Annotated in this window: 86 protein-coding genes, 2 tRNA genes and 6 pseudogenes (2 of these 94 only partly in view); 63 read left to right on the forward strand and 31 right to left on the reverse strand. The window is 36.8% G+C overall.

The annotated features are described in order from the left end of the window. From lepB to FHR28_RS05320, 8 genes are all read left to right on the forward strand, one after another. On the forward strand, window positions 1–443 hold the 3' portion of the coding sequence (lepB, locus tag FHR28_RS05285; protein WP_166782082.1) for a signal peptidase I. It extends 412 nt beyond the left edge of the window; 443 of the gene's 855 nt are visible here — the last part of the coding sequence; its start codon lies off the left edge, out of view; it ends in the stop codon at window positions 441–443. A gap of 310 nt (window positions 444–753) precedes the next feature. Next, the gene (locus FHR28_RS05290) at window positions 754–1,128 is read left to right on the forward strand and encodes a DUF4845 domain-containing protein (RefSeq protein ID WP_004717090.1); all 375 of its coding nucleotides are present in this window, start codon (window positions 754–756) and stop codon (window positions 1,126–1,128) included. Then, complete coding sequence (gene rnc, locus FHR28_RS05295) at window positions 1,100–1,792, forward strand: ribonuclease III (protein WP_004717088.1); 693 nt, start codon at window positions 1,100–1,102, stop codon at window positions 1,790–1,792. Before FHR28_RS05290 ends, rnc begins: the two co-directional genes overlap by 29 nt. Window positions 1,793–1,797: 5 nt before the next feature. Then, the gene (era, locus tag FHR28_RS05300; RefSeq protein WP_004717086.1) at window positions 1,798–2,826 is read left to right on the forward strand and encodes a GTPase Era; all 1,029 of its coding nucleotides are present in this window, start codon (window positions 1,798–1,800) and stop codon (window positions 2,824–2,826) included. 20 nt (window positions 2,827–2,846) lie between these two features. Beyond that, a complete protein-coding gene (locus FHR28_RS05305; RefSeq protein WP_004717085.1) occupies window positions 2,847–3,038 on the forward strand; it encodes an NF038104 family lipoprotein in 192 nt (63 codons plus the stop codon). Window positions 3,039–3,049: 11 nt separating this feature from the next. Continuing rightward, window positions 3,050–3,769 (forward strand): DNA repair protein RecO, encoded by a 720-nt coding sequence (gene recO, locus FHR28_RS05310; RefSeq protein WP_004717082.1) that lies wholly within the window; start codon window positions 3,050–3,052, stop codon window positions 3,767–3,769. A gap of 31 nt (window positions 3,770–3,800) precedes the next feature. Next, window positions 3,801–4,526, forward strand: coding sequence for a pyridoxine 5'-phosphate synthase (pdxJ, locus tag FHR28_RS05315; RefSeq protein ID WP_004717080.1), 726 nt, complete (start codon window positions 3,801–3,803; stop codon window positions 4,524–4,526). Between the two features lie 34 nt (window positions 4,527–4,560). Beyond that, window positions 4,561–5,205, forward strand: coding sequence for a tRNA-(ms[2]io[6]A)-hydroxylase (locus FHR28_RS05320; RefSeq protein ID WP_166782083.1), 645 nt, complete (start codon window positions 4,561–4,563; stop codon window positions 5,203–5,205). Between the two features lie 171 nt (window positions 5,206–5,376). Here FHR28_RS05320 and FHR28_RS05325 read toward each other — a convergent pair. Continuing rightward, window positions 5,377–5,452: transfer RNA gene (locus FHR28_RS05325), tRNA-Asn, on the reverse strand. Between the two features lie 246 nt (window positions 5,453–5,698). Here FHR28_RS05325 and FHR28_RS05330 point away from each other — a divergent pair. Beyond that, window positions 5,699–6,178: a hypothetical protein gene (locus tag FHR28_RS05330; protein WP_166782084.1), complete on the forward strand. Its 480-nt coding sequence runs from the start codon at window positions 5,699–5,701 to the stop codon at window positions 6,176–6,178. Window positions 6,179–6,210: 32 nt separating this feature from the next. Here FHR28_RS05330 and FHR28_RS05335 read toward each other — a convergent pair whose 3' ends face one another. From FHR28_RS05335 to FHR28_RS05350, 4 genes are all read right to left on the reverse strand, one after another. Beyond that, a complete protein-coding gene (locus tag FHR28_RS05335) occupies window positions 6,211–7,647 on the reverse strand; it encodes a cryptochrome/photolyase family protein (RefSeq protein ID WP_166782769.1) in 1,437 nt (478 codons plus the stop codon). A 109-nt stretch (window positions 7,648–7,756) separates the two neighbouring features. Next, window positions 7,757–8,239, reverse strand: a complete 483-nt coding sequence (locus FHR28_RS05340) for an FKBP-type peptidyl-prolyl cis-trans isomerase (protein WP_004717066.1) — start codon at window positions 8,237–8,239, stop codon at window positions 7,757–7,759. 143 nt (window positions 8,240–8,382) lie between these two features. Beyond that, a complete protein-coding gene (locus FHR28_RS05345) occupies window positions 8,383–9,669 on the reverse strand; it encodes an NAD(P)/FAD-dependent oxidoreductase (RefSeq protein WP_004717064.1) in 1,287 nt (428 codons plus the stop codon). 127 nt (window positions 9,670–9,796) lie between these two features. Continuing rightward, on the reverse strand, window positions 9,797–11,065 hold the full coding sequence (locus FHR28_RS05350) for a D-alanyl-D-alanine carboxypeptidase PBP6B (RefSeq protein ID WP_166782085.1): 1,269 nt from the start codon (window positions 11,063–11,065) through the stop codon (window positions 9,797–9,799). 178 nt (window positions 11,066–11,243) lie between these two features. Between FHR28_RS05350 and FHR28_RS05355 the strand changes: the two genes are divergently transcribed. Next, window positions 11,244–12,947 carry a M61 family metallopeptidase gene (locus FHR28_RS05355; protein ID WP_166782086.1) on the forward strand — a complete coding sequence of 568 codons (1,704 nt, stop codon included), beginning with the start codon at window positions 11,244–11,246 and terminating at the stop codon, window positions 12,945–12,947. Window positions 12,948–13,027: 80 nt separating this feature from the next. Here FHR28_RS05355 and uraH read toward each other — a convergent pair whose 3' ends face one another. Further along, window positions 13,028–13,429 (reverse strand): hydroxyisourate hydrolase, encoded by a 402-nt coding sequence (gene uraH, locus FHR28_RS05360; RefSeq protein WP_004717057.1) that lies wholly within the window; start codon window positions 13,427–13,429, stop codon window positions 13,028–13,030. A 356-nt stretch (window positions 13,430–13,785) separates the two neighbouring features. Here uraH and FHR28_RS05365 point away from each other — a divergent pair, with 356 nt between their 5' ends. Continuing rightward, window positions 13,786–14,205 (forward strand): hypothetical protein, encoded by a 420-nt coding sequence (locus tag FHR28_RS05365; RefSeq protein ID WP_166782087.1) that lies wholly within the window; start codon window positions 13,786–13,788, stop codon window positions 14,203–14,205. A 72-nt stretch (window positions 14,206–14,277) separates the two neighbouring features. Here FHR28_RS05365 and lipA read toward each other — a convergent pair whose 3' ends face one another. Continuing rightward, entirely contained in the window at window positions 14,278–15,291 is a 1,014-nt protein-coding gene (lipA, locus tag FHR28_RS05370; protein ID WP_004717052.1) for a lipoyl synthase, read from the reverse strand. Between the two features lie 202 nt (window positions 15,292–15,493). Here lipA and sthA point away from each other — a divergent pair, with 202 nt between their 5' ends. The 5 genes from sthA to FHR28_RS05395 all read left to right on the forward strand — a co-directional run bounded on the left by sthA (window position 15,494) and on the right by FHR28_RS05395 (window position 20,029). Further along, window positions 15,494–16,909, forward strand: a complete 1,416-nt coding sequence (gene sthA / locus FHR28_RS05375; protein WP_004717049.1) for a Si-specific NAD(P)(+) transhydrogenase — start codon at window positions 15,494–15,496, stop codon at window positions 16,907–16,909. Between the two features lie 139 nt (window positions 16,910–17,048). Further along, window positions 17,049–18,116: a 4-phosphoerythronate dehydrogenase gene (locus tag FHR28_RS05380; protein WP_166782088.1), complete on the forward strand. Its 1,068-nt coding sequence runs from the start codon at window positions 17,049–17,051 to the stop codon at window positions 18,114–18,116. After that, on the forward strand, window positions 18,113–19,087 hold the full coding sequence (gene epmA, locus FHR28_RS05385; RefSeq protein ID WP_004717044.1) for an EF-P lysine aminoacylase EpmA: 975 nt from the start codon (window positions 18,113–18,115) through the stop codon (window positions 19,085–19,087). The genes FHR28_RS05380 and epmA overlap by 4 nt, the downstream gene beginning before the upstream one ends. Window positions 19,088–19,186: 99 nt before the next feature. After that, entirely contained in the window at window positions 19,187–19,657 is a 471-nt protein-coding gene (locus tag FHR28_RS05390) for a hypothetical protein (protein ID WP_166782089.1), read from the forward strand. Between the two features lie 30 nt (window positions 19,658–19,687). Beyond that, on the forward strand, window positions 19,688–20,029 hold the full coding sequence (locus FHR28_RS05395; RefSeq protein WP_004717040.1) for a hypothetical protein: 342 nt from the start codon (window positions 19,688–19,690) through the stop codon (window positions 20,027–20,029). Window positions 20,030–20,078: 49 nt separating this feature from the next. On the opposite strand, the gene FHR28_RS05400 is transcribed toward FHR28_RS05395, so the two are convergent. From FHR28_RS05400 to ahcY, 6 genes are all read right to left on the reverse strand, one after another. Next, a complete protein-coding gene (locus FHR28_RS05400) occupies window positions 20,079–21,320 on the reverse strand; it encodes a multifunctional CCA addition/repair protein (protein WP_154129808.1) in 1,242 nt (413 codons plus the stop codon). A 113-nt stretch (window positions 21,321–21,433) separates the two neighbouring features. Then, window positions 21,434–23,704, reverse strand: coding sequence for an NADP-dependent malic enzyme (locus tag FHR28_RS05405; RefSeq protein ID WP_004717035.1), 2,271 nt, complete (start codon window positions 23,702–23,704; stop codon window positions 21,434–21,436). 137 nt (window positions 23,705–23,841) lie between these two features. Then, window positions 23,842–26,703: an EAL and GGDEF domain-containing protein gene (locus FHR28_RS05410; RefSeq protein ID WP_016539610.1), complete on the reverse strand. Its 2,862-nt coding sequence runs from the start codon at window positions 26,701–26,703 to the stop codon at window positions 23,842–23,844. Window positions 26,704–26,839: 136 nt separating this feature from the next. After that, window positions 26,840–27,559 (reverse strand): 16S rRNA (uracil(1498)-N(3))-methyltransferase, encoded by a 720-nt coding sequence (locus FHR28_RS05415; protein WP_166782090.1) that lies wholly within the window; start codon window positions 27,557–27,559, stop codon window positions 26,840–26,842. Between the two features lie 36 nt (window positions 27,560–27,595). Then, window positions 27,596–28,432 carry a methylenetetrahydrofolate reductase [NAD(P)H] gene (gene metF, locus FHR28_RS05420; RefSeq protein WP_056513582.1) on the reverse strand — a complete coding sequence of 279 codons (837 nt, stop codon included), beginning with the start codon at window positions 28,430–28,432 and terminating at the stop codon, window positions 27,596–27,598. A gap of 154 nt (window positions 28,433–28,586) precedes the next feature. Further along, window positions 28,587–29,969 carry an adenosylhomocysteinase gene (gene ahcY / locus FHR28_RS05425; protein ID WP_004717024.1) on the reverse strand — a complete coding sequence of 461 codons (1,383 nt, stop codon included), beginning with the start codon at window positions 29,967–29,969 and terminating at the stop codon, window positions 28,587–28,589. A 420-nt stretch (window positions 29,970–30,389) separates the two neighbouring features. Between ahcY and FHR28_RS05430 the strand changes: the two genes are divergently transcribed. Then, window positions 30,390–30,941 carry a hypothetical protein gene (locus FHR28_RS05430; protein ID WP_166782091.1) on the forward strand — a complete coding sequence of 184 codons (552 nt, stop codon included), beginning with the start codon at window positions 30,390–30,392 and terminating at the stop codon, window positions 30,939–30,941. Window positions 30,942–30,946: 5 nt separating this feature from the next. Then, window positions 30,947–31,885, forward strand: a complete 939-nt coding sequence (locus FHR28_RS05435) for a DUF4424 family protein (protein ID WP_166782092.1) — start codon at window positions 30,947–30,949, stop codon at window positions 31,883–31,885. 49 nt (window positions 31,886–31,934) lie between these two features. Here the strand turns inward: FHR28_RS05435 and FHR28_RS05440 are convergent, their stop codons facing one another. The 4 genes from FHR28_RS05440 to FHR28_RS05455 all read right to left on the reverse strand — a co-directional run bounded on the left by FHR28_RS05440 (window position 31,935) and on the right by FHR28_RS05455 (window position 34,939). Continuing rightward, on the reverse strand, window positions 31,935–32,459 hold the full coding sequence (locus FHR28_RS05440) for a tetratricopeptide repeat protein (protein ID WP_004717016.1): 525 nt from the start codon (window positions 32,457–32,459) through the stop codon (window positions 31,935–31,937). Between the two features lie 89 nt (window positions 32,460–32,548). After that, window positions 32,549–32,887 carry a DUF3325 domain-containing protein gene (locus tag FHR28_RS05445; RefSeq protein ID WP_151957248.1) on the reverse strand — a complete coding sequence of 113 codons (339 nt, stop codon included), beginning with the start codon at window positions 32,885–32,887 and terminating at the stop codon, window positions 32,549–32,551. Beyond that, on the reverse strand, window positions 32,884–34,584 hold the full coding sequence (locus tag FHR28_RS05450) for a PepSY-associated TM helix domain-containing protein (RefSeq protein ID WP_166782093.1): 1,701 nt from the start codon (window positions 34,582–34,584) through the stop codon (window positions 32,884–32,886). The genes FHR28_RS05445 and FHR28_RS05450 overlap by 4 nt, the downstream gene beginning before the upstream one ends. A gap of 1 nt (window position 34,585) precedes the next feature. Further along, window positions 34,586–34,939 (reverse strand): hypothetical protein, encoded by a 354-nt coding sequence (locus FHR28_RS05455; protein WP_004717011.1) that lies wholly within the window; start codon window positions 34,937–34,939, stop codon window positions 34,586–34,588. A 310-nt stretch (window positions 34,940–35,249) separates the two neighbouring features. On the opposite strand from FHR28_RS05455, the gene FHR28_RS05460 reads away from it, so the two are divergent. Further along, window positions 35,250–35,504, forward strand: coding sequence for a hypothetical protein (locus FHR28_RS05460; RefSeq protein ID WP_004717008.1), 255 nt, complete (start codon window positions 35,250–35,252; stop codon window positions 35,502–35,504). 64 nt (window positions 35,505–35,568) lie between these two features. Here FHR28_RS05460 and FHR28_RS05465 read toward each other — a convergent pair whose 3' ends face one another. Together FHR28_RS05465 and FHR28_RS05470 are read right to left on the reverse strand one after the other, a co-directional pair. Beyond that, complete coding sequence (locus FHR28_RS05465; protein ID WP_004823072.1) at window positions 35,569–35,955, reverse strand: carboxymuconolactone decarboxylase family protein; 387 nt, start codon at window positions 35,953–35,955, stop codon at window positions 35,569–35,571. Between the two features lie 159 nt (window positions 35,956–36,114). Beyond that, window positions 36,115–38,571, reverse strand: coding sequence for an acyl-CoA dehydrogenase (locus tag FHR28_RS05470; RefSeq protein ID WP_154129868.1), 2,457 nt, complete (start codon window positions 38,569–38,571; stop codon window positions 36,115–36,117). Window positions 38,572–39,255: 684 nt separating this feature from the next. On the opposite strand from FHR28_RS05470, the gene FHR28_RS05475 reads away from it, so the two are divergent. Next, window positions 39,256–41,487, forward strand: a complete 2,232-nt coding sequence (locus FHR28_RS05475; protein WP_004823068.1) for an NADP-dependent isocitrate dehydrogenase — start codon at window positions 39,256–39,258, stop codon at window positions 41,485–41,487. 257 nt (window positions 41,488–41,744) lie between these two features. Here the strand turns inward: FHR28_RS05475 and FHR28_RS05480 are convergent, their stop codons facing one another. Both FHR28_RS05480 and FHR28_RS05485 read right to left on the reverse strand, forming a co-directional pair. After that, window positions 41,745–42,533, reverse strand: coding sequence for a pseudouridine synthase (locus FHR28_RS05480; RefSeq protein WP_004823066.1), 789 nt, complete (start codon window positions 42,531–42,533; stop codon window positions 41,745–41,747). Between the two features lie 371 nt (window positions 42,534–42,904). Beyond that, window positions 42,905–44,197, reverse strand: a complete 1,293-nt coding sequence (locus FHR28_RS05485; protein WP_004716999.1) for an MFS transporter — start codon at window positions 44,195–44,197, stop codon at window positions 42,905–42,907. Between the two features lie 804 nt (window positions 44,198–45,001). On the opposite strand from FHR28_RS05485, the gene icd reads away from it, so the two are divergent. From icd to FHR28_RS05505, 4 genes are all read left to right on the forward strand, one after another. Further along, window positions 45,002–46,258: an NADP-dependent isocitrate dehydrogenase gene (gene icd, locus FHR28_RS05490; protein ID WP_105713653.1), complete on the forward strand. Its 1,257-nt coding sequence runs from the start codon at window positions 45,002–45,004 to the stop codon at window positions 46,256–46,258. Between the two features lie 209 nt (window positions 46,259–46,467). Further along, window positions 46,468–46,959 carry a DUF2867 domain-containing protein gene (locus FHR28_RS05495; protein WP_166782094.1) on the forward strand — a complete coding sequence of 164 codons (492 nt, stop codon included), beginning with the start codon at window positions 46,468–46,470 and terminating at the stop codon, window positions 46,957–46,959. A gap of 166 nt (window positions 46,960–47,125) precedes the next feature. Further along, window positions 47,126–47,482 (forward strand): DUF4124 domain-containing protein, encoded by a 357-nt coding sequence (locus tag FHR28_RS05500; protein WP_166782095.1) that lies wholly within the window; start codon window positions 47,126–47,128, stop codon window positions 47,480–47,482. Between the two features lie 300 nt (window positions 47,483–47,782). Then, entirely contained in the window at window positions 47,783–48,013 is a 231-nt protein-coding gene (locus tag FHR28_RS05505) for a hypothetical protein (protein WP_004724907.1), read from the forward strand. 80 nt (window positions 48,014–48,093) lie between these two features. Here FHR28_RS05505 and argG read toward each other — a convergent pair whose 3' ends face one another. Both argG and FHR28_RS05515 read right to left on the reverse strand, forming a co-directional pair. Next, entirely contained in the window at window positions 48,094–49,437 is a 1,344-nt protein-coding gene (gene argG, locus FHR28_RS05510) for an argininosuccinate synthase (RefSeq protein WP_004724905.1), read from the reverse strand. Window positions 49,438–49,871: 434 nt separating this feature from the next. Next, the gene (locus FHR28_RS05515) at window positions 49,872–50,723 is read right to left on the reverse strand and encodes a LysR family transcriptional regulator (protein WP_166782096.1); all 852 of its coding nucleotides are present in this window, start codon (window positions 50,721–50,723) and stop codon (window positions 49,872–49,874) included. 152 nt (window positions 50,724–50,875) lie between these two features. On the opposite strand from FHR28_RS05515, the gene FHR28_RS05520 reads away from it, so the two are divergent. From FHR28_RS05520 to dld, 5 genes are all read left to right on the forward strand, one after another. Then, window positions 50,876–51,793: a DMT family transporter gene (locus FHR28_RS05520; RefSeq protein ID WP_166782097.1), complete on the forward strand. Its 918-nt coding sequence runs from the start codon at window positions 50,876–50,878 to the stop codon at window positions 51,791–51,793. Between the two features lie 566 nt (window positions 51,794–52,359). Beyond that, window positions 52,360–54,030 (forward strand): L-lactate permease, encoded by a 1,671-nt coding sequence (gene lldP / locus FHR28_RS05525; RefSeq protein ID WP_171527301.1) that lies wholly within the window; start codon window positions 52,360–52,362, stop codon window positions 54,028–54,030. A 30-nt stretch (window positions 54,031–54,060) separates the two neighbouring features. After that, on the forward strand, window positions 54,061–54,804 hold the full coding sequence (gene lldR, locus FHR28_RS05530) for a transcriptional regulator LldR (protein WP_166782099.1): 744 nt from the start codon (window positions 54,061–54,063) through the stop codon (window positions 54,802–54,804). Window positions 54,805–54,806: 2 nt separating this feature from the next. Further along, window positions 54,807–55,961 carry an FMN-dependent L-lactate dehydrogenase LldD gene (gene lldD / locus FHR28_RS05535; RefSeq protein ID WP_004823052.1) on the forward strand — a complete coding sequence of 385 codons (1,155 nt, stop codon included), beginning with the start codon at window positions 54,807–54,809 and terminating at the stop codon, window positions 55,959–55,961. A gap of 311 nt (window positions 55,962–56,272) precedes the next feature. After that, entirely contained in the window at window positions 56,273–57,970 is a 1,698-nt protein-coding gene (dld, locus tag FHR28_RS05540) for a D-lactate dehydrogenase (protein WP_151957255.1), read from the forward strand. Between the two features lie 129 nt (window positions 57,971–58,099). On the opposite strand, the gene FHR28_RS05545 is transcribed toward dld, so the two are convergent. Further along, window positions 58,100–58,924, reverse strand: a complete 825-nt coding sequence (locus FHR28_RS05545; protein ID WP_166782100.1) for a hypothetical protein — start codon at window positions 58,922–58,924, stop codon at window positions 58,100–58,102. A gap of 262 nt (window positions 58,925–59,186) precedes the next feature. On the opposite strand from FHR28_RS05545, the gene FHR28_RS05550 reads away from it, so the two are divergent. Then, window positions 59,187–61,220 (forward strand): NADPH-dependent 2,4-dienoyl-CoA reductase, encoded by a 2,034-nt coding sequence (locus tag FHR28_RS05550; RefSeq protein ID WP_166782101.1) that lies wholly within the window; start codon window positions 59,187–59,189, stop codon window positions 61,218–61,220. A gap of 98 nt (window positions 61,221–61,318) precedes the next feature. Continuing rightward, window positions 61,319–61,408, forward strand: a tRNA-Ser gene (locus FHR28_RS05555). Between the two features lie 306 nt (window positions 61,409–61,714). Here FHR28_RS05555 and FHR28_RS21815 read toward each other — a convergent pair. Beyond that, window positions 61,715–61,864: an ATP-binding protein gene (locus tag FHR28_RS21815; protein ID WP_323848026.1), complete on the reverse strand. Its 150-nt coding sequence runs from the start codon at window positions 61,862–61,864 to the stop codon at window positions 61,715–61,717. On the opposite strand from FHR28_RS21815, the pseudogene FHR28_RS21820 reads away from it, so the two are divergent. The 3 genes and pseudogenes from FHR28_RS21820 to FHR28_RS05570 all read left to right on the forward strand — a co-directional run. Further along, a pseudogene (locus FHR28_RS21820) lies at window positions 61,841–61,933 on the forward strand (transcriptional regulator); the annotation flags it as partial. The gene FHR28_RS21815 and the pseudogene FHR28_RS21820 overlap by 24 nt on opposite strands. A gap of 100 nt (window positions 61,934–62,033) precedes the next feature. Further along, complete coding sequence (locus tag FHR28_RS05565) at window positions 62,034–68,270, forward strand: hypothetical protein (protein ID WP_166782102.1); 6,237 nt, start codon at window positions 62,034–62,036, stop codon at window positions 68,268–68,270. After that, on the forward strand, window positions 68,260–68,907 hold the full coding sequence (locus FHR28_RS05570) for a hypothetical protein (RefSeq protein ID WP_166782103.1): 648 nt from the start codon (window positions 68,260–68,262) through the stop codon (window positions 68,905–68,907). The genes FHR28_RS05565 and FHR28_RS05570 overlap by 11 nt, the downstream gene beginning before the upstream one ends. A 650-nt stretch (window positions 68,908–69,557) precedes the next feature. Here the strand turns inward: FHR28_RS05570 and FHR28_RS05575 are convergent. After that, the gene (locus FHR28_RS05575) at window positions 69,558–70,598 is read right to left on the reverse strand and encodes a hypothetical protein (protein ID WP_166782104.1); all 1,041 of its coding nucleotides are present in this window, start codon (window positions 70,596–70,598) and stop codon (window positions 69,558–69,560) included. A gap of 744 nt (window positions 70,599–71,342) precedes the next feature. Between FHR28_RS05575 and FHR28_RS05580 the strand changes: the two genes are divergently transcribed. The 3 genes from FHR28_RS05580 to FHR28_RS05590 all read left to right on the forward strand — a co-directional run bounded on the left by FHR28_RS05580 (window position 71,343) and on the right by FHR28_RS05590 (window position 73,759). Beyond that, complete coding sequence (locus tag FHR28_RS05580) at window positions 71,343–72,353, forward strand: inovirus-type Gp2 protein (protein ID WP_228722019.1); 1,011 nt, start codon at window positions 71,343–71,345, stop codon at window positions 72,351–72,353. Window positions 72,354–72,407: 54 nt separating this feature from the next. Next, on the forward strand, window positions 72,408–73,367 hold the full coding sequence (locus tag FHR28_RS05585; RefSeq protein WP_166782105.1) for a hypothetical protein: 960 nt from the start codon (window positions 72,408–72,410) through the stop codon (window positions 73,365–73,367). A 149-nt stretch (window positions 73,368–73,516) separates the two neighbouring features. Next, on the forward strand, window positions 73,517–73,759 hold the full coding sequence (locus FHR28_RS05590; protein ID WP_166782106.1) for a helix-turn-helix transcriptional regulator: 243 nt from the start codon (window positions 73,517–73,519) through the stop codon (window positions 73,757–73,759). Between the two features lie 14 nt (window positions 73,760–73,773). Here FHR28_RS05590 and FHR28_RS05595 read toward each other — a convergent pair whose 3' ends face one another. Next, entirely contained in the window at window positions 73,774–73,992 is a 219-nt protein-coding gene (locus FHR28_RS05595; protein ID WP_166782107.1) for a hypothetical protein, read from the reverse strand. A gap of 593 nt (window positions 73,993–74,585) precedes the next feature. Here FHR28_RS05595 and FHR28_RS05600 point away from each other — a divergent pair. From FHR28_RS05600 to FHR28_RS05665, 14 genes are all read left to right on the forward strand, one after another. Continuing rightward, a complete protein-coding gene (locus FHR28_RS05600; protein ID WP_166782108.1) occupies window positions 74,586–74,957 on the forward strand; it encodes a hypothetical protein in 372 nt (123 codons plus the stop codon). Then, window positions 74,947–75,234, forward strand: a complete 288-nt coding sequence (locus tag FHR28_RS05605; protein WP_166782109.1) for a hypothetical protein — start codon at window positions 74,947–74,949, stop codon at window positions 75,232–75,234. The genes FHR28_RS05600 and FHR28_RS05605 overlap by 11 nt, the downstream gene beginning before the upstream one ends. 215 nt (window positions 75,235–75,449) lie before the next feature. After that, window positions 75,450–76,571, forward strand: coding sequence for a J domain-containing protein (locus FHR28_RS05610; protein WP_166782110.1), 1,122 nt, complete (start codon window positions 75,450–75,452; stop codon window positions 76,569–76,571). Between the two features lie 56 nt (window positions 76,572–76,627). After that, window positions 76,628–76,939, forward strand: coding sequence for a hypothetical protein (locus tag FHR28_RS05615; protein WP_166782111.1), 312 nt, complete (start codon window positions 76,628–76,630; stop codon window positions 76,937–76,939). Between the two features lie 148 nt (window positions 76,940–77,087). Further along, window positions 77,088–77,453 carry a hypothetical protein gene (locus FHR28_RS05620; protein ID WP_171527302.1) on the forward strand — a complete coding sequence of 122 codons (366 nt, stop codon included), beginning with the start codon at window positions 77,088–77,090 and terminating at the stop codon, window positions 77,451–77,453. 237 nt (window positions 77,454–77,690) lie between these two features. Further along, window positions 77,691–77,924 carry a hypothetical protein gene (locus FHR28_RS05625; RefSeq protein ID WP_166782112.1) on the forward strand — a complete coding sequence of 78 codons (234 nt, stop codon included), beginning with the start codon at window positions 77,691–77,693 and terminating at the stop codon, window positions 77,922–77,924. An 85-nt stretch (window positions 77,925–78,009) separates the two neighbouring features. Then, window positions 78,010–78,309: a hypothetical protein gene (locus FHR28_RS05630; protein ID WP_166782113.1), complete on the forward strand. Its 300-nt coding sequence runs from the start codon at window positions 78,010–78,012 to the stop codon at window positions 78,307–78,309. Window positions 78,310–78,363: 54 nt separating this feature from the next. After that, window positions 78,364–79,395: a DUF932 domain-containing protein gene (locus FHR28_RS05635; RefSeq protein ID WP_166782114.1), complete on the forward strand. Its 1,032-nt coding sequence runs from the start codon at window positions 78,364–78,366 to the stop codon at window positions 79,393–79,395. A gap of 52 nt (window positions 79,396–79,447) precedes the next feature. Beyond that, a complete protein-coding gene (locus FHR28_RS05640) occupies window positions 79,448–79,654 on the forward strand; it encodes a hypothetical protein (protein ID WP_166782115.1) in 207 nt (68 codons plus the stop codon). Between the two features lie 96 nt (window positions 79,655–79,750). After that, entirely contained in the window at window positions 79,751–80,809 is a 1,059-nt protein-coding gene (locus tag FHR28_RS05645; RefSeq protein WP_166782116.1) for a YqaJ viral recombinase family protein, read from the forward strand. A 114-nt stretch (window positions 80,810–80,923) separates the two neighbouring features. Beyond that, window positions 80,924–81,853 (forward strand): hydrolase or metal-binding protein, encoded by a 930-nt coding sequence (locus FHR28_RS05650; protein ID WP_166782117.1) that lies wholly within the window; start codon window positions 80,924–80,926, stop codon window positions 81,851–81,853. 501 nt (window positions 81,854–82,354) lie between these two features. Continuing rightward, entirely contained in the window at window positions 82,355–84,124 is a 1,770-nt protein-coding gene (locus tag FHR28_RS05655) for a ShlB/FhaC/HecB family hemolysin secretion/activation protein (RefSeq protein WP_166782118.1), read from the forward strand. A gap of 26 nt (window positions 84,125–84,150) precedes the next feature. Then, window positions 84,151–91,182: a DUF637 domain-containing protein gene (locus FHR28_RS05660; RefSeq protein ID WP_166782119.1), complete on the forward strand. Its 7,032-nt coding sequence runs from the start codon at window positions 84,151–84,153 to the stop codon at window positions 91,180–91,182. A gap of 11 nt (window positions 91,183–91,193) precedes the next feature. Then, window positions 91,194–92,057, forward strand: a complete 864-nt coding sequence (locus FHR28_RS05665; RefSeq protein ID WP_166782120.1) for an Imm49 family immunity protein — start codon at window positions 91,194–91,196, stop codon at window positions 92,055–92,057. An 86-nt stretch (window positions 92,058–92,143) separates the two neighbouring features. On the opposite strand, the gene FHR28_RS05670 is transcribed toward FHR28_RS05665, so the two are convergent. Then, window positions 92,144–92,710: a hypothetical protein gene (locus FHR28_RS05670; RefSeq protein WP_166782121.1), complete on the reverse strand. Its 567-nt coding sequence runs from the start codon at window positions 92,708–92,710 to the stop codon at window positions 92,144–92,146. An 11-nt stretch (window positions 92,711–92,721) separates the two neighbouring features. Next, window positions 92,722–93,231, reverse strand: coding sequence for a hypothetical protein (locus FHR28_RS05675; RefSeq protein WP_166782122.1), 510 nt, complete (start codon window positions 93,229–93,231; stop codon window positions 92,722–92,724). Window positions 93,232–93,467: 236 nt separating this feature from the next. On the opposite strand from FHR28_RS05675, the gene FHR28_RS22005 reads away from it, so the two are divergent. The 5 genes and pseudogenes from FHR28_RS22005 (at window position 93,468) to FHR28_RS05695 (ending at window position 98,169) form a co-directional block, all read left to right on the forward strand. Next, window positions 93,468–93,593, forward strand: a complete 126-nt coding sequence (locus tag FHR28_RS22005) for a hypothetical protein (RefSeq protein WP_259192035.1) — start codon at window positions 93,468–93,470, stop codon at window positions 93,591–93,593. Beyond that, a pseudogene (locus FHR28_RS22065) lies at window positions 93,584–95,590 on the forward strand (RHS repeat-associated core domain-containing protein); the annotation flags it as partial. The gene FHR28_RS22005 and the pseudogene FHR28_RS22065, both read left to right, overlap by 10 nt. A gap of 102 nt (window positions 95,591–95,692) precedes the next feature. Continuing rightward, window positions 95,693–95,899, forward strand: a pseudogene (locus FHR28_RS21825) (polymorphic toxin type 8 domain-containing protein); the annotation flags it as partial. Between the two features lies 1 nt (window position 95,900). Further along, window positions 95,901–96,281 (forward strand): DUF2750 domain-containing protein, encoded by a 381-nt coding sequence (locus FHR28_RS05690; RefSeq protein WP_216076324.1) that lies wholly within the window; start codon window positions 95,901–95,903, stop codon window positions 96,279–96,281. Window positions 96,282–96,660: 379 nt separating this feature from the next. Further along, window positions 96,661–98,169 (forward strand): SIR2 family protein, encoded by a 1,509-nt coding sequence (locus FHR28_RS05695; RefSeq protein WP_166782125.1) that lies wholly within the window; start codon window positions 96,661–96,663, stop codon window positions 98,167–98,169. A 67-nt stretch (window positions 98,170–98,236) separates the two neighbouring features. Here the strand turns inward: FHR28_RS05695 and FHR28_RS22110 are convergent, their stop codons facing one another. After that, window positions 98,237–98,338: a transposase gene (locus FHR28_RS22110; RefSeq protein WP_166782126.1), complete on the reverse strand. Its 102-nt coding sequence runs from the start codon at window positions 98,336–98,338 to the stop codon at window positions 98,237–98,239. A 604-nt stretch (window positions 98,339–98,942) separates the two neighbouring features. On the opposite strand from FHR28_RS22110, the gene FHR28_RS05705 reads away from it, so the two are divergent. The 6 genes and pseudogenes from FHR28_RS05705 (at window position 98,943) to FHR28_RS05730 (ending at window position 109,850) form a co-directional block, all read left to right on the forward strand. Next, window positions 98,943–99,281, forward strand: a complete 339-nt coding sequence (locus FHR28_RS05705) for a hypothetical protein (protein ID WP_166782127.1) — start codon at window positions 98,943–98,945, stop codon at window positions 99,279–99,281. A 1,376-nt stretch (window positions 99,282–100,657) separates the two neighbouring features. Beyond that, a complete protein-coding gene (locus FHR28_RS05710) occupies window positions 100,658–101,668 on the forward strand; it encodes a hypothetical protein (protein WP_166782128.1) in 1,011 nt (336 codons plus the stop codon). A 181-nt stretch (window positions 101,669–101,849) separates the two neighbouring features. Further along, window positions 101,850–106,886: a RecQ family ATP-dependent DNA helicase gene (locus FHR28_RS05715; RefSeq protein WP_166782129.1), complete on the forward strand. Its 5,037-nt coding sequence runs from the start codon at window positions 101,850–101,852 to the stop codon at window positions 106,884–106,886. A 775-nt stretch (window positions 106,887–107,661) separates the two neighbouring features. Then, the gene (locus tag FHR28_RS21830; protein WP_228722020.1) at window positions 107,662–108,519 is read left to right on the forward strand and encodes a hypothetical protein; all 858 of its coding nucleotides are present in this window, start codon (window positions 107,662–107,664) and stop codon (window positions 108,517–108,519) included. A gap of 34 nt (window positions 108,520–108,553) precedes the next feature. After that, window positions 108,554–108,973, forward strand: a pseudogene (locus FHR28_RS22115) (hydrolase or metal-binding protein); the annotation flags it as partial. Between the two features lie 67 nt (window positions 108,974–109,040). Further along, complete coding sequence (locus FHR28_RS05730; RefSeq protein ID WP_166782130.1) at window positions 109,041–109,850, forward strand: DUF2971 domain-containing protein; 810 nt, start codon at window positions 109,041–109,043, stop codon at window positions 109,848–109,850. Window positions 109,851–110,310: 460 nt separating this feature from the next. Here FHR28_RS05730 and FHR28_RS05735 read toward each other — a convergent pair. Next, a pseudogene (locus FHR28_RS05735) lies at window positions 110,311–110,634 on the reverse strand (integrase); the annotation flags it as partial. A gap of 429 nt (window positions 110,635–111,063) precedes the next feature. Here FHR28_RS05735 and FHR28_RS05740 point away from each other — a divergent pair. Further along, window positions 111,064–115,343: pseudogene (locus tag FHR28_RS05740) on the forward strand (RHS repeat-associated core domain-containing protein); it runs 587 nt beyond the window's last position.

Consider the following 115,343-nt stretch of genomic DNA (forward strand, 5'->3'; position numbering starts at 1 on the left):
AATTCAATAATGGTCAACTTACAATCAATGGTAAAAATGTTGAGCAAGTACCTGCTGAGTTTAGTCGTGAAAAAGATATTTTAGATACGCCTAAGTCAATCTACTATTATGAAACGATGGGTACGCATAAGCATTTAGTTCGTTTGTTGGAAGGTCAAAATACTTTGGTTTCAGCATTTAATTATGCACAGAAAAAACAAGACCTACCTTATGTAGCAACTGCAAATGACCGCTTTGTAAAATCAAATGGTCAAAGTTGGGAAGTGACTGTTCCAAAAGGCCAGTATTTTGCCATGGGTGATAACCGTGACCAAAGTGCAGACAGTCGTTTTTGGGGCTTTGTACCTGAAGAGAACTTAACTGGTCATGCAATATATGTGTGGATGCATAAGGAACCTGGTTTAAAAATGCCTTCATTTAGTCGCAATGGTGCAATTAACTAATCGGCTACAGTTTAGAAAATCAAATAAAGGTCAATTTTTATTGACCTTTATTTTTATCTGTTAAAGCTATAAAATTGTCTTGATTTATAAGAAAAATGAAATAGAACAAATGATTTAAACTAGCAACTTGATGCAGTTTCAAGGATAATAGTGCGGTAAAGTTTTTTATCACACCAGGTTTTGCAGTGGATAAAAAATTTATAACAATTGAAAATGATCAGTGAGTCTGCAGCAGTGTATTTGACTCAATTATATGATTATTTTCAATTGCGATTAAAGATTATTCATTCTGAGCTGTTGGATAAAAAAAATGCGTAAAAATCAACAAGGCGCTTCATATATTGGAATTTTACTGGGGATAATTGCTTTAGCTTTTATGTTGAAAATCATAGTTGCTGTATGGCCTTTATACTGGGATGATCGTGTGATTAATAACCAAATTGTAGAGCAGATAAAGAATAGCTCTGCTGAAATCACACCAATGAAATTTGCAACAGAAGTTGATAAACGGTTAGAAATGAACAATATCCGAGATACTAAACTTGAGGATATTGCGACTGTATCAACTAAAGATGGTTTACAAGTGACTAAAAAATATGAAGTACGAAAAAATTTCATGCTGAATATAGATTTAGTCCTCACTTTCGAGAAGAGTTTTGATCAAAGGTCAGTTGAAAGTAAGTGATCCTCGCTTACAGAGCAGAATCGGTTACCAGTTTAAACAATACGAGTTACTACAACTCGCGCTGACTCATCGCTCGGTGAGTCACAAATACAACTATGAGCGCCTAGAGTTTTTAGGTGATGCATTGTTGGGTATGATCATCGCAAACTACTTATATCATGCGTATCCTCATGAAAATGAAGGTCGTTTGACGCGTATGCGCGCAACTTTGGTACGCCAAGAAGCATTGGGTAAAATTGCCAATGATTTAAAGTTAAGTCAAAGTTTAATTTTAAGTACAGGTGAATTGAAATCAGGCGGTCATCATCGTGAGTCAATATTAGCAGATACAGTTGAAGCAATTATTGGCGCGATTTATACCGAAACACGAGATTTGCCTTTGTTGGAATCGATTGTTTTAAAATGGTATGAACCGTATTTAGATCATATCGAACCGACAGATCAACTCAAAGACCCAAAATCACGTTTGCAAGAATATCTACAAGCTCGTAAAAAGCATCTCCCAGTTTATGAGGTCGTAGATATTCAGGGTGATGCACCTAACCAGCATTTTAAAGTAGAATGTACAGTAGATGGCTTGCCTAAAATGATGGGTGAGGGATCAAGTCGCCGTTTTGCAGAACAAGCAGTCGCGGCGGATTTTTTAAAGATATTGGAGCAGTAAACTGCATGAGTACACATTCCGATCACAATGATGCTGATCACGAGCCGTCTGAAAGCGGTAATGAGTTAATTAATCAATTTTTTAGCTCACAAGGTACAGAAATCCCTTCGGATTATCGAAGTGGATTTGTTGCAATTGTAGGACGTCCAAACGTGGGTAAATCGACATTGATGAACCATTTATTGGGTCAAAAGTTGTCAATTACTTCACGTAAGCCACAAACAACACGCCATAAAATCATTGGTATTGATAGTCGTGAAAAGTCTCAGGCTGTATTTGTTGATACACCGGGGATGCACAAGAAAGAAGTGCGTGCGATCAATAAAATGATGAACAAAGCTGCACATTCTGCATTACGTGATGTCAATTTGGTTCTATTTGTTTTAGATGCCCAGAAATGGACACCAAATGATGACTTGGTTTTAGAAAAACTGCAAAATGCAGAAATGCCAGTCGTTTTGATTATCAATAAAATCGATACCTTAGAAAATAAGCGTATGATTTTACCGTTGATCCAAGAACGTGCGAAGTTGATGAATTTTGCTGAAATTGTTCCTGTTTCAGCATTACGTGGTGCAAACTTGGATCATTTGCGTGAAGCGATTGAAAAGTATCTACCATTCCAGCCACCATTATATTCTTTAGAACAGTTAACTGACCGTTCAGAACGTTTTCTTGCCAGTGAAATCATTCGTGAGAAAATTATGCGTCAGTTAGGCGAAGAGCTGCCTTATGATTTAACGGTTCAAATTGAATCATTTAAAACAGAAGAAGCGACAGTGAATGAAAAAACGGGTCGTCCTAAAGCTGCATGTACTTATATTGATGCCACAATTTTTGTTGATCGCCCTGGGCAAAAAGCCATCGTGATCGGTGAAAAAGGTGCTAAGCTGAAGAAAATTGGTATGGATGCTCGTGTCGACATGGAAAAAATGTTTGAGCAAAAAATCATGCTAACACTTTGGGTGAAAGTTAAAGGTGGTTGGTCTGATGACGAACGTGCTTTAAAAAGTTTAGGTTACAGCGATATTTAATTGACTTTTTGGGAACTGAAATGATTCGAGTTATAGCAATTCTTGCTTGCATAATCATGTTACAAGGCTGTATCACTAAAATTGTGACAGTTCCCGTCAAAGTTGCTTATAAAACCACCAAAGGCGTGGTTAAAGGCACTGCTGCGGTTGTAGGCGCTGTTATTCCTGATGGGGATGATGACGATGATAAGAAAAAACAAAAGGATGATTAAGTTCAAGCTAGATGCGTAATGAAATCTTGCATGGTTATTTAATCCATCATCGAAAATACAGAGAACGTAGTCATATTGTGCACTTATTTACACAAGAGCATGGTCGTGTCGACGGTATTCTTAGACAAACCCCACCACCACAATACCAACCGATTACTTTACAAGCATCGGGAAAATCCGAGCTTAAAAATTTTTCAAAACTCGAAATACTCAATCAACCGATTTTCTTTTATGGGGATGCTTTCTTTTCAGGCTTTTATTTAAATGAACTGCTGCTTCGTTTATGTCCGCTTGAAGAAATGATGTCTGAAACATTTCAGCAATACCATTTAACTTTACAACATTTACAAAAATTGGCTGAACATCCACAAGCTGATTTATTTCTTCGACAAATTTTACGCCAGTTTGAACACGCACTGTTAGAAGAGTTGGGCTATCCACTGGATTATGGGCATGATTCAAATCAACAAGAGATTATGCTGACCCAACGTTATCAATTTCAATTGGCCGAAGGCTTTACACCAGTGTCATATACCTCGTCTGGGACGTTGCTGGGCCAACAAATTCTAAGCATGGCAAATTATGAAAAGGGTAGGGATTTTAGCCCAGAGCAGTTACAATTATTGGCTAAACTCTATCGACAAATGATTACTTCACTTTTAGGTGATCGACCATTAAAAAGTCGTCAGCTTTGGGTTCAAAATGCTCAATCTAAAACGTTGAGCCGTTAATTTTATTTTATTGGTTAATTAGGAGAATGTTATGGCTGCATTGCTAGGTGTAAACATTGACCATGTTGCAACACTCAGACAAGCACGTGGAACGACTTATCCTGATCCTGTGAAAGCTGCATTAATTTGCGAACAAGCAGGGGCGGAAGGCATCACTTTACACTTACGTGAAGATCGTCGTCATATTCAAGATGATGATGTGCGCCGTATGCGACCTGTATTGACGACAAGAATGAACTTGGAAATCGCTGTAACTGATGAAATGGTTGCATTTGCAAAAGAGATTCAACCACATCATGTGTGTTTTGTGCCAGAGAAACGTCAAGAAATCACCACAGAAGGTGGTTTAGACGTGCTTGGGCATTTTGAAGATGTTAAAGCTGCGACTCAGGCATTAACTGCAATTGGTTGTGATGTATCTTTGTTTATTGATGCTGATTTTGCACAAATCGATGCTGCAATTGCTTGTGGTGCACCCACTATTGAATTACATACGGGTGCTTATGCAGACGCTAAAACTGCTGAAGCTCAACAGATTGAACTCGAAAGAATTATTAAAGGTACTGAGTACGCCGCATCTAAAGGTTTGGTCGTTAATGCTGGTCATGGTTTGAATTTGGACAATGTGGCTGCAATTGCTGCAATTCCTCAGATTCATGAACTCAATATTGGACATTCGATTATTGCCGAAAGTGTATTTGTTGGATTGGAACAAGCTGTAAAGGACATGAAGGCCGCACTTCATGCAGCTGGTTAATTTAATTTTTGATTTACGTTGTTGAATATTGATCATGTCGAATATGAATTATGATGAGCTTATGCAACCTGTGATTGCTTTTTTAGGCTGTGAAACGCCAAAGGCATGGTTGGATGAGGCATTGAACAATCTCTCATTGCTCATGCAGGATCATGCGAATTGTGAAAAGAAAGCGGCTGGAACAGCAATGAACTTGATGTTTCGCTACAGTTTTTTTACCGATTTGCAGATCAAATTAGCACAACTTGTGCGTGAAGAAATGTTGCATTATGAACAAGTGTTAGAGTTTATGACCAAGCGTGGTCAAGAATGGAAAGGTCTGAGTGCAGGTCGTTACGCAGGTGGTTTGCGTAAAGAAATTCGTACTTATGAACCAGAAGCTTTGATTGATGTTTTGGTGATTGGTGCGTTTGTTGAAGCACGTTCTTGTGAACGATTTTATGCCTTAGCGCCATTGGTAGATGATGAGTTGGGTCGTTATTACCGTTACTTACTGAAATCTGAATCTCGTCACTATGAGGACTATTTAGCTTTGGCTTTAGATGTTGCTAAAACTGCTAAATTAAAAGATCCAGAAGAGGATATTCAGCAACGCATCGAATTGATTCGTGAAGTAGAGAAGGATTTGATTTTAACGCCTGATAAGACTTTTCGTTTCCATAGCGGTGTGCCAGTTTAACTGCTTGCCTGATTAAAAACTGAATTTAAAAAATAGACCAAAGCAATGCTTTGGTCTATTTTGTTGTGCTGTTTAATAAAAACCTGATGGAACTGTTGCTTTAGTTTGTCACACCCTGTGTCTAGTTCTGAAATAAAAAAAGCCCACTTTGATAAGTGGGCTTTTAGAATTTGGCTCTCCAACCTGGGCTCGAACCAGGGACCTGCGGATTAACAGTCCGTCGCTCTACCGACTGAGCTATTGGAGAATCTGAATGCGATTATAAGGATATATCTTTATGGGTCAAGCCTTTCCTGTCATCTTTTCTTCATTTGTACACTGTATGGTTTTTATTTGAGCAATCTATAGATAAATTAAAAAAATTGATTCTGACAGTTGCAATAGTGAAACGGTCTTGTTAGATTAAAACCATAAAGAGTGTTTAAGTTTGACTTAAACAGTGTGGATTTAAAACCAACTTGCCAGCACTAAATGGCTAAATAGGAGACAGCGAATGAATACGCTTACTATTTCTCAAATTTTTGAAAACTTCTCATTCTATCAAGAAAACTACCTTTCAATCTTGCAAGATCCTGAACAATATTTTATCCAAGTTGAACAAGCCTATTTAAATGTTTGGCCATTTACTGAAAAAAAACTGTATTTGGGTGATCTGTTACAGCTTTGGTTTAGTGAAAAATGGCTAATTAATACACCGTGTCGATTATTAAATTCATCCAGTCAGGTTTCATCAAGTTCAGACACGCAAGCTACTCAAAAACGCATTCAACGTACACAAGATTTTTATCTGTTCCAATTGAGTGGAAGTACCTTATCAGGTTCTAACCATGCGCAAATCTGGTCAGTTTCAGAACAAAAAGTGCTTTATGTTTCTTTGGATCGCATCTTTAAATATTACTGCTATTTTGAATCGATTGAACGCCCAAAAAACCATCCTCAAAATCCGTTTAAATTGTTTCAACACGCGATTTAATCAAACCATTGAGAACGCTTTTAAGTGAGACTTTAAATCTGCTTAAAAGCTTCAATTGCTCGAATACGACTTTGTTTTAAATCCACAATTGGCTTTGGATAATTGAGCTCAATATTGGGATTTTTTGCATAAGGTTCATGAATGGTTTTTGCGTCTAAATGTGCAAGCTCTGGAACCCACTGTCGAATGTAGTCACCTTGTGCATCGAATTTCTGCGATTGGCTGATAGGGTTAAAAATACGGAAATAAGGTACGGAATCTGTTCCTGTGGATGCACACCATTGCCATCCTCCGTTATTGGCAGCCAAATCCCCATCAATAAGATGTTGCATAAACCATTGCTCACCTAAACGCCAATCAATCAATAGGTTCTTGGTGAGAAACATGGCGACAACCATACGGATCCGATTATGCATCCAGCCTGTGTGAAGTAACTGGCGCATACCTGCATCGACGATAGGAATCCCTGTCTGACCTGTTTGCCAAGCGCTTAAATCATTTGGGGCATCGCGCCATTGTAGCTGCTGTGTGGGCATTTTAAAGGGCAAGTGCTTTGACACACGCGGGAAATCAAACAGGATATGCTGATAAAACTCACGCCAAAGTAGCTCATCGAGCCATGTTTGTTGACCAACATGATCAATAGAAAAATGTCCGAATTGTGCTCGAAAGAGGGCATTGAAACACTGTCGAATTGAAAGGATGCCTATATTTAAATAGGCTGAGAGCTGGCTGGTGGCTTCAATTTGGGGAAAATCACGCTCGAGTTGATAATGACGGACTTTGTTTTCAATAAAATCATCCAAGACATTCAAGGCATATTGTTCGCCAATTTGCCACTGCTTGTTGATCTTATTCGGATCGAATGTAAAACCAAGCTCGGCCAAAGTCGGCAGGCTATTGTTATTCAACTCGCCCACATCTATTGCATCATTTAAGGCTTGAGTCTCTGGGATAGGGAAGCATTGCGGGATCGAAATACTCAGTTGTTCATAGCAGTATTTTTTAAATGCACCGAAGACTTGATAGGGTTGATTGGATTTATTGCGAATTGAACCGACAGGGAACAGAGTGCGATCATGATATAAAACCAAATCACGGTTACTTTGATTTAGTTGTGTTTGAACTTGGAAATCTCGATTTAATTCATTAACACCGCACTCAATATTGGCGTGTACATTTTCAATATTCAGTTTTTGACAGAGTTGATCGATCTCTGTTGCAATGTTTTCCCATAAGGGAACAGTGCGGATAATCAGCGGAATTTGAATAGAAGCAAGTTCTTGTTGAATGGCTTGAATTTGACGTAAATAGAAATCAAGCTTAATTGGTGCATCGTCATGCATCCGCCATTGTTCAGGTGAGAGAATCACCAGTGCAATTAAAGGACCGCTTTGCGCTGCATGCCATAGGGCAGTATGGTCTTGAATACGTAAGTCTTGACGGAACCAAAGAAGTTGTTTTTGCATAGGATTGATAGGAATGGATTCATTCACACTAGGTTTTCATCAATTTAAACCAATACGCATAAAAAAGGCAAAGTAAAAACTTTGCCTTTTCGATCCGATCAAGCAGATCTTAGTGGTGATGGCCACCTGCACCGTGTACATGACCGTGCTCTAATTCTTCTGGAGAAGCATCACGAACTTCTGCGATTTCAACTTCAAAAGTAAGATCTTGGCCAGCTAATGGGAAGTTAGCATCAACGATGATGTTGTCACCTTCGATTGCTTTAACAGTAACGATTTGAACACCATCATCAGTTTGAGCTTGGAACTGCATACCAGCTTCAATGTTCTCAACACCTTGGAACATTTGAGCAGGAACTTCTTGAACGAGGTCAGGGTTGTATTCGCCATAACCTTCAGCAGCTGGGATAGTGACTGTAAATTTGTCACCTACAGTTTTACCTTCTAAAGCTTTTTCTAAACCAGGAATGATGTTACCTGCGCCATGTAAATATGCAAGTGGTTCACCTTGTGATTTATCGAGAGTTTCACCCTCAGCGTTAGTCAGCGTATAGTGGAAAGAAACCACGTTGTTATTTGCAATAGCAGTCATGTTATTGATCCATTCGGTAATCGATAATTTTAAGGCTACATCATAAAGTGAAAAGCAATTTTTGTAGACTAAAATTACTAAAAAATTGCATTTTCATCTGTATTTTGACCATTTTTTCATAAATATGGGCAAAAATTTAAATTTCAATGCAATTTTATTTTTGGTGCGATTTTTCGTGTAACAAAATCTTTAGCCGTTAACAAGCCTGCATGAGCATAGCCATATATCGTCGCTTGATGAATACGATATAAAGACACATACATCGATTTTGCCACAAAGCCTTGAACATTGACCTGACCAAGTAGCTCACCGACCGCTTTATTTTCACTGAGTGATACCAGTGAACCTTTGTCTGCGAACTGGAACATTGGCTGTGGCCGTCCTTTGATACGTGCATTCATTGCATCTACAAGAAACGAAGCTTGTTGACTTGCGACTTGTGCACGTGGACCAAGTGGTGCTTCTCTTGCATCTAAGATACAGTGGGCACAATCACCAAAGGCAAAAATGTTTGGATCAGCCTGAGTCTGTAAGGTTGCGTATACGTTTAAACGCCCCATGCGATCTTTTTCAAAGCCTGCTAAGTTGGCAATCACTTTAGGGGTTTTTATCCCTGCTGCCCAAACTTTTAATTGCGCTTCTACGGAAGTGCCATCACTAAAATAGACTTTTTCAGCATCTACTTTTTCAACACGTTTGCCCGTTAATACATCTATTTTCATTCGTTGTAATTGCTGTGTGGCATGCTCAGCCATTTTTTCAGAAAGTGCTGGTAAGATACGATCAGCGCCTTCAACTAAAGTAATTTTGACATTGTTTGGGTTAATTTTATTTAAACCATATTTATAAAAGTTCTGTTTGGCTTGAACCAACTCAGCTGAAAGTTCAACACCTGTTGCGCCTGCACCAATCACGGCAATGTGTAATTCACGATCAATATTTTTATTTTGTGCATCTAAATACAAGTGCAGTAAGTCCTGCTGGAAGACTTCTGCTTGTTGACGACTGTCGAGATAATGACAAAACTCTTTAACCCCAGGCGTATTAAAGTCATTGGAGACTGAGCCGACGGCAAGAATTAAAGTGTCATAATGCAGTGTGATTTGCTCTTGATTGGATTCATATTTACTGGTTTGGGTTTTGCTAAGCTCGATGGTTTTGTTATCACGATCTAAATGTTCAAAACGGCCCAAGACAAATTCATAGTGATGCTTGGCTGCATGCGCATAGTAATTGGTTTCTTCATCACTTGGGTTCATGGTGCCAGCTGCAATTTCATGCAGCAATGGTTTCCAGATATGGGTGAGTTTTTGGTCAACAAGGGTGATTTTGGCTTTTTTACTCTTTCCAAGCGTATCACCGAGTTGTGTCACCAGTTCTAAACCACCAGCGCCACCACCAACAATCACGATATGATGTAGATTTGACATAGAAAACCTAAATTGTTGTTATGAAAATAGAATGGCATAAATATGCCATTCTATTTAATTGTTTAGGTTTTTTTTGTATTACAGGTTACATAATTATAATAAATCTAAGTAAATTGGTTGGTTTTAATTAAATTCCAAAAATTGACTTGATCCATTCCATTAAACGTTCAAACCAAGAGGCTTGTTCGATATGCACTTCATCTTCAATATCAAAACTTTGAATCAGTTGATTGTTTTGGTAAACATTCACTTTTGCTAAATGCATGATCTTTTCTAAAGGTGCGGTAAGTGATGTCTCATTCAGTTCAACATTCAAATGGGTTTGAGTTGTTGTAAGCGGTTCAACTGCTGCCAAGAGACCATTTGCCTCAGTTTTCATGATACGGCTATTTACAACATCAAAAGTCGCTAAATCAATTGGTGTCGTATCGTTATATAAAGATGTGGTAATGAGTTGAGGTTTTTTTGCTTCAACCTTAAACATTTTTAAGGTGGATTTAACTACAGGAAGCTCAGCAATCAATTGTTTGTCTTTAATTGCGACTTCATCACGGGTGTAGGCATAGCCCAAGTTTAACAGTTTATGTGCAATTTCCGCGCGTTTAACTGCACTTTTTGCACCCATCACCACCACAATTAAACGACGATCAGGAGACTCGGTAATGGCAGAAGGACGATGCGCTGTCAGTGCTAAGTTATAGCCGGCTGCTTTGGTAAAACCCGTTTTTAAACCATCTACACTTGGATCAGACTTTAAAACAAGGTTGGTGGCATGATGAAAATGTTGGTTATAACTAAAACTTGGCATCACTGAATAGTGCATATATTCAGGGGTTTGTGATGTTACTGCTTGACCTAAGATCGCCATATCATGTGCTGACGAAAAATGATCAGGCATGGTAATACCCGGAGGGTTGGCAAAATGAGTATCCTTCATTCCCAAGGCTTGTGCTTCTTGGTTCATACGAGCAACAAATGCAGGTACGCTACCTGAGATACGTTCTGCCAGCGTTACTGCTGCATCATTGGCAGACATCACAATCAATCCAGCAAGAAGTTGGTCAATTGAGATTTGCTCACCTTGCTTCAGGTACATTTGAGATTCATCCCATTGCACCATCTGAACTACAGGGGTTGCAGTAATAATCTCTTCTTTTTTGATATGACCCGCTTTGAGTTCTTTCAACGCAATATAAGCGACCATCATTTTGGTCATGGATGCTGGGGCGCGCTGTACATGACTATTATATTCAGCAATGGTTTGACCCGATTGCGTATCTAATATTGTCCAAGCTTCAGCTTCAACAGATTGCGGATTAATATTAAGTAAAGCGGCGTTAACAAACGTGGAGCAAACCAAGCCAGTTATCGCGATAAAAGAAGCAAGAATTTTCAACAGATTTACCTTTAAGCCAATCCTATGGCAAGAGTGCATAAACTTTGCGAATGCTATGCCTTTTTTGCACTCTTCGCTAGTCAGAATCGTAGACAATTGCGACTAAAATCGCCTGACTTTGTAAAAAAATGCTAATCTAATTGGTAATTTCTCACTGTCTATTTTCGAATATATATTTATGTTGCATTATCAGATTGAATTTGACGATTACCGTCAGCACCTCATTCATGTCACATTGCGCTTTCTGGCGAACCCTACCCAAGTTTTGTCACTTCCTACATGGATTCCTGGTAGCTATTTGATCCGTGAATTTTCTAAACATATCGAATCTGTGAAAGCCTATGATGAAGCGGGTCGTCAACTGCAAATTAATAAGTTTGAAAAAAATAAATGGCGTTTATATAACACCGACCATGAACTGATTACTGTTGAATATGATGTTTATGCCTATGACCTTTCAGTACGTGGCGCGTATGTCGATCAAACCCGTTTATATGTCAATCCTGCTTGTGTCTGCCTAGGGTTGCAAGAACAAGAAGAATCAGCAATCGAAGTTGAAGTATTTTTACCTGAAGAATTAAAGCATTTTCAAATTGCCACAGGTTTAGAATCAAGAAGCTTGGTGAAAGGGCGCTATACCTTAAAAGCCAACAATTATGCACAATTGATTGATGCACCATTTGAATTGGCGGATCAAACCCGTTTTAGTTTTGAAGCGAACGGGATTCCACATGAATTTGTGGTTTCTGGTCAGCATACAATGAATGCAGCACGTATGAAGCAAGACCTTGAAAAAATTTGTAGTACAGAAATTTCAATGTTTGGTTCAGCGCCTTTTGAAAACTATACTTTTATGACTATGGCAACTGGCAATAGTTATGGTGGTTTAGAGCATCCTAATAGTACTAGCCTGATTTCGCCACGTGATGATTTTCCTAAAGCAAATGAACCTGTAGAGCCTTCTGCGGATTATCAACGCTTCCTTGGATTGTGTAGCCATGAATATTTTCATTCGTGGTTGGTTAAATTTATCCGCCCTGAAAATTTTGCAAATTATGATTTGGATCAGGAAGGCTATACCTCACTGTTATGGATTTTTGAAGGTTTCACCTCTTATTACGATGATTTGATTCTGTATCGCAGTGGTGTGATTTCTCAAGCATCTTATTTAAAGTTGTTAAAAGGGCAAATTGATCGTTATCTACAAAATCCAGGACGTTTTATTCAATCTGTTTCAGAGTCTAGTTTTGATGCTTGGATTAAATTTTATCGTCAGGATGAAAACTCAAATAATGCTGGAACCAGTTATTACAATAAAGGCTGTTTGGTTGCACTCAGTTTAGATTTAGGTCTACGTTTACGTGGTTCTAGTTTGGATGCCTTAATGCGCCGTTTGTATGAAAATACCCAAAAGGGCATGCAAGTCAATGAGCGTACGATTGTCGAACTGTGTAATGAACTGACTGGCGATAATTGGATCGAACAGATTAATCATTTGATTAATACCACAGATGAGCTACCACTGGATCAATTGTTCCCTGAATTTGGTTTGAGCTATAGCTTACAAAATGAAAAAGCACTTCCATTTGGTTTGAAAGTTGCTGAAAAAGCTGAGGGTGTCATCATTCAGCAAGCGCGTCGTGATGGTGTTGGCGCAAAAGCAGGTCTGTCTGCCAATGATGTGATCATTGCGATTGATGGTTTAAAAGCGTCTGAAAAACTTTTAAAGCAATATGCAAAACAGCAAGGTCAATTTACGGTTTATGCATTCCGTCGTGATGAGTTTTTACAATTTGAGTTGCAAGGTGGTGAAGTTGCGTTGACTACGGTTGAGTTAACTGTATTAGATCAAGCCAAAGCTGAGAAATGGTTAAAGGCTTAATCAAGTTGTGTATCAAGAAAAACCGATGTTAAAAAAACATCGGTTTTTTTTATGCCTAAAATTTAACTTAGTATGATCAATCAATTACCACGATATGTTGAATATCCATAAGGGCTAATCAAGAGAGGAATATGATAATGTTCAAGACTTCCATCAATCACAAAAACCACAGGAACTTCTGGGAAAAAAGCACGTTGGTTATTTTGTTTAAACCATTCACCTGTTTGAAAAGTAACCTTGTAGACACCTTTATCTAATACTTTGTTTTCAGGGTATAAGGATGAAATTCGCCCATTACTGTCTGTGCTTCCTTCATTAATTTTTACCCATTTATCTTTTTGTTGCGCTTCGAGAATGACTTTAACATTGCTTGAAGGTAAGCCATTTTCAAGATTTAATACATGTACGCTTAATGGATTTTGGGCAAAACAAAGCCCAGAAAATAGGGTTGCTGAAATAGCTAAAGTTAATTTTTTCATCATCAATTTTTACTAAGACTAAAATCACTATGTTAAGGTCAAGTTGAGGTGTTGCCGTTAAAAAAATGTAAAATTATATTAATTGTTAAAATTTCATCAAGTGTCAGAATTAAAATAATTTTGATTTAACAATAAGATAGACAATTAAAATAATAGATAAATCGACAATGATTTATTTCAACCGAAATCTGCAACAACAGTAAAACGAGGTAAATAAGCTAAAGCGTCATCCATTTTTATATTCATGATTCCCAGTTAAAAGAAATCAACATATTTGTCATTAAACTTTCTAACTGTATATTTTAAAATCATCCAACAATAAATTTATTCTAAATTCATAATACAAAAGGGTAATGTCAATGAAAAAGCGTTTCTTAAAGCTCTTCACAATTGCATGTGGTTTAGGCATAGCTCCACTTGGATTTGCTGTAAATTGTTCAAGTACAATGAGCAATAATGCTGTGGCAAACTTAACTGTACCAGCAGGTGCAACATGTACCTTAAATAGTACATCCGTTGAGGGAAATGTGAATGTACTCAATGGTGGGAGTTTGATTTTAAATAATTCTTCAGTGAGTGGAAATGTGCAAGCCAATACCGCCAAAGTATTGAAATTGGTCAATTCTTCTGTTGAGGGGGATGTGCTTGCAGGTCAGGTTTCGTCAACATTGAGCTTAAATAAATCAATTATTTCAGGAAATTTACAATGCTCTACACTGACGAAACTACAAAGCAGTATGAGTAGTGTTGAAGGTAAAACTACAGGGAAGTGTCGTTAAAGATTAAAAATATCTGTAAAAAAGCACTCAATATTGAGTGCTTTTTTGACGCTTAAATTTGTGAACGATGACTTAAGCTTCGATGGCTTGTACCGCAATTTTTTTCGCTGGATCAACTTTACGACGTACCACTGGAACAGGTTCACCATAATATTGACGATCTGCAAAATAGCTTGAACGAACCATTGGAGCAGCCCAGATATTTCTGAAACCAAGCTTGTGACCGTGTGCAGTATAACGCTCAAATTCTTCTGGTGTGACAAAACGGTCAATTGGTGCATGTTCTTTAGAAGGCTGTAAGTATTGACCAATTGTCACATAATCAACACCGTGTGCATGTAGATCATCTAACAGGGCAATCACTTCTTCTTCGGTTTCACCAATACCCACCATCAAACCACATTTTGTTGGCACATCAGGGCAGTATTCTTTAAACATTTTTAATAAGTTTAAAGAATGTTGATAGTCTGAACCCGGGCGCATCGCTTTATAGAGGCGAGGTACTGTTTCGATGTTATGGTTAAATACATCTGGCGGACATTCAGTCATGATACGCAGTGCAATATCCATACGACCACGGAAATCAGGAACCAATATTTCTAATAATGTTTTTGGACTGAGTTGACGTGCTTCTTGAATACAATCAACGAAATGTTGCGCACCACCATCTAAAAGATCATCACGGTCTACAGAGGTAATCACTGCATACTTTAAACCGAGATTGGCGATGGTTTCTGCCATATGACGAGGTTCATCAGGATCAAGTGCATTTGGACGACCATGTGCAACATCGCAGAACGGGCAGCGACGGGTACAAATATCACCCATGATCATAAAGGTTGCAGTACCACCACCGAAACATTCTGGAAGGTTAGGACAAGCTGCTTCTTCACACACAGTATGTAATTTTTGTGCACGTAAAGTGGTTTTGATTCGTTGAACTTCATCAGGCGCAGCCATTTTGACACGAATCCAGTCCGGCTTTCGTGGTGCTTCAACCGTGGGAATAACTTTTACAGGTATACGAGCAACTTTTTCCGCGCCACGTAATTTGACACCCTGTTCTGGTTTACGGTTCTCTGACATATTCAACTTTTCCACTGTTTTCTACGGGGGAGATTATGCTCATTATAGCGGAAATGCAAAAAGATAGGGCAAAAACACTATTCATATACTAAATGTCGTTATCACGGAATATATGCATGCGAAATACAGAAAATTGTTTTGGTTTAGGTCATAATATCGCATAAGACAAGAGATAGACTGAATTTACTATAAGGAGCTTTGAATGCCACGTAAGAAAGAAGTCGTTAGTGGGAAATTTGTGAAATACGATGCGGTCGTACTTGGCTCTGGTCCTGCTGGTGAAGGCGCGGCAATGAAGCTTGCTAAATCGGGTAAGCGTGTTGCAATTGTAGATATTCGTGAGCAACTTGGTGGTAACTGTACCCATGTCGGCACCATCCCAAGTAAGGCTTTACGTCAGACAGTTTCAAGTATTATCCGTTACCAACGTGATCCAATGTTTAAAAAAGTAGGGGATTGGAAACAATTCACTATGAAGCAAGTTTTGCGTAATGCCCATAAAGTGATTCAACAGCAAGTTGATACCCATTCACGTTTTTATGACCGTAACCATATCGATGTATTTCACGGTCGTGCATATATCCAAGATAAAAATACGGTGATTATTTTTAGCGAAGATGGTGTTAAAGAAACTTTAGTTTTCAAACAGCTTGTGGTTGCCACAGGTAGCCGTCCTTATCACCCGCAAGGTTTAGACTTTAACCATCCGCGTGTATTTGATTCAGATAAAATTTTAGATTTGGATTACCCAATTCATAAAATTATTATTTATGGCGCGGGTGTAATTGGTTGTGAATATGCATCTATCTTTATTGGTTTAGACCATAAAGTTGACTTGATCAATACACAGCATCAGCTGCTCAGTTATCTCGACGATGAAATTGCTGACGCGTTGTCTTATCACTTACGTGAACAAGGCGTGTTGATGCGTCACAATGAGCAAATTGATCATTTAGAAACGTTTGATGATCATGTGGTCTTGTATTTGCAAAGCGGTAAAAAAATTAAAGCTGATGCCATTCTGTGGTGTAATGGCCGTTCAGGAAATACCGATGGTTTAGGTCTTGAAAATGTAGGTATTACACCAAACAGCCGTGGGCAACTTGCGGTAAATGATCAATATCAAACCGAAGTTGAAAATATATATGCGGCAGGTGATGTTGTGGGTTGGCCATCCCTTGCTTCTGCAGCATATGACCAAGGTCGTTGCGCTGGTTCAAATATGAGCGGCGAAGAAAATGTTAAACCAGTGAAAGATATTCCGACTGGGATTTACACCATCCCTGAAATTTCATTCTTTGGTAAAACTGAAAGTCAGTTAACTGCTGAAAAAATTCCATATGAAGTTGGACAAGCATCATTCCGTCATTTGGCACGTGCGCAAATTACAGGGGATACAGTTGGCGAGCTTAAACTGTTATTCCATCGTGATACCTTAGAGTTATTAGGTGTGCATTGTTTCGGCAATAATGCGGCCGAAATTATCCATATTGGACAGGCGGTGATGCAAAGTGGAAACAATACCATTAAGTATTTTGTTGAAACGACATTTAACTATCCAACAATGGCAGAAGCCTATCGTGTTGCAACATTGAATGGTATGAATCGTTTGTTCTAAACAAATATTCATGATTAAAAACCCGTAAGTCATCTTGCGGGTTTTTTATGCCATATTTAAAAGATTTGATGTGTGAACTGCATAGTCTTAAGTGGTTCAAAGGTTTATCATAGCGGCAGTTAAACTTGTGGATGACGCTATGAAAATTGTTGCAGATGAAAATCTAGCATTTACTGAATATTTCTTTTCAGAATTCGGAACCATTCATCAAGCAGCAGGACGCAATTTGACTCATCATGATGTGAATGATGCAGATGCGTTATTGGTACGCTCTATAACAAAAGTCAATGAACAGTTGGTCCAAGATACAGCACTAAAATTTGTTGGTAGTGCAACCATAGGTACAGATCATCTAGATATTCCAGCATTAGAAAAGCATCAAATTGCATGGTCAAATGCAGCAGGTTGCAATGCACAAGCCGTTGCAGAATATGTGATTACGGCTTTACTGCATCTCAATCAAGATTTTCTAGATTTAGGGAAAAAGTTTACTTTAGGCATTATTGGTCTAGGCAATGTGGGAACACGATTAGCATATATGGCTCAGTTGTTGGGCTGGAATGTAATTGGCTATGATCCCTTGGTACAACGAGAAAATGTTCAGCAAGTTGAATTTGACGCTTTATTAAAGAAAGCCGATGCGATCAGCATACATGTGCCTTTAACCCAAACAGGGCCGTTTGCAACACATCATTTAATCAATGCTGATGCATTGGCGCTAATGCAGCCAGAAACCATCTTAATTAATTCAGCGCGTGGTGCTGTTGTTGAAGAAGCGGCATTAATGGTAGATATCTTAAAAACACGTCGTAAAGTGGTGTTGGATGTTTTTGAACATGAGCCTGAGATTTCACAACGTCTACTGGATTTAATTACAATCGTGACGCCACATATTGCGGGTTACAGTCTCGAAGGTAAAGCACGCGGTACTCAGATGATTTATGATGCATTTTGTAAAACATTTGCCTATACCGCACATAAGAAATTTGAATCACAATTACCGGCATGTGAACAATATTTTTATGGCAATAACATTAAACAAACGCTGAAAAAATACTTAGCTGAAATTTACAATATTCAGCGAGATGATGAAAATTTAAGAGATTGCTTAAAGGACGGTAAGGTGGATCAAAAAGCCTTTGATTACCTTCGTAAAACTTATCCTTTGCGCCGTGAATGGGCTGCGCATGGAGGGCCAAAAGCATGAGCATAGATTTTAAACCGACTTGTGATATTCAGGCGCTTAAAGCACGAGCAAAACTCTATAGACAAATTCGCCAATTTTTTATTGAGCGTGATGTTTTAGAGGTTGAAACTCCGATCTTGTCTCAAGCAGGTGTAACCGATGTCCATCTGGCTTCTGTACAGGCTCAGCGTCACGTACATGGCAAAAAACAAACGCATTATTTACAAACTTCACCAGAGTTTGCCATGAAGCGTTTATTGGCGAGTGGTAGTGGTGCGATTTATCAAATTTGTAAAGTTTTTCGAGATGATGAACATGGGCGTAAGCACAATAGTGAATTTACCATGTTGGAATGGTATCGTCCGCAATTCAGCTTGAAAGATTTGATGCTAGAAGTCACTGATTTATTAAATGTGGTTTTGGCTGAACGTTTTGGTGAAGTTCGACCAACCGTACTCAGTTATAAACATGCATTTATCGATCGTTTGGACTTGAATCCACTGCAAGCAACATTGCAACAATTAAAAGATGCAGCACACCGTGTAGGACTCAATCTTGATTTGGGTGATGATCGTTTAGCCTATATTGATTTGTTATTTTCTCATATGGTTGAGCCAAGTTTAGGTTTTGATACGCCGGTATTTTTAACTGATTTCCCCCCAGAATTGGCCTCGTTGGCAAAGACCAAACTGGATGAGGACGGTGAGTTAGTTGCTGCACGTTTTGAGCTCTATATTGAAGGGTTAGAACTTGCCAATGCCTATGATGAGTTAATTGATGCTGAGGTTTTGCGTAGTCGTTTTCAAGCAGATAATACTGAGCGTGAAAAACTGGGTTTACATGTGATGCCAATCGATGAATATTTGCTCGCTGCTTTACCAAATATGTCAGATTGTGCGGGTATTGCTTTGGGAATTGATCGTTTGTTAATGGTGGTGATGAACCAAATGAAGTTGGAAAGGGTGATTACATTTCCTGCGGATGTGTCGTAGTTAATTTAGCATGCCTAGTTAGCTTTTAATTAGGTATGCAATAATGCATTGATTAATATAGGATTATTTGAATAAAACAAATAATTAAAGAATGACCGAATGAAACCATATTTTATACAAGATGATGATGCAAATTACTTAAATCCAGATTATATTTTTGATATCTTTGTTGTGAAAATTTCTAATTTAGCCTCTTTTTTTGTATTATCAAGCATAAAAGAGGCTAAAAATAATGGAGGATTAGAGAGTAAAAAATCAATAGATACTCTTGATGTGCGTAGTTGGATGAATAACTTTATTTGTTTATATCCAAAATTTGATTTGATTTCTGATACATATAAATGCGAAAACAAAGAGCTATTTGCATTTGAAATGTCTGATCTAATCCATACAGAAATACATACAGCATTGGATAGGGATAAAATTTCACATATCAACTCTATTTATGAAAACAATACTTTTAAGTATTTTGAGATCATCTATATAGATTCTGATCAAGCTACTATCAGTGAATTTGAATCAGAAGAATTAGCACAAGCTTGGATAAATGAGAATTTTGCGATTATTTAAATATCAGTAAAATGATTAAAGGAGTCGATTATGAGTTTTTATACAGAATTACATATACACAATAATGACTTTGAAGAAATTGATATCTCTAAGCATAAGCAGAAAATTCTTGAAATTTTAAAAGAAGATGCTATTCATGAGGATGTGTATGTTGATTTACTGAATGCTTTTAGCAAGGGAAAAGCAGATTTTGCAGTTCATTCACTTTATCTATTTGAATTATTAGTGAAAATTGTACCGTTATTACCTCAAGCAAGTTTTGAAAGCCGAGGTTTAGGTGAAGAATTCTTTTTCACATGGATACTCTGTGTAGAAGACGGAAAAATTATTTATAGAAATGAGCCGTGGAATACCCCAAACCCTTTTAGCTAAGCATTTTGAATTTATAAAAAAACGCCTCTCATTACTGAGAGGCATTTTTTTATACCGTATGATGATGATGACCTAACTCATGCTTTAAATCAGCAATCGCTTCAATACGTTTTTGAATCAACATTTCACCGATATCTGGACCTTGAATATCTGAGGGTAAATCCGATGCTTTAATCGTGCGTACAGTTTTCATTGCATCTAATAGGTAATGCGCTTGTGGGTATTCGCGATTTTCTAAGCCTAAACGGCCTTTAGCATCACATTCACAGGCTTGCGCAAAAGCTTCGACCCGCTCAGGACGACGCAGCACATCTAAACGCTGTAACAAACGCCATAAGGTGCCTGGTTTTAAAGTAAAAGCCTGATGACATTTTAAATGTTCTTTACATACTGCTAGAGCAAGCTGTTTCGTTTGAGTGGGCACACGTAAACGATCACATACATCTGTGACAGGCTGAATCCCACGTTCTTCATGCATGATATGACGAGGTAATTCATCTTTCGGTGTTAAAGCTTTGCCTAAGTCATGTACCAATACTGCAAAACGAACATCTAAAGAATAATTGGCTTTACATGCTTGCTGTAAAGACATCAATGTGTGAATACCGCAATCAATTTCAGGATGATATTCAGGTCGTTGTGGAACGCCAAACAGGGCATCTATTTCAGGAAAGAGCACTTTTAATGCACCACACTCACGTAACACTTCAAAGTAAACATCGGCATGACGTTCCATTAAAGCACGAGAGGTTTCTTTCCAAACACGTTCAGGTGTCAGTGCTTCTAATTCGCCAGATTCAGCCAGTTGACGCATCAATGCAAGTGTTTCATCGGCAATACGAAAACCATATTGTGCATAACGAGCAGCAAAACGAGCCACACGCAGTACCCGTAACGGATCTTCTGCAAAAGCGTCTGAAACGTGACGTAGGATTTTATCTGCTAAATCATCTTGTCCATGATAAGGATCATACACTTGACCTGCTTCATCCATCGCAATGGCATTGATGGTTAAGTCACGACGAATTAAATCCTCTTCTAAGGTGACATCTGGATCGGTAAAAAACTCAAATCCATGATAACCGTGTCCTGATTTACGCTCAGTACGGGCTAGGGCATATTCTTCTTTTGTTTTGGGATGTAAAAACACAGGGAAATCTTTCCCAACGGGTTGATAACCTTGGGCAAGAAGTTGCTCTGGCGTGGCGCCAACAACAACATAATCCTTTTCGTGATAGGGATGACCGAGTAAATGATCTCTAACGGCACCGCCTACTAAATAAACTTGCATGAAAAAACCTCTATTCTTAATGCCATCATGCAACAGAATAGAGGTTTTCTCAAGTACAGAACTTGAGTGATTGACTAAAGTTCTGCGGTATTGATGTTAAATTGACTTCAAGCTTAGCCTTCAGCTTGTTGAATCTCAGCAACGGTTAAAGCTGTCATATTAACTAAACGACGTGTTGTCGCTGTAGGTGTTAAAATATGCACAGGTTTAGCAGCACCAAGCAAGATAGGACCAATAGTCACATTATTGCCTGACGTTGATTTTAACAAGTTGAATGAAATATTTGCTGCATCAAGATTTGGCATAATCAACAAGTTCGCTGAACCTTTGAAGCGTGAATTTGGGAATGCAAAATGACGAATATTTTCATCAAGTGCAGCATCTGCATGCATTTCACCATCTACTTCTAATTCAGGTGCGATTTCAGTCAAGATTTCAAATACTTTACGCATTTTTTGTGCACTTGGATCATTTTGATCTGAACCAAAGCTAGAATGCGAAAGTAATGCAACTTTTGGCGTCATACCGAAACGACGAACTTCTTCAGCCGCTAAAATAGTCATTTCAGCTAGCTGTTCAGCAGTCGGGTTAGTATTTACATATGTATCTGCCATAAAGATATTGCGATCTTCAAGCATCAATGCATTAAGCGTAAAGAAGTTATTACGACCTTCTTTTAAACCAATCACATTTCTCACAAAGTCTAAATGGATATCATAACTTGCATAAGTACCGCATAGCATACCATCTGCAAGACCATGACGAACCAACATTGCTGCAATCAAGGTAGAACGACGACGTGTTTCACGTTGTGCATACTCAGGCGTTACACCTTTACGTTGCATCAAGTTGTAATAGTCATCTGCAAACTTATCGTAATCAGGATTCTTTTCTTGATCTACGATGGTAATATTTACACCGTGTTCAAGACGCAAACCTAATTTTTTGATATTTGCTTCAATGACTGCAGTACGACCGACCAAAATAGGTTGTGCCAAACCTTCATCTACTGCGATTTGAATCGCACGCAATACACGTAGATCTTCACCTTCAGCATATGCAATACGTTTAGGTGCAGTTTTCGCTTGTGCAAAAATTGGTTTCATCATCAATGCTGAATTATAAACAAATTCAGATAGACGTTGACGATAAGCCGAGAAATCCGCAATTGGACGACTTGCAACACCTGAATCCATTGCAGCTTGTGCAACAGCAGGAGCAATTTCAAGAATTAGGCGTTGATCAAGTGGACGTGGAATTAAATAATCACGACCAAATGATGCAGATTTTTCACCATAAGATGCGGCATCCGCTTCAACATGTGCCATACGTGCAATTGCATGTACACAAGCAATTTTCATTTCTTCATTAATCGTCGTAGCGCCAACATCTAGCGCACCACGGAAGATATAAGGGAAGCAAAGCGCGTTGTTTACTTGGTTCGGATAATCTGAACGACCAGTAGCCATGATTACATCTGGACGTACTTCATGCGCATGTTCAGGTAAAATCTCTGGATCTGGGTTTGCCAATGCAAAGATGATTGGATCAGCCGCCATAACTTTAACCATTTCTTTGGTTAAAATGCCTGCCGCAGAAAGGCCAAGGAACATATCGGCATCTGCAATCACATCTGCAAGTTGAGTACCCTCAATATCTTGCACATAACGCTTTTTAGACTCATCCAAGCCTTCACGTTTAGTGGTCAATAAACCGCGTGAGTCAGCAACCACGATATTTTCTTTTTTAGCACCAATTGCACACAGCAAGTCTAAACAAGAAAGTGCCGCAGCACCTGCACCTGAAGCAACAATTTTGATTTCGTCAATTTTTTTGCCATTCAATTGCAAAGCATTGAGAAGGGCTGAACCTACGATAATTGAGGTACCGTGTTGGTCATCATGGAACACAGGGATTTTCATGCGTTCACGAAGCTTTTGCTCAATATAAAAACACTCTGGTGCTTTAATATCTTCGAGGTTAATACCACCAAAAGTAGGTTCTAAAGCCGCAACGATATCAACAATTTTGTCAGGATCATTTTCAGCAATTTCAATATCAAAAACGTCTACACCAGCAAACTTTTTAAATAATACGCCTTTGCCTTCCATTACAGGCTTAGATGCTAATGGACCAATATTACCTAGACCTAAAACGGCTGTACCATTACTGACCACTGCAACCAAGTTGCCACGAGCAGTATAAAGCGCTGCTTTTGAAGGGTCTTTTTCAATTTCTAAACAAGGCGCTGCCACACCTGGTGAGTAAGCAAGCGCAAGGTCATGTTGATTGACAAGTTGCTTACTTGGCGTAACGCTAATTTTTCCTGGTGTTGGAAATTCGTGATAGTAAAGGGCTTGCTGTTTTAAAGATTGATCATCCATCTGAATCTCGATTATTACATGTTCCAGCGAGGCTGGTGGTTTGACTAAATTTCATCGAATATAACATTTGTTGAGCGATACCGACAGTCAAAAAATAGTTATTTCAAACAAAGTAATAGATATAAAGTCTAAAAAAATTAACAAATCTTTATAAGTTTATGCTGTTCCAAATATTTTGTGCTGTCGGCAGATGACAATGCTTTGGAAAAGTAAAAGCCTTGTAAAATATAACAACCGTGTTTTTGTAAAAATAACGCTTGTTCTTTAGTTTCAACGCCTTCAGCGACCAAGGTAATGCCGATTGCATTGCCCATAGCAATAATTGCATTGACGATCGCTTCGTCTTTTTCTTGTCCAATTTTTGAAATAAAAGCACGATCTATTTTTAAGATATCAAAAGGGTAACTGGTTAGATAAGCTAAAGATGAGTAGCCTGTTCCAAAATCATCCAAAGAAATAGAAATATGGCGATCTTTTAATTGTTGTAGAAGAAAATTAACTTCTTCTGACTTATCAAACAAAGAAGATTCAGTCAGTTCCAGTTCAAGCATATCACCTGAAATATTATATTTTTTAAGGGCATAATCGATATCTTTAACCAACTGTCCGCGGTAAATTTGTTGTGCCACAATATTGATCGAAACCCTAAAATGATCAAAACCAAGGGATTGCCACTGCTGTATTTGCTTACAGGTTTCATGCAATACAATTAAACCAATATCTGAAATGAGGCTGGTTTCTTCAGCAAGCGGGATAAAAATGTCTGGCAAGATATAACCCAAAGTTGGATGTTGCCAGCGGACTAATGCTTCAAAACCATAAATACGTTGAGTTTTAACACAGATTTTAGGTTGATAATGCACGGTCAGTTCTTTATGTTTTATGGCTTTTCTTAATTCGTTTTCTAAGTTGATCCCTTGATTGAGCAACGGAGTTTTTTTGTTTGAATAAAAATATACAGTGTTTCCGCCTAAACGTTTGGCTTCGTGTAATGCTGATTCTGCATGACCATTGAGACTGTCAAGCTGTAAGCCATGCTCTGGATATAGCGCAACGCCAATAGAAATGGTGATGGTTTGTTCTTGTTCTTTAACATCAAAAGGTTGTTTAAACGCATCTAAAATATGTTGTGTATGTTGATGAATATTGATGTTATTGCTGCTTAAATTATAGATCACTGCAAAATCATCATTATTTAAATAAGCTATCAAAGAGGCATTTGGACAACATAATCTTAATCTGTGAGCGACTTGTTTTAATAATTCATCACCTTCTTTATGGCTCATAAATTCATTGAATAATTTAAAACGGTCAATGTTGATACGTAAAACCGCAAAATTTTTAAATGAATCAGAATAGTGAATTAAATAATTATGCAGTTGTTGTTTGAAATAAAAGCGATTTGGCAAATCGGTCAGGATGTCATAATGTTCTAAATACGAGAGTCGTTGTTCTTGTTTTTTACGATCAGTTAAATCGGTAATAATGCCGACATAGTTGGAAAATTTATTTTTTTCATCATAAATTGCATTGATGTGTACCCAGAGTGCAAGTTTTTTCCCAGAGGTAAAATCAATCTGTAATTCAGACTCAAATTCTCCCTTTTGAATTAAACTTTGGGTAATCACGTTATACATCTGTTGGGTACGAGAATTATTGTTGATCGTGATATCAAATAGATGATTTCCAACGATATTATGTTGTTTATAATCTAAGAGTTTTTCAAAATAAGGGTTCACTTCTAAGTAGCATAAATTATTATCTAAAATGAAAACACCTTCAGCCACTTGAGCTAATACATTTGCTGCGAGTTTTAGCTTTTCTTGGTCAGTCTTTTCTTTTTGAATGTCGCGTTGGATTCCCACCATTCTGAGCGGTTTGTTATTGATGTTCTTAGAAACCACTTTGCCAATGTCTTGAATCCAGCACCATTGACCATCTCGCTTAACACGGTAGATTGCCTCAAAGCGCTCAGTTTTGCCTTTGAGATGTTGTTTCAGGATGGTTTTATAATTGACAATATCATCAGGATGAACATATTCATCTACGCTATTGTGTTTTAGATTGAGTTGTTTGAATTCTGCACCGCTTTTTGAGTCGGAAATTTCAAAAGTTCTTTTTTCAATATTCCAGACCCAAGAATGAATACCCGCGGTTTCATGGGCAAAAGCTAAGTTGGCCTGATGATTTTCTAAACGGTCATTCATCTGTTTAAAATCGAAAATTCGTTCTTTTACTTTTTGTTCTAATAAATGATTATGTAACTGCAATTCACTTTTCATGACCTGTGTTTTTGAGATTTCATTTTTGAGTTGTATTTCTAAGCCTTTATAGTTTGCAAGTTGTTCTTGTGATTGCTTAAATAAAAACTTATTTTTCAGGTCTAATATTTCAGAATTAATATAAATTTTATGTGAAGCATAAGTGCTAAAGAATAATAAAGAGAACCAAACAATGAAAATAGTGCTATAGATTTCGTTGGTATTTTGAGGAAAAAGCAGGGGGAGCGTGAGCACCGGAATCGCAGAAGGCACAAATAAAGCAATAAAATAGCTAAATCTTTGATTGAGAAAATTCATTGCTAAAACATATGAAAAACTCAGTAAAAAGCTAGATAACAGAAATGAAAAAAATGGGTCAACCACATTTGGCATCATCATAAATTCTAAATTGATGATATAAACGCCAATCCCAAATAAGCTTCCTAAGATCAAACAAGAAAACTGAAAAAAAAGATCAAGATGTTTAAATTCTTGGACTTTATTTTGCTGTAAAAGATAGGTAGAAGAAAAAAATCCCGATAATATAAATAAAATAGTCAGAATAAACCAACCACTTAATAATTCAGAAGAAGTATTAAATAAGTAAATATAGATTAAAGCGTCACAGATACACGTAAAAAATACCCAGATAAAAAATATCCGGATATCTTTGGTTATCTTTCTGATGTTCGACGAATTCACATCATATGAAAGAAGCTCTTCCTGAACATCATTCATTAGCGCTTGCACCTCTGCTATTTTTAGAATGTGTAGGTTTAACGGAGCAACTATTTAAAATTTGCTAATTAATAGTTTCTTTGGAATTAAAATACTGTGAAATCATCCAATTTGCAATTATTTTACATGACATACATCACTTTTTAAAGCTTTGATAATTCAAAATTGATAAAGCAACTACAGGGGCTGTTTCAGTTCTTAAAATACGATCACCGATGCACCAATTTTTAAATCCATATTGGTTGGCCTGATCAATTTCAGCTTCATTTAAGCCACCTTCAGGGCCAATCAAAAGGGCAATATCAGGGCTTATATCTTTCAGTACATCTGTCTGCTCTTTTTCAGGCGCAAGGACAAATTTGCTCTGCGGTAATACAGTTTTGATCCATTCGTTTAGGCTTAGAGGCGCTAAAATTTGTGGAACAATATTCATACCACATTGTTCACAAGCTGCGATCGCTATAGCTTGCCAATGATCTAATTTCTTTTGATCTCGATCATATTTTAAACGCATTTCACAGCGTTCTGATGTGAGCAATTGAATCTGAGATACGCCCAATTCCACAGCTTTTTGAATCGCATAATCCATACGATCGCCCTTACTCATGACTTGTCCAAGTAGGGCTGTAAAAGCAGGGGTGCGGTTATCTGGATTAAATGAATTGACTAAAACAGAAGCAGATTTTTTAGCGACCGCTGTTAAAGTCACTTCATATTCACCCCCTTGTCCATTGAACAAGGTGGCTTTTTCACCCACTTGTGCACGCAATACTTTGACCCAATGATGAAATACTGTTTCAGTGAGTTCAACCGTAGTTTCGACAGCTAAATCAGTTTCAATATAAAAACGGGGCATGCAGTATTACTCACAAGTTGATGATGCAATTTTGATTTAAGCTAAACCGAGATCAAGTACCAATTGGCGGTTTGGCTCAGTATGATTCATGCTATAGAAATGCAAACTTGGTGCACCTCCTGCAATAAGGCGTTCACACAGTTTGATCACAACTTCATGTCCAAAGGCTTTGATACTTGCAGTGTCATCTCCATAGGTCGCAAGTTGCTTACGAATCCAGCGCGGAATTTCTGCACCTGTCCCATCTGCAAAGCGGATTAAATTGCTTGCATTGGTAATTGGCATAATTCCTGGCGCAACAGGAATATCAATTCCTTCTTTTTGGATACGTTCTACAAAATAGAAATAGGCATCTGGATTAAAGAAAAATTGAGTGATGGCTGCATTTGCACCTGCTTTGACTTTTTCTGCAAAGTGCTTAATGTCTGCATCAAAGTTGTCAGCTTGTGGATGCATTTCAGGATATGCCGCAACTTCAATTTTAAAATGATCACCTGAGTGTTCACGAATAAAACGGACCAAATCAGTCGCATAAGGCAGTTCACCTAGGCCGACTTGACCTGAAGGTAAATCACCACGAAGTGCAACAATACGATCAATCCCTTGAGCTTTATAGATATCGAGTAATTCAGCAATACGTACTTTGTCATCACCAATACATGAAAGGTGAGGGGCAACAGGTGTGCCTTTACCATTAAAGTCAGCAATTGCGGCCAGTGTACGTTCACGAGTAGAACCACCAGCCCCATAAGTAATCGAGAAAAACTCTGGATTTAAAAGCTGTAATTCTTGATGAACAAGCTTAAGTTTTTCCGCCCCTGCATCAGTTTTGGTCGGGAAAAACTCAAACGAAATTGGAACACGTTTGGTCATGGTTAAATCCTTTTTTATTCATACTTTTTTAATTTGTTTTAGCCTCTCCGAGGTCCTTTCCTAAAAGGAGAGGACCTTGCCTTTATATTCATTAATACGTTAATGAATATTGCTTTCTCCCTAAGAGAGAAAGCTAGGGAGAGGGGATTAAAACTTAGTACTTATAAGCCTCAGATTTAAATGGACCTTCAACTGCAACGCCCAAGTAATCTGCTTGAACTTGAGTCAATTGTGTCAATACACCACCAAAACCAGCAACCATTGCAGCAGCAACTTCTTCATCTAATTTCTTAGGAATCAGTTCAACACGGATCTGTGCTGCTTTTTGATCTTCTGGAAGATCAGCAAATTTCTCTGCGAATAAGTGCATTTGACCTAATACTTGGTTCGCAAAAGAACCATCCATCACGCGTGAAGGGTGACCTGTTGCATTACCAAGGTTAACCAAACGACCTTCTGAAAGAAGAATCAGGTAATCATTTTCATTTTCTGTACGATACACTTGGTGTACTTGAGGCTTAACTTCAACCCACTTGTAACCACGTAAATAGTTTGTATCGATTTCAGTATCAAAGTGTCCGATATTACACACCACTGAACCTGCTTTTAATGTATCTAACATTGCAGAATCACATACGTGGTAGTTACCAGTTGTTGTTACGATCAAATCAGTATTTTGAAGAAGGTCTAGGTTAATGTCTTCTTTTTTACCTGTTTGTACACCATTTTTATATGGAGAAACAACTTCATAACCGTCCATACATGCTTGCATTGCACAGATTGGGTCAATTTCAGTTACACGTACAATCATACCTTCTTGGCGAAGTGATTGAGCAGAACCTTTACCAACATCACCATAACCAATTACTAGCGCACGACGACCAGATAACAACATATCTGTACCGCGTTTGATTGCATCATTTAATGAATGACGGCAGCCATATTTATTGTCGTTTTTAGATTTTGTGATTGAATCATTCACGTTAATTGCAGGAACTTTTAAAGTACCATCACGGAACATTTCGTTTAGGCGTTGAACACCCGTTGTAGTTTCTTCTGTAATACCATGAATTTTAGCAATAAGTTCAGGATATTTTTCATGAACAACAGCAGTTAAATCACCACCATCATCAAGAATCATGTTGGCATCCCAAGGTGTGCCATTAACATTGATTTGTTGTTCAAGACACCACATGTATTCTTCTTCAGTTTCACCTTTCCAAGCGAATACTGGAACACCAGATGCTGCAATTGCTGCTGCTGCATGGTCTTGAGTTGAGAAGATGTTACATGAAGTCCAACGTACTTCTGCGCCTAATTCAACCAGTGTTTCAATTAAAACAGCAGTTTGAATGGTCATATGAATACAACCAAGAATTTTTGCGCCAGCAAGAGGTTTTGCTGCTGAATAACGTTTACGTAAGCCCATCAACGCTGGCATTTCTGCTTCAGCAAGTTTGATTTCTTTACGACCGTAGTCAGCGAGGGAAATATCTGCAACTTTATAATCTGTAAATGAAGCATTAACCGCGTTCATCACGATCTCCTTTATATTAAAAAAATATTGATCATTCAGTTCGCGGATGCCGTTGTTGATCAGCACGAAGGTCTGACCGAATCGTCGAGCCTAGCGATTTCACATTTATGTGCCTGTGAAAAAGTCGCAGCATCCCTCGACTGGCGACTATTGTACCTAGATTTTAATAGAGTTCAAATGTAGTTGGTTAATATTCAACTAAAAGATAGAATTGTTTTTGAATCGTTAAGCTATGCAAAAATATGATCAGTATTTACTGATATATAAACAGAAATAAAATCAAGATGATGCGTTTAAGCGTTTGCCAAGTGCTAGACCTGTGCAACGATGATTGCAGTATTTGTGATTATGATGCGTGCTTTGCTTTTTCTATATCTGGTTTTTTGGGTTTAAAAAGTGAATATCGGGAACATTAAATTTATGGATATTGTAAAAATAATAGATCAGCATAGCTTTGCATTGCGACAAGCCATTGAGCAGGCTTCTCTTGAACAGCGGAAAAGTTTGGTGAAAGCTGTTTTTGCTTTTTTTGAAAAATTACCAACGTTTCAATTTACTATTGAACAAAATTATCAAATTAAAATTGATAAAAAACAATTGTTTCAGGATATTGATCAAGAAAATTTAATTGATTATCAAAAGCAAATTCGACAATCAAATGCTTTAGTAGATGAATATGCCGATGATTATGAGGAATTAGCGGCCATTGAAGTGATTTCTTTGGATGCCTTTTTCTTGATGGTATCAAATCAAAACAAAAGCCAGCATTTAGTGGCTTTGTTTAATGCGATGATTGAAGTATTGGATTATTATGAGAATTTTTCAGAAAACTCAATCTATTGGAATGAAGTTTTAGAAAAAGAAATTCTTTTACAAGAACAGATTATCAAACAGATTGCTAAACATATTATTTTTGATGAATCCATTTATTGTGTGCATTATCAAACAATAGAATTTCCTGATTTGGATTAAAGAGAATGAAAAAAATCGTATTGATCACTTCGATTCTGACAGCGACATCAGCTTTCGCCAATGATTCTACAGGTTATGTGGGAACAGGGGGAATTGAGTACCTTAAAAATAAAAATATTGCCATGCAAGGTGAAGACTTATTTATTAGTAAAAAATTAATTAAGGTCGATTATCAATTTAAAAACCTCAGTAATCAGGATATTACTGAAACTGTTTTGTTCCCTTTACCACGAGTTGATAATACTTTTGAATCCGATTTTGCCCACACTGAGGATTTATTAAAAAGTTTTAAAATTCAGGTTGATGGAAAAGCGGTTCAACCGACAATGCATGTGCAGACATTTATACAAAGAGACGAAAAGTCTAAAGCGATTGATGTCACTGAGTTATTTAAACAATGTGGTTTTTCACAAACTGAAATGTTAAATCCTTGGAATCGCAAAAGTGATGAATATGGGGTATTTGAAAAGAAACTAAAAAGCTGCTCAAACCCTAAAGTAAAAAGCATTTTGCCTAAAAATCCAGACGAAGTCATCAACTGGTCATCACAAGTGGTTTATAGCTGGAAGCAAACTTTTAAAGCCAATTCAATTACACAGGTAAAACATCAATATAAACCTTTAGTGGGTGGTTCGGTTGCATTATATCCAGATGAATATAATCAACAATTTTGTATGGACAGTAATTTTAAGAAAGGCTTGAAAAAAGCACAGTCGGAACATTCGCCTTTTAATGCACTGAGTTATATCTTGACTACTGGGGCAAACTGGGCAAAACCGATTGAAAACTTTAAATTGACCATTGAACGTGATCCGGGAGAGTTGGTATCGTTTTGTTGGAAAGGTAAAGTCAATAAAATTAGCCCGACACAATTCCAAATGGTTGAGAAAAACTTTGTACCTAAACAAGATTTAGATGTAATTTTTGTGCATTTACGTAATTAAATAAGTGAATCAAATTTAAGCCCATTTTATATGGGCTTAAATTTATAAATTATACTGAGGTGTCTTCAGCTGACTTGGCTTTTTCAGCCCAAAAATCAGCTTTTTCTTCATCAACATCAACGCCCATCCCGTGTTCATAAATACAAACAAGATCACGCATGGCTTGAACTTCACCCAGTTTTGCTGCTTGCTCAACCAGCTCTACTGATTTCACCAGATCTTTTTCAACCACATCGCCACGACGATAGAAATTGGATAACTCTAAAATCGCAGCAGGATGTTGATGTTTGGCCGCTTGCTCTAACCAGCGGTGGGCATGTTCAAAATAAGCCTTGGCTTCTTTAGGATCTTCTTCAAGGATATCTTTTGCATAATAAGCATAGCCTTCACCTAACCAATACATGGCTTCAACATGGCCTAATTGTGCTGCTTTGAGTGCCCATTCTTCTGCAAGTTGATTGTTATCTTCATCTTCACTTTGCATATATATTTCAGCAAGTTCAAATTGTGCAGCGGGATTGCCCATTGCCGCACGATTGAGTAATTCTGAAGGGATTGAAAGTGGTTTAGACATAAAAATACCAATACCAGGCAATAAATTTGATAGAAAAAAAGCCAATCCGTAGATTGGCTTATGATTATAACTGATTTTTGTGAAACAGTTTAAATGAGTAGGATCACACTTGTGATTAAGCTGATACCCACACAAAAGCTGGCAGCCAATTTCATTTTTAAACTGTAATAGCTTAATAACACCCCAACAAATAATGCTGAAAAGGTCAGTACTCCAACCCAAATGCTGAGCATGCTACTAAGCTGCCCTGACATGACACAAATGATCAGTGAAATCAGTAGTAAAGCCCAACCAGAAATAGAAGCAAGTTGGGTTTGTTTGGGGCTTAGTTCATGTCCATAGAACTGTTTTTGATGTTTTGACATTGCGCTGGCAAGCGCGATAAAAGCCAAGCTAGACAAAGACCAAATTAATAAGAAGAAAATCACGCTGAAATCTCCTTATTTGAAAGTACATTTCTGGCTTTTTTGACAGGAAGCCCTTTATGTTTTTTAACTTTATAAAATGAGTAGAAAAACAAAATCGCAAGCGCCCATGTCATTAAATCAAAAGACGCAATCATCCATTGGCCATTGGCAATACTGTTCCAAAGTGCTTGACCACCCGTAATAAAATTGACAATAGGCAATAGGGCAAAAGCAACACCAGAGAACAATAGAAGTTCTAGCCAAGCTTGACGATGTGGGCGAAGCGCTGCATAAATTAACGTAGCTAACCATACAATAAAGAAGGCTCTAATTTCCCAATTTAAACGTGTTTCTATTTCAAATGGAATGAAACGATTGGCGTAGAAGTAGGCTGCACATGCAATAGGTAATCCAATCACAGCGGCAATATTCATCACTTCAACAAAACGATAACCAAATGATTTATAGCCTTGTTTTTGTTGTTGCGGTGCACGTTTGACGCACCATAAGATCAGCCCCGTTGCAACCATTAAGGTGCCCATTACACCAGAGAAGAACAATAACCAGCGGAAGGTTAAATCAAGACCACGTGCTTCATGCAATACAGTCACCACATTGTAAATCCCCATTGGGATAGAGGCATTGTTTGCTTGAGCCGCTTCGCTGATGTCTTTGCCAGTCACGCCATCGAATTTTAAAATGGGGTAAACACCACGCTGAATTACACTCTTCGCATATAAAGCGCGAAGTTCAATGGTCGCATTGGATGTATTTGGCGCAATGATTTGAATAGAAGCAATCGGATTTTCTTTCCACTGCGCTTGTGCGGTTGTAATAAGCGGGGTTAAGTCGCTGAGTGGCGCAGGATGACCAACATCTTGTTGATGTTTTTTGCCTCTTTCACCTCGCGAGCGTTGTTCATTTTGACCTGCAGAACCAGTACGGTTTTCAGCATTTCTATTGCGAGCATTATTTTGCTGAACTGCACCTCCGCGCATCTCTTGAAAAAACTCTTGTCGATCTTTATAGACTTGGTTGATTCCCCAAGGCATAAACATAAACATTAGTAATAACAAACCACTGAAGGTGATCATGATATGAAAGGGAAGGGCAAAAACAGCTGTGGCATTATGTGCATCTAACCAAGAGCGTTGTCCTTTACCTGAACGGAAAGTAAAGAAATCTTTAAAAATTTTTTTATGGGTGATAATGCCACTGATAATTGCCACAAACATCAGCATGGTAGCTAAACCGACGATCCAACGTGCCCAAATACGATCAAATCCATACAGTTCAAAGTGAAAGCGATATAGAAAACCACCACCACGGGTGTCTCGTGCTTCAATAACTTGTCCAGTTGCACTGTCTATGGTGATTCTTTCCCCACCACGACGCGCTTGTAGATCTTCACCTTGTTTACGAATATTTAATTCAGTTGTGGTCTGTCTAGAATTGGGTAATTGAATCGTCCAACTACCAGCATCAGGATAGTTCTTTTGTAGATAATCTAAGGCAACTTGGGTTTGCTGTACTTGAGAATCACTTGGAACGGATTGATGTATTTCTGGTTTCATCCAAGCCGTTATTTCAGACTGAAAGAAACTCAATGTTCCTGTCAAAAAAATTGCATAGAGTAACCAACCAAGAATTAAGCTTGCCCATGTATGTAACCATGACATAGATTGGCGTGGACCTTCAACTTTTGCATCTACGCGCATCTTAATTCCCCATCATTTTATAAATGACAAATAAAATGATACTTGGAATCAGTATGCCTAAGCTGGCTTTTGATGTCTTATTGACCATAAAAACCCAAATGAATGCAGCACAGTGGATACAGAAAGCAAGTAGCGTTGCACTCATCGCAGCCGTGGCACGATAATCAGCAAATGTTTTTGCAATCACTATAGCGGACAAAGACGCAAGCAGATAACCACCAAGAATTGCCAGGGCAAAACGATAGAAAATCATGACGCGATATTGTATGAGGGACGGTGCGGATTTAGCTCGTGTAGATACAGTCGGAGTTGAAACTGACGCACTAAGTGCATCGAGTTCAGTCTGGCTATTCATAGGCAATCAAATAATGAAAGGTTAAAAATTAAGTAAATAATAACAATTATCATTTACTTTTTAAATACAAAAGTTAAATTTCATTGAAATAAAGCACTGGATTTATTTTGATTTTTGTGAGTAGGTTTTTGCTAGAAGTGAACCCAGAAAGCGTATAAAAAATTTCTTATGATTTTTTATAGTTACAACGATTTTTATCGTGACTATATTTTTGAGTATATGCCTTTGAACATAAAGCATACAGCGTATTCTGATATTTATTTATATCTTGTAGTGACATCTTGGAAAACAATAATATGGAAATTAAATAATGTTTATTCATGCTGAAGACGCGAAACGATTGGCAGCCAATTCAAACTTAAATATAGAACTATATAAAGTTCGTTTGGCTCAAATGATTGAAGAGAATGCCAAGCAGGGCAATACTGCTGTTTTTACAGTTTTGCCTAAACATCTAGCTTTAGAGGATATTCGAGGGCTTTCTTCTGAGTTAACCCAATTGGGATATCATATCCGCTTTGAAGTGGATGAGTTTTTTTATAGTTTTAATGTGTTTTGGAATTAACTCGGCAATATAGGCCATAGTTTTGAGCATGACCTATATTGAAAAATTAGCACGTATTGCTTGTTTATGATTCTTTTTGGTATTCATTGATGACTTCAAGCGCTGCACGAAATGCTTCTTGGGTTGTGGGTGCGCCACAGTAAGGTAAACTGTGTAATAACACTTCCTGAATTTCTTCAACTGTTGCGCCATTATTCAATGCACCACGAATATGACCTTTTAGTTCGGTTGGGCTTTTTTGTGCAACTAAAAATGCAATGGTAATCAAAGAGCGGTATTTACGTGGTAAAACACCCTCACGTTGCCAAGTTGAACCCCATGCATGCTCATTGATCCAGTCTTGCAAAGGTCTTGTAAAAGCAACAGTATTGTCTTGAGCGCGTTTTACAAAGCTTTCTCCCATCACTTCTGTACGGACTTTTAAGCCATTTTCATAATCTTGTTGAGACATCGTCTTTTTTCCTCAGCTATTATATTTTTAACACTATACCGAAATAGTCAAATAACCCATTGGCAATATGTCTATGTTAAAAAACAGCGATGGTGAATCGCTGTTTATGGTCAACGTTTTATATTGCCTTATCTCTTAAATGGCATTTGCCAAATAGATTTAAGTTGAGTGAAGATGAGGATTTTCTAATACCAACACCTGCTCTAATTTTTCATCAAAAATATCTGTGAGCATACTGTCATAACGAAGTGCATTATATTGGGTTAATTTTGTGGCTAAATCATCGCTGATTAAGCCACGAGTGACTGCATCCTGTATGCGCTCTTCAAATGTTAGCCCTTGATATTCACCTTTAGATTCCGCTTTTTTAAAGCTGTTCCAATCGTCTTCAACGGTTGTGAGTAGATTAAAGGTGGCTTCCATTCGTCCAAAAGCATCGTTCGGATCAACAGTATAATAAACCTGCGTTTTTAAATAATCTCGGAACGGGTTATCTTGCATGATCAGTTCCGCTGCTTCACTCTTTTGACGATCACTCGGTTTTTTGATCGGTCGACCAAATGGGAAACAAACAAATTTAACCAGACTTGATGCAATTTGAATCGGAAAATTATCAAATAAGCCAAAAAATGCTTCTTGGGCATCATAAAGCATTTCGTCCAATGCAAGTTTGGCATGTACCTGTTCTTGCGAAGATCTTTGACCATTTTCATAAAATTTGAGAATGGCTGTCGCAATAAACATTTTGGAGTGAATATCAGCTAATCGCCCTGAGAGCATTTCTTTACGCTTAATATCACCGGCTAACAGTCCAAGACACATATCTGCGGTTAGGGCGAAGTCAGTACTGAATCGATTGATGATTTTATAATAAGGTTGAGTAAAGGCATCTGATGAGTCAGGTCGTTGACTACTTGCCCCAAACCATCCATAAGTGAACGCACGCGCGCCACGGTTTAAGGTGTAGCCTAAATGTTGATATAACATGGTGTTAAATGTATTTAAGGCAGAGGCTTTATCTTCGGCCTGTAACAGTTGTAATTCCTCAAATAAATAAGGATGGCAACGCATCGAACCTTGACCAAAGATCATCAACGAACGGCTTAAGATATTTGCCCCTTCAACCGTTATCGAGATCGGAATGGCTTGATACATATTGGCAAGAAAGTTACGCGGACCTTGTTGAATACCACGACCACCAGTGATGTCCATACCATGATTGACGATTTTTCGCATCGTTTCAGTGGCATAGTATTTTGCCATCGCGGTCATAACAGCGGGTTTGCCACCTTGATTTAAACCGCAAGTGACTAAATAGCGAAAAGCTTCCAACATATAGGTATGGCTGACGATGTCACTACTAACTTCTTGCACCCCTTCAAATTTACCTACTGATAATTTAAATTGTTGACGAATTTTAGCGAATGCACCTACAGATAAATACGTCATTTCACCTGCGGCTGTAGAAAGTGCAGGAAGTGAAATACCACGTCCAACAGCCAGACATTCCATCAGCATACGCCAGCCATTCCCCGCATTTTTTGCGCCACCAATAATCCAGTCAAGCGGAATAAAGACATCTTTACCTTCGACTGTACCATTCATAAATGGGGAACCACCCGGATGGTGCCTTGGTCCAACCTCTACGCCTGCATGAGAGGCGGGTATAAGAGCACAGGTAATACCATACTCAGTTTTAGTTTTATCTCCCAATAAGCCATCTGGGTCATACAGTTTGAAGGCGAGACCGACTACTGTTGCAACGGGTGCTAGGGTAATCCAGCGTTTTGAGAAATTCATTGTTAAGCCAAGCACTTGTTGACCTTCGAATTCCCCATAACAAACCACGCCAGTATCTGGAATCGCCCCAGCATCAGAACCCGCTTCAGGACTGGTGAGTCCAAAACAAGGAATTTCCTCACCCTTGGCTAAGCCGGGCAAATAACGATTTTTTTGTTCGTCTGTACCATAATTCAGTAAGAGCTCACCTGGTCCTAATGAGTTAGGCACCATACAGGTTACAGCGGTGGTTAGAGAACGTGAAGCAATTTTGCTCATAATACGACTTTGTGCAAAAGAGCTAAATTCACGACCACCATAAGTTTTAGGGATGATGAGTCCAAAAAAGCCATTGTCTTTAATAAATTGCCATGTCTCTGCATTCAGGTCTTTATTTTGATGAATTTCCCATTCATCTAGCAACTGACAGAGTTGTTCAACCTCATGATCTAAAAAAGATTGCTCTTCATTACTAAGCGTCGGGTAGGGATAATTGTTAAATTTTTCCCAATCTGGCGCCCCCATAAATAATTCTTTTTCCCACCAACTGGTACCCGCATCCAATGCTTCACGTTCAGTGGTACTCATGCTTGGCATTGCATTGGCTAATGTTTTATAGGCCGGTTTAGTCAAAACTTGCATTCGCAGTGGTTCAATCAGTAACACTAAACTGATGAGAATAAGCGGAAGACCAAGGATGAGAGACCACGGGCTGATCACAGCGCTCAGAATTGCAATGACAATCGTAGTGATACTTCCGACTGTTCGATGAAGTGCAAAAAAGAAAACGGCCCAGAGTGAGATGATTTGAATAAGTATTACGATGAGTAATAGCATTAACATATTACCTCTACAGTTTTAATATTAATTTTGGGATCGGAAATACATCATTGAAGGTTATTCTTCCATCAATGATGTGATGGAAAATTAAACATGTAATTTATTAATAACGATTTTTTGACTTACTATTCAAGGTAAAAGTATTGTTGTTTTGTGAGTATAAGTTAACCAAATAATATTTATTGTCATATCGTGACCAGCGCATTAGGGGAATAAATAATTTTCCATTCATTTGCTCATTCACCTTAAGGCAGACTTGAATGATTTAAAATTTAAATAGTATTTAGCTAATTTTTGTTTGTGCTGTTTGGCTTGTTTTATGTCGCTGAAGCGCGTCGATCTGTTTTCAATGGCTTTCAATTTGCTGCTCAGTCTGTAAGAATCAGCAAGATAAAATTTTTAATGTTTAAAACAATAAAGCAGAAGACGGCATGGATTGTTGTTGCTCTTGGTCGGAATGGCTATTTTTACAAGAAAATGCTTAATTTTTGTGCAAACATTGATATTAATGCAATATTTGTGATGTACCATTTTTTTACGAAATGTCGTTATCACAGATCTTACGTTGACTGTAATACCAGGAAGGCTGATACTCTTGGGGTTAAATTTAAGCAAGTCGGTTCGTAAGGGCTGGGTCACAAGCTCGGTTCTCAAAACACAATTTAAAGCAAGGGGCTATATATGGCTGGTGGAAAGTCAACAATCATTTACACACTGACTGACGAGGCGCCATTGTTGGCGACTTATTCGCTACTGCCGATCATTGAGACCTTTACTAAGCCAGCTGGCGTAGAGATTGTCAAAACTGATATTTCTGTAGCTGCTCGTGTTCTTGCAGAATTCGCGGAATACTTAAGCGATGAACAGAAAGTATCTGACAACCTTGCGCATTTAGGGCGTCTTACTCAAGATCCAGACACTAACATTATCAAACTCCCAAATATCAGTGCATCTGTTGCTCAGTTGAGCGCATGTATTAAGGAACTTCAGTCAAAGGGTTATGCAATCCCAGACTATCCTGAAAATCCAACAACTGAAGAAGAAAAAGCAATTAAGGTACGTTATAGCAAGTGCCTTGGTTCAGCGGTGAATCCAGTGTTACGTGAAGGTAACTCTGACCGTCGTGCACCTGCAGCAGTGAAAAACTATGCGAAGAAACATCCACATTCAATGAGCGAATGGAAACAGTGGTCACAAACACATGTTTCGCATATGGATGAGGGCGATTTCTATCACGGTGAAAAGTCAATGACACTTGACCGTGCGCGTAACGTAAAAATGGAACTTATCACCAAAAATGGTGAGAGCATTGTGCTTAAGCCAAAAGTTGCATTACTTGATGGCGAAATCATCGATTCAATGTTTATGAGCAAGAAAGCGCTTTGCGATTTCTATGAGAAAGAACTTGATGATTGCCGTGAAGCGGGCATTTTATTTTCGTTGCATGTAAAAGCAACCATGATGAAAGTTTCACACCCGATTGTATTCGGTCACTGTGTAAAAATTTACTATAAAGAAGCATTTGAAAAGCATGCTAAGTTATTTGATGAGTTAGGTATTAACGTCAATAACGGTATGGCTGGTCTTTACGAGAAGATTGCAACTTTACCAACATCATTACGTGAAGAGATCATTGAAGATCTTCATGCTTGCCAAGAACACCGTCCTGCACTTGCAATGGTGGATTCAGCGAAAGGTATTACTAACTTCCATTCACCAAATGATGTGATTGTAGATGCATCTATGCCTGCGATGATTCGTGGTGGCGGTAAAATGTGGGGTGCTGATGGTAAGCAGTATGATTGTAAAGCTGTTATGCCAGAGTCAACATTCGCACGTATCTACCAAGAAATGATTAATTTCTGTAAGTGGAATGGTAACTTTGACCCACGTACTATGGGTACTGTGCCAAACGTTGGTTTGATGGCGCAAAAAGCTGAAGAATACGGTTCACATGACAAAACTTTTGAGATCACTGAAGCGGGTGTTGCAAACATCACAGATCTTGAAACTGGTGAAGTGTTGATGTCACAAAACGTTGAGGAAGGCGATATCTGGCGTATGTGTCAGGTGAAAGACGCACCGATTCGTGACTGGGTAAAACTTGCGGTAACGCGTGCGCGTAACTCAGGTATGCCAGCAATCTTCTGGCTTGACCCATACCGTCCACATGAAAATGAATTGATCAAGAAAGTACAAAAATACTTGAAAGATCATGATACAGCAGGTCTTGATATCCAAATCATGTCACAAGTACGTGCAATGCGTTATACGCTTGAACGTGTTGCTCGTGGTTTAGATACAATTTCAGTGACTGGTAACATTTTACGTGATTACTTAACTGACTTGTTCCCAATCATGGAATTGGGTACTTCTGCGAAAATGTTGTCTATCGTTCCGTTAATGGCGGGTGGCGGTATGTACGAAACAGGTGCGGGTGGTTCAGCACCTAAACACGTACAACAGCTTGTAGAAGAAAACCACTTGCGTTGGGACTCTCTTGGTGAATTCTTGGCCTTGGCTGTTTCTTTAGAAGAGCTAGGTATTAAAGAAGACAATGCGCGTGCTAAGTTATTGGCGAAAACATTGGATCAAGCAACTGGTCAATTGTTGGATAACGACAAGTCTCCATCACGCCGTACAGGTGAGCTTGACAACCGTGGTAGCCATTTCTACCTTGCGAAGTTCTGGGCTGAAGCACTTGCTGCACAAAATGACGATGCTGAATTAAAAGCCAAGTTTGCACCACTTGCAAAAGCATTGGATGAGAACGAAGATAAAATCCTTGCTGAGCTTGCAGCTGTTCAAGGTAAGCCAGCGGATATTGGTGGTTACTATGCAGTTGATACCGCTAAGGTTGAAGCTGTAATGCGTCCAAGTGCGACGCTTAACGCTACACTTGCAACTGTTTAAGTTTTAAATGCTATAAACCGACGATCTTGTTGGTGAGAAAAGCCGATGCATACGCATCGGCTTTTTTATTGAGGGAGTAAATCTTTGTTTAAGTTATTTATTTGCAAGTTTACGCATGAATCAATTTAAATGATGAGGGGGCGATTGGTTTTAATTGGTCTTGAGTTTTTTAGTTATAAAATAAAAACGCCCAATGAAATTCATTGGGCATTTTTACAATAAGCGGCAATTGCTTTATAGCTTAGAAGGACTAAATCCTAGCGACCATTACGTCCACGACCACGTGGTGCTTTGGTATTTGGGCGGGTGGTACCATTGGTCTTACGACGTGGTTTTTCACCATCTTCCATTTGCCAGATACGTTTAGTTCCAGATTTCTTTGTTGAACCATCTTTATTCTTACGAACGATGGGTTTTCCGCCTGTACCGCCAGGTTTCTTCACATAAGAGCGTGAGCGATAAGGTTCGTCTGCTGGAATATTTTGGAAGTCTGGATAAAGTAATGGTTCAATTTCTTTGGTTTCACCAGGTTGTAAACCCATTTGAACCAAATCAATTGCACCAATCTTGGTGCGGATCAAACGTAAAGTTGGAAAACCAACAGCCGAAGTCATACGACGGACTTGACGGTTACGGCCTTCACAAATAGAAATTTCAATCCAAGATGTTGGAATATTGGCACGGAAACGTACTGGTGGATCACGATCCCATAACCATTCAGGTTGTTCAACTTTATTCGCTTGAGCAGGTAAAGTCATACCATCTTTTAGCTCAACACCTTTACGCAACTGTTCTAGGGCTTCTTCAGTCACATCACCATCAACTTGCACCAAATAAGTTTTAAATTTCTTATTGGCAGGATTGGTAATGTATTGATTTAAACCACCATGATCAGTTAAAAAAACTAAACCTTCAGAGTCCATATCGAGACGACCCGCCAAACGCAAAGTCGAGTCATCTACGAAGTCAGACATCGTCATATGTGCTTCGTCTTTACGAAACTGGGAGAGGACGTCATAAGGTTTATTAAGAATGACAATTTTCACTTTAGACCACTAATAAATATCAATAAAATTTTTGAGTTTGATAAAGTTACCCGTTTGAAGAGAGTTGGGTAAAGATAAAGACTACGATATGTGCGCTACTATATCAGATTACGCTTTGTATTCTTCAACTTTATTTATTTACCAAGGCTGAGTTGTAAATACATTTTTCTTAGGCGGGGGGATTGGTGGTTTTATCTTGCTAGAATTTACCATTGCGTGAAATTGAGATAGGCAACTTGAAAACAGCATCTATTGAAGCTAAGCCTTATAATAAAAAAGCTGTACCACCTTTGGGTAGTACAGCTTTTTTGAATAGCGTAGATCTCAAATTCAGTGACCACAAGCTATTAATAAGGGCTTAACCATGTTATTTAGTGGTCATGTTTTAGATATTCCGGTTCTTTCGGTAATTTAAAACTACATAAGAAACAGATCACTAACATGATAATCACATAAAGGAAGAAGGTGCTTTCAATACCCGCTGCTTTGAACTGTAGTGCAACAGATGGCGCAGAACCACCAAAGATTGCATTACCCACAGCGTAAGAGAAACCAACACCCAATGCACGAACATGTGGTGGGAACATTTCTGCCTTAACCAATCCGCTGATAGAGGTATAGAAGCTGAGCAACATCATGAGGAAAATAAGTAACAGAGCAACCATTAATGGCGAATAACTGAAATGTGGCATCCAGATCACCATGACTGGATAGATGAAAATCGCCATAGTACCACTGAAGGCAAGCATTGCAGCACGACGGCCAATGCGGTCAGAAATAGCACCAAACACAGGTTGTGCAAGCATAAAGATAAAGAGTGAAGCTGTCATAATGAATCCGACAGTTTTACTATCTACACCCATATTGGTGAGGTAGGTCTTTGAATATACTGTAATCACATAGAAGGTGAGAGAACCCGCAGAGGTATAACCTACAACCAATAAGAAGGTTTTCCAGTGATTTTTAAACAGTTCACTTAAGCTTCCAGATTCTTCTTTATCACTGTCTTCGCTAGATAATGTTTCTTCCAAACGACTACGTGCAAGTAGGGAGATAATTGCAGCAATACCACCAATGACAAAAGGAATACGCCAGCCACCATCAAGCAATTGCTGCTCTGATAGGAATGCCAGCATAATAACACCGAGCAAGCTTGCTAATAATTGACCGCCCGACAAGGTGACATATTGGAAAGAAGCAAAAAAGCCTCGTTGACCCTTTAAGCCAAGCTCACTCATATAGGTTGCTACAGCACCATATTCACCACCTACAGATAAACCCTGTAGCAGGCGAACAAGTAAAAGTAGGAAAGGTGCTGCCATTCCAACTTGTTCATAGGTTGGGAGTGCGGCAAATAAGAAAGAGCTTACTGCCATAAGACAGATGGAAATGACCATTGATTTTTTACGGCCATGTTTATCGGCAATTCGTCCGAAAACCCAGCTACCAATTGGTCGCATAAAGAAGCTGGCTGCAAAGACACCCCATACATAAATTGCTTGAGTACCGGAGTCCATATCAGGTGCAGTTAATGCTTTAGTGAAATATGCCGCAAACACAGCATAAATATAAAAATCAAACCATTCTACTAAGTTTCCTGAAGCTGCGCCGACGATACCGCGTATACGACCTCGCTTCTCTTCTTTAGTGTAAGTTTTATCCATTATTTACATCCATGAGATAGGTTGAATCGCAATAAATTCAAAATTCATTACGATTTAAAAAACAGGAATAATGTTAAAGATTTTAAGACTAAATAATAATTGCAAAGATGGTTAATTTGATTGGAGGCCATAGGATAGGCAGAAGGAATTAAAAAATGAATTTTGATTTATTTTTTCATTAAAATTCATGTGAAAACATATAGTAAAAGTGAATTACTTTTGTAATTAATCTTAACTTGATTGTGGTTTTGTGAAAATTATTTTTTTAAAATATAAAGCAATGGCAAAAAACACCAATAATAAAAATAAAATTACGTTTTTTTGTTTGTGATCTATTGTGGTGCATAATTTAATGCAATGAAATATATGAATATATTGTGGTTTTAAGGTGGCTGGTTTGGTCATCAATCTATTGTCAAAATGTTATAGATTTTTAAATTAAATGGCGAATATAAAATCAAAAAATTAGAAATAATGTTTATAGTGAAAATGTATAGTAGCTCTCACTTTTAAAGATCTGACTCTTGGAAAATTTATGTGTATGGAAAAGCAAAGCTAATATTTTTATTTTAAGCATTAGGAATGATTGAGCTTGTCGATTTATATAAAAAATGATGGGTTAAATGACATTAAATAATGGAACATTGTGCTTTATTCAGTAGAGAAATGTTGTTATTCCTCGTATAAATCTCAAAAAATGTACGAATTAGACTAGACTGATATGCGTTAAGAATGGTTAGAAGTATTGTCTATTTGGCAATTATTTTGGATTTGCCAACTATAATAAAAGGGAGAACCTCAACAATGGGTTATCAGAAGATCGTAGTGCCTGCTGATGGTAGCAAAATTACTGTAAATGCAGACTTGTCACTGAATGTTCCAAATCATCCAATCATTCCTTTTATTGAAGGGGATGGTATTGGTGTTGATATTACACCTGCCATGAAAGCTGTTGTAGATGCCGCAATTCAAAAAGCTTATGGTGGTAAACGTTCGATCGAATGGATGGAAGTTTACTGTGGTGAAAAGGCAGATAAAATCTACGGGACATATATGCCTGAAGAAACTTTTGAGGCACTGCGGGAATTTGTGGTTTCGATTAAGGGTCCATTAACTACGCCTGTGGGCGGTGGTATTCGTTCATTAAATGTCGCTTTACGCCAAGAACTCGACCTTTACGTTTGTGTGCGCCCTGTACGCTGGTTTGAAGGAGTACCGTCACCTGTTCAACACCCTGAATTGACTGACATGGTGATTTTCCGTGAAAATTCCGAAGATATCTATGCAGGTATCGAATGGAAAGCGGATTCTCCTGAAGCGAAAAAAGTCATTAAATTCTTAAAAGAAGAAATGGGTGTAACCAAGATTCGTTTTGAAGATAATTGTGGGATTGGTATTAAACCTGTATCGAAAGAAGGTACTCAGCGTTTAGTGCGTAAAGCGATTCAGTTTGCGATTGATAATGATAAGCCGAGTGTAACTTTAGTGCATAAAGGCAATATCATGAAATATACCGAAGGTGCATTCAAAGAATGGGGTTATGAACTGGCAATTGATCGTTTTGGTGGTGAGCTGATTGATGGTGGCCCGTGGGTAAAAATTAAAAATCCAAGAACGGGTAAAGAGATCATTATTAAAGATGTCATTGCCGATGCCTTTCTACAGCAAATCTTAATGCGTCCTTCTGAATATTCTGTGATTGCGACACTTAACTTAAATGGTGACTATATTTCTGATGCGTTGGCAGCTGAAGTAGGTGGTATTGGAATTGCGCCGGGTGCAAATATTGGTGGTGCAATTTCTGTATATGAAGCGACTCACGGTACAGCACCGAAATATGCAGGCCAGGATAAAGTAAATCCAGGTTCTATTATTCTTTCTGCGGAAATGATGCTTCGTGATATGGGGTGGATTGAAGCTGCTGATTTGATTATTCAGGGTGTATCGGGAGCGATTGCTGCGAAAACTGTTACCTACGACTTTGAGCGATTGATGCCAGGTGCAACTTTACTTCGCTGTTCTGAATTTGGTCAAGCAATCATTGATAACATGGATAGCTAATTAAAAGATAGACGCACTAAAGTCAGTATAGTCAAAGGTCTGCCAAGTGCAGACCTTTTTGTTATTTATGGTTTGGCTATTTTATTCTAGAATCTAAGTATATTTATTAAACTTTAGAATGTGAGTAATTGCACCAACAACTGATTACTGTAGACTGTTTTTAGCGGTTGTTTGAAAAAATATTAATTATATTTTAAGGGGTTAATCGAATGAACATAGATAAAGATCCTAAAATACTGGTTGCTCCACTTGATCAATTAAATTTTTTACACGAAGCCAAGCAATATATTGATAAAAATCTTACCAGTACTCAAGCCTATTATCTAATGACCAGTAAGCCGCCAGTTTGGTTGAGGGCTGCGTTTAAGCTAAGGGATTTTTTAAGCCGGCATTTAGGTGGTGTGCAACCTATTCAAGGCTTTGGTGAATCAACTAAACCACTTCAAGTTGGTGGGAAAGCGGATTTTTTTGATGTGGTTAAAGTTTCAGATCGTGAGCTTTTTTTACAGTCAACCGATAAGCACTTGAGTGTATTGCTGGTTTTACAAATCGAAGAATATGATGGACTTAGAAATGAATTAACGATATGTACCAGTGTAGTGACATATAATCTTTTTGGGAAAATTTATATGCTGCCTGTTTCTTTGGTTCATGGTTTTATTGTTCAGCAATCACTTAAAAACCTTCAAATTAAATCTTGAAACTCAAGGCTTTGAACTATGACAAAATGCTGTAAAACTTGGCAAAAAAAGTCATATTTATACCTTAATTGTAGATGAAAACTCCTGTGAATAAGAAAACTCCTGTGTAAATAGCAATTTAAATCATTTGTTGATATTTTGTTGAGACTTAAATGGAGTGTTGGTTGTGAAAAAAGTATTGTTGGTTATCTTGGCTTTAGGGATTTCTCATCATGTATTTGCTAAAGACGTACACAAATGTGTGGTAAAAGGTTCGGTAACTTACCAATCTAGACCTTGTGCTGGAACTGCTACTGTAAATCCACAGCAACAACTTCAACAAAAATTAACCCAACGAACTGCAAACCAAACTTCGATACAGCAACAAAAAACTCAGTCTGAAATGCATCAGTATTCTCAACAGCAACACCTGCAACGCCATTCAGGAAATGGAACTTCCAATGAGATTTCAGATACAGTTGAGGGCAAAAAGAAAAGTTTGGCTATAGCGCAAGAAGCTTATAAACAAACAAAGAATCGTTAATTGTTTTTAAATTTGCTTAGCTCGTTTTTGTTTTATGGGCAACTAGTTTTTATTAAATTAGCTTTTATTAAAGCAGTTTGGGAAATGAATGCAATATAAGAATAATTTAATTGATGAAGAGTACTGGTGAAAGTGATTGATTAGGCTTCTGAATTACAAGGTAATATGCTTTTTAGTTAAATTTTTCGCTTTAAATAAATAGGGGATTGTAATCCTATGGCTGTAGGTGAGTAATGTATTGGATGGGAATATTCTGTTATATTAACAAGCCCAGTTAAATTTATTGAAAGCCTTGAATTTATGTCACAGACAAGTTCGAAAAAATTTTATATCTTTGCGACATTAGCATTATTATTTCCAGTATTTTTAGTTGGAATGGCTTTTCTTGCGGCTAAAAGTGATGCCGAAACCAAACGAGAATATGATCAAATTCGCCAAGAACATGCTGAAAAGATTGAGTTGCAAAAACAACAGCAAAAATTAGAGCAACAAAACTTATCGCAGCCTGAAACTAAGAATGCAGTGTCTTGATAAACGATCTTTAATGAAAAATCACAAAGACTAAAGCTAAAAAAACCGCCAAATTTGGCGGTTTTGTTTTTCATCAAAAATTATTTATTTTTGTCTTTCAACTGAGGGATCGCAGATCCTGTACCGACAGCCAATAAACCAGTATTGGTATAAATACCAAGTTTTGCGCGGGTGTCCGTGATATCAAGATTACGCATAGTCAATTGGCCGATACGGTCAGCAGGACTAAACATTGAATCACCTTTTTCCATGGTTAAACGCTCAGCTTCATAAGTGAGGTTCTCTGATTCAGTGTTCATAATCGTGTAGTCATTACCACGACGAAGTTCTAAAGTCACAGTACCAGAGATTGCTTTAGCAACCCAGCGTTGTGCTGTTTCACGTAGCATCAATGCTTGCGAATCGAACCAACGACCTTGGTACAATAAACGACCTAGACGTAAACCATTGATACGATATTGTTCAATAGTGTCTTCGTTATGAATACCCGTTACAAGACGTTCATAAGCAATATGAAGAAGCGCCATTCCCGGAGCTTCATAGATGCCACGAGATTTTGCTTCAATAATGCGGTTTTCGATTTGGTCAGACATACCTAGACCATGACGACCACCAATGCGATTGGCTTCAAGAATGAATTCAACAGGGTCTTCAATACGTTTGCCATTTAATGCAACAGGGAAGCCTTCTTCAAACGTTACAGAAACTTCTTCAGCTTCAACTTTTACGTCTTCTTTCCAGAACGCAACACCCATAATTGGCTCAACGATTTTGATGCCCGCATTGAGGTATTCAAGATCTTTTGCTTCGTGAGTTGCACCCAACATGTTTGAATCTGTTGAATAGGCCTTCTCTTTCGACATTTTGTAATCAAAACCATTGTCGATCAAGAATTGTGACATTTCAGCGCGACCGCCTAATTCATCAATAAATTGCTGATCTAACCAAGGTTTGTAAATTTTAAGTGCAGGGTTGGTTAATAAACCATAACGATAGAAACGTTCAATATCGTTCCCTTTATAGGTTGAACCATCACCCCAAATATTAACATCATCTTCTTTCATTGCTGTAACAAGCATTGTACCTGTTACTGCACGACCTAATGGTGTTGTGTTGAAATAAGGAACACCACCAGTGCTGATATGGAATGCACCACATTGAATTGCAGCAATACCTTCCAATGCAAGTTGTAAGCGGCAGTCAACCAATCGGGCTTTTACAGCACCGTAGTTTTCAGCTTTACGCGGAATTGCATCGTAGTCATCTTCATCAGGTTGACCTAAGTTTGCTGTATAAGCATAAGGTTCTGCGCCTTTTTGTTTCATCCACAATAAAGCTGCTGAAGTATCTAGACCACCAGAAAAAGCGATACCCACTTTTTTGCCTACTGGTACATTCTGCAAGATCGTTGCATTATCAGTCATTGCTCGTCCTAACTATTTCGAAAGAGGCACCACATACATGGGTGGCCAAAGAGAATTTTATAAACGCAGTATTGTAGCACTTTTTCAATCAATGTTTTATTGGATTTGAAGGTTAACATTGAAAAAATGACAATTTATAGAGCAAAATTAATTTACTTAAATGACTTATACACCTCAGGTAAAACTTATAAGAAAAGTCAAATTAAAGAGGTGTGAAATTTAATAAGAAGTTGAAAAGGGTAGTGAAATAGGGAGATTGATGTCTACCATTATTGGATGTTTATTTTTGATTGGATTTCCAATGGGTATTTGTATAGGGCTGCTGATTTGCTGAATGTGCGTAAGACCAAATGGCAAGCTGCGGATTGACCTATGTTAAAAGTAAGATAAATTGGATGTATAGGGTTAACCCAATTTATCTGATTCGTTTGGGATCATAGCTGATCATTTAAACCAATAAACTGCTTTTCAATCGGGGTAAATACATGTTCACTTCGGGCTATCAGATAGAATCCAATATCTCGATATTGTTCGGGTGTTTCTCGATAATATTGAATATTAAATTTTTTGATCAGTGACTTTGCAATCATTGAAATTCCCATACCCAACTGAGTGAAATTGACTAAGGCTTCATGATCATAAATATGGGTTAATTCACCCTTGGTTAAATGATAGTCTGTATAAATATGATCTAAAGTGGTTGCATAACAGCATTCTTCTGAGGCAAGTAAAATATTTTGATGATTGAGACAGTCTTCAAGGCTGTCATGGTTGATGACATTTTTTCCAATAATCACCAATTGATCATCTGCCTTTTGAATATACTGGATATTTTTCTGTTTTGGGTGACCTAAAACATAAGCGATATCTAGGTTTCCGCGTAAAATTTCATCTTCAATATAGCCTGTAGCACCTGTTTTCATGGTGATTGAAAGCTCAGGGTAGGTTTCATAAAGTTGGCTAAAAGACGGGTAGAAACGCATTCCGCCTAAACTGGTGTTGGTACCAAAGCGTAAATATTTTTCCTGCTGATAGATTTTAGTTTCTGTTTCTTCCCATGTGAAGATCATTTTTTTGTATTGCTGATATAAATTCATTCCTGATTCGGTCAGTTCAACACCTTTGGGTTTTCGGATGAATAATTGACGTTTATAGTGATTTTCAATCTTTTTTATTTTTGCTGTCATATTCGATTGTAAATAATTGAGTTTATTTGCTGCTGCTGTAATGCTTTTTAGTTCAGCAACAGTCACAAATGATTTGATATCACCCATATCGATATTCATTTCAATTCCTCAATAATGCATTGAATAAGTGCTGACATTAAAGTATCCACTTTAACATCAAAAAAAATGATGTGTACATTAAAACATAGCATTATTCATGATGTCATTTATTTTCTATAATTTACGAACTTTCCATCTGTTGAGTACAGCAAATGAATCTTCGTGTGATTGGTGCAATTGTATTATTGTGTCTCGTCTGGGGATCTTTGTGGGGATTGGTCAAACATAGTTTGCAAATATTTCCGCCATTCTTATTTATTTCTACGCGTTTAATCTTAGCTGCGCTTACCCTTATGTTGGTTCAAGTACTGTTAAGAAAATCCGTTTTACCCGCAAAAGGTGAATGGCGAAAACTGATGATCTCAAGTTTGATGATTTGTATTGGTTTTTATGCAACACAAACCTTTGCCATGCAATTTGTTGATTCGGGATTGTCTGCGGTTTTAGTGTTTACTATGCCTATTTTTATTGGTGTATTGGCGCATTATATTTTAAATGAGCGTTTAAATAGCCAAAAAATGATTGGGTTGGTTCTTGGCACATTGGGCTTGATTGCGATTCTTTGGCCACAATTACATCATATTCATTTGAATTTATCGTTAATTGGTCAAGCTTTCTTAATCTTGTCAGGCTTCTTCTGGGCTTTAACCACAGTTTATATCAAACAGAATTTTGCAACTTATGACAAAATCAAATTGACCTTTTGGCAATTGCTGATGGGTGGGGTGGTGATTCTGATCGGCGCTTTAATTTTTGAACCTGTAGATGTTAAAGTTTGGATGAATCCGTTCAATGATTCAATCCTGTTCTATATTGCTGTGATTGGAACTGGTTTTGCCTTTGCCTTGTGGAATTGGATTGTGAGTCAGGTAGATACCTTTGTTGCGTCTATTTCAATCATGTGTATTCCTATTCTAAGTTTATTTTTTGGTTATGTGCTTTGGCATGAGCCGATTACAATCAACATTATTATCGGTGCGGCATTTATTTGTTCAGGAATTATTTCAAGTTCTTTAAATCTTAAAATCAAGAAAAAACCTGCAACCTTATTGAGTTGTGAGCATCGTTAAATCAATGAGTGGACATTGTTGAATTAATTTATAGTTGATTAAATTTTTATGTAATTTTTCAATTAAAGTAAAAAGCAAAATCAGTGAAAGTTCATTGATTTTGCTTTTTTTCTGTTTTTTATATTTTTTGTTTAATACGATGCCTTTACGCTTATTTTAACTGATTTTTAAATTGGTCTGACTAATTTTGGTTTTGAAGTATTTCCAAACCCGATAATAAAATTAAATCAGTGTTACTAAAAAGTGCATTAAAAAATAGCATACGACTAAAGTTGTATAAAATTGGTTTAATTTAAAAAAATACAATATAAAACAAATGAGTTATTCGATTTGAAACCCTGAAAGCTGAAGGATTGGTCTGTGAATAGGTCGAAATATTTGCAATATTGGTCATACCAAAATAATTAATTGAGTGCCAACTATTGATCTTTAAATCAGCAAAAATTAATATTAAGTAGCAGTTAGTGCAAAATTTTTTAATTTAAAACTGAATTGGTCATACCAATTATTGAGAAATAAATGGATGATTCAATGACATTCCACGTTCTAGCAAGCATTTCAAGGAGATGACAATGCTTCAACATTGGCAACAGATTTATGATCCGATGGGCAATATCTGGGTATCCAGTGCCATTGCGCTGATACCAATTATCTTTTTCTTTTTAGCCCTTGCTGTATTCCGCATGAAAGGAAGTGTTGCGGGGACAATTACAGTTGTATTGGCTTTACTGGTTTCATTATTTGCTTATCAAATGCCAACGATGATGGCATTGGCATCATTGGTCTATGGTTTCTTTTATGGTTTATGGCCAATTGCATGGATCATTATTGGCGCAGTATTCCTATATAAAGTTTCAGTAAAAACAGGGCAGTTCGATATTATTCGTTCTTCGATTTTGTCGATTACGGAAGACCAACGTCTGCAAATGCTTTTTGTTGGTTTTGCTTTTGGTACTTTCTTGGAAGGTGCGGCTGGCTTTGGTGCACCTGTTGCGATTACCGCTGCGTTATTGGTGGGGCTTGGTTTTAAACCACTTTATGCGGCGGGTCTATGTTTGATTGTGAATACAGCACCTGTGGCATTTGGTGCAATGGGGATTCCAATTATTGTGGCTGGACAGGTTTCTGGTGTAGAAACAATGGAAATCAGTCAGATGGTTGGACGTCAGTTGCCATTTATGGTTCCAATTGTGCTGTTCTGGATCATGGCGATTATGGATGGTTGGCGTGGTGTAAAAGAAACTTGGCCTGCTGTGATTGTCGGTGGTGGTTCTTTTGCGCTAGCACAATATTTGACTTCAAACTTTGTGGGTCCAGAATTACCAGATATTACCGCTTCAATTGCGTCTTTGGTTTCATTAACGATTTTATTAAAATATTGGCAGCCAAAGCATATCTTCCGTTTTGCAAATGAAGATGACAGCATGAGCGAGAATCTTGCTGCACAAAAACAACAGAAATATAGCCTTGCTCAAATTGCCAAAGCGTGGTCTCCATTTGCGATTTTAACAGTGATGGTTACGATCTGGAGTGTAAAGCCATTTAAGGATTTATTTACCAAAGATGGTGCACTGCATGATTTAGTGATTTCTATCAAAGTGCCATATTTGCATCAAATGATTCAAAAGATGCCACCTGTTGTTGCTGAAGTAAAAGACTATGATGCAATTTATAAATTTGATTGGTTCTCAGCGACGGGTACCGCAATTATTATTGCTGCAATCATTACTATTATTTTCTTAAAAATGAAGCCAAAAGAAGCAGTGGTTACTTTTGCTGAAACCATTAATGAATTAAAAATTCCAATTTATTCGATTGGTATGGTGTTGGCATTTGCTTTTATTGCTAACTATTCAGGAATGTCTGCAACCTTGGCTTTGGCATTGGCACATACGGGGCAAGCATTTACATTCTTCTCTCCATTCTTAGGATGGTTAGGTGTATTCCTTACAGGTTCGGATACTTCTGCAAATGCTTTATTCGGGGCATTACAAGCCACGACTGCGCAACAAATTGGTGTCCCAGAAGTATTACTGGTTGCTGCAAATACCAGTGGTGGTGTCACTGGGAAAATGATTTCTCCTCAGTCGATTGCAATTGCATGTGCGGCGGTGGGGCTGGTAGGTAAAGAGTCTGATCTGTTCCGTTTTACGGTTAAACACAGTATAACGTTTACTATAATGATCGGTATTATTATTACACTACAAGCTTATGTGTTCCCATGGATGATTCCATGAGCATAAAACGTCACTGAATGAGGAAAGCAGATGAAAGTCTCTGACAAAGTGGTACAAAGCCTTCGTATGTTAATTGAAGAAAAAAACATGCAAGTCGGAGAACGTTTACCTGCTGAACGAAAGTTGTGTGAACAACTGGGCGTATCCCGTTCCTCTTTAAGAGAAGCGATTTCTCAACTGACCAGTACTGGAATGCTGGTCAGCAAAGGCGGGGCGGGGACCTATTTACAACAAATCCCCGTGAACTGGTCGCAAAACCAGATTGTTGAATCTTTAAGTAATTTGATTGATGAAGACCCCGCATATCGTTTTGATGTGCAAGAGGCGCGAACAATCCTTGAAGGTGGTTCAGCTTGGTATGCGGCACAACGTGCAACCCCTAAAGATCTGGCTCAGATTCGCGAATATTATGATCAGATTTCATATTTTCAGTCGATTGGTGATGATGAGCAAGCTTCACTTGCCGATGCTAAATTTCATTTGGCGATTGCTGAAGCATCGCACAATTTAGTGTTGATACAGATGATGCGGGGCGTTTTTGATCTGTTGCAGTTTAACGTGCTCTTGGGTAGACGCAAAGTGTACTCAGAAACACATCGATTTGATCAATTGCATGACCAGCATTTTAAAGTGATGGATGCAATTGAACGTCATGATCCAGATGCTGCAAGAGATGCGGTCTGTGGACATATAGAATTTGTAGTACAGCAAGTGCGCATGATTGATGAGGAAGAAGCCCGTCGTCAGCGTGCGAGCCGATTAAACAGGATATGAGCATGATTATTTCTTCTGCTAATGACTATCGTGAAGCCGCGCGACGTCGTTTACCACCATTTCTTTTTCATTATATTGATGGTGGTGCGTATGCGGAATATACACTAAAACGAAATGTAGAAGATTTATCAAAAATCGCTTTAAGGCAACGTGTTTTAAATGACATGTCTCAGTTAAGCCTAGAAACAAAATTGTTTGATGAAACTTTATCTATGCCAGTTGCATTGTCTCCTGTTGGATTAACAGGTATGTATGCACGTCGTGGTGAGGTTCAAGCTGCTGTGGCGGCAGATAAAAAGGGCATTCCTTTTACCTTGTCTACCGTGTCTGTTTGTCCGATTGAAGAAGTTGCACCAGCAATTAATCGCCCAATGTGGTTTCAGTTATATGTGCTGCGTGATCGTGGCTTTATGAAAAATGCTTTAGAGCGAGCCAAAGCTGCAGGCTGCTCAACTTTGGTGTTTACTGTTGATATGCCTGTACCTGGTGCGCGCTATCGTGATGCACATTCTGGTATGAGTGGTCCAAATGCAGCGATGCGTCGTTACATGCAGTCGTGTTTCCATCCGCATTGGGCTTGGAATGTCGGTTTGCTGGGTCGTCCACATGATTTAGGTAATATTTCCAAATACTTAGGAAAGCCGACTGGACTTGAAGATTATATCGGTTGGTTGGGCAATAACTTTGACCCGTCTATTTCATGGAAAGACCTTGAGTGGATTCGTGAATTTTGGGATGGCCCGATGGTGATTAAGGGGATCCTTGATCCTGAAGATGCCAAAGATGCAGTACGTTTCGGTGCCGATGGTATTGTTGTATCAAACCATGGTGGTCGTCAGTTAGATGGTGTCTTATCATCTGCGCGTGCGCTTCCGCCAATTGCAGATGCCGTCAAAGGGGATATTAAAATCCTTGCTGACTCTGGTATTCGTAATGGTTTGGACGTGGTTCGTATGCTGGCATTGGGTGCAGATACCTGCATGCTCGGACGTGCTTTTGTCTATGCATTAGGGGCAGCGGGTGGTGCAGGCGTTTCAAATCTGCTTGAATTAATTGATAAAGAAATGCGTGTCGCAATGACTTTGACGGGCGCCAAAACAATTGCAGACATTAACGCCGATTGTTTAGTCAAGTTAGACAAAGCATTAGATGCGTGATGTATTTTTGATACGTCATCAAGCTAAATGACAGTGTTCAATTTGATAGACGCAAATGTCATCCATGCAAATTTCATCTGAAGTGTTTTGAGGCAGAACGACCTTATAACATGATGTATTTGCAAAGTATCAAATGAAAAGATGTGATTTAACAAGTTTTGCGGATAAGCATGGTTCAAGCTACTTTTCAGCAAAAAAAGTAGCTTGAACTGATCGTTGATCCCTCAATACAAATAATATTGAAAAACGCTGTCGGAATGAATGCCTTATTGAATGAGATTGAATAAGGGTTCATCAATAGGATAGGGAAAATGCAATCTAATATTGATTCACAACACACCATTCAGCAATTGATCAACATCGTCGGTCAGCAACACGTTTTAACCCATGATCATGCTACCCGCTTGTATCGTCAGGGTCGTCGTTATGGCTCAGGGCAAGTGCTGGCTGTTGTGGTTCCCGGAACTTTGTTTGAACAATGGAAAGTGTTACAAGCTGCTGTAAATGCGGACTGTATTGTGATTATGCAAGCTGCAAATACTGGTCTCACGGGCGGTTCAACACCTTTTGGTGATGATTATGACCGACCCGTTATTTTAATGAGTACACGTCGTTTGGCGGGTATTCAAGTGATTAACCAAGGTCAGCAAGTGATTTGCTTACCTGGTGCAACCTTGGATCGTCTTGAAAAAGAGTTGGCACAATATAATCGTGAGCCGCATTCAGTGATTGGTTCATCTTGTATTGGTGCATCGGTTTTAGGCGGAATATGTAATAACTCAGGCGGAGCATTGGTTCGCCGCGGTCCTGCATATACTGAACTGGCACTTTATGCGTGCGTCAATGCGTCAGGTGAATTAGAGTTGGTCAATCACTTGGGTGTGAATTTGGGTGAAACACCTGAAGAAATTTTGACAAAACTCGAAAATAAAAACTATCAACTCAATGATGTTATTAATAATGCGAGTTGTTGTGCTTCTGACCATCGTTATGCGCATGATGTTAAACAGGTCGATGAAAATACACCTGCACGATTCAATGCTGATCCATCACGTTTATTTGAAGCTTCAGGTTCTGCAGGTAAAGTCTGTGTCTTTGCAGTACGTTTAGACACCTTTGAAAAAATTCCAAGTCAGGTATTTTATGTGGGAACCAACTCACATGATGATTTGACGGAAATCCGTCGTTTCTTACTCAAAGATTTGCCAAGATTACCGATTGCGGGTGAATACATTCATCGTGTTGCCTATGATATTGGTGCTGAATATGGCAAAGATACCTTTATGTTTATCGAAAAATTTGGTACGGCAAAAGTGCCTGCTGCATTTGCACTAAAAGATAAAGTGGATGGATATCTCGAAAAAATTGGCTTACGTAGTTTGTCTGATAAAGTGTTGCAGATGGTGACTAAACTGTTGCCCAATCATTTGCCAAAACGGATGAATGAGTTTCGTGATTTATATGAACATCATTTGATGATTCGTATCGAAAATCAGGATGTTGAGCAAGTTGAACTTTTTTTAAAAGATTATTTTCAACATAAAACATCAGGAGATTTTTTCCGTTGTACGGATGAAGAAGGGCGTAAGGCTTTTTTACATCGTTTCGCAGTGGCGGGTGCAGCAATTCGTTATCGTGATACGCATCGTTCGGAAGTTGAAGATATTGTTGCGCTGGATATTGCTTTACGCCGTAACGACCGTGAATGGGTAGAAACTTTACCTCAAGAGATGGATGATTTAATTACCCATAAATTGTATTACGGACATTTTCTCTGTCATGTGTTTCATCAAGATTATATCGTCAAAAAAGGGGTAGATCCTTTGGCAATGGAACATCAAATGTGGCATTTGCTGGATAACCGTGGTGCAGAATATCCTGCGGAACACAATGTAGGGCATTTGTATATTGCAAAGCCTACTTTAAAAAATCATTATCAAAAGCTTGATCCAACCAATAGCTTTAATGTCGGCATTGGGCAGACCAGTAAATTAAAATACTGGAAGTGATGATATTGAATCGTGTTAATTTGATTTGTTTATTGTGATTTATCAGATAAACAGTCTGTTAAAAAAGTGCTAGATGACGAACTGATTTATTTAATGAAAATAGCCATGCAAAAAAGCATGGCTATTTTTTTATTTCTGTTCGCCTAATTTGGAGGAAATAAATCCAAGTACAAAAGCACTGATGAAGAATGTAACAACAGCATAAAGTGCGGATTGTGTTGTAAACCAAATTACAATGGTTAAGATCACAACGATGGCTGTACAAATCCAAATCGCCAACCCAGAAGTTGCTAAAGGTTGTTGAGATGGAGCAAGGTCAATTTGATCAGGTGTGGACAGGTCTTCTTTGGTATTTAAATCGTGAATAGGGTCATGTAGATTCACACCATAAAAGAAATAGGGATGATCATCAAAACGAGCAAGCTCGATACGTTGCATTTCAATAAAAGAAATTTGTTGTGAATGATCTTGTGCCGAATTTTCAATGTGTTGTAATAATTGGGTTAAGAAATGGGCATCATTTAAATCCAAGGGCAAACCACTGGTGCGCAATAATACATACTCAGGATAATGCTGTTCGATTAAAGATTTAAAATCTTCAAAATGGTAGCTATTCTCTGCACCAAAAGTTTCTATAAATAAGGGTTTTCGATCTGCTAAATTGAGAAGTGCTTGTTGTTGATCAATGACTAAATAAGCATATTGACTCTCACCAAAATCCTCTTGGCGTTCTTCTAGATCAATTTGATTGCGTTCATCGTTGATATCAAGATCATCTATATATCTTGTCCAGAAAATATTTTCTTGCTTAAACAGCATAAACCATAAAATTGGAATGAATGCATTTGCTTCGAGTTCAAAAGTTGCGCTTTGAAAAAACTCAGCCCATTGATTTTGACTACCTTGTGGCATATGGCTAAAGGTAGAACTGGTTAAAAATACAGGGTGGCTCATAACGTGATGCCTTTTCTTATTTACTTTTATTCAGCAGTTATATTGCAAAATAACGAAAATTGACACAGCAGATTGTTATAAAACTGTATAACACTTTTCTTTTATTTGAGTCATATCAAGATGTGTTGCTTCTTGTTGTGGGTAAAGCAGATAGAATTGACACTATATACGATGAAAATATCAAAAATTGCCATCAAAAAAATATTAAAACTCGATAAAGTAGTATGCAACAAGTTGCAAAGCCAAACTTAAAGGATTCATCATGACAAATAGCTATGCAAATATCTTAAAACCACTCCATCTGGGATTTACGACCATTAAAAATCGTGTCGTGATGGGTTCAATGCACACGGGTTTAGAAGATCGTTTTTATAACTACCCAAAACTTGCTGCATATTTTGGAGAACGTGCCAAAGGTGGTGTTGGGCTAATTATTACAGGGGGGATTTCCCCAAACCGCCAAGGTTGGTTGTTGCCAGCCGGTGGTACGATGAATACTTTAGGTGATATTGCACCACACCGTTTAGTCACACATGCTGTACATAAGCATGGTGCAAAAATTCTGATGCAAATTCTGCATGCAGGGCGTTATGGTTATCAACCGTTTGTTGTATCTTCAAGCCCAATCAAATCACCGATTTCGATGTTTAAACCACGTCAGATGAGTGACAAACTGATTCTTGAAACCATTCAAGATTATGCTGAAACAGCTAGTCTGGCAAAAAAAGCCGGCTATGATGGCGTAGAGATTATGGGTTCAGAAGGCTATTTACTGAATCAATTTTTAAGTCGCCATGTGAACCAACGTGAAGACCGTTGGGGCGGGCCAATTGAAAACCGTATGCGTTTGGCAGTCGAAATTGTAAAAGCAATTCGTGCCAAAGTTGGTGAAAAATTTATTATTTGCTTCCGTTTGTCGATGCTCGATTTGGTCCATGACGGTAATACCATGGATGAAGTGATCACTGTTGCACAGGCATTAGAAAAAGCAGGTATTACTTTACTCAATACCGGGATTGGTTGGCATGAAGCACGTGTACCCACGATTGTAACCTCTGTCCCGCGTGCTGCATTTGTAGATTACACCGCAGAAGTGAAAAAGCATGTCGCTGTACCTGTCATTGCTTCCAACCGAATTAATATGCCTGATACTGCTGAGGAAATTTTAGCAGCAGGTAAAGCTGATATGGTGCAAATGGCGCGTCCATTATTGGCAGATGCTTTTTGGGTAAGTAAAACCGCAACCAACCGTGTTGATGAAATCAATACATGTATTGCATGTAACCAAGCCTGTTTAGATCATAGTTTTCAAAATAAGCGTGCAAGTTGCTTGGTGAACCCACGAGCAGCGCATGAAACTGAACTGGTTTATCTTAAAACAAAAAAACCAAAGAAAATTGCGGTTGTTGGCGGTGGTGTTGCGGGAATGTCTGCAGCTACTATTGCGGCAAGTCGTGGACATCAAGTGACTTTGTTTGAAGCTTCTACTGAGGTCGGTGGACAGTTTAATCTCGCTAAAGTTGTGCCAGGTAAAGAAGAATTCCATGAAACCATACGTTATTTTAAGGTTCAGATTGAAAAAACTGGTGTAGATTTACGTCTAAATACCAAAGTAAATCGTGAGCAATTAGAACGTGAAGGTTTTGATGATGTGGTGATCGCAACAGGCGTGATTCCACGGGGTCTAAATATTGAAGGTAGTGATGCACCACAAGTGTTGTCTTATGCTCAAGTATTACGTGGCGCACCTGTTGGCAACAGAGTTGCTGTGGTCGGTGCAGGTGGTATTGGTTTTGATGTATCGGAATATTTGTTAAAACCTGAACATCAGCCGCAACCACAACCTTTGGCGGATTGGCAACGAGAGTGGGGTGTAGACCCAAATCCAAACTATATGACTGAAGGTGGTTTTGTTCCTGCTGAAGTAGAGCAACCGATTCGTCAAATATATTTGATGCAACGTAAAACCACACCTCTTGGTATTGGTTTAGGTAAAACCTCGGGTTGGGTACACCGTGCACAATTGAAAAAACATGCGGTAAGAATGATGCGTGGCGTGCAATACAAGTCTGTCACCAATGAAGGATTATGGATTGAAAGCAATGGTCATGATCAATTGTTACGAGTAGACACGATTGTGGTGTGTGCAGGTCAGGAATCCGTTAAGGACTTAATGCCTCAAGAGGGTGAGTCAACTTTAGCAAATTACCATATTATCGGTGGTGCAAAATTGGCTGGTGAGCTTGATGCAAAGCGTGCGATTCGTGAAGGTGCTGAAATAGCAGCTAAACTTTAATCAAAATCATCTATTTTGATGAAACAATATGCATTTGAATGGTTTAAGTCTATTTTTTTCTTGTCAGAATTGGAAAAGCTTAGTATTCTTGCGCACATGGAAGCGTGGCAGAGCGGTTTAATGCACCGGTCTTGAAAACCGACGAGGGTGTGAGTCCTCCGTGAGTTCGAATCTCACCGCTTCCGCCAAATTTTTAATTAAGCCCTTGTATTTACAAGGGCTTTTTTCTTGCTTGTGCGTTTGTCCCACATTGTAACCCACATAAAATTTTGGATTGGAATAATCAAAATAAGAATAATTCAGATGGCTTTGGATAATAGGTAAATAGAGTTTAAGTTGAACTCTTACAAATTAAACTCTATTTACAAGATATTTGTCTGATTTTTATTAGTTCCGAAATCAATAGTTACTTGGACACCTATTCTCATTTAATTTGGACACTTTGATCCACTTATAAGTAAACCAAAGTTCTGTTTAACTTGGACAGCACGTCATCACGAATCTAAGACTTTTTTGCTACTTCTTTTCCGTATAGACTGACCTTTTAAATTAAATACATTAGCACGATGAGCTATTCGATCTAATGAAGCTTCACCAATAGACTGATCCTCAAAATGGTTTATCTTGGACGAATTGAAGTAAATATCACAGTCGAAAAACTATATGAAATTGCTAATACATTAGAAGTTGATATAAAAGATTTACTACCTTAGTAAGATGAAATTTAATTTTTTATCATATAAAATTAAAGAATTAGATAGAATTACAAGCAAAATTTTTTGAAAATTATTATCTTATAAAACAGGTAAAGTAATGGCAAATGCAGATTTAGTTAGAGCAAGTAGAGATGGTGATCAGTTTCATTATTTATGGGCTGCAAGAAAAGCCCTATTACTTTTAAATCCTTTATCTGGTTTACATGCTCTCACTATTGAAGGTCCTAGTAAGTCTGAATTTACTAAGGTGATTGAGGAAGGTGAAGAAATTGTTGATGTGGGTGAATATTTTGGATCGAAAAGTTTTATAGATGCCTCTAAAATTATTTACTCTCAACTTAAGCATACAACAGTACAAGAAAATGAAAATTTTCCCCCGAGTAGTTTGAAAAATACTATTGAAGGATTTTCAAAAAGATTTCGTAAGTTACTAGCTATTACATCTAAAGACTTAGTCCTTCAAAAAGTTGAATTCCACTTTGTTTCCAATAGAGCAATTAGTACCGACTTCTATGAATCAATCAGACAATTACAAGAAACTGGGCAAGTTACTAAAACTGAAAATCTTCAAAAATTAAAAGACTATACAGATTTAGATGGTCAGGCTTTAGAAGAATTTATTAAGCTTGTAAAATTCCCATCACAAGAGCCTAACTATATAGCCCAACGTGAGATTCTTGCTCAAGACGTTGCTTACTATCTACCAGGAGATGATGTTAATGCTCCAAATGAGTTAAAAGAATTAATAACTCGTAAGGCACTTAGTGAAAATAAAGAAACACCAGAAATTACACAACACGATGTACTCCGTGCACTTCGAACCAATTCAGATGATCTGTTTCCTGTAAAAAATTTGATCAAACAATTAGAAAAAATTGTAGATAGACCTATAGTAAGAACGCTAATAGATACAATTACTAGATCACGGAGTCAAAAGTTTATTATTCAAGCAGAAGGTGGCGTAGGTAAATCAATATTGACTACTCAAATACACAACTATATCCCTTCTGGATCTTTATCAATTATCTATGATTGTTTTGGGAATGGGGATTACAGACAATCCTCATCAGCGAGACATACTCATAAAATCGCGCTAGTTCAAATTGCAAACGAATTAGCTGGATTAGGCTTATGTCATCCATTAATACCAACAACGAATGCAGGTCCTAGCGAGTATATAAAGGCATTTTTGTTTAGATTAAGGCAGGTTTCTGAAAGATTCTCTAATGAGAAAAAGCAGCTATTCATAGTTATTGATGCTGCTGATAACTCACAAATGGCAGCAGATGAATTTAATTATGGTCGTTCTTTCATAACTGATCTTTTACAAGAAAATTTACCTGATAATATTAAAATAATTGCTTTAGCGAGACCTTATAGGGTTGAACTTCTAATGCCTAAACAAGATATTGAAATTCTTGATTTAGAAGGTTTTAGTGAAAATGAAACAAAACAACATCTATTAAACTACTATCCTGATGTTTCGACACAAGATGTGATTGAATTTCATCGGCTTACTAGTGGGAATCCTCGAGTTCAAAGTATTGCTTTAGAACAAAATTTAACTTTGCATGAGATTCTTTCATTTTTCGGTGGAACCCCAAAAAGCGTAGAAGATACAATTAAAGATTTGTTAGACAAGGCAATTTCTACTTTCAAAGAACAAAACTACTCCGAATCAGAAGAACTTGATTTACTGTTCACTTCAATTGCTATTTTACGTCCATTAATTCCACTGCAAATTTTATCTGATTTAACGAATATCAGGGCTGATCAAATAAGAAGTATTATCTCTGATATAGGTGGTCATCCAATTCGTCTTAGCGACAATAATATTCAATTCGTTGACGAGCCAACTGAATCTTGGTTCCGTGAAATTTACAAGCCAAAAGATATTAGTATACTGAATGAGTTTATTCAGAAGCTTAAACCTCTCTCTGTAAGTTCTGTGTATGCTGCTTCTGTACTACCTCAAATCTTGATGGATGCAAGTAAGTTTGAGGAATTAGTTGAACTATCTTTGAATTCTGAAATGTTACCAACGAATTCCACCTTAGAAAAAAGAAAGGTCGAATTGCAACGCCTACAATTTGCAATTAAAGCTGGCCTAAAACTTGGTAAATATACTGACGTTGCTAAGTTGTCATTAAAAGCTGGTGGAGAGGTTGCCGCAGAGACTAGGCAACATCAATTACTCGAAGAAAATATAGACCTAGTCGGTACAACTTTTAGTGATAATCAAATTTTAGAATTAATCTCTGAAAAAGTATTTAAAGATGCTTCTTGGCAGGGATCTAAATATATTACTGAGGCTAAACTCCTTTCATACCGTAAGGAGTTTCACGGTGATTCTCGTAGTAAGCTACGTATTGCTAATGAATGGTTGCGAAATTGGCTTAGACTTCCTAAAGATAGAAAGCGTCATGAAAATATCGAATTCAAAGAACTAAGCGATATTTTTATAACCCTTTTAAATGTAGAAGGGGTTGATTATGCGATTAATTGGCTACGTAGATGGCGTCCAAAAAGTGTAAGTTATGCTGTAGCCAAGTTGGTGACAAAAGAAATAATTAGACATAGAAAAATTGATCTTATTCAGACGATATTAGATAAATCAGGTAATAACATATTTTTAACGTTAGGTGTCGTAGAGATACTTAAATTAAATCATTGTATTATCTATTCTGAGAATTTTTCACGAGTTTTAAAATTACTGAGTTATGAAAAAGTAAAACTTGATATTGGTCTAACTCCCATTCTTTATTTTTTAGAAGTAGCTTTTAAGCAAGAACTTTGTGTTTCTACAGAAGCACATCAGATTTTATCGAAATATCTCCCTACCCAAATACCGTATGAAATTACAGATCGATATGGGCACTCAGATAGAGTAAGTTACATGACAGCCTATGCTTTACATAAAGCATGGGAAAGCAAATCATTAGAATTAGTTGATTTAGTAAATGAAAGATTAAAAGATGAATTTTTAAAGGATACGTCTTATAGCTCATCAGAGGAAATTACTACTTTAAAACGAGATGTTGCAGCAGTTTTACCGTGGTATAAATTATATGCTCAGTCAATCATAGAGCCAATCTTGCCTGAGGAGCTTGATCCCCTGATTGAACAAGCTAAGTTGGACTCAACAAAGGCTCAAGGATATTCTTACAGAGAATATGGTAATCATCTAGAAAATGAAATTGCAAAAATTTGGTTTGATATTTTAATTTTAAATAATCATCTCAGCCAAGAAACTTACCCAGAGATAGAAAGTCATTTCAAGGAAAAAATTTATCTTAATACACGTAATCATTTCACGCTTATTTTGGCTTTGCTGAAACAATGTGAATTAGAAGATTATTGTTATGAAAATATATACAAAAACTTAAAAGCTCTTGAGAATAGTGATGATCATGCAGAAACATTGGTGAGTGACTATATGTCTATTGCTCAATCAATTTTCCCTTTAGATCAAGCAGAAGCTACTACAATATTAAATAAAGCCATTGAAGTAAGTAGTAAACTAGGCGAAGAAAATCTACAACGATGGAATGCATTACTTTGCTATGGCGTAAGAGCTGGACAGGAGCAAAATAATAGAAAACCACAGCTAAGCTATCGTTTTAGTCAATGTGCTGAATTGACATATAAATATGTACATAGAGATAAACATTTTCCATGGGATCATACAGTTGATGCAATTTATGATTTAGATCCTAATTCCGCATTTGCTATTGCTAGTCGTTGGCGCGATCGTAGATTTGGAGATGAAGATAGAATATTGGGCAATTTGGTGGATAAGTTACTCAAAGAACAACTTTTATCACCATTGATACCATTGGCTTTCAAAGCGATGGGAGCTACATATGGCTTAGATAATCTATTAAGCTCTATTAAATCATTAGCTTTAAGTGATGAACTAAAAAGAAAGGTTTTACAAAGCTTCTATCTTTATATTGTTGTACCTAATCCATCCGAAAAACATATTAGTCGCCTTAGAGATTTGGTCGAGGCATTTCATATAACAGATCAAACTTTAGACTTTTTCATATCTCTCAGTAATTCTGAGGTTTATGTTCAAGTAGAAGAACCTTGCTCTTCAACCTGCGACCAAGAAAAGTTTGATTGGGATGTGTTTTTTGAAAATTATATTGATTCAAATCGAAGTGTAGCTTTTGATTCAGCTTTTAATGATTTTCAGAAATTGGAAAATAAGCATTGGATTAAAAGAGCCTTTTATGTACAGCTTTTTCAAAAAATAAAACCGTCACAAGCAATATCATTGATCAATTGGTGGTTCGATAATCCTAGAAATGGAATGTATGACTTAGATGATCTTTTAAAAGCTATACCATCTCGCTTTAAAAGGAGAATGTCATTTTTAGCAGTTATAGATTCGAGAATAAAACAATTTTTGAAAACACATCATGCTGATTTTTATATAGATACTTATGGAAGTAATCTGAAACTACATATTTTAAGTGAGTTAACAGGGAAATCTCAGACTGATTATATTCAATCTCTCTTAGACGGTATGAGTGAAAGCTCTATTACTTTAGAAAGTGAAAGCTTATTTAGGATAGCTCATTTACTTACACCTATGATTGCACCTAATCAATCCTGTGAGGTTTTAGAGTATGGTATAGGCTTACTGGAAAGTGATTTGGGATCAGATATCGCAGATGGGCAATGGCGTGAGGAATTGGCACCACCAGAGGATATAATAGAATCTATATCAGGTTATATTTGGTTAGGCCTAGCATCTCCTTTCAATACTGTTAAATGGCAAGCGGCGCATACCGTTAAGTTACTTTGTGATTTTGAGCAAAGAGAATTATTATCTTATTTAATTAATTTTATTAGTGATAAAAATTACCGAAGTTTTTATGATCACAAATTTGAATTTTATCAATACTCTGCTACACAATGGTTACTTAATGCTTTATTAAAAGTGTCATATAGCCCTCATAACTTTTTGGCTGAATATGTTGAAATATTTAAGCAGCTAGTAGATCCAAATCGACCACATTTGATGATTAGACTTCTTGCTTCAAAAATTCTTCTAAATTTATTTAATTCAGAGCTTATAACGCTAAATGAAGAAGAAATTAGAATCTATCGTGGAGTTGGTAAATCTAATTTTGATACAGTACAACAAGAAGCTGTAGATCTTTCAAGTTATTTAGATATGAATCAAGATGAAATTGATTCATTTGGTATTGATTTTGGTCCTTACTGGCTTGATCCATTGGGTGCAATGTTTGGGTTGCACCCTACGCATATATATTTTGAAATGACTCAAACATTAAAGAATGAAATTGGATTTAAAGAGAAACTTCTTGGGCTCAATGATATGCGTCATAAAATGGAAAATTATGATTGGAAGCAAACAAGCCATGATCATGGGGCTAGTCCAAAAGTTGAAGATTTAGCTTTTTATCTGTCTTATCATGCAATGATGATCACGGCAGATAAATTACTCCAAACAAGACCATTACTTGAAAGTGAATATTCATCGAGGGAGTTTGATGATTGGATTAAACGATATGATTTATCTTCGCTAGAACCTTATTGGTTAAGTGATTTTAGGGATCCATGTCCTCGAATAACGACAGAATGGCCTAAAGATGATAGAGAAAATCGTGTAAATTGGTCTTACAGTTGTTCTCCAGTTGATTACAATGATGCTATTTATCACAGTGATTTAGAGCTTTGTTTATGGGGGGGCTGGTCGGAAGTACACAATGATAATCAAGCAAAAGACATTCGTATACGTTCAAGTTTAGTAAACCCAAAAACATCCTATGCTCTTTGGAGAAGCTTGCAAAGTATTGAGTCAAGCCACCCTTATCATTTACCTAATGCTAATAATGAACAGTGTGAAATTGATGAAGATGATTTCAAATTAAAAGGATGGATTACTGAGACAGAAATTGATCTATCAAATTTTGATGATGATTTATGGGCAGCTTCATTGAGATATGAAATTACTCAACCATCAAGCGAGATTATTTCTTTAATGGATTTATCTTCTGATTCATTAGGAAAAAATTGGTTTTATGAAAATGAAAAAGTTATAAATCTTACTATTTGGAGTGAGTATAAAAATGAAAACTATGAATATTCAAATGGGAATAAGCTAAAAGTAAATAAAAAGTTTATTCTTGAACTTCTTGAGAAAATTGATATGGATATGATTATTTCTATAGGCATTGATCGTAGATATAAATATGGTAGTTACCAATCAAAAGAAGATTCAACAGGACTTGACAAGCATTTACTACGTAGTAAACGAATTTGTTTAATGAAAAAGAACGGTGATATGTATGTCTACTGAAAGTCTTATTGAACTAGGGAAAAGACTAGTACAGGAATTCAAGCTAGAGAATAAAACTGATACATTATCTCAATGGGTGCTTCACTATCTAGCAGAATTATTTGAACGGTATGATCTATCCACTTCTCCTGAAGAAAAGCGTATAGCATCTGTCGATATCAGAGATACTATTTTTAAGCTGTGGGAATTTCGCTATCAGCAGTCCCGTTCCCATAGTAGTTTCAAAAATACAGAATTTTTAATTTCAACATTACAGAAATTAAATTTAGATAATGATGATACTTTCTACTCAGGTTTAAGAGATTTCAGAAATGTAGAAAGTACTATAGATCAGAGTAGCCCTGCATATTGGTACAGTTATACACTCAAGCTAGATAAGGCATCACGTTTCTTGATAAGAAATTGCATCCTCAAAGGATATGCTATAACAGAAGCTGATAACCAAGAAATTGCTGATCTCATCAAAGAGTTTGAGGAGTTAGATTCTTATGAAAATTTATTGGGTAGATTTTATAGCGACCAGTCCGATGAAGATAAAGAAGTTAGAAATATTAAAAAAAATATTTCTAACATAGAGGAGTTGATGGATGCTCTAGCAGAGTTAAAGACTAATTATGAGGAAAAGTTAATGCCATAATTGAAAAGTGTCCAAGTAAATAGGAATATGCATTAGTCACGATGACCTTATTTATACCTTATCTTGAACTCTCATTGACTCATTTTCAGGTGCTTGCTCACTTTTCTTATTGGTGTTGAGTTTATGCTTAGTTACAGAAATATTTTTAGGTATTTGAATTGGTCTCAAAGTCACAACTTTTTTACGCTTGTTCGGAATTTGTGGTTGTTTACTATTATATTGAGATGATGGTGGAGTGCTTAAGAAAGCATTCTCTTTTTTCTCAATAACTTCATTTTTTGTCTGTTAGGTTCACCACCACTCTTATCCTAATTGGATAAGAGTGTTTCATTCTGAATAAGTGCTATAGGGAGTGATTGGATGCCATTTTCACTTGCTGATTCTGTATTGTTGCTACAACATGATTCTTTAGGAGCGGACATATCGTTCTCTGATTGTTTTGAGATTTTCCATCTATATCATTTTTAAGCGCTGATTGTGCATCAACCTGATCTATAGATGGGATTAGGGTAGCTTTTTGAGCCAAACTCTGTTGGAACTTCTTAAGTTCTAGAAGATAGGTTTTCCCGTTCATTAGCTAAATTTAGCTGTTTTTGTAGAGTGGAATTTTTCAAAATTTTGATTCAATATAATTCATTTTTTTGTCGATTCTAAAATTTGAATTTGCCATTCTCATCAGTCGCTTCTAAGTCATACTTTTCATTGATCAGTCTCTCTAATAATTTATTTTCACTCATATTCATTAATTCGCTTAACTTCTTGAGCTTATCTTTGCAGTCTTTTGTCAGGGGGAGATGGTAGTTTGTTTTTATTTTTCCCGCTTCTCTGTACTTTTGTTGAGTCCACGATTTTTTCATTTTCTCAATAAAAATAGTGCGTTGTATAATTTGGCTAGGGGATATTGAGTCTAATGTGATAAGAATTTGTTCATATGGAGTGACATCACTATATTCAAAAATAGAAAAATTGTAAAAGTTGAATTTTTTCAAATAGTTAATGCACCATTCAATTTGTTTCTTTTCAGTAGGTTTTATCCATGAAATTTCATTATCTGCAGATTTGAAGTTTTTAAAATTGTTAAAAGAGTTTTGTATTAGATTTAGCTTTGATGTTAGATTTAATTCCATAAGATCAAATTTTGTGATTAGTGTTTGATAATCATATTTTGGAAAGTTAATAATAGGATTAACTGTTTTCCATATAACATAAAATGAGTTTTTGGATACCATATTAATGAAACTGTATGGCTGAGGAAGATTAATAAACTTCTTTTGATTGTTTATATAAATAATAAAATCTGTATAAATGGCTTCATTGTGAATAGTGTAAGTTGGTATACTTTTTAGATGCTGTGAATTTTGAATTAAATCTATACTAAATAGTAACCAGTATATTAGTCGGTGATCTGACTCATCAATAAAATTAAGATCGCTCTCAGGAATAATCATATTTTTTAAATATAGATGAAAAAATTGAACATATGCAGTAGGGTGATCTGATTCCTTTAAAGCTGATAATAACTCATCTTCTACTACATGTTTTGGAGGTATTGATATAGAAGGAAAATTCAAATTTGAGGGAACTGTTGAATTTTGAACTTTGCATAGCTTTATCCAAGCTAATAAAAATCCTCTATTTTTATATTCATTAAGATAGGATTCATACTCTTTGTAGAATGCAGATTTATTCATTTTTTACAACTTTTCAAAATTTAACTTATTTATTTTACTATAAAAAATTGAAAAAATTTAGAGCTAATTTAGATGTTTTTTTTATTCTATATTAAAATTTTTTTGTAGTTTTTTTGTAGATTAATAGTAGATTTTTATTTTATTTTTATTCTATAATATATTGTTAATTATTAATATTATATGGTTTTAGTGTTTAACTTAGGCTCAAATTATAGAAAAATAATTTTTCTAAAATTTCAGTGAAAGTTTTGGAGAGTTTTAATCTTGTAGAGTCCATGGATAGCAACAGATATTCTAGGTGAGCGATGTATTGACGGGGTGGCAATTGTGGGTGCTAAATTTATGTAAAGCTCAGGAAGTCATGTTTATGCTATTACATGAGATGTAATGAAGTTAAATTTTATTTTGATGTTATATGATTAAAGCTCTATTAATTGTAATCCTATAGTTTAACTATTTTAAAATTGCATTTCTGCCTTAACTCTCGTAAATGTATTTTTACTCAATATTCTCGGTTTGAGGGATATGCAAATAATAGAGGGGTCTATAGACAGGCTCATTTTGAAAACGTAAGACTGAATTGAAAGTCGGTAAATAATATTATTAATAACTTATATATTTTAATATTTATAATTTAAATAATGACTTATATACATCATAGATCATCTTAATATAGATCACCAATACATAATAAATAATTCTAATTCCTTAGTTATGCGTTAAACATAACTAAGGAATATAACCATGTTGCAATACGATCTTTCTCATCAAGCTACTGTCATGATGGCGGTGAATAACTTTACCGATTACATGCTGAATTCAGAGCTTAGTCATACAGACTTCATTACTCACCTTTGTGTATTGATTCCAGCATTCAAGGTTTTTGACCAAGAGGATGTTGACTATTGTACTTCGGTTGGCGCGTTTAGAAACATGATGCAATTAGTTGAAGCTCGCCGAGGTGATCTAGGGATTGAAGAATATCTAAAACAGTTATCACCTATAGAAATATCCAATCTTAGAAACCTGTTACGAAAGCATAGGTCACAGCACCTGGCCGAGATTCGCTTGTTTAGACAGCAAGAGAAAGATAACCAAGAGAGTTTTTTAGAATATGTGCATAGGATTCTTCAAGATCATTATAAGGTTTTGGTTGTCCGTGTTGATTTAGGGTATTTAAAAGAGCTTATGCTGAATATTACAGTGCAAGATTTCTATGGCCATATTGAGTCATTGCGTAATCTGTTGAAAGATAAGAATGGTTGCTTTAATCATCTATTGGGTTATGGGCTGGCATTAGAGCAAGGTATAACAAAAGGCTATCACGCTCATCTCATGTTGATCTACAACGGTTCTGAGCGTTGTCAGGACTGGCACTTAGCGAATAAAGTGATTCAAAAGTGGCAGGAGATAACTCAGAGGGTAGGTTATGGAGTAAGCAGTAATACGACAGAAAAGAAAAAACAATATGCTGATCGAGGCTTATTGGGGATAGGCATGATCCATCGCAATCAGCTAGTAGAAATACAGAATGCTTTGAACGTTGCTTCTTATCTGACTCAGCCTGAAAAGTACTTACAGCGAATGCTCATTAAACCTAAAGCAAAAAAACCCAAAAGAACGTTCTTTAAAGGGGTTTATCGTGAGCATGGGCGTAACTACAAGATCAATCGTTCAATATTAGAAGGAGTGGGAGTTTGGTCTGAACAGGATATAGATGACTTATTGGATGAGCCAATGGTTATTGAATTATAAAAAAATATGGAATGGACAGTTCTATGAAATAATTTACTTTATAGGACTGAGTTAATGGATATTACACACATCGAACACCAGACTGCACCACGTTTAGAGCAGGATATACACAGCTTTTTTACTCAAGTGCGATTTGGTTCACCAACCCCACCCATGACTCATGATGAGCATTTTCAACAAGTCATTCAGCAAACAGCTCAAGTTCTACTGGAATATTTTAAGGAATGGAATTCTATGGTGTACTTCTGTCGGGATTCAAATTTGAGCTTTTGGATTACACAATTTGGAAAAGCCTATTTTACCGTCTTACAGCAAATTGATTCACGCCAGTATTATTTTAAACCAACTGCCAAACATACCGAAAAATGGTTCACTGAAAGTATCCTAGCTAAACTCAGAAAACTATTTGCAACGACAGGTTTTTATGAATCTTTAAATCAAAGTAATGAGCAATATGAGAAGAGGGTTGATCGTTTACGTGAGCTTTATTCAGAAGTCAGTAAACTGAGTGTTGATGCGCCTGATTTAAAATTCTATTTGAGTTATCCAATAGGTACAGAGTTGTTGCAATCAGTCAATCAAGTGATTCAATCGTTTCAGGCATTTGAAAAGAAGCTGACATTCTTACCTTGGTTCCGTGCACAAGTCATATTCAGCTATTACCACTTAATTCGTGACAGTACTCGAAACTGTTATGTGATTAGATTCTACCTTACCTTTCAAAAAGTCTTTTATTCCAATGAGATTGATTATTCAGTTGATCTATTCAGGCTGTGGCAGGATACCACTTATGGCATGGGTATTTTATTGCAAATTCCAGATGAAGAAACACAGAAGTCAAATGGTAATCCATTTGGATTTAACCCAGATGGGCTTTTTAATTATCCTGAGCCTAATAACCCATTGAATGATCTTGGTGACTTGCCAGATACGGTGACGAGTGTAAATGAGCAGATGAATAAGATTTGTATCACAACACGTGGCTTTAAAATCTTTAATGGCAAGAAATGGTGATTTCAACCCATCAAAGCAAATTAAAATGAACTGACCTCTGTATCCAATCCAATGGGTAAAGGGGGCTTTCGAGGCATACATATTTTTTTACGGTGATGGATATGATATGTGCAGAACGCACGCCTTCATACCACATCGGAGTTCATCAGATGAATGCGTTAAATTCACAAACATTTCAGATCAACCAAATCCTAAACATCAAGCAGTTGATTAAAATCACAGGGCTGAGTCGTGCCACCATTTATTCACTGCTCGACCCTAAATCCAAATATTACGATGCCAGTTTTCCTCAGCAGATTAATCTAACCAGCAATCGAGTAGGGTGGGTTGCACATGAGGTCAATGCATGGATTGACCAAAAGATCAGTGAACGTGAAACCAGTAGCAATTGAATAAACGCTATGGATTAAGATTGTTGCCCCATCAGCTGTAATGCCAGCACATAAGCAAAATCAGGAGAAATTGATTCAGCAATAAAAAACGCTTGAGGTGGGGTAAAGTCTAAGACTTGTCTACGATAAAGGGTTTGTTTACTTGTTTGTTGATCAATGAATTGGAACTCATTCTGCGAATGTGAATATTCAAGCCCATACAGTGGACCTCCAATACACTTCAATCGCTGCATGTATAGATTCCTTTAATAACGCTAAGTACTATTATAATTCAGTATGTTGCCTAATTCATGTTGATAACGAGACCTCAGTTGAAGTTTAGATGATGTTGATTATTCAATAGTCATTCTGGCTCAGATGCATAGCGAAAACACTCAATTGACTGTTCAAGTAAAAATACAACGTTGACAGTTTAAATGTTGCCAATTATCCTTGGCGTGCTGACCTACATTGTCAGTCGGTTGTCGCAGACCGTTCCTTAAGAGCATTAAAAGAGTTTCTTTTAGTGTTTGTACCCTCGTGCCCCCTCTGCGGCGGAACGGGAGGGGGACACCTTTGGGTGTGCTGGGATCTTAAGGCCAGTCTGCGAACCCTCTTTCGTTCTGCCACCATAATTTTTTCTTTTTTGGCAGAACTCCAAGTTGATAACGGAGTCGACCATGCACACAATAAATTATTCTACAGTCTTGACTGTCCCCTATTATTTTAAGCTTAAAAACGTTTAAGGATTAATGCCTTAAGGCTTTGTTGTGCTTATTCGAACAAGCTGTTGGCTTAACGATCTGCACAATACCCACAAAAATGCTTAATAATAAAAGGGGATGGTATGAACCATATCCAATACTTATCTGTTTCAGTCAGTTTATGCTGTCTGACGCTGGGTGGTTGTGGCAATACACCACCATCATTACCTGCACCGACAGAACCGCAACTCCTGCATGCCTTTCAACGTATGAATTCCGCTGTCCATTCAATCCAATTAGAAAAATGCAGTAAAGATAAGCCCTATCGCGGTGATGTAACGATGGGTGTGATTGATGACATGTGGACATGTCGAACTCATGTTCAAATCAAACCAAAAAATCATGCCGTTATCAATGAGTATGTCGATGTTCATCTACATCTCAATGAATATCACGATGAAGGATGGTTGATCGATTGGGTTGATCCAGTGGAGGGGCAGAACCATGTTCAGTAAATTTAATCTACCTGCTCGCTCACTTATGAAAAGCCTCTTGATCACAACAAGTATCATTGCCTTGAGTGCTTGTGCTCCTCGAATGGAACGGGAATTTAAACAAGGCTGTAAAGCATCAGGTGGTACGAGTAGTTTCTGTTCTTGTATCTATGACCAGCTTGAAGATCACTATGGTAAAGAAACATTAAAAAAAGTCGGGGAGATGCAACAACTCCCTCCTGCGGATTTTGAAGATCGAATGTATCAATACACCATGAGTTGCGCCAAAAAAATGTGATCAGCCGAATTTATAAAAAACAGATTTGAGGACGATATGAAAAATTATTTGGGATTTCATTTAATCATAGCGATTGGGTATTGGATCTATTTGATTTATCAGTATCCAGGGTTTTATTCCAAAGCTTATTTACTGGGACGTGCATTGACGTGGCCTTTCCAATTATTGATGTGGTTTTTTAATTAGCAATCACAAACATAATGAGGAGCACTCAAATGCAAACTTTGACGTTTAATACTTATCTACAACAATCACCGTTGAACCTTGCCCTACAAGGGCAAGGTTCAATCTATCTTACACCGAATATTCCTGATAAAAAATTAGTAGGTGCACAACACTACCTGCCCAAACATGTACAACCCAATCAAGTGATTATTTTAATTGATGACACTGTATTTGGCAGTGCCAAAATCGGATTATGTATCACAGAACAAGGCTTATACTACAAAGCAGACTTTGAGGAACTGGTCTATTGTTCTTGGCAACACATCCATAGCATAGATACGGACATTGGGATGATCAATCGGAATATTATGATCAACCAACAACTTAAACTCAATTTTACCCAACCCGAACGACAAGCAATCCAAGCTATAGCTGATCTAATCAATGCTTTTATCAGACAAAAAGAAGAGACAAGCCAGACAAGATCGCATAGCACACAGCAAAAAACAGTTTCACCTGCAATGCAAAGCACTCTACAACTACTCACCTATATCTCTGCACAAAAAAACACAACGGTGCATCCAGATGATTGGGGATACATCGAAATGCTTTCGATCTATGGCGAAGAAGTACAACCATATATAGAAGCACTAAAAACCCGACATGTGACAAGGTCACAACAAGTGATTTTTGATGATTTAATCAGAACGGAATATGCCTATGATCGTGAGTTTAAAAGCATCACCTTTGAATATATGTTGCGCTTAATGATTTTGAATGATTATGCAATGGAAGAGATCATTGCCTATATGAATCAAATCACCTCGCTACTCAAAATAAATACTGATGATACACAGGAAATTTATGCGCGAATTGTAGATGAGATCAATCAGAGTGATTTAAATCAGCAACAACATACCCAATATGATCAACCTTCATCTTATTTTAATTCGCAGTTGAGCATAGAACAACAGCAAGCTTGTCAATTGCTTGGGATCAATGAACAGCAACTTGATGTCGGGAGTTTAAAACACGCCTACCGAAAAAAGATGGCTGAATTTCATCCTGATCAATATCAGCAATTGCCTGAATCAGTACGTCTGTTGATTGAACAACAAGCCCAACAACTTAATCATGCACGGGATATTTTAGAAAAATGCCTAAGCAGCTAAAAATCTGCTGCATAAAAAGATAAACCAGTCAGATGCTTTAATGAAAGGAAATAGAGATGTCACTCTTCACTCAATGGGTAAGATTACCCAAAGTGGTGCAATACATACTGTGGCTAAATTTGACGGCAGTTGTATTGCTTCTGATTTATCTCAATTATCGGTTTACACCACATTCCTCTGTGATATTTAAAATCATTCATTATGGCATTGTGGTGGGGATGGGAGGTGTGTTGATGAAATGGAGTGATGCATCGAAGAAGTTTTATCCGAATCAGAAGAAGCTACCTATCTATATTTGGTACGCCTTTATTGTTGTGATTCTATTGATGGGAATTTACTGGATTAAGTTTGTGCTTCCATGGCCTTAGGGGTGAATTGGATAGAAGTGTTATTGATAATTAAAAATTAAATTATTTCAAATACATATTACCTATGTGTAATCTGCTTTTCTTTTCTAAATACAAGGAAGAAAAGCATAATCATTCCATATATTCAATAATTTAGGATAACGTCATCATGCGTAATATGACAAAAAATATAGTATCGGCGGTAATACTCACAATTTCATTATTTGCTTTACAAGGATGCAGTTCAGGGCTTGATCCTGATACATTCTCAGTTGAATTGAGTGAGCGTGGGTATTCAAGGAGTTCTCCAATGATCATTATTCGCTCTAATGACGCTGAACCCATTGAGGTGACCAATATCATCGTAAATAAAGGGCAATGTAATTATTCCGGGGTTAATCAACAATTAAACTTTCCTTTACATTTCAAAATGGGGCTAATCGCTCGTTTAGGACTAAGGCAGTGCAGTTTTATTAATGTTGTACAAGTCGATATTGAAACAAATAGAGGAAATGTCAGTTATCAGTTCAATTAATGTTGAGGCTTGGAACTATGTCTAGTCTCTAAACACTGAATCAAAGATAAGCTGATCAAAAACCATGCCCCCCCAAAGGGCATGGTTTTTTTATGTCTTGTATTTAAAGGAGGTCACGATGACCGATACTTGTTGCCCCATTTGTGGCTGTAAAAAATAGAAGTACTCCCCCAATCGACCACACCTCATTTCAAAAACACGACCTCAGCATTTGCTAAGCCTTCTATACAAAATCTCATGCAGCATGTTGTGAGTTATGCAGCAATGGGGGTATCGAGTGCTCGATTAATCAAGGGGCAACGACACGCTATAGATTTAGTCGGGGCGTTGATTGGTGGGGCAGTAGGCTGTGCGATCTGCTTTCTCAATTATGTACAAGGGCAAGTTTTTGAGCCAATAGGTAGGGATATGCCCAAAATCAATCCGTATATCTATGTTTGGAATGTCAGCATCAACTTACCTGACTTATGAAGAAAAAAGAAAAGTCATTCATCCTCTTTAATGTTTTAACTCCCAAGAGGCATAAAAATCCATATCTACTTACAGGACTTTCCCGATGAGCACCGTAAATTGTCCTTATTGCCATTCTGAACAGGTGGTTCTCAGAGAGCCCCAACCGAATGGTCCGCAGTATTTTGAAAAGATTCTAGATGCATTTTCACCGCCTGCGATGGTAGCACTGGGTATCAAACTGGCAAAAGAAGCAGGTATTCCCCCTTATATCGGTGGGCTGATTGGAGTAGTGATCGGTGGAACACTGGTCATGGTCAGCCAACATTATTTTTATCGGCATTATAAATCCACTCAACATTACCACTGTCTGCAATGCGGACAAGATTTTGCTGTAGCTGCTTAAGCTTCATTCAATTTTATTTTTAAACATCTTCACTTTTTTAGAGGAATTATTTCTATGGCACATTTAGTTGAAACTATGGCATTTGTAGGACAAACCCCTTGGCATAGCTTAGGCAATCAACTCAGTCCACATCAATCCATTGAAGTTTGGGCACAACAAGCAGGTATGGATTGGCGTATAGAATCCTCCGATGTCAGCTACATGGCTAAAAATGACCGAGGCCAAAGCATCATTATGCCCTATGAAGAACAGCGAGTGCTGTATCGCTCTGATACCCATGCACCATTATCGGTGGTCAGTCAGCGTTATCAAGAAGTCCAGCCTAAACAAATTCTAGAGTTTTATCGTGACCTCACTGAGCAATCAGGCTTTGAATTAGAAACCGCGGGGGTGCTCAAAGGTGGTAAGAAATTCTGGGCATTGGCGAAAACAGGGCAAAGTACTGCACTCAAAGGTAAAGATGTCAGCAATGGCTATATTCTCTTAGCCACGGCTTGTGATGGGACTTTAGCCACCACAGCACAATTTACTTCAATTCGTGTGGTGTGTAATAACACCTTAGCCATTGCACTCAAAGGTCAAGATGCAAATCGAGGTGTGGTCAAAGTCCCTCACAGTACCAAGTTTGATGCAGACAAGATCAAACAACAGCTGGGTATTTCTGTACGGGCATGGGATGAACATATGTATCAAATGAAACAGTTGAGTCAACGTAAAGTTACTCAACAAGAGGCAGCAGCTTATTTCGATGCCGTGTTTAATAACACTAGTCTGAGTATCGCTGAACAAGATGAGCGTTTTATTCAATATTACAGGCAAGTTGCCAATAGCGCAGATGCCAATAAAACCGGACCCAATGGACGGGCAATGTCAAAAGTCATGACCATGTTTAATGGGCATGGACGAGGGGCAGAATTATCCTCAACCAAAGATACTGCTTACGGTCTGTTATGCAGTATCACGGAATTTGCTGACCATGAACGTCGAGCCATGAGTCAAGATCATCGTCTGGACTCAGCATGGTTTGGTGCAGGTGCTGGCTTAAAACAACGAGGGCTAGAACAAGCCTTAAGGATGATTGCTTAAAACAGATATCGAGATTTTATTTAAACAATATCGCCATCACGCTGAGAATTTGATGACAGATGACAGCATTGAGTACAAATTTAAGATTGGGGATTTAGTGGTTTTAACCAACCCCATTCAGGATGTGCAGGTGAGGACAGTGGATGAAATACCGCACCCTCAATATCTGGTCTTAGATGGATATCGGCATATCTACCATACTGACTTTATTCGTCTTGCAACGTTTGACGAAATTAAGCTGAGTTATCGCATCGACTAAATACCATTTAAACATACTGATTTCAATTCTCATCCCATGCCAAAAAAGCATGGGATTTTTTTATGTCTTTCATACTAGACGCTAGAGGAATACATCATGAGACAACATACCGCAAATTTATCTCAACCCAGCATAGGTCCTGTTGTAGGATCAAAAACTTATTCATTACCTTCAAGACGAAAAAAGCACCCCAAACGCCTAGCTGAAACCAAAACCATGTCACAAGCCGAATGGCTCAAAGTGCGAAAACAAGGCATTGGCAGTAGTGACTGTGCCGCAGCCTGTGGGTTGAATCCCTATATGTCGATGTTGGAACTGTGGATGATCAAGACAGGACGAATTCAACAAAACATTGAGGATGAAAGTGAAGGGCATGCACCGCTCTATTGGGGCAAACGCCTAGAACCTTTGGTTGCTGAATACTACAGTATGCATACCAATTATAAAGTACGTCGGGTCAATGCGGTACTGCAACATCCTGAACCTGATAAATACTTTATGTTAGCCAACTTGGATTACTCGGTAGTGGGTGATGCAGATGTACAAATTCTGGAATGCAAAACCGCAGGAGAATATGGCGCAAAACTATGGCGAGATGGTGTGCCTTTATACGTGCTTTGTCAGGTGCAACATCAACTGGCAGTGACAGGTAAGAAAGCAGCACATATTTGTGTACTGATCTGTGGGCATGGAACCCGAATCTTTAAAGTGACTCGTTCGGAATCAGTGATTCAACACATCATCAACGCTGAGCGACACTTTTGGGAATGTGTGGAAAAAGATACCCCACCTGATGCCGATGCATCTGAATCGGCAGCCAAAGCCTTACAACTGCTTTATCCAGAACATGTGCCACTGAGTACCACGGATTTATCTGAAGATACGCAAGCCAATCAACAATTTGAGCAATTGATTCAAGCACGAAACCAAATCGAAAAGCATCAGGAGCAATTTGATCTACTCAAACATCAACTTCAAGGCAAGATGCAACAAGCTGAACGAGCCACCTTTAAAATCGGTTCAGTGACGTGGAAGAAGTCTAAAAAATCAATCAGCTTAGACAGTAAGGCTTTACTCAAATCACATCCTGAGTATCTCAGTCAATTTCCACAAACTAAACAAGGCTCACGGCGTTTCAATATTTATACCGATTAGCCTAAGCAAAATATCCAACCACTTAACATTAAAACAGACCTACTAAAAATCCCATGCCTGAGCGCATGGGATTTTTTTATGCCAATTTAATTTTATAGAAAAGAGGAAACTACCATGATTAAAGGTTTAGCGATTACACCACCCATACTCGGTAGAATCAGTATTGGAAAAGTCGTAGAAAAGAATGGAAAGCGACTGCCTGAACGGGATGACCAATTTACCATTACCAGCCAAATCCAAGGCAAAGATGGATGGGTGAAACATCCTTTAGATGATCAACTACGAGCCAAAGTTCCCAATCAAAAACTCCGTTCAATCCCAGTACGGATGATCTTTAATGATCCTGAACTTAACCTTCGAGCGGAATACACTTTATTTGATCGCCAAACAGGCCGACCTGTATGTATTGGAAACGGTGAGACTTGTCAAAGACAAACCAACAAAGGCATTGAACAACATCCATGCCCATCACCTGATTTATGTGCATTGGCACAAGGAGGGAACTGTAAACCCTTTGGTCGATTACATGTCAATCTAGATGAGTCGGATGAACTGGGTACATTTATTTTTAGAACGACTGGAATTAACAGCATACGAACTTTAGCTGCGCGCTTGTCTTACTATCATGCAGCATCCAATGGCTTACTTTCATGTCTACCATTGCAATTGACCTTGAGGGGAAAGAGCACCACACAAAGCTATCGAACGCCAGTGTATTACGTGGATCTCACTTTACGTGATGGAACCAATTTACAACAAGCCATTCAAATGGCAAAAGAGATTGATCAGCAAAGTAAAGCTTCAGGGTTTAACCAAACAGCCTTAGATCAAATGGCACGTCAGGGTTATGGCAATGCACGATTTGAAGTAAATTCTGAGGAGGGTCTGAATTTAATCGAGGAGTTTTATACCGATGAAAATTGTGATGCTGAACAACAGTCTAAAGACTCAAAAGTTAAGATAAAGTCTAAATTGAATCAAAATATTGGTCTTGTTCAAGATATTCAGCAGGGGCTCCAGCAATCTGTAAGGTCTGTAAACTAAATTAAAGGATAATTTAAAGATTTTCCTGTACTTTATTATTCTTCTTTTATTAAACTTAAAATAACTGTTGTAATTGTGATAAATTTTGCTTAATATTTAATTATTGTTAAATATATCAAGTTTTATGTGCTCATGGTTTCCCCAAAACATGAGCATCTTTTTAATCCCTTTTATATACCTATGTTCTCCAATTCATAGGTATTTTTTTAAAGATCAGCGTCCTAATTTTTTTTAATATAAAATGCACAAAACAAGTTCGCTTTGTATTTTAATTGCACCAAAAAGATTCATTTATTTAATTAGCTTAAATAGTATAAATGAAGTGACTAAGGTAAATAGAATTAAAAGCAGTATTTATTAAAATAAAATATTTATATTTTAAATAGTTATCTTTTATTTTTTAACAGTTGCAAAAAAATAATTATGAACATATTGTGAATTATTGGTAAATAATTGTATATTCGTGTAGTTCATCTAACAATAAATTTATTCTTGGTCATTATGAAACCGCTTAAAATTAAAAAGTTATTTTTTTTACCATTGGTTTACGCTTACCCAATTTTTTTATACGCTGCAGATATTTCTTCAACTTCTGGTATTGTGGATTTAACACCAGAAATCATTCGTCAAGATCAGCGTTTAAATGAACTCGAAAAAAAGTTAAACAATGAAAATATATTAGTAGCCCCACAACAAAAAATTGAAAAACTCGGTCGTGATCATGTTGTTGTTACTGAAACACCATGTTTTGAAATAAAACAACTCCAATTCATCATCAATGATCCCCTACAAAGCAAGAATCAAAATATTTTCAATGGCTTGTTCTATGACTTAAATCCGCCAAAGTTTGTTGTCGGGCAATGTATTGGCACTCAAAGCCTACAAAATCTGGTGAAATATGCTCAAAACGAGCTGATCAAACAAGGGTTGATTACCACGCAAATTGTGGTCAATCCACAAGATTTGACTCAAGGAAATTTGCTTTTAAATATACATGTAGGGCGTATTCACCAAATTATCTCTAAGGATAAATCTGTAAATAAAATTGAGATATTCACAGCTTTACCGATAAAAAATAATGAAATCTTAAATCTTAAAAATATTGATCAGGGCCTAGAAAATCTAAAACGCACTTCAAATCGAGAAGTGGATATCAAGATAGAACCGGCTGTAGCTCAAGATGGTACTGAATTGGTTGGCTATAGCGATCTTATTGTGACATCTAGACCTTATAAAAAATTAGGATTGAGTTTAGGTGTTGATAACTCGGGATCAAAAAATACAGGACAATATATAGGGAGTCTAGGGATTAGTTTAAACAATCCTTTGCTGTTGAATGATGCGCTCAATATTAATTTAAGTCATTCATTGGATGATTGGAAAGAAGACTTTAACCAAAGCTTTTATATCAACTATTCAATTCCATTTCGAAACTATGAGTTATCCGCAACCCATAATGAATATAAGTATGAACAAAAGGTCGCAGGCTTTAATGCACCGATTTTATATAGTGGAAAAACCAAGCAAAGTCATTTGACACTTTCACGCATGATCAGCCGTGGTGCCCACCATAAAACCAGTTTTTATACCAAGGGTTATCATAAAGAAAATCAAAATTTTATTGAGAATCTAGAGATCGGTGTACAGCGTAGAGAAACTGCGGGGTGGAATGCGGGTATTCAACATCGACAATATATTGGTCATGCATTACTTGATTTGAATCTTGATTATCGACGTGGCACAGGGGCATTGGGTGCTCAGTCTGCGCCTGAAGAAAGAATTGTAGATATCAATGGCCGACCTTTGGCTGTTGAAGGATATGCCCGCGCTCCTTTGTGGAGTGCTGATGTTCGTTATTCCCAACCTTTTAGAATTTTAAATCATCCTGTCCAATACCGCTTAAATTGGCGTGGACAATTTGCACCCAAAATTTTAGTTCCTCAAGATCGTTTTTATATTGGTGGGCGCTACAGTGTTCGAGGCTTTGATGGCGAGCTCATGCTGTCAGGCGATAACGGTCATTATTTACAACAAGAGTTGAGTTGGAACGCTCCTATCCCCGCGACTCAGTTTTATGCAGCTATCGATCAAGGGTGGGTCAATGGACGGAATAGTTATTCTGGACAACGTCATCTAATTGGAAGTGTATTGGGTACACGCAGTTATTTTAAAGGTATCTATCTAGATACCTTTGTAGGGCATGGCATTGTGGCACCTAAGGTCATTAAAAAAGAATGGGTTACTGGCTTTAGTTTAAATTTTTCATATTAATCAAAAAACTTTTTGGAACATTAGAAATGAATAAAAATCGTTATCGTATTATTTTTAGCAAAGCAAAAAATATGTTTATTGCTGTTGCTGAGAATATTAGAAGTCAAACAAAAGCTACTGGTCAAAGTACACAATCAAATCCAATCACAGAGTCTGAGAATACACAGGATTTAAAATCATTCCATCAATTGTGGCAAGTGAAAAGCATTGTTGCATCGATGAGTTTATTTATGGCATTTTCACCTGTCTATGCACAAATGCAGGCTGATCCAAAGGCTCAAGCTGCACAAAGAGCCAGTATAGGGGTAGGGAAAAATCAACAGGGTCAAAATGTACCTGTAGTGAATATTCAGACACCTAAAAATGGAGTATCTCATAACGTCTACAATCAATTTGATGTATTACAACCCGGTGTGGTGTTAAACAACAGCCGTAATGGTGCAGGTTCAGTGATTGTGGGGCAAGTGGGTGCTAACCCTTATCTACAAACAGGTGAGGCACGGGTTATTCTCAATGAGGTGAACTCTTCGGTAGCATCACAATTCAAGGGAAATCTTGAGGTTGCTGGGCAGCGAGCAGACGTGATTATTGCCAATCCATCTGGAATTAATATTCAAGGTGGTGGTTTTATCAATGCCAATAAGGCGATTTTTACTACAGGTAAGCCACAGCTGAATGCTGATGGAAGTATTAAACAGTTCGTGGTAAATCAAGGGAAAGTCAGCGTTAGTTCAACTGGAAATAACTTAGGGCTTGGTGGGAATAACAACAATGCAGACTATGTTGATATCTATGCCAAAGCAGTAGAACTTAATGGCCAAGTACATGCCAATCAAGCCTTACAAGTGATTACGGGTTCAAATACGATTGGCAATGATTTAAGTATAATTACACCTAATCAAATAAACAGCACTACCCCAACATTTGCACTTGATGTGAAAGCGCTCGGTGGAATGTATGCCAATAATATTTATATCATCGGCACAGACAAAGGCTTAGGGGTGAGCAATGCTGGAACCATTCAATCTCCACAAAGCTTAGTGATTACCAGCGCAGGTAAAATCGAAAATACGGGTACGATGAAAAACACCAATCCACAGAATAGTTTACTCAGTATCAGTACAGGTGATGGTGCTGATATTGTCAGTAGTGGGGCAATGCTTTCCAATGGTAATATATTCTTGGAGTCTGGTCAGAACATCACTTTGGATAAAGCCCGATTGGAAAAGATTGGTGCAGATAATCAGAGTATTCTTTCTGTGAGTGCCAAAGGTGATGTGAATTTACAGAATAGTACGAATGTTCAAAACTTTAGTAAAACTGAAAATTTATACATTGATGCCAGTAATATCAACCTTGGCAATGCTGTCAATCTAGGTGTTAATGGTTCAATCTTTCTTGACGCAAAACAAAATCTAAAAGCAGTTTCGGTGAAAAATATCTCAGCCACCCATGATATTAATCTGTCTGCTGGTGATTTATTAACACTCAACAATACACCTGTCTGGGCAAATTCGGGAAATATAAATTTAGCGACAAGTAAAGCTGGTTCAAATCTTAGTCTGAATTCGAGCCGTTTAAATGCTGAAAAAGATGTAAATATTTATGGAGAGGGTACGGTTTCTATAAACAATCTTGGTCTAGATAAAGTTGGTGAATCAACAAAAACAAAGAATTTTAATGTGAATGCTCAAGGCAATTTAACTTGGCAAAATGCAGGGACTACTTTACCTACATTTACGGGCAAATTAGATTTACGCTCAAATGGCAAATTAGATATTTCAGGCAGCCAGTTCATCACAAAGGATGGAATTAATTTGCTAGGTCGTGAGTTGGCCGTAAACCGAATGCTTAAATCTGATCAGAATATCAGTTTAACAGCATCTGAAAATGACCTGAATCTAAACACTGGAACAGCGATTTTCTCAACTAGTGGAGATATTAATGTAACAGCACTCAAAGGAAATCTCTATGGTAGCAGTTTAAATCTGAATGCTAAGGCTGGCAAACTAAGCATGCTTAGCAATAATAATCTCATAATTAATGCAGATCAAATTATTGATGCAGATGATGGTGAGGCATCAACAAATAGGAGTTCACTAATAGGTGTAAAAGGGGTTTCAATAGGATCTTTTGGAAAGGGACAAGTTAATATTAAGTCTTCGAGCATAAGCAGTAATGATGGAGATATGCAGATTACAGGAAACAAAGGAATTATTCTTGATGCAAATATAGATAAAGTCATACGTGGTAATAACAAGTTATTCGATACTGTAATTGCAAATAAACTGAATGCAAAGAACATAAAAATAGAAAGTAAGGATTTTTTTGTAGAGGTTGAAGGAACTGAATTAACTGCAAAACAAAATATAGAAATCTCAGCACGAAGTAGCCTCTCTCTGGCAGACCTCACTGCCAATTCAGGTCAACATGCTGCTCTTAGTTCAGATCATAGTATTTATATCAACAGTATACCAACTAAAGATGATGGTTTAACCATAAGAACGGCTCCTGTGACATTTAATGCAGATGGCTTATTTACGATGGTGAGTGAGGGCGAGCAGCGCCTAAACAATCTGAATGTAAATGCAGGCGCCATTCTAATTGAATCAAAAGATGATACCCAAGATGTTAGGCAGAATATTGTTTTAAATGCGCGTGGCAGTGAAGCACTAGCAAAAAACGATAAGCTAAAAAATCTCAATGGTAATCTGACGATACAAACCTATGGGCAGTTATATATTGATCCAAAAATCTATACTCTAAAGAGTACAGGTGATATTAATTTAGATTCAAAAAGAGGCAAACTAACATTAGCTGGGTACACAGATAATGTTGTCAATCTGACTACTCAAAATGGGTTAATAAGGCTTCAAGGTGATTCTGTTGAATTACGGGCTTCCATGATTAATGCTGGAAAAGGTGTAGAGATTGCTGCAAGAAACGGTGATATAACATTATCAGCAATTAAAAGAGCTATAACTGATAGTAATTTCAAACCAGCAGATTTCAGTACACGATATGGCAATGCAATAAATGACTTTCAGATATTCAAAGAAAAAAATCCTGAATATAAGAGACGATTGAATCAGTATACATCTTCGATTCAGAATGATCGAATGTTTTTGGCGATGCCCGATCAAACAGATAAGCGAATAAACGGCCATTTAAACAGTATTGATGAAGCTGAAAAAGGCATTATTGCACTGAATTTAGAATATGGAGCAACCAATTTTTATAACAGAGCCACACTTTTGCAGCCAGAATATGGCACATTGACCAGTAAAAAAAGAAATTATACTGCTTGGAATAATAATCAGCCTTATGTGAAAACGGATGATTATTCTTCAATTCCATTATCTGGTTATATGCATCAAACTACAGATATAAAGTCTGCTGGAGATATCAGTCTGCTTGCTGCAAGCGGGCTTATGCTGAATTCTACAGATATTAGTGCTGGTGGTAATGTCAATCTCTACTCAAAGGGAAATTTATCTCGTTCTAAAACTTCTGATAAACCGACTGATCAATTTGATGCTGCAATCGTACTTGCTAGTGTCAAGGATCAATATGTTCTTGGACAGGAAAGTAATAATTATTTCCAGAAAATTGATATTAATAAGCTGAATAAGATTAATGGTCGGAATATTAATATCATTACTGAAGGGAAATTAGGACTAAATACTGTTCTGCAAGGTGTTGACTTGTCTGCAGTTGACGGAATAAAGCTACTTTCCACCGGTAGTATAGACTTGTTACATTCTGTAGATAACCTATATACCAAAACGCAGGAGAGAGCAACTAAAGAATCTTTGTGGGGGCTTAAAAAATCAACTCGAACAACTACTAAGACTTTAGAGGGTTCGATTGGAAAAGGTGCAGTTTTAAAAGCGAAGAAGATAGATATAGAAGCGTTGGGTGGAAACTTAGCTTTGTATGGTACTCAGATTATTGCACCAAAAGACACTGTCAAATTAAGATCTTCTGGTGATATTCGTTTGCTCGCATTTCGTGATCAAGTAAATGAAACTGAAATAGTCAAAAAAGATGCTGGTTTTTTAGGGATTGAATACCGAGATTCCAATTCTGTAGGTTCCAAGATAAAAACAGCGCAGATTCCGACAGAGATTACAGGAAACTATGTTGCATCATCCTCAGCGGGTAGCACTTATTTACAAGGTACTCGATTTAACTTCACAGAAGGCATTTCTCTGAAAGTTGGTGATGGCACTACCCCCTCTCCTGATGCAAAGTTGGTGATTACAGCAGCCAATGGAACTTATTCTCGGAATCAAGATACAAGTAGTAAAAGTGCACTGTGGCAGAGTATGGGAAGTGCGGGTACTACTGAGGATTTTGCAAATCTACCAAAGTTTAATGGTCCAACAGATAAAATTTATATTAAAGGTAGCCTTGCTATACAGGTACCTATTAAAAATGGTGATAAGAGAGAAATTATTGATGTTGTTAATGAGTTATCAAATAAGCCCGGCTATGAATATTTAAAGAGTCTAGTTGAAAATAAAAACAATGATATTGACTGGTCGACGCTGGCGTTGGCAAATAAAAACTGGGACTATAAGTCTCAAGGGCTGACCCCTGCCGGTGCTGCACTTGTAGTTATTATAGTTACAGCACTTACTTCAGGTGCAGGGTCTTCTTTAGTAGGCGCTCTTGGTGGCTCAACAACAACAACTGTAGGCGCAACAACAGCCGCAATGTCGCAAGCAGCAATAACGTCTCTTTCAACACAAGTTAGTATTAGTTTAATTAATAATGGTGGCAATATTGATGCCACATTAAAGGAATTAGGCAGTAGTCAATACGTAAGAAATTTAGTAACGAGTATTGCAACTGCTGGGATTTTAGCGAGTTTAGCGAGTACTGAACTCATGAGAGATTTATCAAATAACTCTAAAACTGGTAATTTCATTACAGATATTACAGCTAGAACGAGTCAAGGAATTATAAATGCTGGAGCATCAACTTTAGTAGATTTAGGAATTAATGGTGGAAGTTTAAGTGAAAAACTTGCAGCTGCTTTGCTGACGAATACAGGTACAGCTTTACAAGGCTCCTTATCTATACAGATAAAAGGATTAGAAGACAGTAATTATCTACTACATAAAATTGCCCACGCAGCTGCTGGCTGTGCAGCAGCAGCTGTTGGTAAAGCTTCTTGTGAAGCAGGAGCTTTGGGAGCAGCAGTAGGAGAAGTTGTTGCGGAACAAATGGATAAATCCATTGATCAACAAAATTTTACCAGTGTTGATGAAATTGATAAATATACTGATAAAGTAAGAGAAGTATCTAAATTAGTTGCAGGTTCTCTGGCAGCTTTAACAGGTTATGATGTAAATACTGCAACATCTTCAGCAGATATTGCTATTCGAAACAATCGTCAGTTTACTCTAAAAGAGGTAGAGAAATTAAAATTATTGGCAAAAGGGGATAATAATAAAGAAGCCAAGTTAGCGATTGCAGCATGTGCAATGATTCAGTGTGCCAGAGGGTATGAAGGAACCACTGAGTATGCTTTTCTAAAAGCAATGCAAGACGCAGGTGCCTCTAATGCTTATGCGAGCGAAAGAAATTTATTAAAAGGGCAAAATGTTAGAGAATATATTGGTCCAACAGAAGCGACTTTTAAACTTTTTGAATATTCTTCATTTGATAGTAGTCTAGATACTGTTTCAACTTTGTTTAACCCTTTAGATCGACAATACAAAATTACAGATCGTGTGGCTGGCGGACTTATGGTTGTTGGTGGTGTAGCCGGCGGAGGTGGATCAGCGCTATTAGGTTCAACTTGTGCGACAGGCGTCGGTTGTGCTTTAGCTTTTGGTGGTCTGGTTTATTCAGCAGATTTAACAGTTGCGGGTATTTCTCAAATTTATAATGGTAAACCTACTGCTACACTGGGTGCGCAAGCAATAAGTTTAACAAGCGGTTTAAATTTAACACAATCACAATTAGTATATGACTTATTGGGTTTTGCCACTATAACAACAAATATTAAAAATGGAGCAAAGCTTGCAGTTCAAGAGCAACGAGTTTTAGTCAATAAGCCTGTAGCATCATCGTGTACAAATGGTATTACTTGTTTTGTAGCTGGGACATTGATTGAAACTGATCAAGGTTTAAAACCAATTGATGAGTTTATGGGAGGCGAATTAGTTTGGGCGAGAAGTGATAATGATTTTTCATATGGATATAAGCCAGTTGTTGCAACAAAAGTCACAAATAATCAACCAATATATGAAGTTATAATTAAAAATGATTTAGGGCAAATAGAAAAACTACTTACAACAGAAGAACACCCATTTTGGCTTAAAAATAAAGGTTGGAGAAAAGCATCCATACTAGAAGCAGGCGATATCCTTTTTGATAGAAATAATCAAGATTTAGTTGTAATAAGCCAGTCGTTATTGGCTCAAGTGGATACTGTCTATAATATTCAAGTAGATGATTTTCATACTTATCATGTAGGAAAATTAGGTGTTTGGGTTCATAATAGTCAATGCTGTGAATTAGCATATCAACTGGTTACTGAGAATAGTAAACGAGGCGTCTATAGCAATACAAAACTGAAGAATAATGCAATTGATATTGATCTAAGTGTAAATGGCAAACAACAACTAAAAACAATTGTTCAAAAAGGTGATGTATATGGTGACAAGACAGAAGCCTTATTTAATACGACTGTAAAAGAACAAGGAGGTTCCATTCTCTCTGGAGGTAAATATGGTAGTAATAATGGGTTTGATCATGTTGTTGTTTTTAAAGATACTCAAGGAAATACAACAATGACGATGTTGGTTGATAGTAAACAACAAAATAGTCGAGGAATCAGTTTAATTGAAAAAGCTGCTGGTGGACAAATGCAAATGTCTGAAGCATGGATTGCACGAGTTATGCTTAAATTAGATAAAAATAGTGAGACATATAAAGCGGTGACTCAAGCAGTTAAGGATGGAACTTTAGTTAAAGGTATTGCTTATGTTGATAAGGCTAAGGAAAAATTAATGATGATCCGCATAGATCCAGTTAAAAAATAGTAAAGGTTTTTATGAAAAAAATTAATGAATTAGATAGTATTGTTTATCAGAAAGCTTTAAATCATGTCATTCAGCATAGTACTTATGATGAAAGTGTTGAATATGGGATAAACCTAATTTTAGCGGGAAAAGGAAACAAAGCAGGTTGTTTAAGATCACTTAGAGGTTATGCAGAAGCAAATGCCATAGTTGCTTGGTTTAGGGACAATGATCTATTAAAATTCAAAGAGTGGAGCTTTATTGAAGCCAAACTTAAAAGAATGGTCCTTCAATGTAATCCTAATGAATGGTTTCCTGCTTACGAGTTTTTTCATGCAATATTATCAGACCAACAAGAAATAATTTCTTGGTATACCCAATTTAAGTTGCCATATTGTTCAAGTGCAGGAGCAATAAAAGATCGAGATAATCCCAAAAGGTCGGATTTTCATGGTTATCAAATATTATTGGCTTTAAATGGTGAATGGGATGAATTACGTCAACGTTGTGAGTTAATTTTATCGCTTGACTTGAAAAAAGATAAAAAATATTTAATAGATCATCGTTTTTATCTTGCTTTAGCTAATGGGGATCAAAGAGAAATTGAGAATGTTTTGACAGAATTGACTAGCCCTAAAATTGCCAAAGTTCGCAACTACGAATTTGCCTTTACTTTCACAGAGCATTTCATAAGCACATTTGCAACTTTGTATGCAAAATTAGCGTGGATGAGTGGGTATGAAGTACAAATAGATACCCCCTATATTCCTAAAGAGTGGTTACCTATAACCCCATTGAATTCCTATCCTGAGCCATGGAAATTCATGCAAGATTTTGAAATTTTTACACCGCTTGATGAGCCTTGGCAAATGTTTTCACCAAAAGTATTGATTTAACTTAGAAGGGGGATTATTTCCCCATTTTATTACTACTGTAAATCTGGACAACGTATTATCATGATAATACGTTGTGCCAATTATTTTTAGCGAGTTCCCATCTTATTGATAATCGTGATAGGTACTGTATATCCTTGGGAAGTATTAGGTCTTGGTTCCAGAAATTTTTGAATTGGTCGATAAGTAATTGGATTAGCTCGCCATAATCCCACACCATTAACAAGTTCAGTCACCGGTTTTTGTGTTTCCAAGTCTTCAACCCAAAATACACAACCTTCTTGTTTATTTGGATTTAATTCATAACCGACTTGATATCTTTTATTTGGCTGAATATGTACTTTGACTAAATTTGTATAGTTAAAGGCGCCTCGACCACACCAAATTTGTAAATCATGTTCACCAGCTTGCAGAATTAAAGGTTCTTTTAATTTATGGTAGCCATCTACCACTTTCTTTTTGTTCACTGCAAAAATAAAAGCAACTGTATTGGCGACATATTTACGATCATATAGATCACCAATGATGGTAGCTGTTCGTGATGATGCTTGAGGTGGGGAATAGTATTCAATAATTGTTGTATTCTTTGCTGTGCTTATACAACCAGTAAAAATGATAGGTAAGCTTAGAATTGAGATTTTAAAAAAAAGATACATATTAAATCCCTTTATTTATTAATGATGACTGGCATATAAATTTGTTGAGGTTGATTTGCTGCTGTATGAGCAAATTGTTTATCTGTTATCACCTCACCCGTTGTTAAATTCTCAACCCAAAACCAGATACTTTCTTTACGGCTACTCTTATCAGCTTGATTTGTTTTGATTTGATATTTTTGACCTGATTGAGCTGTAAAATTTAGCTCACCAGATGAAAATAAATGTTGAGCATCAGAAGAGAAACGAACCTTTGTTTGCGTAGGTAGAATCGAATAGATTTTATTCCAATCTTTTGACTGGCTTAATGTCGCTTTGCCATTGATTTGAGTAATATAGATACGGGCATTTACAAACATAAATGGCGTACTTGTATTTTGAAAACCTTCAATTGTTGCGAGTTGTGTTGAATCAATATTTTTAGGCAACTGATAAAGTAATTCTTTAGGAATCTCTGCAAGAGTGAATTGTGTAAGGCATAAAGTAACAATTAATATTGTTTTAAAGAATTTATTATTCATACAAAATTAAGCCTATAACGTTAGAAGCTATCTTTAGAACTTTACTATAAGTATTCATTAGTGAGTATATAACAAATGACATTGGTCCAGCAGACTACATTTATATACTTTTAAAGTAACTCATTCTGAATTGCTAATACAGTATATAATTCATGCAGAATGACATTTTTTGGCGTGTATGGAAAAGAGATTCATCTGATGCGAATGCAGCTGAATTCACAACCAAAACTTAGCAAGTGATTTATGCTGAACATATTCCACTGACGACCACAGATTTAACCGAAGATGATCAGGCCAATCAACAATTTGAACAATTGATTCAAGCACGCCATCAAATTGAACAAAGTCAGACCTGCCACTGAATGCCTTTGGTCAATTGGAAAAAATTAAACATGCCGATGGTATAGAAGAACACTTCATTCATGATGCTGAAGGGCGTTTACTCGCGCATGTTGATCCAAAACAACAAATTACTCAATATGAATATGATGCAGCAGGTTTAATTGCATCACGTACCGATGCACTGAACCATAAACTGAAATACCAATGGGATAAGCTCAATCGTCTTAAGCGTCTGACCAATGAAAATGGTGCAAGCTATGAATTTTTCTACGATGTTGCAAGTCGTTTAATTAAAGAAATTGATTTTGATGGTAAAGAAACTCTTTACAAATATGATGAAACAGATGGCAATCTTGCAAGTAGTATTGAAGTTGCCTCTGCACATGGTCAAGGCTTAAGAGATCGTGTAGCACCCAAAGATAGGATTCAACAATTCCTATTCGATAGCATGGGGCGTTTAGAGCAACGTACCGCAGGCTACGGGCATGTTGAACAGGACCTAGAACAAAAACTGGTTGAAGAGTTTGCTTATGACAGCAATGGCAATATCATTCAAGCCAAAAACAGTGATAGTAATTTACAGTGGTATTATGATGCTGTAGGTAATGTGATTCGTGAACATCATCAAGACTATAAAACCAATAAAACAGCCGTGTGGAAACATAGCTATGATGAAATTAATGATCGAATCAAAACCATTCGTCCAGACGGGCAAAATATAGATTGGCTGACTTATGGTACTGGTCATGTGCATAGCTTAATCTTAAATGGTCAAGATGTGGTGAGCTTTGAACGAGATGATTTGCATCGTGAAAAAGTTCGTCATTATGCCAACGGGATTAGCCAAGAACAACACTATGATGTCGTTGGTCGCTTAACCCAACAACGTATTGTCAATGATCATGAATTTGGATATCCATCAAATTCACAATAGAGTCAGCAACAAAATCAGTCACAGAACAATGCTATCCAAGAAACCCAGCAATTGATTCAGCGTTTATATCAGTACGATAAAACAGGGCAATTAACAGGGATTCAAGATACTCGTCGTGGCAATATCAACTACAAATATGATCCAGTTGGACGTTTACTTGAAGCCAATAGCAAACTGGGCAAAGAAACCTTTAGCTTTGACCCCGCAAGTAACATCATAGATCGTTACAACACCAACAAAGAACAAAGTCATCAACAAACCGCTGAAGAAAAAGGCTATGGCTACAACCGTTTAGTTAATAACGTAGTCAAAGAATACTTAGACCAACAATACCAATACGATGCATACGGACAGCTTATTCGCCAAAAATCAACCAAAGGTGATTTACATCTTGAATGGGATGTGTGTGGGCGGCTGATCAAAAGCCGTAATGCTGAATATACGGCAGAGTACCGCTACGATGCTTTAGGGCGTCGTATTCAAAAACGAAGTAAACACCACCATACTGGTGATGAGCAAAATGTGATTTATGGGTGGGAGGGAAATACTTTAGCCTATGAGTCAAATGATCAAGTTACCAAACACTATGTTTATGAAAAGGGTTCATTTGTACCGTTGCTACAGGCAGTTTATACAGAAGCCATAGGATTACATCAAACCCCTGATTGGTCAGACACACCTTATAGTTTACAACGAGATCCATTGTGGAAAATAAATCAGAAAGCAACGGAGTGGAATGATATTGGGTTCTATCACTGTGACCATTTGGGTACACCACAGGAAATGACCGATCATACAGGTGTGATTATTTGGAGAGCCAATTATCTTGCTTGGGGTAAGTGTAAGACTGAAAAAGCTAAATCAAGTTTCTTTGAAAACTCTGAGATTCTTAGTAACAACATCCGTTTTCAGGGGCAATATTTCGATCAAGAAACAGGGCTACATTACAACCGCTATCGTTATTATTCTCCGTATGTAGGACGCTTTATAAGTAAAGACCCAATTGGATTGTTGGGTGGACATAATGTATACGCTTATGCGCCAAATCCTGTTGAGTGGATCGATCCTTTGGGATTGGAGAAAAAGTTATGTTCTATTTGCAATGATGGATCTTCTGGTCGCTCTAATAGACAAGAAGTAATTAAAGCTTTAGCTAATGACCCATTGCAGCCGAAGCATGTGCGAGGGTGGGTTAAAAATGAATTAAGGCATATAGAAACTGGTAATAGAAAAACTGTTAGACTACCAGGTAACTCAAGAAATTCTAGATCAAAGGGTTTTGAGTTGGCACATGGCAGAACAACAGAAGCTAAGGATGGCTATTGCTATAGACATTCACAGTTGCAAAATGCTGATCTTCATAAATCCCAGCATAAAATTGGAGGTTATTAACGTGGATAATGAAAAAAAAATAATTAATATTTTAAGTTTGTCTTCTGAAGAAAGGTATGAATATTTTATTCGTAAGACAGTGGACTTTGAGCAAATTTGGGGGCTGTATAATAATGGTTGGGCAACTTCTGAATTTAATGGTGGTCATGTAATTCCTTTTTGGCCAGAAGAAACTTTTGCCGAACTTTGTGCTACTAACGAATGGGCTCATTATCACCCTAAAGCTATATCGTTAAATGATTTTATTGAACGATGGATAACAGGAATGCAAACAGATGGTCATGGTGCTTTATTTTTTCCTACTCCTCATGGTCAAGGTGTTTTAGTGCCTTTGAGTAAACTAAAAATTGATTTATTACAGGAAAAAGAACAGTATGAGTAGCATTCAGATGTAATATGAAACATACTGTCTTGATGGAAATTCGAAAACTTATTTGAGTTGAAATGGAAATCGAATTCCAAGACGCTCAATTTAATAGGCGTAATGTTGAAACAAATAGAAACAAAGAAAACACTGTGTAGTAAGAAAGTTTAGGTGTTTTGATTGATGTCCTATAAATCAATGTATTAGCTATTTAATGTGACTGTCACCACTTCCGAGAGATGAAACAACAAAGCCCTGATATTATCGGGGGCTTTGTTGTTTCTGGATGTTGGGTAACGTAAGCATTAAAATTTTTTAAAATTTGAAATTGCTTGAACAGTTTCAACTATATAAGATGAGAACATCGTTAAAAGAACAATTTAGAAGCTGTGGTCTCATGGATATTTTTGAATTTGTAAGTAGTTATAAAAACCACCCTGTACTTTTTGTAGGCACAGGTTTGAGTTTGAGATATTTGAATAATTCATTTAACTGGGAAGGGTTATTGAAATATGTAGCAATTGATCTTTATGGTACAGATGAGAAATTTTATGACATGAAGAACAAAGTTCATAAAACTCAAGATGGGTCATATGATTTAATGCAGTTAGCACAATTGCTTGAGCAGGATTTTAATGAACTTGTAGCAAAAGATAGGGACGGAAAATTTAAGGAAATAAATGATCTATTTTATGAAGCGAGTCGTGAAAATAAATCTTTGAGTCGATTTAAGATTTATATAAGAAATTTGCTATCTACCCTTGAATATACAGATAATATGTTGGATGAAATTGAGAGCTTTAAAAAGATTTCAAAGAATATTTCTTCTGTTGTAACCACAAATTATGATCGTATGATAGAAGATCTAATTCAATTTCAACCATTGATAGGAAATGAAATTTTATTGAGCAATCCGTACGGCTCAATTTATAAAATTCATGGATGTGTAAATTATCCTGAAAAAATTATTCTTACAGCCTCTGATTATAATAACTTTTCTGAACGATATGAATTAATTCGAGCACAATTAATATCTCTATTTGTACATAATCCAATTGTATTTTTAGGTTATAGTGTAGGTGATGAAAATATAAAAGAAATATTAAGTACTATTTATAAATATGTTGAGATTAATTCACCTCAAGCTGAAGAGATTAGAAAAAACTTTCTATTAGTTGAATATGAGTCTGGTTCTGATTCATTAGAAATCCAAGATCATGATATTTCAATTAATGGTTCTATGATTCGGATTAATAAAGTTAAAACTGATGATTATGTAAGTCTGTATAAAGCTATTGAAGAACTTTCACTGCCAGTTTCAGCTCTTGAAGTTAGGAAGGTATTAGAGGTTGTTAGAGAAATTGTAGCAGGTGGAACAATTAAAGTTAGTGTAGCTGATGGATTAGATACCTTAAGAAATTCAGACAAAGTATTAGCAATTGATTCAAAAGAAAAAGTTGAATATTTGTATAAATATAACAACACTGCTCAATTGGTGAGTGAGTATTTTGAACTGATTGCTAATAAAAAAGATAATGTTATAGTCTTGCTTGATGAAATGGGTGTTCCAAGTAATCAGTGGTTTCCTGCGTATGGTTTTAGTATAACTTGTCCAACTTTGAAAAGTGCTGAGGAATTAAAAAAATCTCAAAGCGATAAAATTACTGAATATTGTGAGAAATCTAAAAAAGATCGATATGACTCTTTTCACGCAACAACTATTGATAGTATCTTACAAACATCTGAGATTAGAAAAACTTATAAACTAGAAGCTATATTTTATTTCGTATTAAATAATACAATTGCTCTTGAAGACTTAAAGAAATATATTGATAGTTTTCCTGATGATAGAAGTTCTGAATATAGAAAACTATTGTGTTTATATGATTTTAAAAAATATTCATAAATTTTATTCATGCCTAGTTTCATCACCTAATTGTTGTTGCTGTGGTATGGTAATTTTTTCCAACTCATCACTTGAAGCATAATTCCTGACTTTCCTTTTGTACAGACCATACTTGTTCAATTGGATTTAAATCAGGGCTATATGCTGGAAGATAGGCGATATCGTACATTGATCATACAAGGCATATTTAAGGATGGGCAATTACTGGCATTTAATTTAAAAACGTGTAGATAAAAAGCCTTATTTGAAGCGATACTAAATCACCCTTAAAAAGGTGATTTGATTCATTAAATGCTAAACAGGTACACCTGATGGGCATCGTTGCATAAACAAGCTGATTTCAACAGCATGATTTTTGAAAACTTACTTGTTAATGTTCCTACACCTGAATTTATAAAGGATTTAAGAGAAGATATAGGTTTATGGGGTGCTCAATGTGCCAAGCTTACAGCAATGTAGCTTAAATATGAGAACGGAACACGTAGCCTAAACAATCTTGGGCTTTATTCTTAATCACTTAAGGACAACACCCTAATTTTAAAATAGAAACTAAGTAGATATAAAAGACCTAATTTTGTATGCCTTTTAGGGTAAACAACCTCATGGTATTTATACTCATGCTGTGATTGATCATATTCCTATAATTAGCCTAAGCAGTATATGAATTGTACTGCATCATCTAAAGTCGCATACATGCTGAAAGTATAACTTTCTTCATATAATTTTATGTAAACGGCTGTTATAATTTAGCTGCTTACAATAGGTGTAATAATATGAAAAATATATTTTTAGTCTTTGGATTACTGGGTATTTCGACTTTTGCAAATGCATTAAGTTCAATTAGTGCTTATGATGCTATTTCTTATGTAGGTAAATCTGTAACCGTTTGCGGTACATTAGTTGGTGTTAAGCCTTATAAAAATAATTTGTTTTTGAATCTTGAAAAACCTTATCCAAACCAGCCTTTTTACTTCTACATTAAAAACTCAGATTCTCAGCAACTGAGTAAAGCCAATAGTAAGGTTGGTAAAAAAGTGTGTGGAACTGGCATAGTTGAAGTCTACAAAGGTCGTGTAGAAATACAGAAAAACTCCGTAAATGAGCTGTTCTAATATCTAAATCAAAAATCCCTGCTCTAAGTTAGCAAAGGTTACCTTCTACATGTGATTTAATGTTTACTGTTTTTATAATTCAAGTATTTTGAGGGCATATATTTAAGCTAATCAAAATCTTGAGATGTGACATCATGAAACTTTTCAAAGCTTTTTTATTAAAGGTTTTATTAGCACTTTCTCTTGGGTCTGAGTTATGCAGATGGAGGTTTAAGATTTTTTGAAAAAATCAAGAAAGTAAGCAAACTTTGAAATGCTCAGATCGGATAAAAATGGCGGAGTAAATCCGAGCCACTGTACAGGCTACACTCGCTCTGAGTAAAAGTTTTATTTAACGTTTTTTTTTGTTCTTTTTAACTTTAGAGTAGTTTATCAATTGCTTTGTGAGTTTTATGAATCAGATGTAAAATTTTAGCTAGTTTTTAATAATTTACCAAAATGCTTATGTGTATTAACTTTAATTGTTTAATTTGTAAGCAATCATTTCAAATGATCACTTTCTGCTGATATAAATCTTGCAAAAGAGCATAGCTATGCTCTATTTGTGACGTCTATTTATTAAACACTGAAGACTTATCTCGTAGATGAAATAGCTGATTTCAATGGTGTAGTGAAATTCTAACAACCACCGCGACATGTTGAGTGGAGAAGTCAGTGGCAAAAAGATTATTCGCAATATGATGTTTGTCTGTTTTTAAATAAGTTTTATGTGCCTAGATTAGCTGTTTGCCTTTAGTGTGATTAATCATGGTAGTAGAAATTGAGTGCATGAATTTCATCATAAAACATCTCCAATCTGGCTTTCATGGATTAATAAAATAGTTGCAGATAGTTGAGCTTCATCACTCAAAAAAAGAGAATTTAAAGAACTTATAATTTGTATGCTTATCAGAAAGAAAGTGCCATTTGGTTACGGAAATGGGTTGATTAGTTAGAATTTTTAATTGAATTATAATAATTAAAAAGATGAGGAGGTTGAGTTGTTAGAACTTTATATTAAGTATCAGTATAAAGATGATTTTAGGATTTTACTTAATTAAATAATAATTAATTAAAATAAAACAAGTTGCTTAGGGCTGTTAGATCAAAGAATAGATGGGTTTTTTAATTATTTCAATGGTTTGTGATTTTGAAAGTGGGGTTTAAATTATAGGTTATTGTACTAGGATGAATTGTTAGAGTTTTTCGCTAAATTTGATTACATACTAGTTTTGAAGAGGGAGGTGTATAGTCCCTGATAATTTTTTGTTTAGTTAAACTTTAAAGTCAACAGTTGTTATAAAGGGTACATTAGGAAAGATCATTGTGAAGCAATGATTTGAGTTATATCTTACTATTGTGTTACAACATCTTTATCTTAATATTATTAACTAGAAATGACTGAGAAAAAATCAATTTTTGCAAATTATAAAAGTATCGCTGAAGATTATATAAAGTCTTTGTATAAGAGCGATCATGTATTCTCAAGTGTAGTGAATGATAAGTTGAATCCCAATTATCAACATCTAAAAGAATTTTTTAAATTGATTGATGTGCAGCTTAATCTAGAAAAACATGAGAGTGTTACTAAAGCGATGCTTAGTGCTCGTCAGGGTAAAGTTATACATTTAGATTATCCTCATTTTAAAAATGTGGCTCATTATGTCTTAGATTTTATACCAGAGCATTGGAAGCACTTTAGGTTAGTCCTAAAAATTTATGCCCATCAAGATTTAATCGGTGAAATCTTAAAAGATAAAAAAATTCAAATAAAACTTGAGAAAAAAAAGTCGCTTATTGAAAACCCAAGTCATTTACATAATACTTATATTGAGTTTTTATGCCCGGAATTTAATGGGCGTTTGATTGGTTGGGGGCAAGGTTTGTTAGATAGTGATCAAATAGAATCTATACAAGCCAGTTACCCAATCAACATCTTCAAGAACTTACTCAAAGAGAATCCAGAGCTACCTTTGAATCCCACTAATCATGAACAGTATTTAGAACTTATACGCCGTTATTTTTTATTTTGTGTTAAAGCTGATGAAGATATACCACCTCAGGTGCTAAATACAATTTTTGATTTTATTCATAATGTGATAGGTGATAATCATTCGCACAGTCTTTTTAACTACTATGGGGATTTTAGAACAGATATTTTATTCAAAAATTATCTGAATGCTATTGTAGATATCTTTGATTTAGGATTTTTAATTGATGATATGGGGTTTGGTGATAATTTATGTTCTATAACGTTAAAGAATAATACAAAACATCCAGAAGAAGATTTTGAGCTTATTATCTTGAATATGGAAAAATATTTTTTATTGAGGCAAGCGATCGAATGGTGTGAGATAAAAACGAGAGTTGCGTGGAATGATTTTTTCGTAGAAGTAACTTCGCGTTAAATATATTACTTTCAGTAACAATATAAAATTTAATGGGATGAACTGGATTCAAATTAACTAGAAACGGCTTATTTATACTATAAGTTAGATTGCTCACTCTGGGTTTAATTATAGTTGATTTAGATTAGTTATTCTTTTTAAATTTATATAATGATTAAAACTAAATATGCGATTAAATGATATGCAAATTTCTCAGGTTAGCTTAACTGAAGCCCTCGATTTATTTTATAAAAAGGATGTTTGGATCGACTTAGAAATAGATCCACAATCAGAAAAATTAATATTAGGCGGTTTGGTTGTCGCAGATATTGATCATCAAACTTTTTATGCTCTTAATTTTTCAAGAAATGATCTTAAAATTATCATACAAATTTTAGGTCAAGCTAAACATGTGTGTGGACATAATATTTTAGCATTTGATCTAAAATGGTTAAATGAACACACTCCTTATCATCTTTCAATTGATGATATTTGCAAATCTAAAGCTTTGGATACTTTACTATTAACTAATTTAATTTTTCCCCATCAACCTAGTCATTCTTTATTAAAACTTTATAAAGTCAAAACTACGATAAATGATCCTATCTATGACTGTATAGAAAGCTATCATTACTATCAAAGAGTTTGCAGAACATATCACGAAGGTATACATCCACAATTGGTTGAATGGATTGAAAAAAAACTCCCTTTCTCTAATATCTTTCCGAACCCCCATGTTAATCAGAAAGCTTTAGATTATTGTGCATTGATTCCTCAAGGACAGAATAAAAAGTTTATTGACTGGATGAATGCATTACCTAATCAATCTATAGATAATTTAGGTGCAATTGTCTTTGCTCATTGGCTATTGCATTTAGAAGAGCCCACTTGCCGTCGTCCCACTTGGCTGCAAGATATCTCTGATTTTGGAGAAAGATTTACTCAGGCTGAAAAAGTATTTTGGAACAATCAACAATTTAGTGATATTGATTTTGATCAAGAGAGTAAAGACTTTTTTGGGTTTGAACTCAGGGTCGGGCAAAAGAAAATTGTCCATCAACTAGCTCAAGCTCGTAGTATTCCTATGGGATTATTGCCAACGGGTGGTGGTAAAAGTTTAACATTTCAACTTCCTGCATTAATCCTAAGCAAGTATCGTCGCGAACTCACCGTGATTATTTCTCCCTTAAAAGCTCTTATGGAGGATCAAGTAATAGGATTAGGCCATACGGGCCATTGGGGAAATCGAGCTGCATGTTTAATCTCAGGTCAAACGGAAGAAGAACAAGCAAAAATTTTAGAAGGGATTTGGTCTGGCACAATTGACTTACTTTACATCAGTCCAGAGCGCTTACGAACACATAGTATACAAACGTTACTATCTAGAAGACGCCCAGCTTTATGGGTTGTAGATGAAGCGCATACTATTATTCAATGGGGGAATGATTTTAGGCCAGATTTTTTACGTATCGGACGGCTAATTGCACAATGTTATCGTGATGAAAATGCAACGGCGCCACAACTTATGTTGGTAACTGCCACAGCAGCACAACGTGTGATTGAAGGAATTGATAGAGAAATTGTTCAACCACTTCATGACTTGATAGGTTTGCCTCTTGAAACAGTGATGGTTGAAACAACACAAAATGTATGGCGCGATAATATAAAAGCTGAATTTATTCAAATTGAGCGCTCGCAAAGACTTCCTGAAATTCGTAAGGTACTTTCACAAATATTCCCTGACAGAAATTCACTTGAGCAGCCAAATTTAGAAACACTCACAGATGATCATCCTGTTGTTCTTATTTATGTGCGTAGTCGAAGTAAAACTGAAGAGTTTGCACAAGAGTTACGTCAACAGGGTTTTATTGCCCAAGCTTATCATGCTGGTATGTCTTCTAATGATAAGCAACGTATTCTAGAACAATTCAAAATGCATCAGCTGGATGTGGTTATTTGTACCAATGCATTTGGCATGGGGATTGATAGGGCTAACATTCATACGGTCATTCATTACTCACCACCACATAATTTAGAATCATATTTACAAGAAATTGGTCGTGCCGCACGTAAAACAGGTGAAGAAGGGCATGCAATTCTGTACTGGAGCCAAATTGATTTAGATCACCTGGTACAGCAGAATATTGATAGTCAAATTGGTGGTCATAAAGTCCTTCTAGAATGCTGGCAACAAGTTATTGCTAATGTCCTTAAACGTGAAAAAGCTTCAGATAGATGGTTCACTGCACAAGAATTACAAACATTTTTATCGTTTGAAGGCGAAGAGCTAGTCACTCAGATTCGTGTCATCCTATTAGCACTAGAAAAATATAATCTTTTAGTTGAAAAGGAACAGTTACCAGCTCTTCTTAGTTTGAAATTAATAGATGCTCCAGCATCCACTGAAGGTCAAGCAGCAGAGCTATATAGACGTTTATTACCTTTAACCCAACAAAAAGAGAGTCAACTTTATTTACCTGAAGTCTCCGTAGCGCTAGGGCTGAATGTTAAAAGCTTGCTTCGTGGTATTCGACAATTGGTAAAACTTGGTTGTGCACGTTGGTCATGTGAGGTACGCATTCGACTGTCAAAAAGACATGCTCTTCTACAACGTCAATTGAAGCAAAAACGTGATGCTTTAATTGCATTAGAAGATTGTTGGAGTATGTATGAACCAGAAGAAGTCGAGCGTATTGATTTGAGAGCTTTAGACCAATGGTTTGTGCAACATAACAAACAGATTAAATCACGCGAAATTTTTCATATCTTTAAGTATTTTAAAATTTTAAAAATTAAAGAAAATAAATATAGTTTAAGAGTGTCGCCCATTAATTTAGAACTAAGTCATTGGCGTGATTGGATACAAGCAGCTAAAAAGCAAATGGATGAACTTGCCGAAAGTCTTGATCTAGTATTTAACTATACTGAAGATACTGCGAGTCAAACAAATCCTGTCACACAATTATTAAAAATAGAAGTATTAGTTGATAGAGAGGGTATTTGTCCAGAACAGTTCTTACAGAACTTAGAATATATGCAGTCTTTCGGTTGGCTCAATGTAAGTCGCTTAGATGATGAAGCGCAAAAAATATTCTTTATTGATCGGCCAGTTGGTGAACATGCACGTAAGCGCTTTCACTCATCCAAAGATGCTTATCAATACTTAGAGAAACACTATCAAGATCGTAATCGTCGCCTGCATATCTTAAATCATTGGCTAAGCTGTGATTTAGAAGTGAAAAAACATTTAGTTGAAGATTATTTTAACTTAGATATTGAAGATTTATGCGAAAAATACCTTTTGGATCCAAACCTTTCTAAACAAGCACATTTAGAGAATTACGAACAAAAGATTTTTCCAGAATTTTTAAGCCCTATGCAAAGAGAAATTATTTCTGATGACCAACGGAGAGCAATGTTAATAATTGCAGGGCCAGGATCTGGTAAAACTACGATTATTGTGCATCGTGTAGCCAACTTAATCATGTGTTGTAATATTCCTGCAGAAAAGATCCTGATCTTGGCTTATAACCGTCAAGCTGTATTTGAAGTAAGGCAGCGTTTGATTCAACTCATTGGATATGAATATGCTGCTCAGGTAAATATTTTTACCTTCCATGGTTTAGCTCGCCATTTAACTAATATTAGTGAAAATCAAGCTCCTCCTCATAGAGATAATAATTATAAATACCAATGGCTCTTAAAACAGGCTGTTGAGTATTTACAAGATAATCCTCAATTTTTTCAATATATTTTAGTGGATGAGTTTCAGGATATTGATGATGTTCAATATAGTATCATTTCACATCTAGCAGGACTAAAAGTAGAAAGCGATGAAGAGGAAGAAAATGACATTACCCAACGTGGTTACTTGGTTGCTGTAGGCGATGATGATCAAAATCTATATGGTTTTAGAGGAGCGAATATTCAATATATCCGAAACTTCCAGAAAGACTTTCAAATAGCAGAAGAAGATATTTTTTATTTAATTGATAACTTTCGGAGTCCTAAAGATATTGTCGAATTAGCTAATACTTATATTCAAAATATGTTGCCAGCTCACGAGCGCTTAAAGACAGATGGATATGCAATTCGTCCAGTTGCTAAAGAGGGACGTCAAGAAAATGGTAATTTGCAGCTAGTTTTATCTAACCAATTTATGAATATTGATAGTATTCAGTGGATGATAAATGATATCCAATCTAAACAAGAGGCCTCACAATGTGACTGGTCAAGTTTTGCGATACTAGCTCGAGAATGGAGTGAGTTGCTTTTAATTCAACATTTTCTTATTCAAAGTAAATTAAAATTTCACCTACTTAATCAACAAAGTGATTTGGATTTTAATGAGAGTTTGTTAATTAAGACATTTATTCAGGATTTACAGCGTCGGCCTGCTCTAGATATTATTGAAGGTAATCCGAAAGATTTTGCAGTCCAATGGGTTGAAAACCAAAATTTTTCTCAAAAGGATCTTGGTTTTAAGCGTCTTATACAGCGTTTATCTGTTGATGAAAATGACTTAACTTGTCAGCAATTATTGGATTTGTTACTGATTAGGCCAGATTCAGGCATAAAAAAAATGATTGTTTTATCAACATATCATTCATCAAAAGGCTGTGAATATGAACATGTCTATATTTTTGATCAGAAGCGTCAATTTAAGAGAATAGATGATACAAGTAGTATCCGAGCAATGTACGTTGCACTCACTCGAGCCAAACAAAGTCTTACGTTGATACAGCCACAAGAGATAGCAATGAGTGTAAATAATATGTTGGCGTCTTATTTACAACAGCATTCTGCTACGATTAGTCCATCACGTGTACCTCTGATTAATGAGATTACCTATTATGAGCAAATCGGTTTGGCGGATATTTATTTGTCCTATCCAGAAATTATTACAGAGAAAGGCCGCAACAATATCCAAAAATTAGCTTACGATAATGACATTTGTATCAACCAAGATTTCTCTGTTGAAATAAAATACTATAATGAAAAGCCAAGTATTGTCTTAAAAAGTAAAACATATGGTCTTATTGGAAAACTGTCCAGTAACTGCATTACTCGACTAAAAAAGCAAAATCTAGACAGCATGCAATTAGAATGTGTTAGCTTTTGTATTATGGAGTATTATCAAGCTGATCGTTCTTTCTATGAAAAGGCTGGTTATTTTGGCCTAGAAAATAGTCACAATATTGTGATTCCTTTTTTAAGAATCACACAGCAACTATCTTAATAAAATGGATTGCTAGAGCTTCTTTGATAAAGAAATTTATAGGCTGTGAAATTGAAGCAAAATATTGATTTTTAAATATATATTTTATTTTTATTAATTATTTTAGTTTTATTTATTTGGTTAGTGTGACTTTTACTAAATAGTTATTAATAATCCATTGTTTTTACAATGGATTGTTTTTTTCTATTTTTGTTCTACATAAAAAAATTATATTGAATTAGTAAAATTAAGAATAATTTAGATCTATTTGGCAACTATACCTTTTGAGTTTCTTTTCAATATCTTCAGAATAGATGAACTCATTAGAGTATTCTAGATCTGAGCTTTTGGTCATTCATGTTTATTCTTTGTTCATTTATCTGAGTCATCTTTATTTTGTTCTTAATGTATTTTCATCTGATGGGTAGGTGTCCTGATTCAATTGCTCAGTTACATTTTTAGTTACTAAAAGATTAGTGGCTATTCAGCCTTTAGTTTCTTGTGATGAATCAAAGCAAATGGTGACTTGGGTTAGACCCTCTTTTGAGAATGGGAGATTACGTCGGCGTGCTCATTTCAGGGTTTTACCTAGTCAAAATAACTATAATCCCAAAGAACATTTTGATGATCAAGAAGATCATCGTTGGTGTACAACGAAAGAGAGCACTGAGCATCGTCTCGCAAAAGAATTGGTTGCTGCTGAACTTTCTAGGAGGCTCAGTTACGGCTTAGGAATGCCATGGATATTTAAGTTAAGGATAAAGATGTATCTGATTTTCCTATTCAAGGGAATCTGTTGCTTGTTGCTGATAGAGTAGTTATAGAGTATCCATTGAAAACTCCTTTTGGTAGTCAATTTCGACTTGATATCGCAGTGCTTGGTTCCCCAGTTCATTCCGAAGAGATGGTGCTTGGTGGTGTAGAGATTGAATTAGGCCATGCTTTTGATGGTCGTAAAGCTTTGATTGGAAAATCATTAGGTTTTCCTCTTATATCAATTGATATTACTGAGATGACTATTGCTGAGTTTACCCCTGAATGGGCAAGCCGAGTTTTGACTGAAACTACATTTAATCATGAAGAACACCGTAGAAAGACATATATATATCTTCACGATTTATTGTATCCACTTTACGTACAGATACCATTATTTATTGATAAAGAGAAACGACATCAATTTTTGATATTTGCTGATAATCCTACATTAGATAAACTGAATAGTTGGATGAGGAAGCTCGCCCAAAAATTAAATTATCATAATGGAGAGGTAGCAGTTTCGATAGTTAATGCAAAAAATGAGCAGTCACACAAAATGTTGGAACGGGCTGGGCAAGTAGCTGGACCAGATTGGGATGAATTTAATAATCAACGGTGTTTAAGATTGACTATTCCAAGGCCAATGGACTCAAACGATCTAAAAAACCATCGATTCCATATGACAATGGCTCGGCTATTGTTGTCACATTCAGATTCTTTGGTTGGTTATAAATACTGCAATGGTATTGATAATGACCGCCCAGACGATGATATTTGGATTGCAAGACGTCGGAGTGCTGATTTAAAAATAATTGAAGAATATCGTGTATTACCAAAACGCTTAGCAGAACCAATAAATAGACTAATAGCAGTAGTTTCCTCTATACAGGATAATTGATTTTAAAAGCATTGTTATTTGGACTGCTCCCCGTATTCGTACTTTGTTGGTAGCGCAACTTTGTTATTATGGTGCAGCATTAGGTGATTTACTTTCATATCGGCCACTGTAAGTAATCTTACGAGATAAAAGAACCATCTAAAGCTATCGCATTCCGATTTACTAAGTGGATTCATTTTTATCTGATGGTGTGAATTTGCAAAAGTCACTATTTTAGTCAAACAAATTGATGAAAAAAGTAAGGTAAGAGATTTTGGATCATGCGGCAGGGCAGGGTTATGATAATGCCAGTTTTGAAGTGGGAGATGAAGAGTGTTTGGATATTACTCAGGAGTTTTGCACTGATGAAGCTAAACTTGCGCAGAGTTAACAGACTAATAAATTGAATCATGTTCAGGATATTCAAAAAGGATTTCGGCAGTCAGTTCAGGCCTTGTTGGTTAAAAACTCTTAGAGAACCTTGCGAAAGTAGGGATTTTTTATGTATTTTGATAGACTTATTTATATTGATGGGTATTTAAATGGAAAATTGGAAAGGTGGTTTTTTATATCGATATAGAAAATGGGATGAATTTACAAAGAAAATCCTTACAGAAGGAGAACTCTTTTTTGCGCCGTTCCATTCTTTAAATGATCCTAATGAGGGTAAAAAGTATACGCGTGAATTGTTGAAAGATATTTTAACTAAAGAAATTATACCTAAAGCGGATTCTTCAGGAATGAAAAAATATGTAGAAGAACAAATAAAACAAAGTGAGAAAAATCCAAATGTACTTAATAGGTATTTTAAGGAAATTAATCATGGAATAGGTGAAATGGGTATAGTTTGTTTTACAACAAAACCTGATAACAATCCTATGTGGCATTTTTATGCTGATGAAAATAGAGGAATTTGTATTGAGTTTTACTTTCCTGAATCATATTCACCTCAATACAAACACTTATGTCCTTGTCCAGTCAGTTATTCTCCTTTAGATCAATCATTCGAGAATCTTTCTGAAATAATTGTTTTTAATAAAGATTCTGATTGGTCTTATGAAGATGAAGTTAGATTAATTGAAAGGAATTTAAAAGATACTACATCAAGGATCAAAAAATATCCGATTAATAAAATGCTATGTTCGGTGATTGCTGGGCATAGGATGCCAACAGAAGAATTTGATAAGCTAAAAAAAATTATCAAAAAAATTAATAAAGATTATGGATTAAAAATAACAGTTCACAAACGAGTTGATAGAAAATATGGAGTGATTGGTATTGAATCTGATTCCAAATGGAAAAATAGACATCGAGGTCTAAAATTCATCAATGCAGAAAAACTAGATAAATGAGCCTGTAAATTAAATTGTATAATTGCCTGAATTTTCCATGTTCTTATTCACATCGGAGTCAGGCATTATTTTGAACGAATAAAAACTAAATGACCTTGCATCAGAATTTGCTAAGGAATCAAAAAAAGACGATCTCAATCAACTCACCCGATTGTTAACCAAACTCACTGTTAAAATGGCGAGCATCTCAAACATCTGTTTCACAATTTTCTAATAACTTTGTTTTAAACGCAGATGGTTCAAAAGTTTCCCAAAGTTCATATCTCATGATCTCTTCCAATATTGAGGGAAAAGTTGTTAGTAATTTTTTATAATCAAAGCTTTTAATAATATTATACTTGCTTGGTTTTATTAGGTTTTCATCATCATACGGGACTTGTATTTTTAAATATGAACAGTACTGATCTTATTAGAGATATTTTATTTAAGTTAGGCAACTGGACCTGCCCCATTAATCTTATCATTGAATAATATTTTGATAGCAGAACTTTACCCAATCTGCCATTAATGCTTTACGTTTTTCGAGATAAGCTCCACGTAAATATGCAGCCTCTACTTCATCAGGCAGTTTATGCGCAAGCACATGCTCACATACTTCACGAGGGTAATCTGTTTTGTCAGCTGACCAATCACGGAAAGTAGATCGAAAACCATGCGTAGTAATTACTCGGTTTTGTTTGGGATCAATATAGCCTAAGCAGTTTTCTTTAAGTTTTTGTTCGTGCATACGCTTAATCAAAGCTTTTAGTGACATGCCACTGCCTCGAGGCGCACGTAAAATATAGCTTAGTAAGGATTGTTCGACGACATGAATCTTTAAAGGGGATTAGAAGAGAAAAATAATTTGGTGTTTGAGATGTTTTCTATTTTTGTGTCCAATGCTTCACTGTAGACAGCTCTGTATAGACAAATTGTCCACATTTTTAGTAGAATTCATCAAAGTCTAAAATTAAATAGCAAACTATGTCTAATAATATTTATGCAGCTTCCGTAAGCGACTATATCTTTAGAGGTGAAAATGCAGCAGTAGATTTATGATAAGAATGAGATGCGTATGGATCTGGAAGGGTCTCGTTATGTCACCAAACAAGTGATTGTGCGAAAAACGATTGCTGAACTACCAGATGTATATAACGCGCGAAATAAATAATTGAACATTTTTTGAATTTTAATTGATTGAAATTAAAAATTAGAACATATTAAGGTTAAGCTTATGTCATTTATAGACAGTAAAAATCAGACCACAGGGTCAAATACACAGCAACAACCAGCCGCTAAAGAGACCAACCCAGCGGTAGAGTTGGCGGTATTTAATTTGGCCAGCCTGACGCATACAGAAGACCATAAGTTTATCGCGCATCAAATCCAAAACTATTTACAGGCTTGCGGAAATATCAGCCTAGAACAGATTAAAGCAAGCGCCAATGTACCAACAGTCGCCAATATCTTTGCATTATCCGGGAGTGTATTGGATTTAATTCTATTTGCTACAGAACCCAAACAAGCTGAGGCAGGCGTACAACAATCGGCATTGTTAAGCATGAACTTAATCGGTTTACTTTTACAACCGAATACAGAAGCACATGTGCGTATGGCTTTACGTCCAATGCTGGGTTTAATGGCCGAATGTTTATACCCAGCCAATGGCAAAATCAAAGAAGCTGATTTACGTCGTATGCAGCTACACTTAAATGCGCAGATGGCGGGCGATTTAGAGAAATTTCTACAAGAAACACAAGGTAAATTATCAGGTTTATTGTCGAGTGCTACGACATTAGGGACTTCAATTCTCCAAGCTTTTAGTAGCAGTGCTGTAGCTGGATTACCCAGCGTTGCTGCAGCGGGAGCCACAGCTGAAAAACGTGATCCCAGCAAACAGTTTAGCAACTGGGCACAGCCATTGATTGATTTGTTGGGTACACCTGCACAAGCTGATATGACCGCAAAGATGACCCCGAATATCGCAACACGATTAACAGAAGAAGTGCTTAAGGCGACACCACAACTTGCTACCGTGATTCAACAACAAAGCAATGCAGGAACTCAATATAGCCTTGCTTGGTTGATTCAAGAAACCCTAAAAGCCATCCAAACTCAAGGTAAAAAAGCCACAGCCAGTGTGCCGTTAAACCAAACAGGCGAACATGAGCAGCATATCAATGGTGATATTTTAGAGTTTGTCACCTTACAACCTGATGCACTAAATAATCCACCTTGTCCAGGTACGGATACACAAACAGGTCATAGTATCAGCTATTCAATTGGTGCTGAACGAATTAATCATTCAGACTTTTACTTACCTAAAGTTGATTTTGCCTTTAGTCGTCAATATAACTCTCAAATGAATGAGTTTGACCACAGTATGATTGGGGCACGTTGGATGATGCCATTTTCCAATATAATTATCCAAAACTCCCGCGGTTATTTATTTATTGATGGTAAAGGTAGAAAACATCAACTCCCAACTTCGATTCTGTATGCAACGTATCAGGTACCCTTTGAAGGTTTCACTGTAGCACCACATGACGATGGAGATTTATTGCTGAATTTTGGTTTAGACTGGAATTTCCATTTTCATAGTTTTAATGCTGGAAAACATTATCACCTCGTTCAACAATTTAATGATCAGACTGATGAAAAAGTAGTACTGACCTATTTATTATTTGAACAATTTGCCTATTTACAGGCGATTGATTTTCAATTGAAACGCGCTAAACATTTAGTCAAATTTGCTTTTAATGAACAAGCCAAAGTCATTGCCGCATTTGTCGATGAACAAGCGGAAGCATTGGCACGTTATGAATACGATCAACAAGGCAATCTGATCAAAGCCATTGATCAAAATGGACATACACGCAGTTATGAATATAACCATGCCCATCAATTGACACGTTATACAGATCGTACTGGACGTGGGCAAAATATTCGATATGACTCTACCGCACCCAAAGCCAAGGCGATTGAGGAATGGGCAGATAATGGCAGTTTTAAAACCCGTTTAGAATGGCATCCACGTTTGCGTCAAGTGGCGGTTTATGATGCTTATGATGTTCCGACCTATTATTATTTTGATTTAGATGGTTTTACCTATCGTACCCGTTTAGCCGATGGTCGTGAAAAGTGGATATCTCGAGATAGTCAAAAACGGATTACGCGTCAAATTGATTTTGCAGGCTTAGAAACAGAGCAAGTCTATAATGATCAAGATCAATTGGTTAAAATTGTACAACCAAATGGTGGCATTATCCTATTTGCCTACGATAAAGCAGGGGACTTAACTGAAATCAAAGATCCTGAAGGTCATATTTGGAAAACTGAATATGATCAGGATGGTAATATCAGCAAAGAAATTAATCCTTTAGGGCAAACCACCCAGTATAAATATAATAATGACAATCAATTGGTTGAAGTAGTTGATGCCAAAGGCGGCTCAAAGAAAATTCAATATAATGATCTTGGGCAGATGGTGTGGTATACCGACTGTTCCGGGAAAATTAGTGCTTGGGAATATGATGAGCTGGGAATAATGCAGTCTCAAGAATTTGAAAATAAGAAGAAAATTCAATATATCTACAGTAGTCAGGCCAAAGACAAAGGACAACTTCAAGCTGTTATTTATCCTGATGGATTAAAAGAACAATTTGAACATGATGAAGAAGGGCGTTTACTTAAGCATACTGATAGCAAAGGCTTAATCACCCAATATAAATACAATCAAGTCGGGCTATTAGCAACGGGTCGATGCCAATAGACACCAAATCGGCTACCAGTGGGATAAACAAGGTCGAATTCAAAAACTAAGCAATCAAAACCATGCCGAATATCTATTTGACTATAATCGTTTTGGGCAATTGGTGCGTGAACAAGCTTTTGATGGTGAAGAAAAGCACTTTACATATCATGACAATGGATTTTTATTTCAAATTCGCCAACCAAATATTCTGACTCAATTCGGCTATCATACGGATGGTTTGATCGCGTCAAAGACTTATACCCATTTGCAGACTCGGCATAGCCAAGTTGAAGAATTTGAATACAACTTAAATAACCAACTCAGCAAAGCGACCAATACAGAAAGCCAAATTGATTTTTATCGCAATCAACTCGGACAGTTGGTACGTGAGCATCAACACTATAAAGTACCGAATCTAACCCCACTCACAGCAGTATTACGTTATGAATACGATGAATTGGGGAATTTGACTCAAACCATTCGTCCTGATGGACAAGTACAAGCCAATCTAAGTTATGGATCAGGGCATATTTATGGTATTGCCTTTAACCAACAAGATATGGTGGCATTCCAACGTGATGATTTACATCGTGAAACCACACGACTGCTGGCCAATGGGTTAGTGCAAACTAAGAATTATAATGATGTGGGCTTACTCAGCTCACAAATCATTCGCCCTGAACAAGAAACAACGGACAGGGTACAATTTCAAGCAGAACGTCATTATCACTATGATAACAACTATTTGCTGACTCAAGTCGATGATAGTCGTCTAGGCAAATTAAATTACCAATATGATCCAATCGGACGTTTAATCAAAAGCCAAAACCCATATAAGACTGAAAGCTTTAGTTTTGATCCTGCAGGGAACTTGATTGATCCGATTGCCACTCAAGCTGCGCAAGTAAAAAATAACTTGATTAGCCAGTATCAAGGCAAACATTATAAATATGATGCACAGGGCAATGTGATTGAAACCACTCAAGCAGGTCAGACCTTAAAACTCACTTGGGATAACTTAAATCGTCTGATTCAAAGTGACAACAATGGTCAAATTACAGACTATGGTTATGATGTATTTGGCAGACGATTATTTAAGAATAACCAAACAGACCACAGCCTAACCTTATTTGGTTGGGAAGGTGATCAGATGGTTTGGGAATCAGTGAAATCACCAAAAGTGCAAACTGATTATACCAAACACTATGTCTATGAGTCAGATAGCTTTGTACCGCTATTACAAACAGGTTATACAGGCTTTATCAAACTAATTGAAACACCTGACTATCGTCAATTCCAAAACGGACCTTATTCGATTTATAAAGATCCAGTATGGAAAACTGAAACCAGAAAGAACAAAGCTGAATTAGAACGTGTTGCCTTTTATCACTGTGATCAAGTGGGTACACCACAAACTTTAAGTAATGAATTAGGGGAGTGTGTTTGGGAAATCAAACAGGATACATGGGGCACTGCTTTAGAAATTAATATAACAAACCAAGACAATCCATTGGAACAAAGTAATATTCGTTTTCAGGGTCAATATTACGATAAAGAAACAGGCTTACACTATAACCGTTATCGTTATTACGAACCGTATAGTGCAAGATATATGAGTAAAGACCCCATAGATTTATACGCAGGATTGAATCACTACAGTTATGTAATTAATCCAACTTTGTGGGTAGATGCTTTAGGATTGCAAGTAACCTATGGTGGAGAATTTATCGGTTTAAGTCGTCAAGCTTCAGCAAATTTAG

The organism is Acinetobacter sp. BIGb0196 (assembly GCF_011759595.1).
GTDB lineage: Bacteria > Pseudomonadota > Gammaproteobacteria > Pseudomonadales > Moraxellaceae > Acinetobacter > Acinetobacter guillouiae.

Bases quoted from the DNA above. Each gene is read 5' to 3' on its own strand.
- FHR28_RS05635 (WP_166782114.1), top strand. From the start codon at position 78,364: ATGGCACATTTAGTTGAAACTATGGCATTTGTAGGACAAACCCCTTGG.
- FHR28_RS05585 (WP_166782105.1), top strand. From the start codon at position 72,408: ATGGATATTACACACATCGAACACCAGACTGCACCACGTTTAGAGCAG.
- FHR28_RS05650 (WP_166782117.1), top strand. From the start codon at position 80,924: ATGATTAAAGGTTTAGCGATTACACCACCCATACTCGGTAGAATCAGT.
- FHR28_RS05305 (WP_004717085.1), top strand. From the start codon at position 2,847: ATGATTCGAGTTATAGCAATTCTTGCTTGCATAATCATGTTACAAGGC.
- FHR28_RS05475 (WP_004823068.1), top strand. From the start codon at position 39,256: ATGGCTGGTGGAAAGTCAACAATCATTTACACACTGACTGACGAGGCG.
- lldP (WP_171527301.1), top strand. From the start codon at position 52,360: ATGACAATGCTTCAACATTGGCAACAGATTTATGATCCGATGGGCAAT.
- lldD (WP_004823052.1), top strand. From the start codon at position 54,807: ATGATTATTTCTTCTGCTAATGACTATCGTGAAGCCGCGCGACGTCGT.
- pdxJ (WP_004717080.1), top strand. From the start codon at position 3,801: ATGGCTGCATTGCTAGGTGTAAACATTGACCATGTTGCAACACTCAGA.
- FHR28_RS05415 (WP_166782090.1), bottom strand. From the start codon at position 27,559: ATGCCCCGTTTTTATATTGAAACTGATTTAGCTGTCGAAACTACGGTT.
- FHR28_RS05575 (WP_166782104.1), bottom strand. From the start codon at position 70,598: ATGAATAAATCTGCATTCTACAAAGAGTATGAATCCTATCTTAATGAA.
- FHR28_RS05355 (WP_166782086.1), top strand. From the start codon at position 11,244: ATGTTGCATTATCAGATTGAATTTGACGATTACCGTCAGCACCTCATT.
- FHR28_RS05290 (WP_004717090.1), top strand. From the start codon at position 754: ATGCGTAAAAATCAACAAGGCGCTTCATATATTGGAATTTTACTGGGG.
- recO (WP_004717082.1), top strand. From the start codon at position 3,050: ATGCGTAATGAAATCTTGCATGGTTATTTAATCCATCATCGAAAATAC.
- FHR28_RS05630 (WP_166782113.1), top strand. From the start codon at position 78,010: ATGAGCACCGTAAATTGTCCTTATTGCCATTCTGAACAGGTGGTTCTC.
- lipA (WP_004717052.1), bottom strand. From the start codon at position 15,291: ATGTCAGAGAACCGTAAACCAGAACAGGGTGTCAAATTACGTGGCGCG.
- FHR28_RS05550 (WP_166782101.1), top strand. From the start codon at position 59,187: ATGACAAATAGCTATGCAAATATCTTAAAACCACTCCATCTGGGATTT.
- uraH (WP_004717057.1), bottom strand. From the start codon at position 13,429: ATGATGAAAAAATTAACTTTAGCTATTTCAGCAACCCTATTTTCTGGG.
- FHR28_RS05695 (WP_166782125.1), top strand. From the start codon at position 96,661: ATGGATATTTTTGAATTTGTAAGTAGTTATAAAAACCACCCTGTACTT.
- FHR28_RS05330 (WP_166782084.1), top strand. From the start codon at position 5,699: ATGAATACGCTTACTATTTCTCAAATTTTTGAAAACTTCTCATTCTAT.
- era (WP_004717086.1), top strand. From the start codon at position 1,798: ATGAGTACACATTCCGATCACAATGATGCTGATCACGAGCCGTCTGAA.
- FHR28_RS05390 (WP_166782089.1), top strand. From the start codon at position 19,187: ATGAAACCATATTTTATACAAGATGATGATGCAAATTACTTAAATCCA.
- FHR28_RS05565 (WP_166782102.1), top strand. From the start codon at position 62,034: ATGGCAAATGCAGATTTAGTTAGAGCAAGTAGAGATGGTGATCAGTTT.
- FHR28_RS05625 (WP_166782112.1), top strand. From the start codon at position 77,691: ATGCAGCATGTTGTGAGTTATGCAGCAATGGGGGTATCGAGTGCTCGA.
- FHR28_RS05645 (WP_166782116.1), top strand. From the start codon at position 79,751: ATGAGACAACATACCGCAAATTTATCTCAACCCAGCATAGGTCCTGTT.
- FHR28_RS05450 (WP_166782093.1), bottom strand. From the start codon at position 34,584: ATGCGCGTAGATGCAAAAGTTGAAGGTCCACGCCAATCTATGTCATGG.
- FHR28_RS05345 (WP_004717064.1), bottom strand. From the start codon at position 9,669: ATGTCAAATCTACATCATATCGTGATTGTTGGTGGTGGCGCTGGTGGT.
- FHR28_RS05395 (WP_004717040.1), top strand. From the start codon at position 19,688: ATGAGTTTTTATACAGAATTACATATACACAATAATGACTTTGAAGAA.
- FHR28_RS05405 (WP_004717035.1), bottom strand. From the start codon at position 23,704: ATGGATGATCAATCTTTAAAACAGCAAGCCCTTTACTATCACGAATTT.
- FHR28_RS05365 (WP_166782087.1), top strand. From the start codon at position 13,786: ATGAAAAAGCGTTTCTTAAAGCTCTTCACAATTGCATGTGGTTTAGGC.
- FHR28_RS05580 (WP_228722019.1), top strand. From the start codon at position 71,343: ATGTTGCAATACGATCTTTCTCATCAAGCTACTGTCATGATGGCGGTG.
- dld (WP_151957255.1), top strand. From the start codon at position 56,273: ATGCAATCTAATATTGATTCACAACACACCATTCAGCAATTGATCAAC.
- FHR28_RS05400 (WP_154129808.1), bottom strand. From the start codon at position 21,320: ATGCAAGTTTATTTAGTAGGCGGTGCCGTTAGAGATCATTTACTCGGT.
- FHR28_RS05515 (WP_166782096.1), bottom strand. From the start codon at position 50,723: ATGAATATCGATATGGGTGATATCAAATCATTTGTGACTGTTGCTGAA.
- lldR (WP_166782099.1), top strand. From the start codon at position 54,061: ATGAAAGTCTCTGACAAAGTGGTACAAAGCCTTCGTATGTTAATTGAA.
- FHR28_RS05600 (WP_166782108.1), top strand. From the start codon at position 74,586: ATGAACCATATCCAATACTTATCTGTTTCAGTCAGTTTATGCTGTCTG.
- FHR28_RS22110 (WP_166782126.1), bottom strand. From the start codon at position 98,338: ATGTACGATATCGCCTATCTTCCAGCATATAGCCCTGATTTAAATCCA.
- FHR28_RS05520 (WP_166782097.1), top strand. From the start codon at position 50,876: ATGAATCTTCGTGTGATTGGTGCAATTGTATTATTGTGTCTCGTCTGG.
- FHR28_RS05705 (WP_166782127.1), top strand. From the start codon at position 98,943: ATGAAAAATATATTTTTAGTCTTTGGATTACTGGGTATTTCGACTTTT.
- icd (WP_105713653.1), top strand. From the start codon at position 45,002: ATGGGTTATCAGAAGATCGTAGTGCCTGCTGATGGTAGCAAAATTACT.
- FHR28_RS05340 (WP_004717066.1), bottom strand. From the start codon at position 8,239: ATGACTGCTATTGCAAATAACAACGTGGTTTCTTTCCACTATACGCTG.
- FHR28_RS05640 (WP_166782115.1), top strand. From the start codon at position 79,448: ATGACAGATGACAGCATTGAGTACAAATTTAAGATTGGGGATTTAGTG.
- FHR28_RS05610 (WP_166782110.1), top strand. From the start codon at position 75,450: ATGCAAACTTTGACGTTTAATACTTATCTACAACAATCACCGTTGAAC.
- FHR28_RS05455 (WP_004717011.1), bottom strand. From the start codon at position 34,939: ATGAATAGCCAGACTGAACTCGATGCACTTAGTGCGTCAGTTTCAACT.
- FHR28_RS05495 (WP_166782094.1), top strand. From the start codon at position 46,468: ATGAACATAGATAAAGATCCTAAAATACTGGTTGCTCCACTTGATCAA.
- FHR28_RS05545 (WP_166782100.1), bottom strand. From the start codon at position 58,924: ATGAGCCACCCTGTATTTTTAACCAGTTCTACCTTTAGCCATATGCCA.
- FHR28_RS05615 (WP_166782111.1), top strand. From the start codon at position 76,628: ATGTCACTCTTCACTCAATGGGTAAGATTACCCAAAGTGGTGCAATAC.
- FHR28_RS05485 (WP_004716999.1), bottom strand. From the start codon at position 44,197: ATGGATAAAACTTACACTAAAGAAGAGAAGCGAGGTCGTATACGCGGT.
- FHR28_RS05410 (WP_016539610.1), bottom strand. From the start codon at position 26,703: ATGAATGATGTTCAGGAAGAGCTTCTTTCATATGATGTGAATTCGTCG.
- FHR28_RS05335 (WP_166782769.1), bottom strand. From the start codon at position 7,647: ATGCAAAAACAACTTCTTTGGTTCCGTCAAGACTTACGTATTCAAGAC.
- metF (WP_056513582.1), bottom strand. From the start codon at position 28,432: ATGACCAAACGTGTTCCAATTTCGTTTGAGTTTTTCCCGACCAAAACT.
- FHR28_RS05670 (WP_166782121.1), bottom strand. From the start codon at position 92,710: ATGTATCTTTTTTTTAAAATCTCAATTCTAAGCTTACCTATCATTTTT.
- FHR28_RS05320 (WP_166782083.1), top strand. From the start codon at position 4,561: ATGTCGAATATGAATTATGATGAGCTTATGCAACCTGTGATTGCTTTT.
- FHR28_RS05660 (WP_166782119.1), top strand. From the start codon at position 84,151: ATGAATAAAAATCGTTATCGTATTATTTTTAGCAAAGCAAAAAATATG.
- ahcY (WP_004717024.1), bottom strand. From the start codon at position 29,969: ATGAACGCGGTTAATGCTTCATTTACAGATTATAAAGTTGCAGATATT.
- FHR28_RS05460 (WP_004717008.1), top strand. From the start codon at position 35,250: ATGTTTATTCATGCTGAAGACGCGAAACGATTGGCAGCCAATTCAAAC.
- FHR28_RS05570 (WP_166782103.1), top strand. From the start codon at position 68,260: ATGTCTACTGAAAGTCTTATTGAACTAGGGAAAAGACTAGTACAGGAA.
- epmA (WP_004717044.1), top strand. From the start codon at position 18,113: ATGAGCATAGATTTTAAACCGACTTGTGATATTCAGGCGCTTAAAGCA.
- FHR28_RS05380 (WP_166782088.1), top strand. From the start codon at position 17,049: ATGAAAATTGTTGCAGATGAAAATCTAGCATTTACTGAATATTTCTTT.
- sthA (WP_004717049.1), top strand. From the start codon at position 15,494: ATGCCACGTAAGAAAGAAGTCGTTAGTGGGAAATTTGTGAAATACGAT.
- FHR28_RS05730 (WP_166782130.1), top strand. From the start codon at position 109,041: ATGGAAAATTGGAAAGGTGGTTTTTTATATCGATATAGAAAATGGGAT.
- FHR28_RS05440 (WP_004717016.1), bottom strand. From the start codon at position 32,459: ATGTCTAAACCACTTTCAATCCCTTCAGAATTACTCAATCGTGCGGCA.
- FHR28_RS05710 (WP_166782128.1), top strand. From the start codon at position 100,658: ATGACTGAGAAAAAATCAATTTTTGCAAATTATAAAAGTATCGCTGAA.
- FHR28_RS05470 (WP_154129868.1), bottom strand. From the start codon at position 38,571: ATGCTATTACTCATCGTAATACTTATTCAAATCATCTCACTCTGGGCC.
- FHR28_RS05595 (WP_166782107.1), bottom strand. From the start codon at position 73,992: ATGCAGCGATTGAAGTGTATTGGAGGTCCACTGTATGGGCTTGAATAT.
- FHR28_RS05605 (WP_166782109.1), top strand. From the start codon at position 74,947: ATGTTCAGTAAATTTAATCTACCTGCTCGCTCACTTATGAAAAGCCTC.
- argG (WP_004724905.1), bottom strand. From the start codon at position 49,437: ATGACTGATAATGCAACGATCTTGCAGAATGTACCAGTAGGCAAAAAA.
- FHR28_RS05675 (WP_166782122.1), bottom strand. From the start codon at position 93,231: ATGAATAATAAATTCTTTAAAACAATATTAATTGTTACTTTATGCCTT.
- FHR28_RS05665 (WP_166782120.1), top strand. From the start codon at position 91,194: ATGAAAAAAATTAATGAATTAGATAGTATTGTTTATCAGAAAGCTTTA.
- FHR28_RS05590 (WP_166782106.1), top strand. From the start codon at position 73,517: ATGAATGCGTTAAATTCACAAACATTTCAGATCAACCAAATCCTAAAC.
- FHR28_RS05465 (WP_004823072.1), bottom strand. From the start codon at position 35,955: ATGTCTCAACAAGATTATGAAAATGGCTTAAAAGTCCGTACAGAAGTG.
- FHR28_RS05505 (WP_004724907.1), top strand. From the start codon at position 47,783: ATGTCACAGACAAGTTCGAAAAAATTTTATATCTTTGCGACATTAGCA.
- FHR28_RS05655 (WP_166782118.1), top strand. From the start codon at position 82,355: ATGAAACCGCTTAAAATTAAAAAGTTATTTTTTTTACCATTGGTTTAC.
- FHR28_RS05430 (WP_166782091.1), top strand. From the start codon at position 30,390: ATGGATATTGTAAAAATAATAGATCAGCATAGCTTTGCATTGCGACAA.
- FHR28_RS05620 (WP_171527302.1), top strand. From the start codon at position 77,088: ATGCGTAATATGACAAAAAATATAGTATCGGCGGTAATACTCACAATT.
- FHR28_RS05435 (WP_166782092.1), top strand. From the start codon at position 30,947: ATGAAAAAAATCGTATTGATCACTTCGATTCTGACAGCGACATCAGCT.
- FHR28_RS05715 (WP_166782129.1), top strand. From the start codon at position 101,850: ATGCAAATTTCTCAGGTTAGCTTAACTGAAGCCCTCGATTTATTTTAT.